Origin of the sequence: Larkinella sp. VNQ87 (genome assembly GCF_049445795.1) — a bacterium.
Taxonomy (GTDB): Bacteria; Bacteroidota; Bacteroidia; order Cytophagales; family Spirosomataceae; genus Larkinella.
This window is the reverse complement of record NZ_JBMSDT010000002.1, coordinates 1-115,343: the sequence shown is the minus strand read 5'-3', so window position 1 is coordinate 115,343 and position 115,343 is coordinate 1. Positions and strand designations below refer to the sequence as shown.

General features: G+C 54.2%; 76 protein-coding genes. 30 read left to right on the top strand and 46 right to left on the bottom strand.

Going from position 1 to position 115,343, the window contains the following annotated elements; genetic code table 11:
* Positions 1–175: 175 nt before the first annotated feature.
* The 10 genes from ACO2Q8_RS03060 to ACO2Q8_RS03015 all read right to left on the bottom strand — a co-directional run bounded on the left by ACO2Q8_RS03060 (position 176) and on the right by ACO2Q8_RS03015 (position 17,299).
* Positions 176–1,876, bottom strand: coding sequence for a sodium:solute symporter family protein (locus ACO2Q8_RS03060; RefSeq protein WP_423343309.1), 1,701 nt, complete (start codon positions 1,874–1,876; stop codon positions 176–178).
* A gap of 12 nt (positions 1,877–1,888) precedes the next feature.
* Positions 1,889–3,391, bottom strand: coding sequence for a glycoside hydrolase family 28 protein (locus tag ACO2Q8_RS03055; RefSeq protein ID WP_423343308.1), 1,503 nt, complete (start codon positions 3,389–3,391; stop codon positions 1,889–1,891).
* A 123-nt stretch (positions 3,392–3,514) separates the two neighbouring features.
* Entirely contained in the window at positions 3,515–5,017 is a 1,503-nt protein-coding gene (locus ACO2Q8_RS03050) for a GH39 family glycosyl hydrolase (RefSeq protein WP_423343307.1), read from the bottom strand.
* An 18-nt stretch (positions 5,018–5,035) separates the two neighbouring features.
* A complete protein-coding gene (locus ACO2Q8_RS03045; protein ID WP_423343306.1) occupies positions 5,036–6,190 on the bottom strand; it encodes a hypothetical protein in 1,155 nt (384 codons plus the stop codon).
* A 9-nt stretch (positions 6,191–6,199) separates the two neighbouring features.
* Positions 6,200–7,666 (bottom strand): GH39 family glycosyl hydrolase, encoded by a 1,467-nt coding sequence (locus tag ACO2Q8_RS03040; RefSeq protein ID WP_423343305.1) that lies wholly within the window; start codon positions 7,664–7,666, stop codon positions 6,200–6,202.
* Complete coding sequence (locus ACO2Q8_RS03035; RefSeq protein ID WP_423343304.1) at positions 7,663–8,349, bottom strand: SGNH/GDSL hydrolase family protein; 687 nt, start codon at positions 8,347–8,349, stop codon at positions 7,663–7,665. Before ACO2Q8_RS03035 ends, ACO2Q8_RS03040 begins: the two co-directional genes overlap by 4 nt.
* An 80-nt stretch (positions 8,350–8,429) precedes the next feature.
* On the bottom strand, positions 8,430–9,842 hold the full coding sequence (locus tag ACO2Q8_RS03030) for a RagB/SusD family nutrient uptake outer membrane protein (RefSeq protein WP_423343303.1): 1,413 nt from the start codon (positions 9,840–9,842) through the stop codon (positions 8,430–8,432).
* Between the two features lie 13 nt (positions 9,843–9,855).
* Positions 9,856–12,972, bottom strand: a complete 3,117-nt coding sequence (locus tag ACO2Q8_RS03025) for a SusC/RagA family TonB-linked outer membrane protein (RefSeq protein WP_423343302.1) — start codon at positions 12,970–12,972, stop codon at positions 9,856–9,858.
* Between the two features lie 603 nt (positions 12,973–13,575).
* The gene (locus ACO2Q8_RS03020) at positions 13,576–14,814 is read right to left on the bottom strand and encodes a hypothetical protein (RefSeq protein ID WP_423343301.1); all 1,239 of its coding nucleotides are present in this window, start codon (positions 14,812–14,814) and stop codon (positions 13,576–13,578) included.
* Positions 14,789–17,299 carry a DUF2339 domain-containing protein gene (locus tag ACO2Q8_RS03015; RefSeq protein ID WP_423343300.1) on the bottom strand — a complete coding sequence of 837 codons (2,511 nt, stop codon included), beginning with the start codon at positions 17,297–17,299 and terminating at the stop codon, positions 14,789–14,791. The genes ACO2Q8_RS03020 and ACO2Q8_RS03015 overlap by 26 nt, the downstream gene beginning before the upstream one ends.
* A 319-nt stretch (positions 17,300–17,618) precedes the next feature.
* Between ACO2Q8_RS03015 and ACO2Q8_RS03010 the strand changes: the two genes are divergently transcribed.
* From ACO2Q8_RS03010 to ACO2Q8_RS02995, 4 genes are all read left to right on the top strand, one after another.
* Positions 17,619–18,026, top strand: a complete 408-nt coding sequence (locus tag ACO2Q8_RS03010; protein ID WP_423343299.1) for a hypothetical protein — start codon at positions 17,619–17,621, stop codon at positions 18,024–18,026.
* 113 nt (positions 18,027–18,139) lie between these two features.
* A complete protein-coding gene (locus tag ACO2Q8_RS03005) occupies positions 18,140–19,276 on the top strand; it encodes a helix-turn-helix domain-containing protein (RefSeq protein ID WP_423343298.1) in 1,137 nt (378 codons plus the stop codon).
* A 141-nt stretch (positions 19,277–19,417) separates the two neighbouring features.
* Positions 19,418–22,339, top strand: a complete 2,922-nt coding sequence (locus ACO2Q8_RS03000) for a carboxypeptidase-like regulatory domain-containing protein (RefSeq protein WP_423343297.1) — start codon at positions 19,418–19,420, stop codon at positions 22,337–22,339.
* A 70-nt stretch (positions 22,340–22,409) separates the two neighbouring features.
* A complete protein-coding gene (locus tag ACO2Q8_RS02995) occupies positions 22,410–23,786 on the top strand; it encodes a serine hydrolase (protein WP_423343296.1) in 1,377 nt (458 codons plus the stop codon).
* A 52-nt stretch (positions 23,787–23,838) separates the two neighbouring features.
* Here the strand turns inward: ACO2Q8_RS02995 and ACO2Q8_RS02990 are convergent, their stop codons facing one another.
* Complete coding sequence (locus ACO2Q8_RS02990) at positions 23,839–24,552, bottom strand: hypothetical protein (RefSeq protein ID WP_423343295.1); 714 nt, start codon at positions 24,550–24,552, stop codon at positions 23,839–23,841.
* Between the two features lie 131 nt (positions 24,553–24,683).
* Here ACO2Q8_RS02990 and nfi point away from each other — a divergent pair, with 131 nt between their 5' ends.
* Complete coding sequence (nfi, locus tag ACO2Q8_RS02985) at positions 24,684–25,373, top strand: deoxyribonuclease V (protein WP_423343294.1); 690 nt, start codon at positions 24,684–24,686, stop codon at positions 25,371–25,373.
* Positions 25,374–25,475: 102 nt separating this feature from the next.
* Here nfi and ACO2Q8_RS02980 read toward each other — a convergent pair whose 3' ends face one another.
* Complete coding sequence (locus ACO2Q8_RS02980; RefSeq protein WP_423343293.1) at positions 25,476–28,373, bottom strand: M16 family metallopeptidase; 2,898 nt, start codon at positions 28,371–28,373, stop codon at positions 25,476–25,478.
* 64 nt (positions 28,374–28,437) lie between these two features.
* The gene (locus ACO2Q8_RS02975) at positions 28,438–29,148 is read right to left on the bottom strand and encodes an SDR family NAD(P)-dependent oxidoreductase (RefSeq protein WP_423343292.1); all 711 of its coding nucleotides are present in this window, start codon (positions 29,146–29,148) and stop codon (positions 28,438–28,440) included.
* 449 nt (positions 29,149–29,597) lie between these two features.
* On the opposite strand from ACO2Q8_RS02975, the gene rhaT reads away from it, so the two are divergent.
* Both rhaT and ACO2Q8_RS02965 read left to right on the top strand, forming a co-directional pair.
* Complete coding sequence (rhaT, locus tag ACO2Q8_RS02970; protein WP_423343291.1) at positions 29,598–30,635, top strand: L-rhamnose/proton symporter RhaT; 1,038 nt, start codon at positions 29,598–29,600, stop codon at positions 30,633–30,635.
* Between the two features lie 148 nt (positions 30,636–30,783).
* Entirely contained in the window at positions 30,784–31,038 is a 255-nt protein-coding gene (locus tag ACO2Q8_RS02965; RefSeq protein WP_423343290.1) for a CBU_0592 family membrane protein, read from the top strand.
* On the opposite strand, the gene ACO2Q8_RS02960 is transcribed toward ACO2Q8_RS02965, so the two are convergent.
* Complete coding sequence (locus ACO2Q8_RS02960) at positions 30,994–31,629, bottom strand: TetR/AcrR family transcriptional regulator (protein ID WP_423343289.1); 636 nt, start codon at positions 31,627–31,629, stop codon at positions 30,994–30,996. The genes ACO2Q8_RS02965 and ACO2Q8_RS02960 overlap by 45 nt on opposite strands.
* 236 nt (positions 31,630–31,865) lie before the next feature.
* Between ACO2Q8_RS02960 and ACO2Q8_RS02955 the strand changes: the two genes are divergently transcribed.
* Genes ACO2Q8_RS02955 through ACO2Q8_RS02935 form a run of 5 tightly spaced genes read left to right on the top strand, consistent with a single transcriptional unit; the run spans position 31,866 to position 42,476 of the window.
* Complete coding sequence (locus ACO2Q8_RS02955; protein ID WP_423343288.1) at positions 31,866–35,111, top strand: SusC/RagA family TonB-linked outer membrane protein; 3,246 nt, start codon at positions 31,866–31,868, stop codon at positions 35,109–35,111.
* A 24-nt stretch (positions 35,112–35,135) separates the two neighbouring features.
* A complete protein-coding gene (locus ACO2Q8_RS02950; RefSeq protein WP_423343287.1) occupies positions 35,136–36,929 on the top strand; it encodes a RagB/SusD family nutrient uptake outer membrane protein in 1,794 nt (597 codons plus the stop codon).
* Between the two features lie 10 nt (positions 36,930–36,939).
* Positions 36,940–37,818, top strand: a complete 879-nt coding sequence (locus ACO2Q8_RS02945) for a metallophosphoesterase family protein (RefSeq protein ID WP_423343286.1) — start codon at positions 36,940–36,942, stop codon at positions 37,816–37,818.
* Positions 37,819–37,838: 20 nt separating this feature from the next.
* On the top strand, positions 37,839–39,077 hold the full coding sequence (locus ACO2Q8_RS02940) for an alkaline phosphatase family protein (protein WP_423343285.1): 1,239 nt from the start codon (positions 37,839–37,841) through the stop codon (positions 39,075–39,077).
* Between the two features lie 18 nt (positions 39,078–39,095).
* Positions 39,096–42,476, top strand: a complete 3,381-nt coding sequence (locus ACO2Q8_RS02935; RefSeq protein ID WP_423343284.1) for a leucine-rich repeat domain-containing protein — start codon at positions 39,096–39,098, stop codon at positions 42,474–42,476.
* Positions 42,477–42,547: 71 nt separating this feature from the next.
* Here the strand turns inward: ACO2Q8_RS02935 and ACO2Q8_RS02930 are convergent, their stop codons facing one another.
* The 19 genes from ACO2Q8_RS02930 to ACO2Q8_RS02840 all read right to left on the bottom strand — a co-directional run bounded on the left by ACO2Q8_RS02930 (position 42,548) and on the right by ACO2Q8_RS02840 (position 75,262).
* A complete protein-coding gene (locus ACO2Q8_RS02930; RefSeq protein WP_423343283.1) occupies positions 42,548–44,722 on the bottom strand; it encodes a c-type cytochrome domain-containing protein in 2,175 nt (724 codons plus the stop codon).
* A gap of 43 nt (positions 44,723–44,765) precedes the next feature.
* The gene (locus ACO2Q8_RS02925; RefSeq protein WP_423343282.1) at positions 44,766–46,220 is read right to left on the bottom strand and encodes a DUF1501 domain-containing protein; all 1,455 of its coding nucleotides are present in this window, start codon (positions 46,218–46,220) and stop codon (positions 44,766–44,768) included.
* Between the two features lie 145 nt (positions 46,221–46,365).
* The gene (locus tag ACO2Q8_RS02920) at positions 46,366–48,702 is read right to left on the bottom strand and encodes a PSD1 and planctomycete cytochrome C domain-containing protein (RefSeq protein WP_423343281.1); all 2,337 of its coding nucleotides are present in this window, start codon (positions 48,700–48,702) and stop codon (positions 46,366–46,368) included.
* Between the two features lie 11 nt (positions 48,703–48,713).
* The gene (locus ACO2Q8_RS02915; RefSeq protein ID WP_423343280.1) at positions 48,714–49,667 is read right to left on the bottom strand and encodes a sugar ABC transporter substrate-binding protein; all 954 of its coding nucleotides are present in this window, start codon (positions 49,665–49,667) and stop codon (positions 48,714–48,716) included.
* Positions 49,668–49,757: 90 nt separating this feature from the next.
* Entirely contained in the window at positions 49,758–50,741 is a 984-nt protein-coding gene (locus ACO2Q8_RS02910; RefSeq protein ID WP_423343279.1) for an ABC transporter permease, read from the bottom strand.
* A gap of 18 nt (positions 50,742–50,759) precedes the next feature.
* Complete coding sequence (locus tag ACO2Q8_RS02905; RefSeq protein ID WP_423343278.1) at positions 50,760–52,253, bottom strand: sugar ABC transporter ATP-binding protein; 1,494 nt, start codon at positions 52,251–52,253, stop codon at positions 50,760–50,762.
* A gap of 186 nt (positions 52,254–52,439) precedes the next feature.
* Positions 52,440–53,603, bottom strand: coding sequence for a Gfo/Idh/MocA family protein (locus tag ACO2Q8_RS02900; RefSeq protein ID WP_423343277.1), 1,164 nt, complete (start codon positions 53,601–53,603; stop codon positions 52,440–52,442).
* Positions 53,604–53,724: 121 nt separating this feature from the next.
* Complete coding sequence (locus ACO2Q8_RS02895) at positions 53,725–54,756, bottom strand: sugar phosphate isomerase/epimerase family protein (protein ID WP_423343276.1); 1,032 nt, start codon at positions 54,754–54,756, stop codon at positions 53,725–53,727.
* Positions 54,757–54,875: 119 nt separating this feature from the next.
* Positions 54,876–56,099, bottom strand: a complete 1,224-nt coding sequence (locus ACO2Q8_RS02890) for a hypothetical protein (protein WP_423343275.1) — start codon at positions 56,097–56,099, stop codon at positions 54,876–54,878.
* Positions 56,100–56,126: 27 nt separating this feature from the next.
* The gene (locus tag ACO2Q8_RS02885) at positions 56,127–57,182 is read right to left on the bottom strand and encodes an aldose 1-epimerase family protein (RefSeq protein WP_423343274.1); all 1,056 of its coding nucleotides are present in this window, start codon (positions 57,180–57,182) and stop codon (positions 56,127–56,129) included.
* Positions 57,183–57,299: 117 nt separating this feature from the next.
* Positions 57,300–58,091: a 3-keto-disaccharide hydrolase gene (locus tag ACO2Q8_RS02880; RefSeq protein ID WP_423343273.1), complete on the bottom strand. Its 792-nt coding sequence runs from the start codon at positions 58,089–58,091 to the stop codon at positions 57,300–57,302.
* A gap of 133 nt (positions 58,092–58,224) precedes the next feature.
* Positions 58,225–60,915 (bottom strand): c-type cytochrome, encoded by a 2,691-nt coding sequence (locus ACO2Q8_RS02875; RefSeq protein WP_423343272.1) that lies wholly within the window; start codon positions 60,913–60,915, stop codon positions 58,225–58,227.
* Between the two features lie 137 nt (positions 60,916–61,052).
* On the bottom strand, positions 61,053–62,561 hold the full coding sequence (locus ACO2Q8_RS02870; protein ID WP_423343271.1) for a RagB/SusD family nutrient uptake outer membrane protein: 1,509 nt from the start codon (positions 62,559–62,561) through the stop codon (positions 61,053–61,055).
* Positions 62,562–62,595: 34 nt separating this feature from the next.
* Positions 62,596–65,796, bottom strand: a complete 3,201-nt coding sequence (locus tag ACO2Q8_RS02865) for a SusC/RagA family TonB-linked outer membrane protein (RefSeq protein WP_423343270.1) — start codon at positions 65,794–65,796, stop codon at positions 62,596–62,598.
* Positions 65,797–66,156: 360 nt separating this feature from the next.
* Complete coding sequence (locus ACO2Q8_RS02860; RefSeq protein ID WP_423343269.1) at positions 66,157–67,590, bottom strand: DUF1501 domain-containing protein; 1,434 nt, start codon at positions 67,588–67,590, stop codon at positions 66,157–66,159.
* Positions 67,591–67,693: 103 nt separating this feature from the next.
* The gene (locus ACO2Q8_RS02855; RefSeq protein WP_423343268.1) at positions 67,694–70,051 is read right to left on the bottom strand and encodes a DUF1549 domain-containing protein; all 2,358 of its coding nucleotides are present in this window, start codon (positions 70,049–70,051) and stop codon (positions 67,694–67,696) included.
* 130 nt (positions 70,052–70,181) lie between these two features.
* A complete protein-coding gene (locus ACO2Q8_RS02850) occupies positions 70,182–71,675 on the bottom strand; it encodes a RagB/SusD family nutrient uptake outer membrane protein (RefSeq protein WP_423343267.1) in 1,494 nt (497 codons plus the stop codon).
* A gap of 11 nt (positions 71,676–71,686) precedes the next feature.
* Positions 71,687–74,815 carry a SusC/RagA family TonB-linked outer membrane protein gene (locus ACO2Q8_RS02845; protein WP_423343266.1) on the bottom strand — a complete coding sequence of 1,043 codons (3,129 nt, stop codon included), beginning with the start codon at positions 74,813–74,815 and terminating at the stop codon, positions 71,687–71,689.
* A 216-nt stretch (positions 74,816–75,031) separates the two neighbouring features.
* A complete protein-coding gene (locus ACO2Q8_RS02840; protein WP_423343265.1) occupies positions 75,032–75,262 on the bottom strand; it encodes a hypothetical protein in 231 nt (76 codons plus the stop codon).
* Between the two features lie 356 nt (positions 75,263–75,618).
* Between ACO2Q8_RS02840 and ACO2Q8_RS02835 the strand changes: the two genes are divergently transcribed.
* Positions 75,619–76,176 (top strand): RNA polymerase sigma-70 factor, encoded by a 558-nt coding sequence (locus tag ACO2Q8_RS02835; protein WP_423343264.1) that lies wholly within the window; start codon positions 75,619–75,621, stop codon positions 76,174–76,176.
* 17 nt (positions 76,177–76,193) lie between these two features.
* Here the strand turns inward: ACO2Q8_RS02835 and ACO2Q8_RS02830 are convergent, their stop codons facing one another.
* Complete coding sequence (locus tag ACO2Q8_RS02830) at positions 76,194–76,466, bottom strand: hypothetical protein (protein ID WP_423343263.1); 273 nt, start codon at positions 76,464–76,466, stop codon at positions 76,194–76,196.
* A gap of 357 nt (positions 76,467–76,823) precedes the next feature.
* Between ACO2Q8_RS02830 and ACO2Q8_RS02825 the strand changes: the two genes are divergently transcribed.
* Positions 76,824–78,602 carry a glycoside hydrolase family 9 protein gene (locus ACO2Q8_RS02825; RefSeq protein WP_423343262.1) on the top strand — a complete coding sequence of 593 codons (1,779 nt, stop codon included), beginning with the start codon at positions 76,824–76,826 and terminating at the stop codon, positions 78,600–78,602.
* Positions 78,603–78,765: 163 nt separating this feature from the next.
* Here the strand turns inward: ACO2Q8_RS02825 and ACO2Q8_RS02820 are convergent, their stop codons facing one another.
* The 3 genes from ACO2Q8_RS02820 to ACO2Q8_RS02810 all read right to left on the bottom strand — a co-directional run bounded on the left by ACO2Q8_RS02820 (position 78,766) and on the right by ACO2Q8_RS02810 (position 84,958).
* Complete coding sequence (locus ACO2Q8_RS02820) at positions 78,766–81,009, bottom strand: ELWxxDGT repeat protein (RefSeq protein WP_423343261.1); 2,244 nt, start codon at positions 81,007–81,009, stop codon at positions 78,766–78,768.
* 266 nt (positions 81,010–81,275) lie between these two features.
* Positions 81,276–84,533, bottom strand: a complete 3,258-nt coding sequence (locus ACO2Q8_RS02815; protein WP_423343260.1) for a WD40/YVTN/BNR-like repeat-containing protein — start codon at positions 84,531–84,533, stop codon at positions 81,276–81,278.
* Positions 84,534–84,679: 146 nt separating this feature from the next.
* On the bottom strand, positions 84,680–84,958 hold the full coding sequence (locus ACO2Q8_RS02810) for a hypothetical protein (protein WP_423343259.1): 279 nt from the start codon (positions 84,956–84,958) through the stop codon (positions 84,680–84,682).
* A 697-nt stretch (positions 84,959–85,655) separates the two neighbouring features.
* Between ACO2Q8_RS02810 and ACO2Q8_RS02805 the strand changes: the two genes are divergently transcribed.
* The 5 genes from ACO2Q8_RS02805 to ACO2Q8_RS02785 all read left to right on the top strand — a co-directional run bounded on the left by ACO2Q8_RS02805 (position 85,656) and on the right by ACO2Q8_RS02785 (position 96,353).
* Positions 85,656–88,646, top strand: coding sequence for a SusC/RagA family TonB-linked outer membrane protein (locus ACO2Q8_RS02805; RefSeq protein WP_423343258.1), 2,991 nt, complete (start codon positions 85,656–85,658; stop codon positions 88,644–88,646).
* Between the two features lie 45 nt (positions 88,647–88,691).
* Positions 88,692–90,095, top strand: coding sequence for a RagB/SusD family nutrient uptake outer membrane protein (locus ACO2Q8_RS02800; RefSeq protein ID WP_423343257.1), 1,404 nt, complete (start codon positions 88,692–88,694; stop codon positions 90,093–90,095).
* A gap of 34 nt (positions 90,096–90,129) precedes the next feature.
* The gene (locus ACO2Q8_RS02795) at positions 90,130–93,201 is read left to right on the top strand and encodes a VPS10 domain-containing protein (RefSeq protein WP_423343256.1); all 3,072 of its coding nucleotides are present in this window, start codon (positions 90,130–90,132) and stop codon (positions 93,199–93,201) included.
* A gap of 120 nt (positions 93,202–93,321) precedes the next feature.
* Positions 93,322–93,873, top strand: coding sequence for a hypothetical protein (locus tag ACO2Q8_RS02790; RefSeq protein WP_423343255.1), 552 nt, complete (start codon positions 93,322–93,324; stop codon positions 93,871–93,873).
* Between the two features lie 74 nt (positions 93,874–93,947).
* Positions 93,948–96,353, top strand: a complete 2,406-nt coding sequence (locus tag ACO2Q8_RS02785) for a TonB-dependent receptor (RefSeq protein WP_423343254.1) — start codon at positions 93,948–93,950, stop codon at positions 96,351–96,353.
* A 78-nt stretch (positions 96,354–96,431) separates the two neighbouring features.
* Here ACO2Q8_RS02785 and ACO2Q8_RS02780 read toward each other — a convergent pair whose 3' ends face one another.
* From ACO2Q8_RS02780 to ACO2Q8_RS02770, 3 genes are all read right to left on the bottom strand, one after another.
* Positions 96,432–97,025 (bottom strand): PepSY domain-containing protein, encoded by a 594-nt coding sequence (locus tag ACO2Q8_RS02780; protein WP_423343253.1) that lies wholly within the window; start codon positions 97,023–97,025, stop codon positions 96,432–96,434.
* A 60-nt stretch (positions 97,026–97,085) separates the two neighbouring features.
* Positions 97,086–98,105 (bottom strand): zinc-binding alcohol dehydrogenase family protein, encoded by a 1,020-nt coding sequence (locus ACO2Q8_RS02775; protein WP_423343252.1) that lies wholly within the window; start codon positions 98,103–98,105, stop codon positions 97,086–97,088.
* An 83-nt stretch (positions 98,106–98,188) separates the two neighbouring features.
* Positions 98,189–100,474, bottom strand: coding sequence for a choice-of-anchor Q domain-containing protein (locus ACO2Q8_RS02770; protein WP_423343251.1), 2,286 nt, complete (start codon positions 100,472–100,474; stop codon positions 98,189–98,191).
* A 239-nt stretch (positions 100,475–100,713) separates the two neighbouring features.
* Here ACO2Q8_RS02770 and ACO2Q8_RS02765 point away from each other — a divergent pair, with 239 nt between their 5' ends.
* Both ACO2Q8_RS02765 and ACO2Q8_RS02760 read left to right on the top strand, forming a co-directional pair.
* Positions 100,714–101,997: a M20/M25/M40 family metallo-hydrolase gene (locus ACO2Q8_RS02765; RefSeq protein ID WP_423343250.1), complete on the top strand. Its 1,284-nt coding sequence runs from the start codon at positions 100,714–100,716 to the stop codon at positions 101,995–101,997.
* A gap of 189 nt (positions 101,998–102,186) precedes the next feature.
* Complete coding sequence (locus ACO2Q8_RS02760) at positions 102,187–102,936, top strand: hypothetical protein (protein ID WP_423343249.1); 750 nt, start codon at positions 102,187–102,189, stop codon at positions 102,934–102,936.
* Positions 102,937–103,007: 71 nt separating this feature from the next.
* Here the strand turns inward: ACO2Q8_RS02760 and ACO2Q8_RS02755 are convergent, their stop codons facing one another.
* The gene (locus tag ACO2Q8_RS02755) at positions 103,008–104,099 is read right to left on the bottom strand and encodes a ScyD/ScyE family protein (protein ID WP_423343248.1); all 1,092 of its coding nucleotides are present in this window, start codon (positions 104,097–104,099) and stop codon (positions 103,008–103,010) included.
* Positions 104,100–104,822: 723 nt separating this feature from the next.
* Between ACO2Q8_RS02755 and ACO2Q8_RS02750 the strand changes: the two genes are divergently transcribed.
* The 3 genes from ACO2Q8_RS02750 to ACO2Q8_RS02740 all read left to right on the top strand — a co-directional run bounded on the left by ACO2Q8_RS02750 (position 104,823) and on the right by ACO2Q8_RS02740 (position 106,634).
* On the top strand, positions 104,823–105,035 hold the full coding sequence (locus ACO2Q8_RS02750; protein ID WP_423343247.1) for a response regulator transcription factor: 213 nt from the start codon (positions 104,823–104,825) through the stop codon (positions 105,033–105,035).
* A gap of 127 nt (positions 105,036–105,162) precedes the next feature.
* A complete protein-coding gene (gene metF, locus ACO2Q8_RS02745; protein ID WP_423343246.1) occupies positions 105,163–106,122 on the top strand; it encodes a methylenetetrahydrofolate reductase [NAD(P)H] in 960 nt (319 codons plus the stop codon).
* A gap of 80 nt (positions 106,123–106,202) precedes the next feature.
* Positions 106,203–106,634 carry a nuclear transport factor 2 family protein gene (locus tag ACO2Q8_RS02740; RefSeq protein ID WP_423343245.1) on the top strand — a complete coding sequence of 144 codons (432 nt, stop codon included), beginning with the start codon at positions 106,203–106,205 and terminating at the stop codon, positions 106,632–106,634.
* A gap of 67 nt (positions 106,635–106,701) precedes the next feature.
* Here the strand turns inward: ACO2Q8_RS02740 and ACO2Q8_RS02735 are convergent, their stop codons facing one another.
* Entirely contained in the window at positions 106,702–107,274 is a 573-nt protein-coding gene (locus tag ACO2Q8_RS02735; protein ID WP_423343244.1) for an acyl-CoA thioesterase, read from the bottom strand.
* Between the two features lie 171 nt (positions 107,275–107,445).
* Positions 107,446–107,772, bottom strand: coding sequence for a HesB/IscA family protein (locus tag ACO2Q8_RS02730; RefSeq protein ID WP_423343243.1), 327 nt, complete (start codon positions 107,770–107,772; stop codon positions 107,446–107,448).
* 173 nt (positions 107,773–107,945) lie between these two features.
* Between ACO2Q8_RS02730 and mce the strand changes: the two genes are divergently transcribed.
* The 4 genes from mce to ACO2Q8_RS02710 are packed head-to-tail and all read left to right on the top strand — an operon-like array spanning position 107,946 to position 111,449.
* On the top strand, positions 107,946–108,350 hold the full coding sequence (mce, locus tag ACO2Q8_RS02725) for a methylmalonyl-CoA epimerase (protein ID WP_423343242.1): 405 nt from the start codon (positions 107,946–107,948) through the stop codon (positions 108,348–108,350).
* A 41-nt stretch (positions 108,351–108,391) separates the two neighbouring features.
* Positions 108,392–109,489: an AAA family ATPase gene (locus ACO2Q8_RS02720; RefSeq protein WP_423343241.1), complete on the top strand. Its 1,098-nt coding sequence runs from the start codon at positions 108,392–108,394 to the stop codon at positions 109,487–109,489.
* A complete protein-coding gene (locus ACO2Q8_RS02715) occupies positions 109,486–110,076 on the top strand; it encodes a hypothetical protein (protein WP_423343240.1) in 591 nt (196 codons plus the stop codon). The genes ACO2Q8_RS02720 and ACO2Q8_RS02715 overlap by 4 nt, the downstream gene beginning before the upstream one ends.
* Positions 110,073–111,449, top strand: coding sequence for a cystathionine beta-synthase (locus ACO2Q8_RS02710; protein ID WP_423343239.1), 1,377 nt, complete (start codon positions 110,073–110,075; stop codon positions 111,447–111,449). Before ACO2Q8_RS02715 ends, ACO2Q8_RS02710 begins: the two co-directional genes overlap by 4 nt.
* Positions 111,450–111,533: 84 nt before the next feature.
* On the opposite strand, the gene rsgA is transcribed toward ACO2Q8_RS02710, so the two are convergent.
* The 3 genes from rsgA to ACO2Q8_RS02695 are packed head-to-tail and all read right to left on the bottom strand — an operon-like array spanning position 111,534 to position 114,187.
* On the bottom strand, positions 111,534–112,460 hold the full coding sequence (gene rsgA / locus ACO2Q8_RS02705; RefSeq protein WP_423343238.1) for a ribosome small subunit-dependent GTPase A: 927 nt from the start codon (positions 112,458–112,460) through the stop codon (positions 111,534–111,536).
* A gap of 47 nt (positions 112,461–112,507) precedes the next feature.
* Complete coding sequence (locus ACO2Q8_RS02700; RefSeq protein ID WP_423343237.1) at positions 112,508–112,900, bottom strand: GxxExxY protein; 393 nt, start codon at positions 112,898–112,900, stop codon at positions 112,508–112,510.
* A gap of 30 nt (positions 112,901–112,930) precedes the next feature.
* Positions 112,931–114,187 carry a 3-deoxy-D-manno-octulosonic acid transferase gene (locus ACO2Q8_RS02695; protein ID WP_423343236.1) on the bottom strand — a complete coding sequence of 419 codons (1,257 nt, stop codon included), beginning with the start codon at positions 114,185–114,187 and terminating at the stop codon, positions 112,931–112,933.
* A 68-nt stretch (positions 114,188–114,255) separates the two neighbouring features.
* On the opposite strand from ACO2Q8_RS02695, the gene ACO2Q8_RS02690 reads away from it, so the two are divergent.
* Together ACO2Q8_RS02690 and ytxJ are read left to right on the top strand one after the other, a co-directional pair.
* The gene (locus ACO2Q8_RS02690; RefSeq protein WP_423343235.1) at positions 114,256–114,555 is read left to right on the top strand and encodes a phosphoribosylpyrophosphate synthetase; all 300 of its coding nucleotides are present in this window, start codon (positions 114,256–114,258) and stop codon (positions 114,553–114,555) included.
* 65 nt (positions 114,556–114,620) lie between these two features.
* A complete protein-coding gene (gene ytxJ, locus ACO2Q8_RS02685; RefSeq protein ID WP_423343234.1) occupies positions 114,621–114,959 on the top strand; it encodes a bacillithiol system redox-active protein YtxJ in 339 nt (112 codons plus the stop codon).
* Positions 114,960–115,343 lie beyond the last annotated feature (384 nt).

The following is a 115,343-nucleotide window of genomic DNA, read 5'->3' as shown; positions in this document are numbered from 1 at the left end:
GTGAACGCTAGATTCTGAATGCTGGATACTTGATTCTGGATGAACTGGATACTAGATACTGGACAAGAGATGCTGGATGCTGGATAAAAGGGTAGAAGGCAAGCTGTTGATTATCAGAAATTTAATCTCCGTTTTAATCTCTTTTATCTAGTATCCAGTTCATCCAGCATCCATTTTATGATTGTGAAAGCGGGGTGGCGGTGGATTTTTCGTCAGCTTTAACCGGTTTTGGTTCGCGCGTCCAGTACCAGAGTACGGCGCAGAGAATCAGGCAGATGATCCCGGCCCCGAAGGCAAACTGGCCGCTGGTCTGGCCGATGGACGGCATGCTCATGACCATGAACAACCCACCCGTCACGGCCAGGGCCACGGCGTAGAGCCGATTCATCGACCGCATGAAAACCGGGTTTTCCTTCGGTTTTTCGGCTTCGGTCAGGGGCGTTGCCAGTCGGAGGAAAAACGCTTCGACCCGATGGCGATAGGCGGAATCTTTCGATTCTACCAGGCCAGATAACAGGAAGATGGCGATGCAGGCCACAATTTCGATCAGCGTGGCAAGTTCCCACGAAATACTAGGCGTGGCGTTGAGGGCCAGACCGATGCCCATACCGCCCAGCACCGTCGCCAGCGCGCCCCAGGGCTGCGGGCGTTTCAGCACAATGCCGAGCACGAGCGGCAGCGTCATCGGGATGGCAAACAGGCCGGTAAACAGTTTGTTGGCTTCGAAGGCTCCGCCAAAACCGCCCACAAACAAGGCTCCGACCGTGATGGTAGCCCCCAGGAGCAGCGTCATCATCCGCCCAACCCAGAGCGTCTCCTTGTCCGTCGCGTTCGGGTTGAACAGCCGTTGGTAAATGTCCCGCGTCAGCACGCCCGCCGTGACGTTGTATTCTCCGCTCAGGACCGACATGGTAGCCGCAAACATGGCCGCGACCATCAGGCCCATGATGCCTTCGGGCAGGAGTTTCAGGCAAACACTGACGTAGGCCATTTCGGGGTTTTCGAGGTCGGGAATGATGGCGCGCGCGGCCAGCGACGGAAACAGGAAAATGGTCGGAAACAGAAAGAAGAAAACCGCCGTGAGCATCCCCTGTTTCTGGCTGGCCCGCTCGTCGCGGACGCTGTAAAACCGCTGGATGAACGTCCAGTTGCCACTGTATTTGACCAGAATCATCAGGTAATACACTGACAGATACAGGGATGTGCCTTTGGGGCCGTTGAAGGGGTCGAAATGGGCCGGAATGTCGGCCATCATTTTGGGCAAACCCCCGGCAGCCTGCACCGTGAGCGGCACCAGAATCAGCGTCGCAACCATCAGAATGATGAACTGAACCACGTCGGTGACGACCACGGCCCACAGACCGCCCGCGATGGTGTAGAGCGCCACGATGACCCCGCAAATCAGGATGGATGTTTCCAGGCTCATGTCGGTCGAGGCTTTCAGGAACAGCCCCAGCGCGTAAAGCCGCACCATGTTGTCCAGGATTTTGAACAACACCCCGGCCCAGGCAAACACCTGGCGAACCGGCGCGTTGAAGCGGGTTTCGAGGAATTCCATCGGCGTCAGGATGCCCGCCCGACGCCACCGCTTGGCAAAAACCGCTACGCCGATCAGGGCCGGTAAGACCGTACTCCAGATGAGCGTGAGGGCCACCAGCCCGTGCTGGTAGGCTATCCCGGCGTAGGCCACGAACATGAACGTGCTGAATTTGGTCATGAAGTTGCTGATGGCCCCCGACACCCACGGAATGGCGTTGCCGCCCTTGAAGTAGTCGCCGATGTTTTTGACAAACTTGCCCAAAAACAGCCCGATGCCCGCCATCAACAGCATGTAAATGGCAATGGCCCAGTAGTCTAAAGTTTGAAGGGTTTGCACGCGTCGTTGGGTTTAGTTTTTGACAAAAATGGGAATCTTCGTGGTTGGCCGGGTGTTGGTGATCGTCGTATTTCGGGCATTGAGCAACTGAATCAGGGTCGGGGTTTGATCCGTGCTTTGCGCGGTCAGCCGATCAATAACCACCTGATCCACGTCATCCAGCACCAGCGCCGGACGCTGATCGTCCTTCGCAAAACGCAGTTGAATCTGGTCGAAGGTGCTGTTTTTGACGTGCCGGACGTAGAAACCGTACGCGGGCAACACCGGACCAAACATCGTTCCGACCGGGTAGGCATCCGGTTTTTCCGGGATGGGATTTGGTGCCTCACCGGCCATGACGCCCCCTTCAAACTCAAAATTCAGGTTGCGCAGCAGCAGATTTTCCAGTGGATAGTCGGCCAGACCGGTGATCGAGCAGCCCAGCGAGGCAAGGCGGGTTCCCTGAATATTTTCAATGATGATGTCTTTCAGCGCCGGTTTGTTGACGACTGTGTTGGCGCCGTATTTTTTGTTCCGCGTATTCAGCCGGATAAAGAGCGCGCCCCGTTTGATGTTGCGTAGCGTAATGTTCGAAATGTTGATTCGTTCGATGCGCGCACCGTCGGCGGTCATTACCGCCAGGCCCTCCCCGCGGGTGTCGAATACCGTGCAGTTCTGGATCGTAATGTCTTCGAAGCGGCCCGCGGTTTCGGTGCCGATCTTGATCCCGGACGCGTTGGCACTCACCACGCAGTTCGTCACGGTAATGTCCCGGCTGGCCCGGTCGGGCGAAAAACTCTTGATGCAAATGGCGTCGTCACCGCTGTTAATGAAGCAGTTCGAGATGCGAACCTGTTCACAATCAATCAGATCCAGGCCGTCGTTGTTGCGGTGCCGGGCTGTGGTTTCGCGCGGTTTTTCAATGTCTTTGTTTTCCCGGCTATCCACCGTAAGGCCATTGATGACCAGATTCTTACACGCCTGGTACGTCTGCACCCACGACGCCGAATTTTGCAGCGTCAGGTTGTTGATGTGAACGTTCTCGCACCCCCGCAGGTGAATGATGCGGGGCCGGTATTTAAAAGACGGTCGGAGGTACGGATCCATCAGCCCCCGTTTGTCAATTTCGCTCCCCTGTCCGTCGATGGTGCCCCGCCCTTCAATCGTGATGTTCTGACTGTTTTCGGCGTAAAGAAAGGCCTTGCTGGTTAGCGGATGTTCGTCGTAGGTTGGGTAGTCAGATGCCTGGTCGGGATAATCTGTAGCCTTTTCACTGCCCAGCAAGGTAGCCCCGGCTTCGACGTACAGGGTGACGTGACTTTTGAGGTAAAGCGTTCCGGACAAAAACCGACCATTGTGCAAATACACCTTGCCACCCCCGGCCGCGTGGCAGCGGTCGATGGCCGTCTGGATGGCTTTCGTATCCAGCGTTTTGCCATCGCCTTTCGCGCCAGTTGCGAACACATCCCAAACCCCGGACGGTTTTTGGGCCAAACCGGTGGTTGCGAGTGCCAGCAGGAAAAACAGTCGTTTCATATCCGTACCCACGGACTTTAGTCCGTGTTTTTATTATATCTTCCTCATACAGAGGAGTCAGGAAGTAGTTTATACAAGAATCTGGTATCAAGTCACTCACACGGACTAAAGTCCGTGGGTACGTTAGACCTTACTCTTCTCCATAATCAGCATCGGGTAATCCTGCAAAGGCAGTTGCCGGAACAATTGCGCTTCCGATCCGACGCGGTATTTGTCGTTGTCGAAGAGTTTTTCCTGGCCGGTCAGTTCGAGAATGTCGCCCGTGAGCAAGTCCACCAGAACCGGTTCCTGAAAGCCCGAACCTTCCCAGTCCCAGTGGTATAGATGGATGCTGTCGGCTGGCTTGCTATCGGTTGCTTTCTCGCCTGACCAGTAGGCCAGCACCGGGCCGTTGTCGGTATTCAACACCGCCGAACAGAGGCCCGCGAGGCTCTTTTTGGTGCCATCGCCAAACAACTGGTAGTCTTTTTCCGCAACCGGTTCTTTCCCCGACACCGCATGAACAATGGAGCCCCGGGTTCGCACCTCCCCGTGGATCAGGCTGCCCAGATGTTGCAGGGCTTTGTAAGCGATTTTGGGTCTGATGTCCGGTTTTTGCCGCAGAATCCCCTTGTAATTGACTTTGCCCGAGCCCTTCGGATAATCGTGCAGATCGACAATCAGAAACCACAGCGTCATCGGTAAATCCAGCGAACAATCCGTCAGCAACCGGCGCAGCATGATTTTAGCCTGAATGGTTTCCGTCCACGGGCCTTCGCCCGAAAAACCGGTGCTATTGGGGTCCGACGGAAAGCCGTTTTCGCCCTGCCAGATCTTGATTTTCGGGTTGTAATGATCGATCAGTTTGCGCAGCGCCAACGTCCGCTCCGAGTAACTTTCGGGAAGGGTCGTGTAAGGATGAAAGGAAAAAATATCGATCAGATCGGCGAGACCGGCTTCGAACAGCTCCCGGATGAATTTGGCGGGCATGCGCGAAACCACCCCGCCGACGATGACGGCATCGGGGCAATTTTGCCGAATAATCGGCGCGGTTTCCCGGACCAGTTGCACGTACTTTTTAGCATTGGGCTTATCGGGGCCCCAGAAACCCGACAGATTGGGTTCGTTCCAGATCTCGTAATGCTTGATTCTGTTTTTATAGCGTTGGGTCAAAGCGGTTACGTACCGCTTCCAGGCTTCGTTGGCCGTCGGAACGTCCAGCGGGTGATAGCCAACCTCGCCGGCCATGTAATGGGTATTGCCGTAACCCACGTTGAAAAAGGGCTTCACGCCCCGGCTCACCAGGCCATCGACGCTTTCGTCGAGCCAGGCCCAGTCGTATTTCCCTTTTTCCCGTTCCACACGGCCCCAGCCGGTTTGCAGACGGCCCCATTTCACTGGCAAATTGTCGATCCAGGGATACACCTCTTTCGGTTTCCACAAATCCCGGTCGAGCGTTTCGCAGCCAATCCCGAAAGGTGAACTTTTGATCTCGGACGGTTTTTTGACGCGGACGGAACCGATTTTTTTCAGGGCAATGGCCGGTTCCTGACCAACAGATAAAGGTTCGGAACCCGGTTTCAGTACCTTTGCAAAAGGCAGAATGGATACCATTTTTAGGAATTCACGGCGGTTGTTTTCCATCATGAGGCTGTCTTTCAGGGGTTAAGAATAACTCAACGGTTCATTGAACACATTGCAGACGTGCAGCGAATGGCCGTTGAAGCGGTAGGGACCCTCGTAGCCGGTATCGCCGAGCAGGTGGCTGACCAACGCAATGGACAGGGGATAAAACCAGGAGCCGAGCATGATGTGCGTGCGGTTCGGGTCTTCGTCGCGGAGTTCGGCTGATGCCGTAGTGGCCCCTTCCTGCCAGATCCAGTGCGGACGCGGCACCCAGTCGGCGGGTTGGCTATCCCGGCGGTGCAACAACCAACCGACCCCGTCGGGGCTTTCGTGCTGGAGGGCGTGGGCCAGATACCGGCGGCAAGCCGCTTCGACATCGTCCCGGCGGTAATCGGTCAGGGTCGCGAGGTTGACCAGTTGATAAGCGCCGTCGAAGTCGGGACAATCCGAGCCGCCGGGCCAGAACGAACCGTCGGACAACTGGCAGGCCAGCGTCGAGTCGATGGACCGTTCCAGATGGCGCAGCGGCCAGCCCAGCGCGAAGTAAATCGGGACGACGTGGATGGTGCCAAAAAGCCCATTGTCCCGGTCGGCACCGAGTTGCGTACCCCAGAAACCGGTTTGTTCGTCCTGCAATTCTTCGAGGGCCGGGAACACGGCTTTCTCCATCAGGGCGTCCACGTCCGTTGCGCCGAACCAGTCCCGCAAGGCAAACAGCGCCGTCGCGGCTGCCAGCACCTGGTTGCCAGCCGCCCACGAATTGCGCCAGTCGTAATGCTTGACCCAGCGATACAGCCGGTCGGCATCGAGCAGCGGTTCCAGAAACCGGAGTTCCCGCTCGGGTTTCCGGTTCAGCACCCGCAGGGCCCAGAGGTTGCCGCGCGTATAATGCCAGACCGGTTCGAGTTCGTCCAGCGTCCGGATGCGACCGAATTCGGCCGGTTTTCCCGAAAAATAGCCCTGCTCGGTTTGCCGACGCTGAAACTGCTCGGCCCAGATGTCGAGCTCGGCGGCCGGGCGGTTTTGCAATTCGCCGAACAAATCGAGCACGTGGGCGGCATGGTAAGAACCGTAAAAGCTTTCGCCTTCGCCCCGCTCTTTGCGGTAAAGTCCGGGCGTATTGCCGATCTTCATGGCTTCTACAAAGCGCAGTGCCGATTGTTTAATGCGTTGATAACCGGGTGTTTCGATCATGGTTCGTTCTTATTTTACGAGCGATAAAACGGATTGGTCGGCAATCAAAACCGGATAATCCGGCACCGGGATCGCCGTAAACGTGTAGGTATTGCCCGACTTTTTCCACTGGTTTTTCGGGATTTCGAACACTTTACCAGACACGAGATCGACAAAAACCGGTTGATTGAATTTTCCCTGGATGGTTACATCGGTCGGTTTCGGGTCGTAGGTTTCGGCGGGCCGGGCTTCGGCGCTCCAGAGCGTCACGAGGCTCCCGCTGTTTTTCCGGTGGCGGTATTGAAACGCCGAAACCGTAGCCTGACTGACGGTTGGTTTGGACTGAGAAAGCAATTCAAGCTGGTCGTCGAAGGTCGAGAAAACGTGCTGGGCGGCTTTGTAAGCCATTTTGGGCCGTTCGATGGTTTTGTCGGGATTGGTTTTCAGCAGACCTTTCGTGTTGACGCCCGTCATGTGATCCCCAGCCGCGTAGTGGATGTCGCTGATCGTGAAGAGGTTCGTGGCAATGCCGCGTCCGTGGTCGGCCAGCATCCGGCGCAAGTCCCACTTGGCCTGGCTCAGTTCGGTCCAGTCCCACTGGCGCAAGGCTCCGATCGTGACGGCACTGGCGGTCGAAGGCGCTCCGTTTTCGCCCTGCATGAAGGTGATTTTGGGATTATAGCTCCAGACAAGTTGCCGCATTTCTTCGATCTTCGGATACGAGGTGTCGGGGTTCGGCGCGTAACCATGGTAGGTCAGGATATCGATCAAATCCAGCGCATTTTCCTTCTTCAAATGATCGAGAAAAGGGCGCATGAAGGCCGTTGCCGGAACCCCCGCGACTCCGAGGGCAATCAGTTTGGCGTTGGGCTGAATCGATTTGACGAGTTTGGCGGTTCGGATGTAGAAAACCGCTACTTCCTCGCCGGTATTCAGCTTGTTGAGGTCGGGTTCGTTCCAGATTTCCCATTCGGTGACCTGATTTTTGTACCGGTTTACCATCGCCCGCACCCAGTTGTCCCAGGCCGCCAGCCCTTCCTCCGAGGTCGGAATCCGCCCGCCCAGTTTCGCTTCGCCACCGCCGGGGTAGATCGGATTGCCGTACGACAATTCCACCCAGGGCGCCACCCCGCGCGAATAAGCATCCGGAATAACGGCATCGAGCCAGGCAAAATCGTACTGGCTGGGGCGGCCCTCCGCTTTCACTTTCTCGCACTTCGACCAGCCGCCCTGCAACCGGATCCGCTTGGCCCCCAACGGTCCCAAATACGGTTTGTACGATTGGTAGTCGGTATAATCCCGGTCGAGGGTTTCGCCCCCGATGGACCAGGTGGACGACTTGATTTCTTTCGTGGAGCGCGGTCGAAGCTGCGCCACTTCCCGGAAACCCTTCGGTTCTAAAACCGTGCTGCTCGCCAAAGGAGCCTGGGCGAACGAAGCCGTTTGTTTAATAAGAAACAAGCTGATAACCAGAAAGAAAGGAGATAAGGCTTTCATTTTCTTTTTAGAATTAGGGAACGATGAGCCTGTAAAAAACCGGCCAGGTAAGCCGCCTGCAACTGCATGGCTGGTTCGTCGTAATGCACGTGGTCGACAAAATGCTCGCTGCCCAGACTCCGGGTAAACGTGTACAGGTCGATGACCGGAACGGCGTGTTTTCGCATCACTTCATCGGCGATCCGGTTGTAGTCGTCCAGATCGCGGGCGTACCGTTTGAAGGCTTTCGAGCGGGTGTTGTGCCTTTCATCTTCGACGGACGTGGTCCGCATCCAGACCAGCGGAATGTTGTGTTTTTTCAGCAGTTGGTAAATAGCCTCCAGGTTTTTCCGGTAACTGGCCGAATCCACCTGAATGGCGTTGGTTTCCGGGAGCCGTTTGATGTCGTGCAGCCCGCAGTTCAGGAGCAGGACGTCCGGCTGAAAGGTTTTGTCGGCGGTTTTCAGTTTCAGAAATTCGAGCACCATGCGCGAATCGCCCCCGTTGGCGCCCACCGGTACATCCAGGTTTTTAGCGGCCTGTCCGTCGTCACTTTTCCGGTCGTATTGCCAAACGCCCTGGACGTATTTTTCCAGGAATGGACCGTATCGCATCGAAATGCTGTCGCCGATGACGTATAACCTGGGCAGCGACGGAGCCGCGCTGATCAACAGAAAAAACAGGAGAACTATTCGGTATTTCATAGCTCAAGGTGATTAAGGGTTAGGGGTTTGAGTGATGATCGAACGATCGTGTTCTTCCCCTAAATGCCAAACTCCGGCCGTTAATACCCGGTATTTTGCGTCAGATTTTTATTCAGGTCGATTTCCCGCTGTGGAATCAGGTAGAGCGTGTGGAAATCCTGGACTTTCAGTCCTTTGGCGTTCATGACGGTGACGTACCGACCAGTCCGGACCAGATCAAACCAGCGGTGGTTTTCAAAGGCGAGTTCTACCCGTCGTTCCTGCTCGATGGCGAGCCGAAAAGCACTTTGATTTGTCGCCGTCGTGGCAGGCAATCCGGCCCGCTGGCGCACCTGATTCAGCGAGGACACGGCTTCGGGATTGAAACCCACTTCGTTCAGCGCTTCGGCGTACATCAGCAGCACATCGGCGTACCGAATGACGGGAAAGTCGATGTCGGAATCATTGGCGAGCGCGCCGAACTGGACATATTTACTGACGTACCGCTGGTTGATCGGTTGGCCATTGGCGTCGATGTACGAGGATTTCATCGAAAATGCCTTGCGGAGGTCCCCCGGCTCGTAGGCGGCTTCCATGTCGGCGGTGACATACCGCATGCTGCCACCGGTAATGCGCGCGCCTTCGCTGGCCTGAACCGGTCCAAAACCGCTGCCCTGACCCGTATTGCCCGATTTGTACTGGACATTGAACAGGATTTCGGCGTTGGTCGGCGTGGCAAAGCTGAACACATCGGCGTATTTGGGCAGCAACTGGAACTTGCCCGACGAGATCACTTCCTTGAGTTTGGTCGCGGCTTTGTCCCATTCTTTCCGGGTCAGATAAACTTTTCCCAGCAACGCTTTGGCCGCGCCCTGCGGAGCCCGGCCCACATCGGTCGAGCTATAAGAAACCGGTAATGCCTGCTCGGCACTTTGCAGATCGCTGATGATCAGTTTGTAGACGTCTTCGGCGGGTGTCCGGGTCAGGGTGCTGGCTCCATCGGCGGTGGTGATTTCCGTCGTGACCAGCGGTACATCGCCGTACAGCCGAACGAGGTTAAAATACAGCAAGGCCCGTAGAAACTGCGCTTCGCCTTTATACTGCGTCTTCAGGTTGTCGGCAATACCGGCGGTTTCGATGCGGGTCAGGATGGCGTTGGCCCGGCTGATGCCCTTGTAGTGGTCGCGCCAGGCCGCGTAAATAATGTCGTTGAGCGAGGTGTAGGTATGATCGATAAACTGGAAGTTATCGACGTTGACGGCCTGCCGGGTCGTCACCCCATAATTGGTGTTATCGGTTGAGACTTCGCCCATCCAGTACAACGACGTATTATACGTGCCGCTTTGCTTGAGGGACGCATAGGTTCCCACGACGGCATTGTTGAAATCGGCTGCGGTTTGGTAAAAATTAACCGTATTGCGGTCGGTGGCCGGAGAAAGGGCCAGGAAATCGTCCTGACAACCAGCGAGCGCAAGCAAAGCGATAAGCGAAAGAAAAATGCGTTTGACTTTCATGGTTCGGGTTCGGTCAGAAGGTAAGACTTAAACCAAGGGTGAAGGTGCGGGCGGGCGGATACCCGAGGTAATCGATACCGGCGGCCAGCATGTTGTCGCCCGAGTTGCTGATTTCGGGATCGTAGCCGGGGTATTTTGTGAACGTGAAGAGGTTGTTGCTCGTCAGGTACACCCGGCCGGTTTGCATCCCGAGCCGCCGGGCCAGCCCGGTCGGCAGATTGTAGTTCAGGGTGACGTTGCGAACCCGCAGGTAGGAACCGTCAAAATTGAAGAAAGAACTGTACCGCAGGTTGTTGTTCAACGCACCCCGAATGATGCGGGGCGACTGGCCGTCGCCGGGGTTCGTGGGCGATTTCCAGTAGTTGTCGATCACTTCGGCGAGGTTGTTCTGGACGCCGTGGTAGCCGCGCACGAAAACCGCCCCGGCCCAGAACACATCCCGGCCCTGGACGCCGTTGAGCAGGACGTTCAGCGACCAGTTTTTGTAACTGAACGTGTTGTTGAAACCGTAAAACGCTTTGGCCTGCGGGTTACCGATGATCGTCCGGTCGGCGTCGTTGATGACGTTATTGCCGTCTACGTCTTTGTACATGAAATCCCCCAGTTTGGCACCGGCCTGGGTGGCATGGCCGGAAAGTTGCTCCTGCGTCAGAAAAATTCCTTCGACAACGTGGCCGTAGAAACTCCCGATGGGCTGCCCGACCTGCGTAATGCTGACATCGCCCCGTCCGCCGTCGGAGAAGAGCTGTTCGCCGTCCGAACCGAGCCGCAGCACTTTATTGCGGTTGAAGGTGATGTTGAAACTGCTCGTCCACTGGAAATCGCGCGTTGCGATAGGTTTGCCGGACAAAGCCAGTTCGATACCCTTGTTTTCCAGTTCACCGATGTTGACCCAGGCCGTCGTATAACCCGTCACGGACGGAATGGCCTTGTTGAGCAGCATGTCGGTATTTCGGCGGTTGTAATAATCGCCCGTAAACTGGAGTCGGCTATTGAAAAAGGCGAGATCCAGCCCAATATCGATCTGTTTGCTGGTTTCCCAGCCTAAATCATTGTTGGTGAAACTGCTTTGGGCGAGCCCCGGCACCTGGGTGTTGCCCAGCACGTAGTTCGTCGCCGACAGCAAGCCGAGGTAGCGGTAATTGCCGATGGCGTTGTTGCCCGAAAGACCGTAGCCCGCCCGAATCTTGAAGTCGTCGAACAGGTTGAGGTTTTTGATGAACGGCTCTTCCGACAACCGCCAGCCCGCCGAGAACGACGGGAACGTCCCCCAGCGGTTGGCCGATCCGAAGCGGGACGATCCGTCGGTCCGGATCGTGGCCGTGAGCAAATACCGGTCGTTGTAGCCATAATTGATCCGGCCTAAATAAGAAAGCAACGACCACTGGCCAATGGTGTAACTACCGCCCGTAATCTGACCGCCGTTGATGTTTTCCAGCAAATCGTCGGCGAAATTGGTCGCGGAAGTGGTCGTCGCCGTTGTGGTCGATTTCTGGATGGTGAACCCGGCCAGCGCGTCAAAGGAGTGGCTGCCGAACGTGCGCCGGTAGTTGATCGTGTTCTCGTTCAGCCAGTTGATGTCGGCGGTATTGACGATGCTGGACGTGGCCGGCGACAGCGAAGCGCTCCCCGACAAAGTTGACGGTTTGAAGGTATTGGTGTTGTAATAATTGAAATCGGTACCGACGCTGACCTTCAGTTTTAAACCAGTAAGCAATTCGTATTCGCCGAACATATTGCCCAGCAGCCGGAATTGGGCGTTGCTGCTTTTGTATTCGTTGGCGGTTTTAACGGGATTCGCAATTGCGCCCATACCCACGTTCGTCAGGTCGAAGGTATTGCCGTAAGAACCGTCGGGGTTGTAAACCGGAATCATGGGCGGCATCGACAACGCTTCGGCGACGATGTTGTAATCACCATAGTGACCGGTTGAGGGTACGTTGTCGGTTCGGGTGTAGGTCGGGGCCAGATTCATGTTCACTTTCAGGCGTTTGGTCAACTGGCCGTCCAGGTTCAGCCGGGCCGAATACCGCTCAAAACCCGAGCTGATCAGAATGCCCTTCTGGTTGAAATAACCGCCCGACAGCGAATACCGGACCTTTTCATTGCCGCCCGTGGCCGAAACCTGATAATTCTGGATGGGGGCGGTGCGGAAAATGACGTCCTGCCAGTCGGTGTCCACCTTGGGCAGGTTGTTGAGGTCCTGCCAGGCTTCCGGAATCCGGTACGAGGTCGAGCGGACACTGTTGGGATCGGTAATCTTGGCATTGGGACCGCCGTTGTCGAGCCAGCCGTTGTTGTGCCCTTCGATGACAAACTCGGCAAATTGCCGGGAATTCATCATTTTGAGCAAGCGCGCGGGTTGCTGCATCCCGACATAGGCATCCACGGTGATCTGGGCCTGACCGGATTTGCCCCGTTTGGTGGTCACGATAATGACGCCGTTGGAGCCGCGCGAGCCGTAAATGGCCGTTGCCGAAGCGTCTTTCAGGATTTCAATCGATTCAATGTCCGCCGGGTTGATCGTATTGAGGGGGTTGCCGACGCCCGAATTGTTGATTGGAAAACCGTCGATCACAAACAATGGCTCGACCCCGCCGGACACCGAGCCAATCCCGCGTACCAGAATATTGGTATTACCGCCCGGCGCACCCGATGTGGTGGAAATTTGCAAACCGGGAACCTGCCCCTGCAGGGCCTGATCGAGGCCCGAAACCGGGAGCCGTTGAATGTCTTTCGCCGAAATCGACGCGACCGAACCGGTCAGGTCTTTCTTTTGCTGGGTTCCGTAACCCACCACCACCACCTCGCCCAGTTGCTTCGTGTCGGGCAGCAGCACGACGTTGAGGATCGATTGGTTGCCGACGGCGATTTCCTTGGACGTATAGCCGACGAAGGAAAAAACCAGGACCGATTGGGAAGAATTCGCTTTGAGGCTGTAGGTGCCATCCGGTTGGGTGGTGGTGCCGGAGGTACTGCCTTTTTCAATAATCGTTACGCCGGGTAGTGCCTGGCCGCCTTCTTCGGTGACTTTCCCCGAAATGGTTACCTGCGCCCAACTCAGGACAGGCCAGACGCTGACCAAAAGCAGCCATCCGATTCGCTTGCAGTAGATGATTAAGGGTTTCATAATATTCAATTATATTGAATTATGAATTAGGAATAATTACCTTGCAAGGCTACGGTATTTAGCGGTTTTTTCAAAATTAATTTTGATATTTTATAAAAAAAGTTTTATTAACTGATTCTATTGACTTCCTTTGAACGCATTGCAAAAGAGATATGATTAATAAATATTGGTCATTAATTCATTAATAATGAATTTAAAATTATTTAGGTACAATAAATTGGGTATATAATATCAATGAAAAGACTTTTGCTTTTACTCCTGAATTCCTTAATTGATTTACACGACCTAACCGCCGGATTACTAAGTTGGCTTATTAGCCCCCTGCTAAAGCCGTGGGCTGTAAACATGCTTTTCAGCCGTTAGGTCGTGTAAATCAATAAGGGGGCTTGCACATCCAGAGCAAAAACTCCCTTTCAGGCCGGGCCGACGTTTCGGGATTTAGGGGTAAAAACGAAAGCCCTATATAGGATAGAATTGCAGGCTGGACAACAGCCGCCATGACGATTGGTTGGTACCTGATCGGTGGGCTGGCTGCGGCTGCAGCTTACCGCTTTTTCGGACGCGCGGATTGATAGAACGTTTCGGCGTGGGATGAAAAGCCCGTTACCGGCTTTTCATCTCATTGACCATGCGGTACGAGAGGAAACTGAGCAGGACAATCACCACCCCCAACGCCCCCCAGATCAGCCAGCGATTCGTAAAGAAACTCGGCGGTGCAACACCGGCGGTTGGGGTCGCAACGGGTTCACGCACCTGAACGATGGGCAAATTGGCCGGTATTTTATCCTTGAAATAGACCAGGTCATACACCGGACGTCCCACGGACGGATTGGCAAAAGACAGGTGATAGGCTTGGTCGGGTTTCAGTTCGGCCAGTGCATACGTGACGGCCTGGTAGGCTTTTACCGTTTCGAGGGCCAGTGGCGCGTTATCCTGATTCTCGATAATCAAATACAAATCCCGTGTTTGGAGGTCCGATACGTAAACCGGGTGCAGGCTGTCTTTCGAGTTCAGTTCAAAGCCCTGAACAGTTTCAAAAAAGGGTGATGAAACCGCCCGTTTCCGCTTCCGAACCCGCCGTTGGGCCAGTTCGGCGCTCCGACGGTATTGCGAGGGAGCTTTTACCGAAATCATCAACTTGTCCGGTCGGGCCAGCGTCGGAAAGCGGATGTGTACGTAACTTTTCCGATTCGAACTGTCGCGCTGCGCAAACGAAACGCCCGAAATCTCCGCATACTGACCCGCGCGGGCGGTCGCGGTATAATAACCGACCTGGAGAATATTCAGCGGAGCACTCAGCGAATCGTTGATTTCCAGTTGGTAATATTCGTAATCGCTCAGCGGAAAATCGAGGATTTTGGCTTCCGAGGTCGTGGCGCTGCTGGCGACGGGTTCCAGCTCGTACTCGTCTTCGATACCGTACCAGGTTTTGGCGTCGTTGCTCCCGCTCAGCCGCGCTTTTTTGCGGACGTTCGTATTCTTAATCACGAGTCCGAGCGAATGGATCGGACTTTTAGCCGGATTGCGCAGCACCAGCGTTGTGGCAACGCGGGGCGTGATGGTTTTGCCAATCAATTCGTAGGCTTTGAATTGCGTTTGCTGAACGGGCTGATTTTTCGTCAGCAGGTACGGTATTTCCCGGTTTTTGTCGTCGTACAGCCGAAGGTCAGTCTGGGCCGCATTCAGCCGCCCAAGCACCGAGGGCAGCAGCAGAATGCGGTAATAACCGGGTTGCGGCACGGCGGGCACCTCCGCACGGAATTGAAAGTCCTGGGCTGGGCTACCCTGCCAGAGAACGAGCAGACAGGCAGTCAGCTTAAGCAATCGGGTCCTGCGTTGCATGGGCATCGTCGATGAGAATGAGCTTCCGGATTTTCTGGTACATGAACGAAATGATCAGCAAAAGAACGCCCAGGGAAATGAACGCGGCAATTTTTCCGCCCTCCGAAATGCCCTGAATGTCGTACAGGAACAGCTTGCCGATCGTCAGTGCAAACAAGCTCAGGGACACAATCCGGAGCTGCCGGTTTTTCCGGTTCAGGCCCACCCACATGAACACAAACGCGCAGAGGCCCCAGAGAATCGGCAGACCTACTTTGTTGATCTGGATCAGCAGTTCGTCGAAACGGACCAGAGCGGGTTGACTAGCCAGCCGACCGGTTTCCGATCCCGTGAAACTAAAATAAATGACGTGGGCGAATAATTCCGAAGTGGATACATACACGATGACGTAGCTCATGAACCAGGGCCAGAGCCGCAGCAGAACCGGCGGCAGCGGTTGCAGCCGTGATTTATTCCGATCGATGAGCCACAACATCAGCAGCGTACCGACCAGGCTCAGGTAATGAAATGGAAACCCGACCAGGCTCGGTTCGTTGCTGAGAAAATAGTCGTTCAGCAGGTTCATGGTCGCCGGGCTGTAGGTCGACAGGTACGCAACGATGCCAACCAGGCCGACGCCAACGGCTTTCCAGAGGCTGTTTCGGGTGCCGATCCGCTGGCCCCATAACACCAAACCGGTCGCAAAAAGCAGGTTGTAACAGCCGAGCAGAATAATGCGGTTGGGACCAAAACCGACGTGCTGCGCCAGTTGGTAATCCAGTTCCAGCAAACCCGTCAGGTAGAGGGCCAACCCGGTCAGGTAGGTAATCAGCGATCGGTACGACGCCACCGGCAATTGACCCACCCAGAATAAAATAGGTTCTGTCTGGTTTTTCAATAACCAGCGGGTGCTCACCAACCCGACCACGGCCAGCAAACCGGTGATGAAGGCTTTATTGAGCAAAATCGGCAGGGTTTCGGTGGAAGCCGGGCCATACAAAACCATCCAGTCCATACTCAGACTGATCAGCATGAGACCCATAACGACCACCGAAGCAGCCGCTACAAACCGCAAACCGGATTTCTGGGCCAGCCACAGCAGCAGCACGGCTTCCAGCGCCCAGAACATGGTGATGAAATTGCCGTCCAGCTGCACCGGAACGGCGAGACTGACGAAGGTAATCACCAGCCCAATCAGCAGGTAAATCAGGGTGCGGTCCACGGCTTCCCGGCGGTAGAGGAAAGCTGCCAGCCCGAAGTTCACGACAGCCAGCGCCACCGTAAACAAGCCCTGGTATTCTTTGTGACCGCTGTTTTCCAGAATCACCATCCCAGCGGCAAAAAAGAAGGCCGTACTACTCAGCAGCAAACTGATTTCCAGGGCCGAAAACCGCGCTTTTTCTTTCAGGTTATTGATCAAATTCATCGCCATGAAAACCGCATAAAACAGGGCTGCAAACAGGAAGGCCCCGGCCACCGGCAGCTTTTTCTCCAAAACCGCATCCGACAGCCAGAAACCGTAGAGCAAGACCGTAAAACCGTAGGCCACAATGTGAACCAGCTTCCATTTCTTGAAATACGCCAAAACGAGCATCCCGAGGTCCAGCAACAATATATACGTCAGCAGCACCCGGTAGTCGCCCGCGCCCGTGCTGACCATGAACGGCGTGGCAAAACCGCCCACGAGCGACACCACCGCCAGTTCGACACGGTCGTAGGAAATCGCCAGCAGAACCGAAAAACCGGTGATCAAGACCATCAACGCAAAGGCTACCGACTGGCTGAAAATATGGTAATCGTGGAAGGCAATGGCGATCGTGAAGTACAACACCGCCAGACCGCCCCCGACCAGCACCGAGCTAAACGCTCCGAACGATTTCCGCAGCCGATGGGCTACGCCGATCAGCGCCCCGCCCGCCAGAATGCCGATGAATACCCGGCCCAGTTCGTTGATCCAGTCCTGGTCGATGGCGTATTTGACAAAATAGCCAATGCCCAGCACCAGAATGCCGATCCCGATTTTGTTGATGAGGTTTTCGCCGATGAACTTCTCCAGATCGGGGTTGTCGCGCAAAAAACGCTGAAAAAACGACGGTTGCGGCTCGGCGCGAACGGGTTCGGAAGTGGGCAAAACCGGACTTACAGGTTCTTCAACGGATCGGGGAATTGGCGGGGGCAGGGTTCCGGCCGGATCAAACGCCGGTTCCAGAACAGGGGGTGTCGGTGATGGAATGGGTTCGGGCTGAACGGTCTCGGGCTGAACAGCCAGGGGCGGAGCCGGTTCTTCAGGAACCTCGATGACGGCACCCCGTTCGTCGAGGATCGTGTAAGGCCGTTCAGGGGCCGGGCCTGCGTCGGGACCGAACTGGCTCCGGAATTCCCGGAAATCGGCCCGCAGCCGACCCATTTCTTCATTTTGGTGCTGGATCAGTTGCTTCATATCGCCAAACCGGTTGTAGAGAATGGCGAGCAACACCAGGACGATGATCAGTAAGAACGCTTCCATAAAGCGGTTTCAGTGTATTTGTTGTGGGATAAGTGGCGGTTTGTCAGGGTGTTCCAAGATACGGGAAGTTAGTGTCGCTGACAATTTTCCAGGCTAAAGTTGACACATCGATCGGAAAAGCCGGTGCGGGAACTGGCAAGTTGTGGTCGGGAATGAACAACTAACGTGCCGTACGAATAACTCGCAGGGCACTGGTCGGTAAAACCGTCCGGCTGATCGGTAAAAACCGGCTCCCGGTCGAGCCGACGAAAAGCGCATTAAACGCAGCTGCGGTTTGGGCTTCTAACCTTCAGAAACGAACAAATAAACACTGACAACCATGAAAAAGACCATCATCGCCTTCGCCACTGTAGCCCTTTTAAGCACTGGTGTTTCCATGGCGCAACGCGTCTATAACCCGAACGCCAACCGGCCGAATGCACCCTACAACAACCCCAAACCCGGTTCGCGTTTCGACGACGTGAAAGAAGACATCAAAATCGATAAACTGGACGCCATCGTCGATCTGTCGCGGAAACAGGAAAAAGAACTGAAACGCATCGAAGACCGCTACGACAACATGGAACTGGTGACGATGCAACGCCGGAATCCGCACATGTACCAACGTTTGCAGGCGCAGAAACAGCAGGAAATGCTGGATGTGCTGAATAAAAAACAATTGCAGCAATGGATTGCTTTCCAACAATCCAGCCGCTCCAACCGCGGTCCGGTGTATGGCCGTCGGTAAGTTACCTGAGTAAAAGTTCAACCCGTCTTCTCTCCAGAGAGGACGGGTTTACTTTTTTGCGGGAAAGCCCGGTTTCCCATTGAGCGATGTTAATCTTTTCGGTAATTTGCCGTATGACGATTCCACCGCTGGATTTAATTCTTTTACTCGGAACCGCGCAGGGGTTTATCCTGGCGGCTTTGCTGTGGTTTAACCGCAAAGGTCGGCGGTTATCGAACCGCTTGCTGGCCTTTTTGGTCGGGTTATTGGCGTCGGCAAGTCTAGCGGTCGGGATTCCGATCATGAACCCGTGGATCAATCTGTTTGTCGATTTCGTTCCGCTGATCATCGTGATGCCGGTCGGGCCGCTGGTTTACTTCTACACCCGTTCGGTGCTGGACCCCGATTTTCGGCTGGGGAAACGGGAACGGCGGCATTTCTGGCCGACAATTATCGACTTCGGTAGCCGACTCATGGCCTGGATATTCCTGTTGGGCCTGTTGTTCGGCGCATTCGAACACGGGGATAACCGGAAAGTGGGCTGGCTGATGGACGAGTACGATAAGTATGCCGATATTCCGCGCTGGATCTCGGTAACAGCTTATGTGATTGTAACCTACCGCTGGCTTCACCGATTTCAGCAATCGAATCCGGATACGACGGAACCTCAACGGGCGAATAGGCGGTGGCTTCGGCAATTCATTACGGTTTTTCTGGTCTTTCAAACGATCTGGCTGCTTCATTTAATTCCGTATATCATTCCCCAAACCAGTAATGCGTTATTGGATGCGTTCGGCTGGTATCCGCTCTATGTTCCGATTGCGATCATGATTTACTGGTTCGGTTTGGGCGGGTATCTGCACTCACGCAGTACGGTTTCACCCGAACCTATCCGGAAAACTACGGCAGCGGTTTTGCCCGACGAGTTGATTCAGGAAACCGCAGCCGGTTTGGTCAGGGCGATGGAAACGGATAAACTCTATCTCGACCCCGAACTGACCGTCGAGAAAGTCGGGCGGCATTTGCAGCTATCGCCCAAAACCATTTCCGCCGTGCTGAACCAGCATCTCGGCAAAAGCTTCAATACGTTTGTCAACGAATACCGGCTGGAAGAAGTCAAACGGCGGCTGATTGACCCGACCCGCTCGAACCTGACACTGACCGGCATTGCCTTCGAATGCGGCTTCAATTCCCAGGCGACGTTTCAGCGCACCTTCAAACAAATGACCGGGTATTCACCCAAAGAATACCTGAACCGGCAGGTTGTATAACCCCCAACTCCCTGAAGGGGGCTAAAATCGGAGGTAGAAAGCCCCCTTCAGGGGGTTGGGGTGTTTAATTTCCTCTCAAATCCGGATTTGAGCAGACTGCGGTCTTGTTTTCGGCTTGTTTTGGAGCAAACCACAACGCCCATGCCGTATTCAGCCAAGCTCTTTCAACGATTCCTCTCTGGACTTCTTTTTACTCTTTTTGCCGTTGGCGCAACCGCGCAGCCGGGTTATCTGACACTTTCCGGCAAGGTGATCAATCAGGAAACCGGCGAACCGGTTCCATTTGCCAGTATTACGGTGGTGGGCCGAAGCATCGGCACCGTGTCGAATGTGGTTGGTACCTTTCTGTTGAAAATACCGGGCGATTATGCCAACGATAGTGTAAAGGTTTCCAGCGTGGGTTATCAATCGGTTACGCAACGAATTTCGGCTACAAGTGTCCAAAACCAGTTGGTTCGGCTAAAAGCCGCAGCGGTGACGCTGGACGAAGTGCGGGTACAGGCCCGCCGGAAAACAGCCGTCGATATTTTGCGGGAAGCTGTGGCCGCGATTCCGCGCAATTACGACACGACCTCGGTGCAGATGACGGCTTTTTACCGGGAAGACACCCAGTTTGAGAACCAACCCGTGGCGTTTAACGAAGCCGTGCTGTCGGTTTACAAAGCGGCCTATGGGAAGCCGGACGCGAAAGACCAACTGAAGCTGATCAAAGGCCGAAAGAAGGAATTTGATCGCTCAAAACACAACCTGCCCTCATTCATCAACCTCAGCAACGGGGCCCGGAATTCCCTCATGGCGGATTACCTCAAACAGCCGATTCACAAGAACAGCCTGCTGAACGAACGGAATTTCAAGTACTACGACTTTACGTTGAGTACGCTCATGGGCGACCGCATGACCTACGTGATCGACATCAAACCCGGAAAACGGCAGCGGAAAGCGTACCTGACGGGTAAATTCTACATCGATGCCCAGACGCTCGCCTTTGTTCGATCGGAATGGCGGATTACACAAGCCGGGCTGGATCTGGAAAATAACCGCGACTGGCTGTTGAAAAAAATGGCCTCCATTGTGCACAAACTCAACCTGAAGATGTCTGATTTTTACGAAATCATTACATATGAACCCTACAAAGGCAAATGGCATCTGAGCAATGTCGAGCGACGGTATGTGGCCACGATCAACAGCCAATCCCGCAACCTGGTTGATAAAACCTGGAAAGTTTCGACCAGCTTTACGGTGACCGAAGTCGGCCCAAAAGGCATTCCCCCGTTTGCGGAAGGGGATATCGCTGAAAACCGCAACTCGATGAGCACCCTGATCGGGGAACAGAACGATCCGGATTTCTGGGAGAATTACAACATCCAGCGACCCGTTTCAGCCGATACGGTTTCGGAAAAATCGCTGGTTGTTCCGACTGCTCAACCGTCGAACCCGCTGAAAAACCGGGTAGGTAACCGGCAGAACGGATTTACCCGCGCTGATACGCTGCGGGGCAAGCTCAGTCCGCTTCGTAGTAAGTACGACGTGACGTTCTACGACCTGGCGGTGAAGGTGGATATCGAAAACAAGGCCATTAGCGGTAAAAACCGGATGCGGTTTAAGGTTTTGGCCCCATTGGACAAACTTCAGGTGGATTTATACGCTAATATGACGATTCACCAGATTCGGTACGGCGGAAAATCGCTGGCCTACACGCGGGAGTTCAATGCGGTTTTTGTGCAGTTTCCCGAAAAACTCCAGCCGGGCAGTGAGCAGGAACTGGAAATCGACTATTCGGGAAAACCGCAGGTACCGGATTTTTCGGTGCCGATGGTGGGCGGTTTTTTGTGGGACAAAGACAAAGAAGGCAATCCGTGGGTGCAGGTGGTGTGTCAGGGCTCGGGGGCCAGTTTGTGGTGGCCCAACAAAGATCACCTCTCCGACGAACCCGACAGTATGCGTATCCGCGTGACAGTGCCCGACAGGTTGATGGACATTTCCAACGGACGGCTGTTGCGCAAAACCGCCCTGCCCGGCAACTGGACGGAATATGAGTGGTATGTGAGTTACCCCATCAACAACTATAACGTGACGCTGAACATTGGCAAATACGCCCATCGGCGGGAAATGTACGGCCCGGATTCGCTGACGCTGGATTACTATTGCATGCCGTATCATCAGGAAAAATTCCGCTGGGTTTTCGATGGCGTCAAACCGATGCTGGCGATCCTGGAGAAACACTACGGCAAATACCCGTTTCCGCGCGACGGTTTTACGCTGATGGAATCGCTGTATCCGATGGAACACCAGAGCGCCGTCTCGTTTGGCAAAATGCCGAACGACAGCGCCGGGCCGCTCACGCTGGCCGATACGCTACGGCACATGCAGTTGGTCTGGCACGAAGTGTCGCACGAATGGTGGGGCAATAACGTCAGTTGCCGCGACATGGCCGACATGTGGATTCACGAAGCCTTTGCCACGTACTCGGAAGGATTTTATTTAGACTCGGCGGTTCCGGAGGAGGGTGAATTGGGCTACATCGCGTCCTTGCCGCGGCAGGTCATTGGCAAAGAACCCATCATTGGCGTTTATGACGTGAACCACATCCACTACGACATCGGCGATATGTACGCCAAAGGCGCTTTGGTGCTTTACACCTTCCGACACCTGCTCAACGACGATCAACGTTGGGGCGATATATTGAAAGGTATGCAACAACGGTTTCGGTTGCAAACAGTTTCCACGAAGGATATTGTCGGTTATATAAACGAAAAAACCGGGACGGATTACACCTGGTTTTTCGATCAATACCTGAACTACACATCCATTCCCACGCTGGAGGTTCAACTGCTGGAAAAAGGCTCGTCGCTGGTGGTGAAGTACCGCTGGAAAGCCGACGTGCCGAATTTCCGGATGCCGATTGCCGTCACCAAAAAACCGGAGCAGTTCAATTTTATCATGCCTACAACGGACTGGCAGACGATGACCTTGCCCAACATGACGATCGATGATTTCGAGGTGGACGAAACCCGGTTTTACGTCCGCGTGGAGGTGGAAGAACCGCAGATCGTCAAACAATAACCGCTCAAATCCGGATTTGAATAGCTTCCTACCACATTGAGAGTCAGTTTTGCCCAAACAAACAGACCCTATGAGAACACTTATGAATACCCTGGCCGCCCTGGTGCTGGCGACCTCCTTCACCCTGGCGCAGCAAGCGCCGGGGGCCAAAACGACCACCGAAAAGCTGGAAGAATACCTGGCAACGTCCGCCCGGCTGCACCGGTTCAACGGAACGGCGCTGGTGGCGCAGAACGGGGCGGTTTTACTACAGAAAGGCTACGGCTGGCGGGATGCCGTGCGTCAGATTCCCAATGATACGAACAGCATTTACCAACTGGGCTCGATTACAAAAACGTTTACGGGGGCCGTTATTCTGCAACTACAGGAAGAGAAAAAGCTGTCGTTGACCGACAAACTGAGTCGGTATTTTCCGGAGTACCCGCAGGGCGACCAGATTACGCTGGAACAGTTGTTTCGGCACACCTCCGGCATTTATGACTTCAAAAGCATTCTGTACGGGCCCGACAGCGCCACCGTGACGCGGCCGGTTTCGAAGGAATGGGTTGTGGCTCAGTTTAAGGACAAACCGCTGGCAGCCAAGCCAGGAACGGCTGTCCATTACACCAATTCGGGTTACTATTTGCTGGGCCTGATTGTCGAAAAACTGACCGGAAAACCGTTTGAAACCGTCGTTCGGGAGCGGTTTTTTAGCCCACTAAAGCTTACCCAGTCCGGTTTTGATTTTATCAATACGAAAAACCGGGGCAAGACGACGGGCTACACCTTCCGGAACGATTCGCGGCTGGTGGCGGTACCGACGGTCGATTCAACGGTGGCCTACGCGGCTGGCGGCATGTACAGTTCGGTCGGTGATCTGTACCGCTGGTCGCGGGTGGTGCAGAACCGCCGGATGCTGAAACCCGAAACCTGGGAAGCCGCCCTGACGCCCCCCAACCGGGGCAACTGGGGCTACGGCTGGGGCGTCAATTATTTTAATGATACCAAAAAGCTCATTTTTCAGAATGGCAACATTCCCGGTTTTGCCACTTTTTACGTCCAGATTCCGGACGACGATGTGGTGATCATTCTGCTTTGTAACGTCGACGATGCGTCGGACCTGACGACGCTGGAACCGATTGTACTGGATTTGGTGAAACTGCTCTACAACGAACCGTACCAACTCCCCGTCAACCGAAAGGCTGTTGCGGTGGGCGAAACCGTGCTGCGGCAGTACGTGGGCCGGTATCAACTAGCGCCGGACCGAACGCTGGCGATCACGCTGGAAGCCGGTAAGCTCTTTTTACAGGTAACCGGGCAACCCAAGTTTGAAGTGTTTGCGGAAAACGAAACCGAATTTTTTCTAAAAACCGTGCAGGCCCGGTTGACCTTTCACAAAGACGCCAGCGGGAAGGTGTCGCAGGTGGTCGTTCATCAGAATGGCGATCATGTGGCGAAGAGATTATAACGAAAACCCTGCCAGTGGCCCCGGCCCTGACAGGGTTGATCGCTCATTTTGATCACTTAATCACAAACTCCGAATCCTTCACGCCGTCATTGACTTTGACCTTGTCGACGGTCATTTCCATCTGAAACTGGCCGTTGCCCTGCGAGAGCGAGGTGGGGTATTTCAGCCCTTTGAAATCCTTGTAATTGGCATACTGAATGCTTTGCTCCATCTCGCCCCGGGGTGTTTTCTGAATCGAGCTGGATTGCACCTTCAGCCCCGTGGCGGTATCGTAAAAATCCGTCCACGAAGCCGCCCCGTCCGAGGTCGTGTGTTTGACTTTGTAAGCCTCTTTTCCGGCTATTTTTTCGGTGCCTTCCACGGTGCTTTTTACACCCAGTTCAGCAAAATGTAATTCGGGAAATAGCATGCCCTGAATCAGCCCCAGTTGTGCATCTTTTCCTTCCAGTACGCGGTTGCCGCCACGCATCCCGCCCGAGGCAATCTTGGTGCCGTCGCTGGTCATTTTGAAGACTTCCATACCGTTGGCGACCATCACCCGGGAGAACTTGTTAGGCGCTTTCTGCTTGAGCATCACCACCATCGGGTTGCCCTGCATTTCGGTGGAAAGTTGCACATCCAGGTCGGTTACTTTGGCAAGGAAATCCTTGCCGCCGATGGCGGTCAGGTACTTGTCGATGACTTCTTCGGCGGAGGGTGTGCTTTGAGCCAGCGCGCTCAGCGCCAGGGCGGGCACGATCAGCAAGGTCAGGATGGCTTTTTTCATGACTTGAGGGGAAAGGTTTGTGGTCAAAACTAACCGAAAAAAATGGATTGGCAAGCCCAAAACCGTCGTAGGCTTGTTTCCTTAAACTTCAGGACAGGAATTGGCGTTAGCCTGTTGCAATCCCGTAAAAAATGGCAACATATCAACTGCTCCACGATTGGACCGTATCGCCCACCGAAGCCGTGGCCCTGCAACAGCAACTGCGGCACCAGATCCGCATCGAACCGCTTACCAAACCGGTCGAGACGATTGCGGGCTGCGATATTTCGTTCAACAAATTTGAAGAGACGGTGTATGCCGGAATCGTGGTTTTGAAACTGGACACGCTGGAGGTGATCGAAGAAGTGGGCGTGGTGAGTTCGGCGACATTTCCGTACATCCCGGGTTTGCTGTCGTTCCGCGAAATTCCGTCGCTGCTTGAAGCCTGGACGAAGCTGAAAACCGAGCCCGATGTGGTGATGTTCGACGGGCACGGAACCGCACACCCGCGCCGGATCGGCATTGCCTCGCACGCTGGCCTGTTTCTGAACCGCCCAACCTTCGGTTGCGGCAAATCGGTTTTGGTCGGGAAGTACGACGAACCCGCGCCCGAACGCGGGGCGTGGTCGCCCATGAAGCACTATGGCGAAACCATCGGGGCGGCTTTGCGGACCAAAAACCGGGTCAATCCGGTCTATGTCTCACCCGGCCATCTAATTGATTTACAGACCGCCATCGACCTGACGTTGCGCTGCAACGGTGGCCGCCGGATTCCCGAGCCCACGCGCCGGACGCACAACCTGGTTAACGCACTGCGTCGCGAACGTACCCACGGACTTTAGTCCGTGTGAGCTTATTATTATCCAGTAGTTAATATCAACTCAACGGTTATGCTGGATCACACGGACTAAAGCCTGCGCGGCCCGGTCCGTGGGTACGTTTGCTTACTTCCGGGGCGTGGTTGACGACGCGCCACCCAGCGAGGCCGGTGACGAAGCGCCCGCTGCCGTAACGGGGTTGCCTTCTTTGTCGAGTTCAACCACTTCATACCCCAGCCGTTGCAAACCGGGCTGGATGGCGGCTTTGTTGCCCACCACCGTGATGATGAGGTTATTGACGGGCAGGCGTTTCTTCGCGATGGCGTCGATTTCCTTCTTCGTCATCTTTTGCAGAATCTGGCTCTGCTGCTCCACAAAATTACCGGGCAGGTTGTACTCCGCGATCTGGTTCAGGAAAAGCGCTTTCTGGAACGAGGTTTCGTACCGCAATGCATCCCGCTGACCGACCGAGCTTTTTAGGAATTTCAGTTCGTCCTCCGTAATCCCGGTTTTGGCGTAGTTGGTGATTTCTTTCATGAACTCCACCACCGAACTGTCGGTCGCAGTGGCTTTGACCCCGGCCTGGGCGGTGAACGGCCCCGGTGTTTTGGTGCTGCCGAATCCCGAGCGGGCCCCGTACGTCCAGCCTTTGTCTTCGCGCAGGTTCATGTTGATGCGGCTGTTGAAGGCTCCGCCGAGGATGTAGTTGGCCAGACCGGTCCGGAAATACTCGCCCGTTGCGTCGAACGGCAGGTCGGTCAGGTAGCCGATCCGGATTTCCGACTGCGCGGCTTTGTCCTTGTCAACCAGGTAAATCCGGGTTTTATCGACGGCTTTCGGCGTGGGTTCTTTCGGCAGGTTGACCGGTTTGGCCGCCCAATTTTTCAGGAAATCCAGCTTGGACAGGATGGCGGTTTTTTCCACATCCCCGACAATGACGAGGTTGGTCACCGAGGGCGAGAAGTTTTTCTGGTAAAACGCCTTCACATCGTCCAGCGTGATGTTGCCAACGGTTTGGATCGTGCCGCTGGACGAAATGCCCCGGATGTTGTCAGGGCCGTAGAGCAGCTTGTTGTACGCCTTGTTGGCAATCACAACCGGCTGCGTGCTCTGGTTGGCAATCAGCTCGATCTGCTGTTTTTTCAGCCGCTCGAAGTCTTCCGGCGCAAACCGGGGGCGGAAGAGTTTCTCCTCCACCAGCGCCAGCGTGGCGTCCAGATTTTTGGTCAGCGACGACACCGAAACGCCGATTTCTTCCGTACCGGCGTAAATCTGAATGCTGCTGCCGAGTTTTTCGAGTTTGGCGTTGATCTCTTCGTTGCTGTAATTCTGCGTGGCTTCGTTCATCAACGAGGCCGTGAGCTGGGCAATCCCGGCTTTCGAGGGGTCGTTGGCCGAGAGCAGGTGACCGCCTTTCACCGAAAACAGCATCGTCACGGTCGGTATTTCATCGTTTTTCGTGCCGATCATTTTCAGGCCGTTCGGCAGCTTGTCGGTCCAGAACGGTGGCACTTTCAGGGCCGGGCTGGGACCCGAACCCGGTTTTTTGCTTCGGTCGAACGAATCTTTGGCTTTCACGTATTTCAGGCCTTCGTAGCCGTAATCGGGCGCTTTGTAGCCTTCGGTCGCAATGGTGTAGTTGTCCGGATGCGCCACGATGGCCTGTTGGCCCTTCGGATACACCGTCAGAATGACGCCTTTTTTGCCTTTGATGTACTGGTTGTACACCCGCATAATGTCGGCTTTTGTCACGTCCTGGTAGCGTTTGAACTCTTTCGGTAAATAATTCGGCGTACCCGCAAAGGTCTGGAAGGAAGCCAGTTGCGATACTTTTCCGGCCACGCTTGACAGAGCGTTGATCATATCGGCTTCGCGGGTGGCTTTAAATTGCGCCAGGTCGTCGTCGGTAACGCCCCGTTTTTCAAATTCAACCAGCGTGTTGCGCACAATGGCTTCGGTGCTGTCGAGCCGCTTGTCGGGAAAGGGCAATACGGTGAATGTAAACTCGCCCGCCAGTTCGTTGGCCGGATGGCCGACGTTTGCCTGCACGGCTTTCTCGGCTTTGACAAAATTCTTGTAGAACAGGGAGCTCTTACCGCCCCCCAGAATCTCGGCCAGCGCATCCAGCGGAGCTTCGTCGGGGTGGAAACGCGGCACCGTCGGGTACACCATCCGCAGCATCGGGAACCGGATGTTGTCTTCGTACGACACATAGCGGTCTTTCTCGACCACGACCGTCGGCACCACGGTTTTGGTCACCTCCGGGCCTTTCGGAATGCTGCCGAAATACTTTTCCGCCAGTTGCACCACCTGCTTCGGGTCCACGTCACCGCCCACAGTCAGCACCGCGTTGTTGGGGCCATACCAGCGGAGAAAAAAGTTTTTCAGGTCGTTGACGTTTACCCGGTTCAGGTCCTCAATGTAGCCGATCGTGAGCCAAGAGTAGGGGTGGCCGTACGGGTACAGATTTTTGGCCGTATACTCGCTCACCAGGCCGTAGGGGCGGTTGTCGTAGTTCTGGCCGCGCTCATTTTTCACAGTTGCGCGCTGAATCTCGAATTTTTTCTGGGTGACCGCATCCAGCAGAAAACCCATACGGTCGGCTTCGAGCCAGAGCGCCCGTTCGAGTTGGTTGCTCGGGACGGTTTCGAAGTAATTGGTCCGGTCCTGGTTGGTGGTTCCGTTCAGGGTGCCACCGGCTTCGGTCACGAGTTTGAAGTGCTCGTCGTCGGCCACGTGGTCGGAGCCCTGGAACATCATGTGTTCGAAGAAGTGGGCAAAACCGGATTTGCCGATTTCTTCCCGGGCCGACCCGACGTGGTACGTCACATCGACGTGAACGATCGGGTCGGAATGGTCTTCGTGCACCACCACCGTCAGGCCGTTGGACAGCACGTACTTCTGGTACGGAATGATCAGTTCACCGTCCTTGCGGTTGACGGTTTCGACAAGCTGGGCCTGCGACCAGGCCAGGTGGGTAAGCAGCAGGCTCAGAACGCCGATGCAATAGCGTATTCGTTTCATTGTATAGGGCTGGTGAATCTATACAAATTACGTCGAATAGCTACATATATGAAAGCTTTTTGGCTTATTTCAGGGTGCTCATCCCGCCGTCGATATGGAGAACTTGCCCGGTGACCCAGGCGGATTCGTCCGACAGCAGGAACGTGACCATCCCGGCGATGTCGTCGGGCGTACCGATTCGGCCCAGCGGATGCCGTTTTCCGGCCGCTTCGAGTCGGTTGGGGGCTACTAGTCCGGCGGCTTGTGCCAGCGGGGTATCGGTCAGCGAGGGTGCCACGGCGTTAAACCGGATGTAGTGCGGGGCGTATTCGGCCGCCAGCGATTTGACCAGCCCCTCGACGGCTGACTTGGCGACGCTGACCGACGAATGCAGCCCCAGTCCGAGCTGAGCGGCTACCGTACTGAACAGCACCACACTGGCCGATTTGGCCTGAATCAGCGCGGGCATGGCGGTTTTTAGGATCGAAATCGCCCCGAGCACATTCAGTTTCAGATCTTCTTCATAATGCTCCATTTTCAGACGGCCAAAGGGAGCCAGCCGGATGGTTCCGGGGGCATAGACCAGACCATGCAGCGTACCAGGCAGGGCGTTCAGGGCGGTTTCGTCGGGCTGGGTGGCATCCCAGGTCAGATGGGTAGAGGAAAAGCCTTCGGGCTTGCGCCGACCGGCCGTAAACAGGGTGGCACCCTCGGCGGCCAGTTGCCGCGCAACGGCCTGACCAATCCCGGACGATGCGCCGACGATCAGGATGTTCTTTTCGGTGAATTTGCTCATATTCCCCACAACGCGAAAGTGAACGTCGAGGTTAGAAAAAACCGGGAGAATAATTTAGGCCGGAAAACGGGTGCCGGAGGGCGTTGGGAGAAAAAATAAGCCCATTAGAAATCCAACGGGCCTATCCTACTAACCTATGATGAAATAGTATTCTACGTAGTAAAAGTATTTAATCGGAAAGATCTAACTATGCCGTACTCTCCTGCCTTCGCCAAAGAAGAAAAATGTTGGCGGACAGGATCGTTAGACCGGGCGGTTTTTGTGCTTTGAGGTTCAGGAGAGAACAGGAAGGTCTTTCCTGATAAATTGCACAGATTTGTTGAAAAAGCGCTATACTGCGTACTTGGAGACTTCACCCCCAACCCCCTAAAGGGGGCTTAAATACCCGGATCTGAGAGCCCCCTTTAGGGGGTTGGGGGTGAAAAATTCGCGTTTATTTTTTAAAACCGATGGCCGTAATTTGGGGAGTTGTCTTACACGCGTTGGGCGGATTCGCGTCCGGCAGTTTTTATTTACCGTATAAAAAAGTGCAGGTTTGGTCCTGGGAGAGTTACTGGCTTGTGGGCGGTATTTTCTCCTGGGTGGTCGCTCCGCTTCTGTTCGGTTTACTGACTGTACCCAACCTGTTCGATGTGCTGGCAGCGGCCCCCACCGAAACTATGTGGTGGTCGTATTTCTGGGGCGTCCTCTGGGGCTTCGGTGGGCTGACGTTCGGGCTGACGATGCGGTATTTGGGCCTGTCGCTCGGCATGGCCGTGGTGCTGGGCCTGTGTGCGGTTTTCGGAACGGTCGTGCCGCCGATCTGGCTCGGGCAGTTCGGAGCGTTGATGAGTACGCTTTCTGGCCAGGTCATCATGTTGGGGTTGGGCGTCTGCGTGCTGGGCATTGCCATTTGCGGCATCGCTGGGATGATGAAGGAAAAATCCATGTCCGACGAAAAAAAGAAGGAAACCATTGCCGAATTCGATCTGAAAAAAGGCATTCTGGTGGCGGTTTTTTCCGGCATCATGAGCGCCTGTTTTTCCTTTGGTCTCACCGCCGGACAACCTATTGCCGAACTGGCCGTGCAGAACGGGGCTGATCCGCTGTACATGAACAATGCCCCGCTGGTGTTCATCCTGCTAGGTGGTCTGACCACCAACGCCATCTGGTGTATCTACCTCAATATCAAGAATAAAACCTACTCGGACTACGCCAACGTGTCGGCTCCGGCAGTGCGGAATATCATCTTCTGTGCGATGGCTGGTGTCACCTGGTACCTGCAATTTTTCTTCTACGGCATGGGCGACAGCAAGATGGGCGAATACCGGTTTTCGGGCTGGACGCTGCACATGGCCTTCATTATTGCCTTTAGCAGTTTCTGGGGGCTGTACCTGCACGAGTGGCGCGGAGCCAACCGCCCGACGATGCGTACCATCACGCTCGGCATTGCCACGGTAGTATTCTCGACCGTCATTGTCGGGATCGGAAATTATCTGGCGGAATGAAACCCGGATGTGCCCTGTCAGCGTCGAGAACCGTCCTGACAGCGGCTCATTGGTATGTAATTCTTTTGTTAAGAAAAGTCCCCGGCGGGGTTTACCGTAAATTATCCGTATTTTCAGAGCGTTCTTACCGGAGTCACTTCGAACTGTAATGGCGCTTTTCTGGATCGAACTGGCCGGTTGGCTGGGCGTTTTTTTCTACCTGCTTGCCTATCTGTTGCTGACCCTGCGGCTGGTGCGCGCGGACAGGCTTCCTTTCCATTTGCTGAATGTCCTCGGAGCCATCGGGTTGATTATTAATTCGATGCACACGCACGACCATCAGAGCATCGTCGTCAACGTCGCCTGGCTGCTCATCGGTTTATGGGCGATCTGCCGGAATTACCGGCCCGTTCAGCGCTTTTGACGGATCAAGCAAGGTGAGCGCCTGTTGCTTGTATTGACCTAGTTTTTGCTCGTACTCGGTTTTGTCGCTGACCAGACTTAAGTAATAATAGGCGCCGTCGACCAGGACAAAAATCAGGTCGGCGGTTTGGTAGGCATCCGCGGTTTGCAGTGCCCCGGCGTTGGCGCAATCCTGAATCAGCCGGGCTAGTTTGTGACGCAGCGAATCCAGCATCGTTTTATACTTCTCCTGAATCACTGCATTCCGAAACGTCAGCGAATAACAACTGTAAAACAGGCCGTCGTCGAACAAGTGGTTCCAGTCTTTGGAGAACAACCGGTCGATGACTTTCAGCAAAACTGCTTCGGGAGTATCGTGGCGCTGCGTCGCGATGTCGAAGATCAACTGGTATTTATCCAGCATGAAATCAATCAACCCGCTGATCAAATCGTCCCGCGTCTGGAAATAATGCATGATCAGGCTGGGATTGATTGCCATCACGACCGCGATCTTGGCAATTGAGGTGTTCTCCAGCCCTTCTTTTTTGGCAACCTGGTAAAACATCTGAATAATTTCCTGCCGCCGGGTGTCTTTAAGGCTTTTTCTTCCCATTCTACTGATGCATCAATCAACGGATTAAAAGTCCCAAATATACGGGAAAAAACAATGGGTAAATTTTAAATAAATTGAATGAATATTCAAACAAAATTAACAATTTTGTAACACTGGGTTAACGTCCGTTGGAGACCCTAAACTCTACCTTTGCAATCAACCTGACTGGACCAAGTCGCTCTATGAAAAAAGTTGATTTTCAATCTCTTCTCTTCCACAGTTAACCATTGTGTATGATGAAAAATCTACCACATGTTTTTTCCAATCGGCTGCCTTCTTCCCGGTTTTGGGGTGTTTTCTGGGGGCTGGTCCTGCTAGCCAACGGCCTGGTTGTTGCGCAGGGTGTCACGGTTAGCGGCCTGATCACCGGCGGAACTGCGAAGGAATCGCTGCCGGGCGTTAATATTGTGATCAAGGGCACCCAAAAGGGCGTCACGACCGACGGGCAGGGCCGCTACACCCTGAATAATGTGCCCGCCAACGCGGTTTTGGCGGTATCGTTTATCGGGTATATGGGTGTGGAAGAACCGGTCAACGGGCGCACCGCCATCGACATCAACCTCACACAGGATGCGGCCAATTTGCAGGAAGTCGTGGTGGTGGGGTACGGCACCCAAAAGAAGATCAACATTACCGGGGCCGTCGACCAGATTGCCGGGAAGGATATCGAAAACCGGCCGGTCGCCAATGTCTTGCAGGGCTTGCAGGGCATTAGTCCGGGCTTGAACATTACGTACGGCGGAGGGCGGCCCGGCACAATCCCAAACATCAACATCCGGGGTTTTACGTCCATCAATGGCGGCCAGCCGCTGATCGTGATCGACGGCATTCCGTCGACGAATAATGATGATCTGCTGCGCCTGAATCCGTCGGATATTGCCTCGTTTTCGGTGCTGCGCGATGCGGCCTCGGCGTCGATTTACGGCGCGCGGGCGGCTTTCGGCGTCGTACTGATCACGACCAAACAGGGCGGAAAAGGCCGTCAGTCAATCGTTTACAACAACTTTTTCGCCTGGGGAAAATCGACCGTGCTGCCGCAGCCGATCACCGACCCGTACATTTTTTCGCGGGTGCTCGAAACCGCCACCGACAACACGCCCTGGGATTACGTCAATTATTCCGACGAGCATTACCGCTGGGCGAAGGAACGCTCCGAAAACCCGGCGGTGGAAGATGTGCGGCTAAATCCGAACGACCCGACCAAATGGGCCTACATGGGCAGCAACAACTGGTACGATTATTTTTACCGCCGGTCGAGTCTGTCGCAGAACCACAGCGTTTCGATGTCGGGCAGCGCCGGTGCCGATAAAATGCCGATCGGGTATTATCTGTCGGCGGATTACAACAAGGAAAACGGCCTCAACAAGCTGACCGACGATTACTGGAACCGGTACACGCTCCGGGGCCGCTTCAATTTTGCGCCCCTGAAGTGGTTGAAAGTCGACAATAACGGAACGATTTACCAGACCGAACGCGCGGACCCGACATCATCCATTATCGATACCTATTTTCTGCAACCCACCGATGTGGCAAAAAATCCGGACGGTTCGTGGGCCAATACGGCCGCCGGACGGCTGGCAGCCCGGCTGACCGATGGCGGGAAAAATACCGAAAGCATGTTCGGGTTTCAGAACATTACGCGGGTTGTCGGGTCGTTCCTGAACGACGCTTTGCAGATAACCGGTGACGCGAGTTTCAAACGCGAGCAGTGGAAATACAACTGGGATTCCCGCAAATTCAGCATCGGTTTTGGCCCCGGCGACATTCGGCAGGAGGGCGGCAACGGCTACGTCATCGAGCGCAACGGTACGCTGACCAACACGGTGTATAACCTCTACGCCAATTACTCGAAAACGCTGGGGAACCATGCGCTGACGGCTTTGGCGGGTTACAACCAGGAAAGCTACGTGTATTCGTCGTTGGAAGCTGAGAAAAATGTGCTTATTTCGTCCTCGTTGCCGTACATTGGCTTGACGACCGGCGACGGCTTCATCCGCCCGACCTACCAGTCGTTTGCCACCCGCAGCCTGTTCGGCCGGTTGAACTACACGTTCAAAGAGCGGTACATTCTGGAAGCCAACGGCCGGTACGATGGCTCATCCCGGTTTCCGTCGAACAACCGCTGGGGCTTCTTTCCCTCAGTTTCGGGGGCCTGGGTGGCCAGCGCCGAACCTTTCCTGAGCGACATGTTACCCTACGTGCCGACCCTTAAACTGCGGGCTTCGTACGGCGACCTGGGCAACCAGAGCGTGGGTAACTTCAACTACATCCAGACGCTGCCCACCGACCTATCGGGCTACCTGATCAATGGCAACAAGCAAACCGTCATCACCAGCGCGCCGTCGTTGCGGATCGACCCGCGCAATTACACCTGGGAACGGGTTTCGACCCTGAACTTCGGGGCGGATGTGGGCCTGCTAAAAGAAAAAGTACTGCTGTCGTTCGACTATTACATCCGGAACACGAAAGGGATGCTGACGGCGGGGCAGGAGTTACCAGCCGTGCTCGGAACGACGGTGCCTAGCCAGAATGCGGCCGATCTGCGCACGAAAGGCTGGGAATTGACGCTGAATTACCGGGATTCGTACGTGGTCGGAGCCAAACCGCTCACCTTCGACGCCAAATTCATTCTCTCCGATTCGCGTTCGTTCATTACGAAGTTTAAAAATGAACAGGAATTATTCTCGAGCTACCGCGTCGGGCAGGAATTGGGAGAAATCTGGGGGTTAACCAACGACGGTTTTTTCCGGACCGAAGACGAAATCAAGCAGATCGACCAGACGGCCATCATTCCCTGGGGGGCGTTGTCGATTGTACCGGGCTGGCCCCGCTACCGGGATTTGAACGGTGATGGGAAGATTGAACAGGGCTTGTCGGCGAAAGATCCGAAGGATTTGTCGGTCATCGGTAACTCGACGCCCCGCTACCGGCTGGGCCTGAACCTGAACGCCAACTGGCATGGGTTTGACGTAGCAGTTTTCCTGCAGGGCGTCGGGAAAGCCGACTACTACCCGCGTCACTACCTCTACTGGGGACCCTACCAGCAGCCTTACGCCAACGTTTACCCCTGGAACCTCGACTTCTACCGGGCTACGGCCGAACCGGAAGCCGACCGCGCGAAGCACTCGGCTTCGTACCTCCAGGCGGGGCTGGCCGATGCCAATACCGATGCCGAATTCCCGGTTTTGCAATCCTGGCTGGCGGATGCCAACTACGGTTCCGGGCTGGACATTCCCCAGACCAAATACCTGCTCAGTGCGGCTTACGTGCGGGTTAAAAACGTGACCATCGGCTACACGCTGCCCCCGGTGCTGACCCGCCGGATCAAGGTTAACCGGGTGCGGGTGTTTGCCAGCGGTGAAAACCTGTTCGAGTTCTCGAAAATCAAAAAGTACACCGATCCCGAAGCGATCAACACCGGGAATGGCTGGGCGTATCCGTTCCAGCGGAAAATGGCCGTGGGCCTGAATTTTGAATTGTAATGGCTCTCTAACCCGCTCGAAATCATGAAAAAGACTTTCTATCTCCTGTTTTTCGGCCTGCTGGTCGGGGCCACGTCCTGTAAAGACGATTTTCTGGACCGGTATCCGCAAACGTCCATCGCGCCGGAAGCGTTTTTCAATACCGAAGAAGACCTGGCATTGTACGTCAACGGCCTGCTCTCGCTGCCGGGGACCGGGTCGTACCTGAACGACCAGAACACCGACAATGCCGCCACGACCGGTGCCGTGGAGGTCAAAACCATCATGACCGGCACGCCCACTGCCCAGAACATCACCGGCGGCTGGACATGGGAGCGGTTGCGGAACATCAACTATTTTCTGGACAACTACCGGAAAGCCAACGTGACCCCGGCCGTCCGGAATCATTACGCGGGCCTGGCGCGGTATTACCGGGCGGAGTTTTATTTCGAGAAGGTGAAGCGGTATTCCGACGTGCCCTGGTATTCGGGCTCGCTGAACCCCGACGATCCGGATTTGTACAAACCGCGTGACCCCCGTACGATGGTCGTAGACAGCGTGATGGCCGATCTGGCGTTTGCGGCTGCCAACGTGCGCGAAGAGGTGCCGACCGGAACGCCCGGCAAATGGGCCGCCAAGCTGTTGCAGGCCCGGGTGGCACTCTACGAAGGTACTTACCGCAAATACCACGACGAACTGAATCTGCAAACCACAGCCAACGGGTTTCTGGAAACGGCGGCTGCGGTTTCGGCCGAAATCATGGCGTCGAAGAAGTTTTCGATTTATTCGACCGGAAAACCGAACGAAGATTACGCGGCCCTGTTTTCGAGCCAGAACCTGCTGACCAACCCGGAAGTGATCCTGACGAATGCGTACGATGTGGATAAAAAACGGAACGGGGGCGTCAACTCGACGGTTTTTGGGGACTACGAGCAGGCACCCGCCCGCGACCTGGTGCAGACATACCTGATGAAAGACGGTTCGTATTTTTCGGGCCAGACCGGTTACCAGCAGTTCGGTTTTGTGAAGGAGTTCCAGAACCGTGACCCGCGTTTGATGCAAACCGTGGCTTATCCCGGCTGGGTGCGCCAGCCCGACGCGCAACCCTACATCCAGCGGCTGAATAAGAACTTCACGGGCTATCACCAGTTGAAAGGCTACATCAACAGCACGAATAACATCATCGTCAACGGCGCCGATTTTCCGGTATACCGCTACGCCGAAGCCCTGCTGATTTACGCCGAAGCCCAGGCCGAACTCGGCAAGCTGACCCAGGCCGATCTCGACCAGTCGGTGAACCTGCTGCGGAAACGGGCTGGCCTTCCGAACCTCGATCTGGCAAAAGCCAACGCGACGCCCGATCCATTCATGGTGTCGAAATACCCGAACCTGAGCGGGGCCAATCGGGGTGTTTTGCTCGAAATCCGGCGCGAACGGCGCGTGGAGTTTGCCTTCGAAAATTCGCGGTACGATGACCTGATGCGCTGGAAAGCCGGTAAATTGCTGACGAATATTCCCGAGGGCATGTACTTCCCCGGTCTGGGCAAATACGACCTGACCGGCGACGGTGTGGAAGACATCATCCTGATCGACAAGAGCGCGTCGATTCCAACCGAGGAGCGAAAAGAAAAGAATGCGCTGGGCGTGACGCTGATTTATTACCGGGCGGGCAGCAGCACCGACGACGTGACGGTTTATCTGAAAAACGGCACGAACGGCGGCACGATGGTGACCGAAACGACGCCCCGGAAATTTGACGATCCCAAATATTATTACCGGCCTATTCCGCAGCAGCAGGTGTTGCTCAATCCGGCGCTCAAGCAGATTTTCGGCTGGTAATCAACGTGCTATGAATCGACGCCTTTGGCTCAAACAAACCGGGCTGGTCGCGTTGACCAGCCCGGAATCGACAAAACCGCGCCACCGCAAACCCGTGCTGACGGTGGCGCACATTACCGACGTACACATCCGCGAGGGCGACGGCGCCCCGGAGCGGTTTCGGAAGTGTCTGGAAGAGATCAAAAAGCACAAGGTCGACTTTTTCCTGAACGGCGGAGACTCCATCCACGCGGCTGATTACAAGGACGTAACCCGCGAGCAGATGCTGGCGCAGTGGGCGCTCTGGGACGACTGCCGCAAAACCATTGGGTCGTACGAGGTGCATAGCTGCATCGGAAATCATGATCCGTGGTGGGCGGCTCCAACGCCGGAGGATGGCATGTACGGCAAAAATTACGTGGTGAAGCGGCTCGGAATTCCGGGCCGCTATTACCGTTTTTCGCGAAACGGCTGGCAATTCATCATCCTCGACGGCAACAACCCCAACGTATCGCTGGATGCGGAGCAGATGGACTGGCTGAAAAACGAACTGGCGCAGCTACCAGCCCGAACGCCGGTTTTGCTAATGTCACACTACCCGATTCTGGGCGTGACGCCGTATCTCGTCGGTGGTGGGCATTCGGATTTCAAAGCCCTGAAAGCGCTCTTTTACCAGCACCGCGACAAGGTGAAAGTATGCCTGAGCGGTCACCAGCACTTGCTCGACCATGCAGTTTACAACGGCGTTCAGTATTATTGCAACGGAGCCATGAGCGGTTTTTGGTGGGGCAAAGGCGATGCTGAATCAGCGGCCCCGAACTATTACCAGGAAACTCCGCCGGGCTACGCTATTCTGGAGTTGTTCGACGACGGCTCCGTCACGAATACCTATTTTCCGCATTCTTATTGACCGGTTTTTTAGTTATCACCATGCACGTTGTTAAAATCCCGTTCCTGCTTCTCATCGGTTTCCTCTCGGTTTCGTTGAGCTACGGCCAGTCGGGCCAGAAAAAAGCCCTGTTTGTGATTGTCGACGGCATTTCGGCGGATGTGATCGAGAAAATCCCGAAACCGAACCTGGACGCCATTGCCAAAGAAGGCGGTTATGCCCGGGCCTACGTGGGCGGGCAGAAAGGCACGTATTCCCAAACGCCAACCATTTCGGCGGTGGGCTACAACAGTCTGCTGACCGGTACGTGGGTGAACAAGCACAACGTTTGGGACAACAGCATCAAGGCTCCGAATTACCAGTACTGGACCATTTTCCGGTTTTTCGAAAGCCAGTATCCGCACAAGAAAACGGCGGTTTTCTCGACCTGGCTCGACAACCGGACCAAGCTGGTGGGCGAGGGGCTTCCGGCCACCGGGAACCTGCGGCTCGATTATTCCTTCGATGGGTTTGAGTTGGACACGCTCCATTTTCCGCACGACCGACAATCGGACTACATCCGGAAAATCGACGAAAAAGTGACCGATGAAGCGGCTGCCTACCTCCGGCAGGAAGGCCCGGATTTGTCGTGGGTCTACCTGGAATACACCGACGACATGGGCCATAAATACGGCGACAGCGAACAATTTCACAACGCCATCCGGCTGATGGACGACCAGATGGGCCGGTTGTGGAAAGCCGTCCAATACCGGCAAAAAACCTTCGGCGAAGACTGGCAGGTGTTCGTCACGACCGACCACGGCCGGAGCGCCGACACGGGCAAAAACCACGGCGGGCAGTCGGACCGCGAGCGCAGCACCTGGATGGTGACCAACGCGAAGGGCCTGAATTCATATTTCAAACAAGCCACACCGGGCGTGGTGGACATCATGCCGACGCTGGCCCGGCACCTGAACCTGACGATTCCGAAAGAGCAGGCGTTCGAGATCGACGGCATTCCGCTGACCGGCAAGCTGTCGATGACGGAGCCGACCGTGAAAAAAGAAGGCAGCAACATCACGCTCACCTGGAAGGTCCTGGACCCCGACGGCCCGGTCAAAATCTGGCTCTCGACCACCAACCACTTCGAAGAAGGCAAAAGCGACCGCTACCTGCTGATGGACGAAGTACCCGCCAACGCCGAAAAAGCCGTCCTCGACGTCTCGAAACTCCCGACCGGTTTTTACAAAATCGTGCTCGAAGGGCGGTATAATAATTTGGGACGGTGGGTGGTAGAGTGATTGGGTGACAGATGCATTATGGAAACCGCCTGTAGAATGGGCGGTTTTTCTTTTGCCGTTAGTTGGAAAAAAGATGCGTTTTATTCTATTTTTTCCGATTTTCCGACATTATTACTCTTGCCCAATCTCATGAGTGACAGAGCCCTCCAGTTAATTGAAGAAAATAAGAGAACGAAAACTGCCTTTCTGGATTTAGGTAATTGCAGGCTTACTAAACTGCCCGCCGAGTTGCTTGAGTGCGAGTGGCTTGAAGAATTAAATCTAGGAGATTGGTATTGGAATAGTAATCAGAATAAGTGGTTCCAAACAGAGAATAGTGATTTAAGGAACAAAATAAAGTATTTCTCTAATGATGCGTTACGCTTCCTTAAAAAACTAAAAAGATTATATCTGCGCTCTAATCAAATTGTTGACATTAATTTTCTAGCCAATTTGACGGAGTTACAGGCTTTAGACTTGAGCTATAACTGGATAACTGATATTAGTTCTCTAACGAATTTGAAGAGGTTACAATTCTTAGATATTAGTTGTAATCAGATTAGCGATTATAATGCTCTTAAGGGTCTGGCAGAACTGAAAAAATTGAATTTGCGCTTTAATCAGGTCAGTGATATTAGTTTTCTACTGAGCTTAACGAGGTTAGAGTACTTAGACTTAAGCTCCGATCGAATCAGCGATTATGATATTCTGGCAAATCTGACTGAGTTACAGACTTTGAACTTACGTCATAACGGGATCGGCAATATTGATTTTCTGGCTAACTTAATAAGGCTGGAAACCTTGTATTTGCGCTCCAATCGATTTAATAATTATAACGTTCTGGAGAATTTGGCGAATTTAAAGACCTTAGATCTAAGTTCCAACGGAATCAACAATATTGATTTTCTGGCGAATCTAAAGAAACTACAAGCCTTATATTTACGCTCCAATGGAATCCTTAATATTAGTATTTTGTCAAGTCTGACGAATTTACAAATATTAGATCTGAGCTCCAACCGGATCAGTGATTATAGTGTTCTGGCGAATCTTAATGAGCTAAAATCTTTAAATCTTAGCTCTAACCGAATTAGTGATATTGGTTTTTTAGCGAATCTAACGGATTTGCAAAATCTATATCTGAGCTCCAACCATGCCAATGATATCCGTTCTCTCACAAATCTGACTAGGCTAAAGACTTTGGATTTGAGCTACAATCAACTCAGCGAGTTTACAAGTAATATGTTGAAAGCATGGCCTGACATGCATATTTTGTTATTGTACAATAATCCAATTGTTACAATTCCTAAAGAAATTTTCTATGAAACATACCAGAACGTACTACCTGCTTTATCTGATTATTTTGCTTCTTTGGAGAAAGGGCGTGTTGAAAATGAAGAAGTTAAGCTTATAATAATTGGCAATACAGCAGCAGGGAAAACCTCTTTGACCCGTTTTCTACAAGAGGGCGAATACGAAACGACGCAAAGCTCTACACATGGTATTTCGTTGAAGCGCTGGCTTGCATCGAACGGCGAGTTAGCTCTCAATGTTAATGTCTGGGACTTTGGAGGACAGGAATATTACCATGCTACCCATCGATTATTTTTGGATGATCATGCCGTTTATCTGATAGTTTGGGAAACAGAAACGAACAGACAAGGTGTACAGGAAAACGAAATTTATCTAGCAGGGATACCGTATTTGTTGCCACTTGAGTATTTTCCGTACAGCTACTGGCTAGACAATGTGCGGTATTATGCACCTGAAAGTACAGTACTAATGGTGCAGACCAAAATCGATAAAAACTTGCCCGAATCTGTAGAGCAGCGCTATTTCGAAAAACCTTACAGTGTTCGGCCTCCTATTTACCAAGTTAGTGTGCAAAAGGCTTATGAACATAAAGCCAATCTAAACCATAAGAGTTGGTTGGTCTTCAAAAGCTTTGAAGCTGAACTCCTTGAGGTTCTACAGAATGATGCTGCCAAATACCCAATCGGAACTAACTGGATCAAAGTCCGGGATGCAATCCGTCAAAAACCTCCCGGTGAATATTGGGTTTTTTATAAGGACTTCGAAGATTTTTGCCGTTACATTGATCCGACGATCGAAATGAAAGGGCTGATGATTTATCTAGGCGGGTCAGCCAGCACTATTATACATTACGAAAATAATTCTAAGCTGAAAAATATCGTTTTTCTGAATCCACAGTGGGTCAGCTCTATGATCTATGAGATTTTGAGTTATGATATTCAGGAGAAACACAAAGGGGAGTTTTCTCGGTCCCACGTTGAAAATGTGTTATCTCAGAATAATATGAAATTCATGACTGATACATTTATAGAACTGATGAAAGCCGAACGGTTTGAACTCATTTTTGAAAAACCGAATGTTCCAGATACATACATTGTGCCTCAATATTTACCTGATAGCTACGATGAGAAAGCAATAAGGCTAATTAAACCCATATCTGCAATTGGTTTTACTCTTCATTTTCCTCGCTTCATGCCCAAGAGCGTGTTTATGCAGTTTATGGTTCGATATGGTAATCTGGCAGAAGATGTGTATTGGAAATACGGGATTGCACTTTTGAAAAATGGGTATCGGATAGTTGCTGAATGCTTATTTTCTGAGCGTCAAATCCGGATAACTATTGAAGATAAACCAGAAACACGACAAGTAGCCAGAGAATTATTTGGGGTACTTTGGCAGCTCAGTGATTACAAAAGTGAGCTTGAAATTTCTATTAATGGCACGGATTTTTTTGAAATTGGTGAGCTACAAGAAAGTCTGAACCAAGTATCTAAATTGAAATCGAAGCAAAATAATTGGTTGAATATCAGTAATTTTTCTTATTTGTTTGGTGTATATCAAGAAAAGCCTGAAGATCATTTTGGGGAGAAGCCAAAGGAAAAAATAACTAACGAACCGAAGATGAAAACCATCAAAATTTTTCTGGCTTCCTCCTCCGAACTAGAAGAAGATCGGGAACAATTCGAGATTTTTATAAACCGGGAAAATAAGCTGCTAATTAAAGAGGGTGTATTTCTGGAACTCAACATCTGGGAAGATTTCATCGACGCCATGTCCCAAACCCGTTTACAAGATGAATATAATAAAGTGATTCGGGAGTGCGATATTTTTGTTAGCCTGTTTTTTACAAAGGTCGGAAAGTATACGGCAGAAGAATTTACAGTTGCTCTAAAACAATTTAAGGAAACCGATAAACCGCTGGTTTATACTTACTTTAAAAATGCACCAATCAATATGAGCGATGTTAAAGAGGCTGACGTCAAAAGTAAATTTGCGTTTGAAAAAAAGCTAAAAGGATTAGGACATTTTCCAACTTCTTACACCGATATCGAGAATCTGAAATATCAATTCAAAATGCAGTTAGACAAAATTCTGCCTACACTGAGATAAAGCCCTGCGAAGAGGACAAAAAATCTATTGTCATCTTTTCTAACAATAGATTTTTTGTCAATGGGTTTTCTTCAATTCACAAACAACTCATCGACCAGCACCAGCCCTGGTTTGCCTTTGTTGCCGTGCCAGTCGGGCAGCGTACACGGTTTGGCGACAATTTTTAAAAAAGCGACGGATTGCGGTTTGAAACGACCCGTGACGGTTTGGAGCGTGTGCTCTTCGCCTTTGACCGGTATCCTGGGCTTCACGGTCGAAAGCAGTTTCAGGTTGTCGCGGCTGTCACCGCCCCAGATCTCGACCACGCCCGGCGGGAAGATCCCGGTGGCTTCCTCGACCATGATGCGGAGCGAAACCGACGAGGCCGTGACCGGTTTTTTGAATTCCGACAACACCACCATGTCGTTGTTCCGAACGCCGGTCCAGTTGTTGGCCCAGGCCGGGCTGTTGGCGTTGAAGGTGCCCAGTTTTCCGTCGAAAAAGGACTTGGGGCCTTCGGCCTGGTGGACGCGGTTCAGCGGTTGCAACAACTGGATGCTATCCGGTTTGTAGCTGCTCCGGAAAAAGTCGAACGTGGCGACGTTGCTGCCGTACCAGCCGTCTTTATAGGCTTTGGCCTTGACGGTGGTCATGCCGGTCAGCACGGTTTTGTTTGTAAAAACAGGCGAATGAACGCTGTCGGGCTCGGTGCCGTCGGTGGTGTACCGAATCTGCACGCCTTTGATTGGATGGTACAGCGCCAGTGGCAGCGACTGCGCAAACACCATCGACGGGTTTTTGACCTCCGGCGGATTCAGCGTGAGCGGATTCTTGCCGTCGTCTTTAAAACCGGCAATGAACGCAATCCGCGGATGGGCTTTCTGCAACTGCTGAATCTGGGCCAGTGTGACGGGCGTGTTCCAGAGCGAGACGGTTTGCAGGTTTTTAAACTTCGGGAGTTGCGGTTGTAAGTTGGCATAGGTAACCTTCGTGCCGGTCAGGGCCAAGCTTTTGAGGTGGGGCAGGGCGGTCAGTTCGTTGAGCGTTTTGCCGGTAATGTCGGTAAAATTCAAATCCAGCTTCTGGAGATTTTCAAACTGGCTGATGGCTTTCAAATCGGCATCTTTTACCGGGAGTTTGTTCAGACTCAGCGAAACGACCTGTTGCCGGATGTCGCTCAGTTCTTCCAGTTTTTCCACCGAATACGTGCTTCGGTTGTAGAGGTTTACGGCCAGCGCCGGGGATTCCTTTGCCAGCGGGGCAATCGTCCGGTAATCGTTGTTCAGCTTTTGCACGGTTTCCTCGTCGGCCGCGTCAAAATCGAAGGTTGCTTCGGTGGGTCCGGCGGTTTTAAACCGGCCGACGGCCAGTTGGCGCAGCGAATCGGAAGGAGGGAGGTCGATCACTTTCTTTTTGAAATCCGGTTTGCCTTTTACCCACAGGGCCAGCAGCGTGATTTCGTCGGCGGTCAGGGGCGTCTTTCCTTTGGGCGGCATGTGTTTTTTGTCGTCTTCGGGCAGATGAATCCGCTGGAGCAGCAGACTCGCGTCCGGAAAACCGGCTTTGAAAAGTTTACCCGATTTGCCGCCTTTCAGCATGGCATCCACATCGGCCAGGTTGAGTTGCCCTTTCAGTTTCTCCGGATTGTGGCAACTGACGCACTTTTGTTCGAAAATCGGCTGGATGACGTGATCGTAGACCAGGGCCTGATCGAGCGTCACCGGTTCGGCTTCGGACTGTTTGGCTATCGGCCCCGAAATAAAATTATCGCCGTGGGTCAACACCGCCCCATAATGCCCCGCGCCTACCAGAAAAAACACCGCCAGAATCGCCCCTGATCGGGCAACCGGAGCCTTGTACCACGTCCTGTCCCGGCTCCAGTAAATAAAACAGGACAGGTAAAAAAGAATGATGCCCGACCACTTATGCCATTGCAGCACCTCGCCGGAATAGCCCTCTTCTTTGGACAGAAACAAGCCCATGATCACCGTAACGGCGGCCGACAGCACCCCGACGAGTAGCAGATTCGCCAGAAAACCCCGGTAAAACTCGTTGGCGGCATACGTCGGGTTGAAGCGCAGCATTTCCATCGCCATCGCCAGCAGCAGAATCACGATCGGAAAATGCAGAAACAGCGGGTGCATCCGCCCGACCGACTGCAACCAGACTGGCAGCACCAGTTTACTTTCAAAAACAAGCAGAAACAGAATGAAAATGGCGGAAGCAAACAAAGCCTGCTCGGCCAGATTCCTGACTTTTCTAGTCATCAGACAATCAATCCAGTGGGTTTAGGAATGCAGGGTTGGCGGGTTAGGCCAGAATATCCCGGACAACTTTGCCGGACACATCGGTCAGGCGGTACCGGCGTCCGAGGTGTTTAAAGGTCAGTTTTTCGTGATTCAGGCCCAACTGGTGCAACACCGTGGCCTGAAAATCGTGCACGTGCACCGGATTCTGGGCGATGTTGTAGCCCAGTTCGTCGGTTTCGCCGTAGACAATCCCCGGTTTGGTGCCGCCCCCGGCCATCCAGATCGTGAAGCAGCGTGGGTGGTGATCGCGGCCGTAATTATCGGCGGTCAGTTTGCCCTGGGTGTAGCTGGTCCGACCGAACTCCCCGCCCCAGATCACCAGCGTTTCGTCCAGCAAACCGCGTTGTTTCAGGTCGGTCACCAGAGCCGCCGACGCCTGGTCGACGTCCTTGGCCTGCCTGGCAATTTCGAACGGCAGGTTCCCGTGCTGATCCCAACCCTGGTGATACAACTGCACAAACCGCACCCCGTTTTCGGATAACTTGCGGGCCAGCAGGCAGTTGGCCGCGTAGGTTCCCGGCACGAGGCAGTCGGGGCCGTAGAGTTTAATGATGTCGTCCGGCTCTTTCGACAGGTCCATGACTTCCGGAACCGCCGTCTGCATCCGGTACGCCATTTCGTATTGCTTCACTTTGGCGGAGATTTCCGGATCGCCGAATTCCTGGTAGGCCATGTCGTTCAGTTCGGCCAGGTTATCCAGCATCGCCCGGCGCGCGTGCCGGTCCATGCCTTCGGGGTCGCGCAGGTACAAAACCGGGTCTTCGCCCTTGCTGAACTGCACGCCCTGGTGAATGGAATCCAGAAAACCGTTCGACCACAGTTTGGAATACACCCCCTGTCCGTTGCCGACGCCCCGCGACAGCAAAACCGTGAAGTTGGGCAAATTCTTGTTTTCGTTGCCCAGTCCGTAGCTCAGCCACGCGCCCATGCTGGGCCGGTTACCCTGTTGCGAACCGGTTTGCAGAAACGTCAGCGCCGGATCGTGGTTGATGGCTTCCGTGTACATCGATTTAACGATGCAGAGGTCATCCACGATTTTGGCCGTGTAGGGAAACAAATCGCTGACCCAGGCCCGTGACTGGCCGTATTGCTGAAAATTGACAAAGGAACCCACCAGCGGAAACGACGACTGGTTGGCGGTCATGCCGGTCAGCCGCTGCGTGCCACGCACGGACGGCGGTATTTCCTGCCCCAGCATTTCGCGCAATTTGGGCTTGTAATCGAACAACTCCTGCTGCGAAGGCGCTCCGTTTTGGAACAGATAAATGACCCGTTTGGCCTTGGGCGCAAAATGCGGAATACCGGGCGTAAAGCTTTCGTCGTCGGCGTTGTTGCCGCCGAACAAATCCGGAACCAGCAGCGAGCCCAACGCGGCACTGCCGATGCCTAAACTCAACCGGGACAAAAAACGGCGCCGGTTGAAATTGAAGCCGTGTTCTAAGATTTCTTTTTCCATTTCACGTACCCACGGACTTTAGTCCGTGTTTTTAATTACGCTTGATGCCCTTAAATCCCTTAAAAGGGACTTGGACAAAGCTTATTCCGTATTTTAAAGTCCCTTTATTAATTAAGGCGCTCACGGACTAAAGTCCGTGGGTACATTAGGTCTTCGTGATGGTTTCCTCCAGGTTGTAAATCGTGGAGACAACCCGCATCAAAGCCGCCAGTTTAGTTTTGTCGACATTCTGCGGAACCGGGTACTCACCGACCGATAACGCTTTTTCGGCGACCGGTTTTTTGATTTCCCGGGCTTCTTTTTCGTAGTAGGCCGTCAGCAGGTCCACTTCTTTGTCCTTCGGTTTTCGGCCCACAATCAACCGGAAAGCTTTCGTGATCTTATCTTTTGCGTCGCTGTGTTCCTGCAACAACCGGGCCGCCAGCACGCGCGACGCTTCCAAAACCGTCGGATCATTCATCATCACCAAAGCCTGCAAAGGCGTGTTGGTTTTCAGCCGTTTGACCTCGCACAAATCCCGGTTGCTGGCGTCGAAAATCGCCATCGACGGGGGCGGCACCGTCCGTTTGATCAGCGTGTACATCCCGCGCCGGTAGAGTTTCGGGCCGTGGTCCTGCACGTAGGTCGAGAGCAAACCCCGGCCCGAGGTTGCGCCTTCCCACAAACCAGGGGGCTGATACGGTTTGACACTGGGGCCACCGATGCTCCGGTTCAGCAAACCGCTGCTCGACAACACCAGGTCCTTCACAAATTCGGCGTGAATCCGGTACCGGGGGCCGCGCGCCAGGTACACATTATCCGGGTCGGCTTTCAGTTTTTCTGGCGTAACGACCGCCGACTGGCGATACGTAGCCGAGGTGACCATCTGTTTCACCAGCCGTTTGATGTCCCAGTTGTGGCTCATGAAATCAACGGCCAGCCAGTCCAGCAGTTCCGGGTTCGTCGGTAAATCGCCCTGCATCCCGAAATCGCCGGAGGTTTTGACGATGCCTTTGCCGAAAAACTCCTGCCAGAGAAGGTTGACATACACGCGGGCGGTCAGCGGGTTTTTCTTGTCAAACAGCCATTGCGCCAGACCCAGGCGGTTTTTCGGATAATTCGGGTTGAAGGGTAAAATCGCATCGGGCGTTCCAACGGTCACTTCATCGCCCGGCGCATCGTAATTTCCCCGTTTGAGAATGTACGTTTTGCGGATCGTATCCGGGTCCATGTCGCCCATCACCGACACGATCAGCCGGTTGGTGTCGGGTTTGTTGACAAACGTCAGGATGTTTTTGACGTCGTCGTCGCTGATTTCCATTAACGGTTTTTTGGCGTAGGTTTCGGGGCCACCAATCACCGATTCAATCCCAACTTCTTTCACGTTATTGAAAAAAGCGAAAAGCCGGTAATACTCTTTCTGGGAGAACGGATCGTACTTATGGTCGTGGCAGTGGGCGCATTCCATCGTCACGCCCAGCAAGCCTTTTCCAAACAAATCCGTGCGGTCGGTGACGTAACTGATCCGGTATTCTTCCGGAATCACCCCGCCTTCCTCCGTGATTTTGTGGTTCCGGTTAAAACCGGTCGCCAGTAGTTGCTCTTTCGTGGAACCGGGCAGCAGATCGCCCGCCAACTGCCAGGTCACGAAATCGTTGTAATGCATATTCTGGTTGAACGCGTGGATCACCCAGTCGCGCCAGGGCCACTGCGTCCGGTAGCCGTCGTCCTGGTAGCCGTGGGAGTCGGCGTAGCGGGCCAAATCCAGCCAGTGCAGCGCCATTTTCTCGCCATAGGCCGGATTTTTCAGCAACTGATCGACCATTTTTTCGTAGGCCTGCGGACTGTTGTCGGCCAAAAACCGGTCCATCATGTCGAGGGTCGGGGGCAAACCGGTCAAATCCAGGCTCAGGCGTTTCAGCAAACGCTCTTTATCGGCTTCCTCGTTGGGCGATAAGCCTTTCTGTTCCTGTTTGTGGAGTATAAAATAATCGATTTCGTTTTTGGGCCACTCCTTCTGCTCGATTTCCGGCAAGGCCGGTTTTTGGGGAGCCACAAACGCCCAGTGTTTTTCGTACTTCGCGCCCTGTTTGATCCATTTCTCGATCAGTTTGATTTCCCGTTGGGAAAGTTTCAGATTGGACGCGGGCGGGGGCATCAGCAGGGACGTGTCCTGGGTCGTGATGCGCAGAAACGCCTGCGATGCTTCCGGTTTTCCTGCCACCAGCGCGTGGGCTGTGGGATTTTCTTCGAGGGCTTTAAAGGCGCTTTCGGCCACATCGAGCCGCAAACCCGCTTCACGCTTGTTCGCATCCGGACCGTGGCACGCCAGGCACTTGTCCGACAAAATGGGCCGGATGTCAAAGTTGTAGCTGACCACCTCCGGTAGCCGGGCGTCATCGCCGTGACCCGCCGAATCCGTTCGGCAGGACTGACCGATCGCACCTAGACCCACCAACGCAATCATCCAGTAAAAGGGCTTTCGGAATAGGGGGGTAAGCATGGAATGTATAATTATTTCATGAATTTAGCTAAATTTTCCCTGGTAACCAACTGAAACGGAATCAATACTTCCTTCTCGTAGGGTTGGCCTTTGGCAATTTTGATGGCGGTTTCGATGGCTTGTGCACCCTGCTGCTCGGCATTCTGGAAAACCGTCGCGTCGAGCGTGCCTTTCTGAACCGCCTGTAACGCATCGGGAATGGCGTCGATGCTGACCACGATGACTTTGTCTTTCAAACCAGCATCGGTCAGGGCTTTGACGGCCCCCAGGCCCATTTCATCGTTTTGGGCAAAAACCGCGTTGATAGTGTTGCCGTACGACTGAATCCAGTTTTCCATCAGCGACATGGCTTTGGCGCGGTCCCACTCGGCGGTTTGGTGGGCAATAAGCTTCAGGCCCGGATACTGCTTCAGGATTTCCCGAGCGCCCTGTTCCCGTTTGATTTGGGCGGCCTGGCCCATGTAACCGTGCATCATCACAATGTTGCCTTTCCCGCCGAGTTTGTCGGCAATGAATTTCATCGCAATCCGGGCGGATTCCACGTCGTCGGAGCCGACAAAGGCCGACGGTTTGGCGGTGGTTTCGGAGTTGACGTTGATGATGGGAATGTTAGCTGCCAACGCCTTTGTTACGGCGGGCGAACTGGCCTCGACCTCGCAGGGATTCATGATGATCGCATCGACCCCCTGCGCAATGAAGCTTTCCACCTGCTCGATCTGTTTCAGGGCCGAGCGTTCGGCATCGACCGTAATCAGTTCGACATCCGATTCCTTCGCTTTTTTCTCGATTTCGTCGCTGACGTTCACAATGAACTCGTTCTGCATACTGAGCATCGTGACGCCCACGGTCAACTTTTTACCGCCGGATTCGCCGGTTTTTTCGCCCGATGAAGATTGGTTGCAGCCCGTTAATAGGCTGGTAGTGAAGAAGGTAACAAAAATAAAAAAGAAGGTGATTCGTTTCATCTTGTTTTACTGTTCCTATTCCTTGAAGGTTTATAAAGTTGATTTCTATCAAACTGATTCAGTTCAAACCCCTCCGGGGTTTTAAAATATCTAGCTTTTCGGTTGGTTGAGACTATCCAAAACCACCGCGCCGATGATGATGATGCCCATCACGACCTGCTGGTAATACGAGGTGACGTTCAGCAAATCCAGTCCGTTGCTGATGACGCCGATCAATAAGGCCCCGATGAGCGTGCCGGTCATGGTGCCGGTGCCGCCCGAGGTGCTGGTGCCGCCGATGATCGCAGCGGCAATGGCATCAAGCTCAAAACCGACGCCGGCGTTCGGCTGACCGGTGGTGATGCGCGACGTCAGCAGAATCCCGGCCAGCGCGGCCAACCCGCCACACAGGGTATACACCACCATTTTGACTTTATTCAACTGAATACCCGATGCTTTGGCGGCCTGTTCATTCCCGCCGACCGCGTACATGTAGCGACCCAGAACGGTTTTTTTCAGAATCACCGAGCAAATGATAAAGAACACAATCAGGATGAGAATGGGCGTCGGAATACCCAGGAGTTGACCACCGCCGATGAAGTTGAAGGAATCCGACAGGTTCGAAACCGGGCGACCTTTGCTTAGAATCAGCGCCAGACCACGGCCAATCGTCATGGTGCCCAGCGTGACAATGAACGGCGGCACTTTGCTTTTGGTAATCACCAAGCCGTTAAAAGCCCCGAGCAAAACGCCCGCAGCGAGTCCCGCGACGAGCGGCACGATCACCGGAAAATCGTCGGGATGGGCGAACAGAGCGGCCACCACGCCCGTCACGGCGACCGTCGAGCCGATGGATAAATCGATCCCGCCCGTGATGATGACGAACGTGACCCCAAACGCCAGTAACGCATTGATAGACACCTGCGTAACGATAATCAGCAGGTTGGAAACCGTCAGAAACCGGGGCGTAATCAGCGAGAGAACGATGCAAATGACCAGGAAAGCTATAAAGATTCCGTACTGGCCGAGGCCCCGCAGGCGCGTTCGGTACGGTTTTTCAGCAACAGGGGGTTCAGGTTTAAAAAGGGTTTTCATTCGGGTTGTCAAGCGTCATTAATGATGCACCGCATACCGCATAATGGTTTCCTGCGTGGCCTCTTCTTTGGTGAGCAGGGCGGTTTGTTGGCCTTGCGACAACACCAGAATCCGGTCGCTCAGGCCCAGAATTTCGGGCAGTTCGGACGAAATCAGGATGACGGCGATGCCATCGGCCACCAGACGGCGGATCAATTTATAAATTTCAAATTTGGCCCCAATATCGATGCCCCGCGTCGGTTCGTCGAGCATAACCAGCTCCGGCGACGACAGCAGCACTTTGCCGATCACGACCTTCTGCTGGTTGCCACCGCTCAGAAAAGTCACTTTCTGGTCCGGACCGGCAGTTTTGATACGCAGGTCGGTAATCATCGTTGCAGCCGCAGCGGTTTCGCTTTGGTCCTGAATAAACGGCCCCTTGGCGTGCTTCGGCAGGCTGCCCAGCGTGATGTTGTGTTTCACCGACATACCGGGAATGAATCCCAATCCCTTGCGATCTTCGCTAACATAACCAATTCCGTGCTGAATCGCATCCTGTGGAGTCTTGATAATAAGTTGTTTTCCGTGCAAATAGATTTCGCCCCCGTCGAGCGGGTCCAGCCCGAAAATGGCGCGGGCGATTTCGGTGCGTCCGGCCCCCATCAAACCCGCCAGCCCCAGCACTTCCCCGGCGCGAACGGCAAAATTGATGTTGGAAAATTTGCCGTTCCGGCGCAGGTTTTTCACCGACAACACTTCGGCCCCTTTCTTCACGACCGAATCCGGGAACAGGTTCTCAATTTCGCGCCCGACCATCAGCTTGATCAGCGTGTTGGTATCCAGTTCCATCGCGGGTTTGGTGTCGATGTATTTACCATCCCGCAACACCGTGATGGTATCCGAGATGTCGAAAATCTCGTCCATTTTGTGGGAAATGTAAATAATGGCGACGCCTTTTTGCTTCAGATCCCGGATGAGGCCAAAGAGTGTGGCCACTTCTTTGTCGGAGAGCGCGGACGTGGGCTCGTCCATGATGATGACCTTGGCGTTGTTCGAAAGGGCTTTGGCAATTTCCACCATCTGCATTTCGGCCACGCTGAGGTATTTGATGGGGGTTGTGGGCGAAATCGTCACACCCATTTGCGTCAGCAGCGCCCCCGCTTCCCGATTCAGTTTTTTTTCATCGATCCAGCCAAACAGCCCCCGGTTTGATTCGCGGCCCAGGAAAATGTTCTGCGCGACGGTCAGTTCCGGCACCACGAGCAGTTCCTGGTGAATCATCGAAATGCCTTTTTTCAGCACGTCGCTGACATCGCGGGTGTTCAATTCGCGGCCTTCGAAGAAGATCTCGCCCGCGTCGGGTTTGTGCAGCCCAACCAGAATCTTCATGAACGTCGATTTTCCGGCTCCGTTTTCCCCCATCAGCGCGTGTACTTCGCCTTTTCGCAGGTCCAACTGAACCCCGTCCAGTGCCTTGACGCCCGAAAAGGTTTTGGTCAGTCCACGAACGGTGAGAAGGGAATCCGGATGCATGGAAACGGCTGGTTTCAGGAAAATTTCAGCCCACGGTTTTAACCGGGGGACACGGGAATAATCGATTAAATCAAGAACCGTTTTAACGGTTTTCCGGGCGTGGAAACCGTTAAAACGGTTTGGAAAGGGGTGAACCCTCGAATACAAAATCCCACGGTTAAAACCATGGGCTATGATGATCTAAAACTATTTCTCCGTCCACTCGACGCCGGTATCCTGCCAGCTTTTCGATTTGGCGGAATTGATGACGGCTTCGCAGACTTTCTGGGTTTCCAGCGCGTCTTTGAACGTGGGCGAGCAGGGCTCGCCGGTTTCCAGGCTTTTCAGAAAATCAGCCACCTGATGGACAAAACCGTGTTCGTAGCCAATACCCAGGCCCGGCACCCACCATTTGTCCATGTACGGCTGGTCGCCGTCGGTAACGTGAATCGAACGCCAGCCGCGCACCACCGACTCGTCCTTGTGGTCGAAGTATTCCAACCGGTTCAGGTCGTGCAAATCCCAGCGGATCGAAGCGTGTTCGCCGTTGATTTCCAGCGTGTACAAGGCTTTGTGCCCGCGCGCATACCGGGTTGATTCAAACAGACCCAGTGAGCCGTTTTCGAAGTGGCAGTGGAAAATACAGGCGTCGTCGATCCCGACCGGTTCTACTTTGCCGGTGATCTGGTGAAACCGCTCTTTCACAAACGTTTCCGTCACCGCCGACACATCCGTAATCCCGCCGTTGATCCACATGGCGGTATCGATGCAGTGCGCCAGCAAGTCACCCGTCACGCCCGAACCAGCGGCTTCGACGTCCATCCGCCAGGTTCCCGTACCACCCTGGGGCACATCGGCATTGATCGTCCAGTCCTGCAAAAAGTTGGCGCGGTAGTGGAAAATCCGGCCCAGTTTGCCGGAAGCCACAATCTGCTTCGCCAGCGTGACGGCGGGCAGTCGGCGGTAGTTGTACCAAACCGTGTTGGCAACCCCCGCCTTGTTGACGGCTTCCACCATTTTTTCGCCTTCGGCCAGGTTGCGCGACAGCGGTTTTTCGCAGAGGATCATCTTGCCCGCTTCGGCGGCTGCAATGGCAATCTCGGCGTGGGTATCGTTCGGAGTACAGATGTCGATGGCGTCGATGTCGTCCCGGGCGACCAGCGCTTTCCAGTCCGTTTCGATGGATTCGTAGCCCCACTGATCGGCAAAGGCCTGTACTTTTTCGGCGTTGCGCGAACAGACGGCTTTCAAAACCGGCGTGTAGGCCAGTTCAGGAAAAAAATTAGGTACGCGATTATAACCGTTGGAGTGCGTCCGGCCCATAAAACCGGTTCCGATCAATCCAATCCGTATTTCTTTTTTAGCTGCCATTGGAAGGTTTAACGTTTAAGGTTTAAAGTCTAAAGTTTAAAGTTTAAGGTTTATGAATACCGACCATTGCCAATTGATGCGTCAGCAACCTTAGACCTTAAACTTTAAACCTTGAACTTCTTTATTCTGTCCACCCGTGCTGATCGCGGACTTTGACCAGGGCGGCCAGGATGTCGTTCCAGGTCTGTTGTTTATACATGACCTCGTTCGGGAACATACAGCCGTCCCAGCAGATGTGTTTGAAGGCTTTGGTGAGGTTGCCGTTTTCGTCGCGCAGCCAGTAGCCGGCGTCTTTGGCAATGTCGAGTTTGCCGTTCGGGTCGGTGGCCAGGCAGTGCCGACCGGTTTTGTCGTGCGAGCCGGTTCCGTGCACGGTGCCGTCGTTCTGGGCCACGTGGAAGTCGATGGTCCAGGGACGCAGGGCCGCCGTCATTTTTTTCAACCCTTCATCCAGCGCAGCGCGGTCGCTCCAGTCGAAGTCGGCGGGCAGAATGCGGTCTTCGGGACTGTTGTAGCCCAGCATGTACAGCAGCGTGTGCGACATATCGGCCTGAAAACCCATGTTCGGGCGATCCACGGCTACGAGCGTGTCGATCATGGTTTTCCAACTGTGCATGCCGCCCCAGCAGATTTCGCCTTCGGCGGCCAGTTTTTCGCCGTAGTCGGCGGCCACGTCGCAGGCTTCGCGGAAGGTTTCGGCAATCAGTTTGGTATTGCCCGCCGGATCTTTGGCCCAGGTTTCGGGCGAACTGGCCGAGTCGATCCGGATCACACCGTAGGGGCGAATGCCGATTTCTTTCAGAAGCTGGCCGTATTCGCAGGCTTTGCGCACCATATCGATGAACACCGCTCGGTCTTCTTTGCTGCCCAATACCGGCCCACCCCAGATCGGGGCCACCAGCGAACCGATCACCAGGTTGTGGGCGGCTACTTTATCGGCTAATTTCTTCGCCCCTTCTTTGGGGTCATTGATGTCAATGCTGGGATCGAAAAGCCCGACATCGACGCCGTCGAACTTCACCCCGTCCACCTCGGCAGCGGCCGTCAGTTCCAGCATGGTATCGATTGGAATCAGGGGTTCGGAATCAGGTCCTTTCCCCACCACACCCGGCCAGGTGGCGTTGTGGAGTTTCGGGAAATTATTCGTGCTCATGATGAAATTTTGGTTTAAGGTTTTCGGTATCGTACCCACGGACTTTGGTCCGTGATTAGTTTAAGCCAGCTTATCGGAACAGGTAGCTCCTTAAACACGGACTAAAGTCCGTGGGTACGTTATAGTACTAAATCCGGATTGCCGGGGCCGAAGTGTTTCAGGATCACGATCGGGTCGGTCGAAGACGGGTTCACGATGGTGACACCTTCCGTGGCGGCTTTTTCGCTGATGAAAAACTCGTCGTTCGTCAGTTGGCCGTAGCGGATCAGGGCGGGCGTTTCAATGTCCCAGACGCCCAGTTTACCGTGGCCCTGCATCACAATGATGCCATAAGCCGCGCTGTCTTTGATGGTCACCGTCTGGCCGGGGAAAACCGTCAGTTCTTTGGCGCTGAAGGCGTCGGATTTGTAACAAACCCAGACTTCGCTGTAGCCTTCGGCGGCCATTTCGGCCGAATCTTTCACCGGTTTGGGGGCCATAAAGCGGTTGGCCATCATCTGCGGATCGACGTTCAAGTCCCAGTCGATGGCTTCCATCAGTTGGTCGTAATCGCCGATGCGGTCTTTGGGCGTGCCATTCCAGAGCAGTTCTTCCGGAATAATGGCTTCGTTCACCAGCGATTGGTACATGGCAAACACGTCCGACGCTTTCTGCGGTTCGTACGTACACAAGCTGCCCGGCGCGTGGAGCAGGCCCGGCGGCACATCCCAACCCGTGCCCGGTTCGAGCCGGTATGCCATCGAGTAATTGGTGATTTTGTTATCGCCTTTCGTGAAATTTTTCAGGCATTCCTTGATCGTTTCCTTAGGGGTGCCCGGCGCAATACCGATGAAGGTATACGGGAAATCTCCGCCGTGGTTGTTCAATTGGGGAGGGAAGTAATAGGCTTCCGGTTTGCCCAACTGCCCGATCAGCGCGGCTTGCTCGTCATTGTGGTGCAGGTGGTGGGGAAGCGGCCCCATGTTGTCGAAGAACTTGGAGTACATCGGCCAGCTTCCGTACTGATCCCACAGCCGGTCGCCGATCAGCGCGCCTTTCAACTCGTCAACGGCATCTTTCAGCAGAAACTGAACCTCCTGATCGCCATCCTGGAAAACAACCTGACTCAGCCCTTCGTTTTCGCCGGTCAGCGGGCCGTTTTTAGCGGGCGTCGTGGACGACAGCCAGCGTTCGTCGATGCCCCCGCGTTCACCGCCCAGGACGTAATAATCATCCGGATGTAACTTGATTCGACGTCCGGGTACACAGAAGGAGCGGGGAACCCAGGTGGGGGCCAGCCGCAAAATGCCTTTGCCTTGTTCAAGGGCTTTCTCTGCTAAACTTATTTTTTCGGTTGTTTCCATGAAGGAGTACTTTTATTCGGCTTACACTTATTTTCTTAAAAAGGATTGAATGGCGTCTTCCTTACTCAGTATTTCGATTTCAACTTCGTAGGTGCGGCTTTCCCCCGGTTCCAGAAACAGAAGGGTCTTCTGTTGGCGGGCGGCAGCCTGCCCGATCGGCGGATGCGTGCCGGGTTCGATGCCCGTCACGTATTCGCCTTTGCCCCAATGCTGCCAGTTCGTGAGCCACGGCAACTGCTCTTTCCGAAACCGTAAGGCGAGGGCAAAACCGAGGTTGTCGTTGTACAAACCGGCGGTGCAGCGACCGTCGGCATCGGGTGTCGGGTCAATGATGGCGACTTCCTCGCCAAAACCGCTGTGATCGTCCAGCGGGGCGGGGCATTTCCGGAAGTCGTTGCCTTCGACAAAAATTTTGTTTTCCTGATCCGGATGCCGGGGGCGCCAGTCGCCCTGCCAGACAATGTCGGTGCCTTCATCGACCAGCGGCCAGCCGAAGTTGAAATGGTACAACAGCATGTGCGGAGCTGCCGTGTTGGCCCGGTTGATGACTTCGTCCTGAATCCGAATGATGGGCTGGCCGAGCGTGCCCGAAATCGTGCGTCGCAGATCCAGGCTGGGGCCGAAAACCCGCGTTTGCCGGATGATGCCGGTGATGCTCATGTCGAATTTCCCCCGCGCCGGATCGGGCTGGAGGATGGATTCGATTTCGGCGGGAAGGTTGCTGATTTCGCCGTGGAGCCCGCGCTGGCCGTATTCATCGGATTCGGGACCACCAACGTGCGTCAGGCCGCAGGTGGTCAGCAAACCGCCGGTGAACGTCCGTAGCCAGTCGATGCCCTGATCCGAAAATGGTTGCGGGGACGTAATTCCGACCTGGCTGATCCAGGCCAGACCGTGTTGGTTGTAAAACGCGTCGGCAATGTCCATTGCCCGGTCGATGACGACTTTGTACCGCAGCCCGGTTCCGGTATTGATCCAGGCAATCCGGGTGCCCCGGCCCGCGCCGTTGTCGAGAACCGCCGTTTCAATGCCGCCCCATTGGGCCGGGTGGGAGAGTTTGTTGTGCCAGGTTGTGGGTGTCAAATTAGATTTATTTTTCCGTACCCACGGACTTTAGTCCGTGTGAGCTTCTATGATTCAGTTGTTGGTATCAACTTAGAAATGGGTTAGCTCACACGGACTAAAGTCCGTGGGTACGGGTTACAACTGCTTGATCATCAGGTTCCGGTATTGCACTTTCATCGGAGGGCCGACGTGGACCTGGATGCCCAGAAAGCCTTTGGCGGCTCCGTTGACGGTATCTTCGTCGGTGACTTCGCTCATCAGCACGCCGTTGATGTAATGCTGTAATTTGTTGCCTTTCACAATCAGGTGGAAACTGTTCCAATCGTTGCTCTTGATTAAGGTCTTCAGCGAGTCCGAACTACCCAGTGAACCGGTCACGTTCAGGCCTTTCCAGGCATTTCGGGCGACATTGGCCCGGATTCCTTCCGGGGTCGCGGGACCGTCGTAGGGCTTGATGGTGGTTTTCTGGCCCCGGTACGCCAGCGTGGTCCGTTTGCGTTCTTCGTAATTCTGGCCGGTATAATTGTTCTTCCCGTCGATGTCGGCCTGATAACCGCGCAAAGCGTGCGGAATATCGGTGAGTTGTTCGCTGCGGTAATTGATACCGGAGTTGCCGGATTCGGTAATGTTAAACTCGCCTTTTAACTCGAAATCAGCCGGTTGACCACCTTTCCAGATGATAAAGTTATTGGTTTTCAGGAGCGTCGTGGGCGTAATTTCCCCGACCAGTACGCCGTTTTCGGCCCGCCAGTAGGTCGGGTCACCGTCCCAGCCTTTGAGCGATTTCCCGTCGAAGATGGACACAAAACCGTCTTTTTTATCTTTCTTCTTGCTTTGACCGACACAAACCGTCGTGACACTGCTGGTCAGGAAAGCCGCCAGCAGCAATCCGGTCGGCAGAAGCTTAAAAGTTGCTTTTTTTAACATATGGTTTTGGGTTGGTTTAATCCCTAAATCCCGAACGTCGGCCCGGCCTGAAGGGGACTTGGACACGGCTTTGTCGGTTCCAGAAGTCCCTTTTAGGCCGGGCCGACGTTCGGGATTTAGGGGTATATAACAATTATTTGCCTTTAGCGGCACCACCGCTGGCTTTGTACACTTCGTTGTCCGGATTGCCACCGGCTTTCAGGTACGCCATCAGATCTTTCAACTCGTCGGGATTTAGGCTGTTGATAAGGCCTGGCAGCATGATTGATTCCGACGAATACTTGGTACCGGTAACGTCCTTCTTCAGAATTTTGCGGGTTTGATCCGGTGCAAAGGGGTTCTGCGAAATCGTGTAACTCGTCTTGTCTTCCGAAAGCTGGCGACCCACGACCGACTGCCCGTTTTTCAGCGTGTAGATGGTCGAGGCATACTGGTCCGAAACCGCCTTGTTGGGGTTGATGATGGCATCCAGCATGTCTTTGTTTGAAAACCGGGTTCCAAGTTGGGTCAAATCCGGACCAACGTCACCGCCCGAACCCTGGATCGAGTGGCAGCGGCTGCAGAGAATCGCACCGTAAATTTTCTTGCCCTGCTCGAAATTCCGACCCGAGAGGTCGTTACCCACGGCGGCCACGGCATCATCCAGTTGCCAGCGCCGACCGGGACCTTTCGGTGAGTAGCCCATCGCAATGTCGTTCCCTGAGGTCGTCAGCAGTTCGGCACCCGACAGTTTGTTGTACTTCTCGAACTGGTCCTTCGGCACATGGGCCAGCGCCAGTTTCCGGGCACGGTCGATGAATCCGACGTAGCTCCGTCCGCCCTGGTACTTGAAGGCATTGCCGAACCAGGTAAAATACTTGTCGCGGAGTTCGGGCGTCCAGCCGGTTTCCTGGCGGCTCAGCATGACAGCGTAGTACGTCTGTTGCAGCGGTGGTACTTTTTCGAGCATTTTGGCAATATCCAGCCCGTACTGCGGGTTACGCAGAATCAGGTCAGACGAAGCCGTGGCTGGTGTCAGGTCGAGGGCGTTCATTCCCGGTTCTTCTTTCTTGTCCATCAGGGCCAGCGTTTTCTGGATCACCCCCGGTGCTTCCAGGTAGATCAACACTTTGCTCAGACCCCGGTTGACCAAAGCGGTTTTAGCCGGATAATGCGGGTTGAGGTAGGCAATCACTTTGGATTTATCGGCGGCATCGGGCGCACCCATACGCAGAAAAATTAGTTCGAACGCCCGCAGTACATCGAATTGCTGCGATTCGGGAAGCTGGGCAAAGTTGATTTTGAGCAGCGTATTCAGGGCGCTGCTTTTCACCGACTCGTTGCCTTGCCGGGCCAGAGCAACAATGGCCTGCGTAGCCCGTTGCGGGTTGGTTTCGGCCAGTGCCTTGTCCTGCCACTGGGCGACGGGCTGGTGTTCAACGGCAATCCGGGCAGCATACCGGACAAACCGGTCCGGGTGGCTCAAGTGCGGCCAGGCGGCTTCGATAGCGGCCGGATTGGCTCCCTGGTGGTATTGCTCCAGGCTGGTCCGGAGTTTATGCTCAGCCGTTGCGTTAGCGGCCAGCGGAGTCGTTGGGGTCGATTCGGTGCCCGTGTACGTGACCCGGTACAGATCGGATTCCAGCCGGCGACCGCCGGTCAGGAAGTACATGGCACCGTCGGGGCCGATGGCTCCGTCCGTCAGCGGCAGCGGTGAGCCCGAAATAAATTCTTCACGTTCCCCTTCATACGTAGCGCCTTTCGGTTTCAAGTGGATGGAATAGATAATCCCGAAGCTCCAGTCGAATGCGTACAGGGACTGGCGGTATTTCTGGGGAAACTTGGCATTGGCTCCGTAGAAAACGTTGGTAGGCGAGCCCTGGCCGATGTTCAGCAGGGGCGGCAGGTTGTCGGGATTGCCCGGCAGCCATTTGCTGTTGCCAGTGCGCCAGCCGAATTCGGCTCCGCTGGTGATGTGGCAAATTCGGGTGGGGCGGTACCAGGGCGTTCCAAAGTCCCACTCCATGTCCGAATCGTAAGTGAACATGTCGCCGTTTTCGTTGAAAGCCACGTCGAACTCGTTCCGGAAACCGGCACCGATCAGTTCCCAGCGTTTTCCCTCTGGATCGATTTTGGCAACCCAGCCACCGGGGGCCATGCGGTCGTTGGCGTGGCCGCGGGGGTCTTTAATCAACGGGAACAGGTTGTCTTCTTTCCAGTTGGAGGGCAACCGGTAGGCGTCCATTTGCGGAACGTCAGTATGGTTTCCGGCGACCACGTACAGCGATTGTTTGTCGGGCGAGAGCACAATGCTGTGCGGACCGTGTTCGCCTTCGCCTTTGAGTTCCCGGATCAGTGTCACCTTATCATACTGGTCGTCATTATCCGTATCCTGCAAACGGTATAAACCACTGGATTTCGGAAAGCGCGGATTCGAGCGGTTATTGACCATCACGTACAGGCTGTTGAAGGCATACAGCAGTCCCTGCGCGTAGCCCATGCCGAGTGTATCCTGGCCCACTTTAAGCCGTTCGACGGCGGGCTTGGTGAGCCCCGACCCAACCGCCGGAATTTTCAGTCGGAACAGGCCACCGTACTGGTCGGAGGTAATCATACGGCCTTTATCGTCGAATGTCATCGAAACCCACGAACCCTGGCCGTTCTCGGACGGGCTGTACAAGTGTTCGGCTTTGAAGCCGGGCAGCAGCTTTAGCTTGTCGATTTTGGAATTGTCGGCGAGGTTCTTATCGGTTCCGGACACCTGCATCGTGACCCAGGAGGCCCCGACCAGCACCAGTGCAGAAACGGATAAAAAGAGCTTAACCGATCGGTACGGAGAAAACATAAGTTAGTTGGGTTTTTACGGTAAAAAGCAAAAGAAAAGCCTTCCTACTGATGGCCTGCACGGGAACTTAGGTAAAGCATGCGTCATCCGGTAAGGGGTTAGCCCGGCCGGTTCAGAAAACCGGCCGGGCGTGCGGATTAAAAATGCGGAGTCAGAGCCGCTTCGACAGCCGGGAGTGGGTAATAATCCTCCAGGTTCGTAAAGGCGTTCGGCGGAGGAACGGCCCCTTTCGGGAAATAATAAGCCTGTGGATTGGCTTTCACCTTGGCCCCATAAGCTCCGATGATTTCCTTCACGCGGCCCGTGCGGGTCAGGTCAAACCAGCGTTTGTTTTCGAAGGCCAGTTCCACGCGACGCTCTTTGAAAATGGCTTCGCGCATGGTGACCTGGGTGGTGGCCGTGGTGGCCGCCAGTCCGGCCCGGGCCCGCACCTGATTCAGGTACGTGGCAGCCTCAGCGGTTTTGCCCTGTTCGTTGAGCGATTCGGCCAGGAACAGCAGCACTTCGGCGTAACGGTAAACTGGCCAGTTCTGGCCGGTGTTGTTGTGCTGCGCGTGCGTCCGGGCGTATTTCTTGATGTACGGAAAGGTTTTGTTTTCCGTCAGCGCCTGGCTCAGCGTTACGTAGCCGATGGAAATATCCTTCCGTTTGTCACCGGTTTCGTAGGCCGCAATCAGGTCCGGCGTCGGAACATTGTTACTTTCCTGCGAAGTGGGCTGGGCGTTCGCGGTTCCGGTGATCGGCCGAATTTCGTCAGCGGTAATCGGCGAGGGAATAAACCGGTAAATCTGATTCCCGTTGAAACCGGCTGAGCCTTCCATGTATTGGACTTCAAAAACCGACTCGGCGTTGTTCTTGTTGGTACCCGTAAACGAGAAAGCGTTGTTGTAATCGGGCATCAGCGAATAACCATCGTTAGCGACGATTTCTTTCAGTAAGGCTTCGGCCTGCGCCCATTTTTTCTGGGTGATATACAGGTTAGCCAACAGGGTTTTGGCCGCTCCCGAGGTAATGCGTCCGGCTTCCTGCTTGGCTTTGTTGGGCAGCCCCTTACTGGCATCCGTTGCATCTTTTTCGATTTGGGCGTATACCTGCTCGGCGGTCGACAGCGGCAGGGCAGCATCTTCGCGGCTGGTGACCGGCGTCAGGTGCAGCGGCACTTTTCCGAACAGCCGAATCAGGTCGAAATACGCGAAGGCCCGAAGAAACTGCGCCTGTCCTTTCAGGTTATTTTTCGACTCGGCACCAAAATCAACGTTGTCGATGGTTGCCAAGATCTGGTTGGTCCGGGCGATGATCTGGTAGTTCAGGCGGTACTGCACCAGCACGTTGTCATTGGCCGTTACCCCGTTGGCCGACGGAACGGCAAAGTCGGCAACGTTCTCGGTGTTGTCAACGGCTCCGTACAGGATGTTCCGGGCGTAATAGGTGTTGTCGGAGTGCATTTCCTCCAGGACCCACGCCCGTTCGTTGAACATTTGCCGGAGCGGTGCGTAGGCGGCATTGACGGCCTGCTGAAAGTCGGCTTCTTTGGTGAAGAACGTGGCCGAACTCAGGGCGGTTTCGGGAACGACATTCAGGAAATCGTCTTTGCAACCGGTCAGGGCCAGGGCCAGCAGCACGGTGGCTATATATTTTGTCTTCATGCGTGTTCTGCTTAATAAGGAGAGGATATCAGGCTTAGAAATTCAGGTTGACACCGATCGTGTAGGTGCGCGGGACCGGGTAATTGGACAGATCGACGCCCTGGCTCAGGTTGCCGCCGTCGCCGTTGCCGTCGCCCTGGGCACTGGTTTCCGGGTTCGGACCACCCCAGTATTTCGTGAAAACATACACCTGCTGAACGGAGGCATACAGGCGGGCCGATTTGAAAAATTTGTTCACCGCCCCAATGTTGTAGCCCAGCGTGATGTTTTTGATCGTGAAGAACGAGGCATCGGCCAGGAAGTGTGAGCTGTTCCAGTCGCGTTCTACGCCGGTGAAGTTACCCCCGCCGTTGGTAGCACCAAACATGCCGCTTCCTTCCGTGATAACGGTCGTCGGCTTGTTGGTCACCGGATCGTTTTTAACCCGGAAGCGGTCTTTCACCCCGGCGACCATGTTGAATACGCCGTCGAGGTTGGCCGTGCTGTACAGGTGACGTACCCAGAGCTGGTTGCCGTAGGAACCGGAACCCACGATGGAGAAATCCCAGTTGCCATAGGTCAGGTTGTTGACAATCCCGTAGGTGAATTTTGGGAATGGTGTACCGATGATCGTCCGGTCGTCGGCATCCCCGCCGTAGGTAATCACCCCGTCGCCGTTGACATCCCGCATTTTGACGGTTCCGATGGCCGAGCGGCCCGGAATGATGGGTGAGCTGGCGAGTTCTTCCGCGCTGCGGTAGAAGCCTTCTTTCACCAGGCCGTAGAACTGCCCGAAGGGTTGTCCGACCTGCGTAATGTGGAAGGATCCGTACACCCGGTCGATGCCCGGTGCCAGTTCCATCACCTTGTTGCGGTTGAACGAAATGTTGGCGTTGGTGGTCCACTTCAGTTTGCCTTCCGTGTTGCGGGTGTTCAAGGCAAATTCATGGCCCCAGAACTTGATTTCACCGATATTATCGTTGAAGTTACTAAAACCGGCTTCCTGCGGAATCTGGACAGCGTACAGCAGGTTGGTGGTGCGCTTGGTGTAGTAATCGTAGGTAAACTGAATCCGGTCGTTGAACAGGCCCAGGTCTAAGCCCAAATCGAGTTGTTTGGTTGTCTCCCAGCCCAGGTTGCTGTTCGCCAGGGATGTTACGGCCGCACCCGTAGCGACGGTACTTCCGAAAACCGCATTCACCGTGTTGTTCACCAGGGCATACTGGGTATAGTTCCCGATGTTGTTGTTGCCGATCACCCCGTAGCTGGCCCGCAGTTTGGCGAACGAAACCTCCGGCGTCCCTTTCAGGAAATCTTCGTCGGAGATGACCCAGCCCAGCGAGGCCGAGGGGAAGGTACCCCAGCGGTTAGCCGACCCGAACCGCGACGAACCATCGCGCCGGATAGCCGCCGTGAACAGGTACTTGCCCTTGTAATTGTAGTTCAACCGCGACAGCAGCGAGGTCAGCGTCCATTCGTTCACGCCGTTATTCGTGCCCCCCCGATTGATATTCAATGCCCCCTGGATGGTTGGCAGCCGGTCGTCGGCGTAGGTGTCGGCCTGAATCCGGGAGAATTCCTGACGATACCGCTGGTTGGTAAAACCGCCCAGCAATTCAAAGCTGTGGTCGCCGAACGACCGCGCGTACGTTGCCGTGTTTTCGTTCAGCCAGCCCACATTTTCCAGGGCCTGCCGGATCGAGACGGCGATGGTCGGGATCGGCACGTTAATGGCGCTGGTGGCCGTCGACGGGTTAAAGAAGAAGAACTTGTTGTTCTCAAACTCGACGTTGATGGTCGATTTGAGGTTTAGCCCTTTGATCGGGCTGTATTGCAGGTACGCATTGCTCAGGATTTTGGTCTGCTTCGTTTCGTTGACCAGTTCTTCAGCCGCGCGCACCCAGTTCGGATACGCGAAAATGTTCCCTGTGCTACCCGGAAACTGGTTGAACTTGGTCAGTTCGCCGTTGGCGTCGTAAATGGGCATCACCGGCCAGGTGTGCAGGGCGTTGAACAGAATCCCGGTTCCGCGGTCGCCATCGGTGCGGGGCGTGTTGTCGAACACATACTGCGGAGCCACGTTGAAACCGACCCGTACTTTCTCCGAAATGTCGTAGTCGGTGTTCATCCGGAGCGAATACCGGATGTATTTGTTATTCAAAATCACCCCTTCCTGGTTGAACACCCCAGCCACGATGGCCGTCCGGGACTTTTCGGTATTGGCCGTGATGGTCAGGTTGTAGCTCTGCACCGGGGCTTGCCGGATCAGCGCGCCGTACCAGTCGTTGTTTTTGCCTTCGTATTGCGAGGGGTTCTGGAATTCGGCCGGAACCGGCTGATTCGTATCTTCGTAGAATTCCTTCTTGAACTGCGCAAACTCGACGGCGTTCAGCATTTTGATCCGGCCACGCTCCGGTACCTGCTGCACCCCGGCAAAGGCGTTGAAGCTGATGTTGGTCTGCCCGGCTTTCCCGCGTTTGGTCGTGATCAGCACGACGCCATTGGCCGCCCGCGATCCGTAGAGCGAGGTGGACGAAGCGTCTTTCAACACCGAAATGTCTTCAATCTCGTCGGGGTTGATGGCACCGATGCTGCCGGTGATCGGAAAACCGTCGACGACGTAAAGCGGCTCGCTACCGGCCGAAACCGACAACTGGCCCCGAATCCGGACCGACATGCCCTGACCCGGTTTTCCGGTCGTCTGGTTGATTTGAACCCCGGCCAGACGACCCTGGAGTTTCTGCGTCACCTGAGAAACCGGAATATCTTTCAGTTCTTTGGCCGTTACGGTTTGTACCGCGCCGGTAACTTCTTTCTTCAACTGACTCCCGTAACCGACGACGACCACTTCCGACAGCGTTTGGTCGTCCGGAAGCAACTTTATATTGATTGTTGTTTGGCTCCCGACAGCCACTTCCTGTTTGAGGTAGCCGACCGAACTGAAGACCAGGGTGGCCCGGTTGTCGGGGACGGAAATTTTGAATCGGCCATCGGCATCGGTCGTGGTACCTTGCGTAGAGCCTTTCACCACAACGTTGACACCCGGCAAGCCGCCCCCGCTTTCGTCGGTGACACGGCCCGTTACATCGATGGCCAGGGGAGTAGTATGGATCGTTGCTTTTCGTGCCAGACGGTTTTTGTCGTCAGCAGAATCGGCCCAGGTCGGGCTGGTTAATAAGGAAAGAAGAAGACACGAGCCGATGATTTGTTTCGCACTGAAATGAGGATTACCCCAAGTGGTAATGCGTTGGTTCATACATAAAGATGGCTAAGGGTTTAGGAAATAGGGCCGGTGGACACAACGGCGTCCGGACGGCCAATCACTGGATGAACCTGGTCAGTTTGGATCAGGATCAGGGTTCAACGGATGGGCTTTTACAACATAGGTTGAAGTAGGGTTAAGGGTAAATGCTTCAAGGGTTTTTAGGTTGTATTGCTGGCGTGCCGGCGACTTCGGGAGGTCAGAAAGCACTAGAAATAGGGTATTGCTTAATTTCTATTTATTGTAAAATAAATTCAATTAAGGAAAAGATAGCGTTCGGACTGTCCTTTACTCTGCTGCTTTTTTTAAAAAAGTTTTGTTTATTCGATTAAGCTAATATCAAATCCTTGGTAGTCAAGATAATAGATCCAATACTGGCCTTCCTTTTCCGTCGGGCGTTGTGTAAAAAGGTCGCTTCTCAATCTCGTACTGCGTGTCCGGAGCGATACCTAACGCGTGATAGATGGTCTGGTGAATGCCATCAATCCGGACCGGATTTTCAATCGTTTTGCAGGGACGCTCATCGGCGGTTTTGCCATACACGAAGCCCCGCTTGATGCCGCCCCCGAACATCAGCACCGAACTGCCGTCGGTAAAGTGCCGGTGCATGCCGTAAAACTTCATATCGGACAGAATATCCGGCTGGTTGACCTGCTCCTTGACCTTCTCGTCCGGGCGACCTTCCACCATCATATCGCGGCTGAATTCGCTCGCCAGAATGATCATCGTTCGGTCGAGGTGACCAGTTTTGTCAAGATCTTTCACCAACTGCGCCACCGGGCCATCGATCAACTTCTTCATGTCGACCAGGCGCGTGTGGCCGTTTTCGTGCGTGTCCCAGCCCTTGAACGGTTCGTATTCGGTCGTGACGCTGATAAACCGCGCACCCTGCTCCGTGAGCCGGCGGGCCAGCAGACAGCCCAGTCCAAACCGGCCGGTATTGTAGATGTCGTAAATTTCCTTCGGTTCTTGGCTTAGATCGAACGCTTTGGCTTCCGGCGAGTTGAGCAGGCTATAGGCCTGTTCCATTGACCGCCGGAGCGATTCTTTCTGGTAATCACTGCCGAACTCGCCGAAGGGGCTGTTGCTGATCAGCTCGTTGTACAACTGGTTTCGGCGCTCAAACCGGCTGGCCGTCATCCCGACCGGCGGTCGGACGCTTTCGAGGCCCTGACTAGGGTCCGGAATGAAGAAGGGGCCGAACTCGTTGCCCAGAAAACCGGCCGTGTGAAACGCCTTGAGTTCTTCGGCTTCGCCCACCGTAAACCGCTGGCCGATGTCGATAAAGGCCGGAATAACCGGGTTTTTCGGGCCAAGTTCCTTGGCAATCCAGGAACCGATGTGCGGAGCCGCCACGGTTTGGGGTGGTTCGTAGCAGGTGTGCCAGTGATACTGGTGCCGCGAGTGCAGAATATGGCCCAAATCGGCCGAAACATACGACCGGATCAGCGTGCCCTTGTCCATCACCTTCCCAATGGATTCGAGGCCTTCCGAGAAGTGAATGCCATCCAGAACCGTTGGCACGGATTTGAAGGTACTCAGCACGCGGTTGCCCTCCATGTCTTTTTCGTAGGGCGTATACTTTTTCGGGTCGAATGTTTCGGTATGTGCCATACCGCCCGCCATCCAGAGCAGAATCACCGTGTCGGCGGTTCCGTCGGTCTGGCCGATTTTCTTGGTTTTACAGCCCGACAGAAGGCTCGCCATCGGAGCACCGGCCGCCATCGCGGCCAGGGTTGCCGCGCTGGTGCGCTGCAGAAATTCCCGTCGGTTCCAACTGGTTTTCATATTGCTTTCGTTCTTTTTACCCCCAACCCCCTAAAGGCCGGGCGGCCAGTGCCGGGCTCTCAAATCCGGATGTTTCAGCCCCCTTTAGGGGATTGGGGTATTTCTAGTTAATCAATTGAAATTCAGGATGCAGACTAATGGCCCATACCAAATCCTGAATGCCCTCAATGTTCGGTGTTTTGCCTACAATTTTTTCGGCTACGGCCAGCTCCTTGGGCAAGGGTTCGCGACCGAGCGCTTTCCAGTACAGGTCATGCACCAGCTTGTCGGAGGTAGGGTATTTGGCTTTCCAGATTTGGGCACCCTGTTTAAGAGCCGCATTGAATTTGGCCCCGTTGGTCAGTTCCAGCGCCTGCAACAGATTGGCCTGTGAGGCCCGGCTGGTGCTGACGGTTTCGCGGTTCGGGCGTCCGAGAGCCGTCAGGAACGGGTCGTTTTTGACGAGCGAAGCGCGCGGGAACGGCATTTCCTGTTTGATGGTTTCGGGCAACCGTTTCTCGGCCAGCGACGAATCGCCGTAAATCGGGTTGAAGGCCAGACTGACGGCATCGGCAAACTGCTCGGCCGACATCCGGCGACGTACCATGCCCTCGAACACAAAAGTTGGGGCTGTCAGCAGGGCCGGGTCTTTAATGCTGATCGACGGTAGTTGGTAGGTTTTGGAAGTCAGAATCTGCGCCATCAGCCGCTTGATGTCGTAGCCGTTGGCCGTAAAATCAGCCGCTAGCCAGTCGAGCAAATCCTGGCTCCAGGGTTCGCGGTCCATCTCATCGACGGGTTCAACCAGGCCGCGCCCCATCAACTGCGCCCAAACCCGGTTGACCAGCGTCCGGTACAACCGGCCGTCTTTGGGCTGGGTGAGGAAATTGGCCAGTTCGCGAAGCCGCTCTTCCGTGGGAGCGTTGGCGTTGATCGTGCCCAGTTCCTTGAAAAGAATAGCCCGGCCCGCCAGTTTGCCCGTTGGTTTGTCGCAGCGGTGAATTTCGAGCGTCGTGTCCGAGAAGACGTTAGCAAAGGCGTAGGCATCGGCCAACTTCCAGTCGCTGATGAAGCTGTCGTGGCAGGACGCGCATTTGAGGTTCAGCCCCAGCAATACCTGCGACACGTTCTGAGCCGCCTGCATTTCGGTGCTTTGGCTGGAGTTGATGGTGCCGCGCCATTTGATGCCTTTGATAAAACCTTCCGACTCTTTGTTCGGACTAATCAACTCTTTGACAAACAGGTTGTACGGTTTGTTGGTCTTGAGCGAGGTGTACAGCCATTTCGTAATGTCGAAACGGCCGCCGGTGATATAGCCGGTGCCGGAATAATCGTTGCGCAGAGCATCGTTCCAGAACGTCAGCCAGTGCTGGGCGTAATCCTCGTTGCGGTTGAGCAGTTCGGTCACCAGCAATTCGCGCTTGTTGGGCCGGGGGTCAGCAAGGAAAGCCTTCACCTTGTCCGGCGTTGGCAACAACCCGATCACGTCCAGGTACACCCGGCGCTGATACGTCCGGTCGTCGACCGGGGCTTTCCAGGTGATTTTGTGCTGCTGAAAATAGACATTCACAAACCGGTCGATGGGATTGGTCAGGTCGCCGGTGGCGGCCGGAACGGCGGGCATGCGGGGTTCAAGCGAGGCCACGCGGTAGATGCTTTTTTCGGTTCCGCTCGGCCAGGGTGCGCCCTGTTTGATCCAGAATTCGAGCACGGCAATTTCCTTGTCGGTCAGCCGTTTGCCCTTGGTTGGCATGGCGTCGTCGTGCCCTGCGGGCAGTTTCACCCGGCGGATCAGGTCACTGTCTTCCGGATGACCCGGTTTCAGGATTTCGCCGTGTTCACCGCCTTTGAAGATTAGTTCTTTCTTGTCAAGCCGGAGTTCACCTTTCGTTTTGGTGGCGCTGTGGCAACTGTAGCAGTTATGGGCCAGAATCGACCGCACTTCGAGGTTTAGGTCTTCGATTTGTTTATCGGTAAGCGGCTGGTTGGTGTTGCTGATGAAGGCCAGGTTGGGGTCGGTGGTTGAGGGGCTTTTTTCCTTGCCAAACGGCAATACGCTCGTTAAATAATCTTCGCCGTGGGTCAGCAGCGCACCGTAATGCCCGGCAATGGTGACGCCGAAAACCGTCAGGAACAGCAAACTCCGGTAAAGCGCCACACGCCCGGACCGCAGGGCCAAAACCGTTCCAATGGCCAGCGCCATCGTGGCCAGCCCCGACCACTGGTGAACCGTAACGGTATCGCCCCCGTATTCCTCCTGGTTGATCAGAATAAGTCCGAAAACAGCGGCCAGGACGGAACTACCGGCCCCAATCCAGAGCAGGGCGGTAATCCCGGCCCGCAGGTCGGTCGATTTACGCGACCAGCCGATGATTTCCAACAACAAGGCCACGCAGAGCAATCCCACCGGAAAGTGAACCATCAGCGGGTGCAGCCGACCCAGAAATTGCCAAAGCCAAAACGATTCAGTTAAAACGGTCACTTTTTGTAATAAAGGATTAGTTGAGCAATCACTAGCACCAAATGCACCTTAAAGCATGGATCAATCCTACTTTAACCTTAATCCATCCAATAAGGTGCATTTTTCAGCGTAAACTATCCTGCACTTTCCGCTAGTACCCTGGATTCTGCGTCAATTTGGCATTGATCAGAATCTGCGGAGCCGGAATGGGCAGAACGTATTCAAAATCAGAATAGACGTAATCCTGGGCGTTGAACGCGATTCCGCCCCGATCGACGGTCGGTTTGGCTTTTTCTTTCGCGCCGTAGGCATTCATGAAAGCCGTCAGCTCGGCCGGGGTTTTGGTCCGGCGCAAATCAAACCAGCGGTGGTTTTCGAAGGCCAGCTCGACCCGGCGTTCTTTCAGGATGGCATCCCGCAGGGCCGCCTTGTCCAGACCGGTTTTGGCAGCCAGACCGGCCCGCTTCCGCACCTGATTCAGGTAATCGAACGCTTCGGCGGTGGGGCCGCTGGCTTCGTTGATTGCTTCGGCCAGCATCAGCAGCACATCGGCATAGCGCAAAACCGGCCAATTGTTGTCGGTCCGGCCCGAAATCGTGTGCGGATACGTGAACTTGGTGATGTACGGAATAGTCACTACCGTGCCGTTCAGCGTGTAGCTGGTCTTCAGCGAGGCATCTTTCCGCACATCGCCGGTTTCGTAAGCCGCAATCAGGTCGTTGGTCGGGATGTTCCGGCCACCGGGGGCGGTGTTGGCAAAGCCCGTGATGGCTCCGGCCGACAGCCGGGGTGCAAACACATAGGCAAAGTTGCTCCACTCGCCCAAATCGTTGCCACCCTGGTATTGTACTTCAAAAATCGATTCCGGGCCATTCTTGCGGGCCGGGTTGAAGTTGTCGGCATACACCGGGTTCAGCGAATACCCGGTTACCTGCTTGAGCGTTGCGACGGCATCGGCGTATTTCTTCTGGGTCAACTGCGCTTTGCCGAGCAGGCTCAGAGCGGCTCCTTTGGTGGCGCGGCCAGCCTGAGCCGTCGGGTAGGTCGCGGGCAGTAGCGTAACGGCTTCTTTCAGGTCTTTTTCCACCTGCGCCCAGACGTCGGCCTGCGGAGACCGCACGAGGTCGAAAGCCGCATCCGGTTTGTCGAGCGTCGACGTGACGAGTACGACATCACCGAAATACTGCACTAGATTGAAATAGAAATACCCGCGAAGAAATTTCAATTGCCCTTCGATGGGAGCTTTAACGGCGGCATCCAGCGTGCTGGTGGCCAGTTTTTCCAGCGTGTAGTTGGTGTTGTACAGGGCCGAATAATATTGGTTCCAGACGTTAGAAATCTCACCGTTTCCCTGGTTGACGGTCGAAAATTCGAAGGCTTCCCAACCGGCGGCTCCCCCACGGTCGAGCGGGTTGAAGTCGAGCGTCGTGTTGTCTGACGGAAATTCCTGAAAAATGTAAGCTGTGTTGGTGATGGTTTGCAATTGCCCATACACACCATTTAGGGCCTGTTGAAACTGGGTTTCGTTTTGGTAAAACAGGTCGGAACCAATCCGGGTGGGATCGGTGGTGACCAAGTAATCATCTTTGCACGAAAACTGAGACAGGCAAAGAAGGAGAGTCCCGATTACGGTTATTTTTTTCATTTTCGTGAAGATTAGAAGTTCAGTTTAATCCCGGCGGCAACGGTTCTCGGAACCGGATACGATTCGTCGTCATTGTTCAGCTCCGTACCGCCCCGAACTCCGGCATCCGGGTTGTTTCCGGGGTATTTGGTGAACAGGAACAGGTTGTTGCCGGTCACAAAAATGCGCGCATCGCTCAGGATCGACTTGAATCGCGGGAAGGTATAGCCCAGCGTGATGGCTTTGAGCCAGACATAACTGGCATCGTACACATACCGCTCGCTGCTTTCGCGTGACCATTTGAAGTAGCTCGTTCCGCCCTGCGAGTTCTTGGCGTTCGGGTTGGAACCCGGGTTTTCGGGCGAGCGCCAGCGGTCTTTCGCTTTGTCGAGGACGTTGAATACACCGTCCATGTTCATCGTCGAGGCTTCAATGTTGCGGTAGACGTCGAAATCGTGCGCGCCAACGAACAGAATATTGAAATCAAATCCTTTGTAATCGGCGGCAACGGTCCAGGCCCAGGTAAAGGCCGGGTTGGGGTTGCCGATTTCGACCATATCCTGCGTATCGTACGAAATCACGCCATCGCCGTTGGTATCTTCAAACTTCATCGCGCCGGGAATCGCGCCGTCCTGCTTCGGCCAGGCGTCGATTTCGGCCTGGGTGTTGAAAATGCCCAGTTTCCGGTAGCCGTAAATCATCCCGATCGGGCGGCCTACTTTCTGCACGTTATAGCCACCGTAGAAACCGCCATACCAAAGCATGTCGTTGGCACCTTTGATGGCCAGAATCTTGTTCCGGTTAAACGTGATGTTCGGGCTGGTCCGGAAGTTAACCGGGCCGATGTTCGTCCGGAATTCCGCGCCGAGTTCGAAGCCTTTATTTTCGACTTTGCCGATATTGGCCAAACTGGTCGTAAACCCGGAAACCGCCGGAATCGAGATCGGCAGCAGCATGTCGTTGGTAATCTTGTTGTAGTATTCAAGGTTCAGCGACAGCTTGTTGTTAAACAGCGCGATATCCATCCCGATGTCTAACTGGTTCGATTTTTCCCACTTCAACTCCTGATTGGCAAACGAACTGACCACTTTTCCGGCTGCGAACGAGTTGCCCAGGATGTAGTTGTTGGCCGTGACGAAGGCCAGACTCGGGTAGTTTCCGATTTCGTTGTTTCCCGTAACGCCCCAGCTTGCGCGGAGTTTCAGGTCATTGAGCCAGGACGTTTTGGGCATAAACGGTTCTTCGGTAATCCGCCAGCCGATGGAAGCCGCCGGGAAATCGCCGTATTTGTTTTTGGCCCCAAACCGCGAGCTGCCTTCGCGCCGGTACGAAGCCGACAGCAGGTATTTGTCTTTGTAGGAGTAGTTGACCCGGCTCAGAAACGCCAGCATCGTCCAGCCAAATTCGTAGGAATTCGACGACCGGATCGAGGCCGCACCCAGGTACGGCACCAGGTCATCCGGGAAGGTGTTGCCGGTGCCGGAAATACCGCGTACGGTTTCCTGCTGGGCCGTGTAGCCCACCAGCGCTTCAACGGTGTGGCTGTCGCCGAATTTGGGCGTGTAGGTCAGCAACTGATCCAGGGAGTAGTTGGTCAACTCTTCGGTGGTGTTGTTGGCCGTCGCAAGGCGCGGGGGCGCACCGGCGGTTCCGTTGGCCACCGGCAAGCCGATCGTCGACGGCACGAACTCGCGGTACGTGTTGTTGTTCAGCTTCACGTTGGCCGAGGTCCTGAACTTAAAATCTTTCAGGAACGACACTTCGACAAAACCGTTCGTCAGCAGGTCGGCGATGTTTCGTTTACGCATGACGTTCTGGAGGACAAACAGCGGGTTCGGGAAGCCGAATACGCCATCGACCCCGTTGATGTACGGCACCAGCGAACCGTCCGGGTTATAGGGCGTGGCGCGGGGGTCCATCAGCAGCGACCCGCCGACGAGGTTGCTCCGGCCATCGGTATTGGCTACATTCTGACGGGTGTAGGTTCCGTTGATGTTCAGGCCCACGTTGATAAATTTGTTGACCTGACCGCCGAGGTTCGCCCGCACCGAAATCCGGTCGTAATCCGTCTCCTTGATCGTTCCGTTTTCCTTGTAATAGCCGACCGACAGCAGGGCCTTGATCGGCCCCGCCCCGGACGAAACTGTCAGGTTAGCGTCGGAATAAGGGGCGTTTTTACGCATGATCAGGTCAAACCAGTCGGTCGAATATTTCGTCTGTTCCGGAAACCGGTAGCCGATGGGCACTTCTTCAATCGACGGTTCGCGGCCCTGCAAAATCCGGATCTGGTCCATGAACACGTCTTTCTTGAACTGGGCAAATTCGACCCCGTTCAGCATTTTCACCCGGCGCGACATCGGCACGTTCTGAACCCCGTAGTCCAGCGCAAAATTGACGTTTACCTTGCCTTCTTTGGCACTTTTAGTCGTAATCAGCACCACGCCGTTGGACCCCCGGGCTCCGTAAATGGCCGTAGAAGCCGCATCTTTCAAAACCGAGATGCTTTCAATGTCGTTCGGGTTGAGGTTTTGCCCGACGCTGGTGCCGACCGCAAAACCGTCGATGACATAGAGCGGATTACTACCCGCACCCAGCGAACTGATCCCCCGGACGCGAACTTCAAAAACCCCGCCGGGCGTCCCACTTTTCTGCTTCACGACCACACCCGGTGCCCGGCCCTGGAGGAGTTGGTTCATGTTGTTGGCGGGTTGTTCGCCGATGTCTTTCATGTTGATGACCGAAACGGCGGAGGTAATGTCCTGTTTGCGTTGCGAACCGTACCCGACGACAACGACTTCGTCGAGGGAGCGGTCGCCGACGGCCAGTTGCACATCGATTTTGGTGCGCGATCCGACGTTAACTTCCTGCGACTGGTAGCCGACGAAGGAGAAGACCAGCGTGGCATTGTTTTCCGGCACATCCAGGCGGTAACTTCCGTCGGCGGTCGTGGTCGTGCCCCGGGTTGTGCCTTTCAGAACGACGCTGACACCCGGCAGGCCGTCTCCTTTTTCGTCTTTGACCAGACCAGTCACCGTGCGATCCAGGACAGTGTAAGCATTTGCGTACAGGCTGGTAACAAGCAGCCAAAGCAGCCAAAGCGGAAGGGCCAAAAGCCTCTTCAGCACCTGTGGCAGCGGGTTGAAGGGTATGAGTTTTTGCATGATTGTCGTGTTAGAAACAAGAACCAGAGAATGTGATTGGCAGAGAATCAGCGGCACAGTGGCCTGCTGAACAAGGTGACGGCCCGGTAGAAAGGCGGGAAAAAGGGTAGCGGTAACGTACCCGGCAATTAAGTTAGGCGGTTTGTCGCGGTCATAAAATAAAAGGTTAATGAGTTAAGGAATAGGTTCTAAGAATAAGGTATCCGGCATCCATTCTCAATAGATGCGGTTTTTCGGATGCGGTTCGGGGGTGGTTTGGGTGCGTTGCCGGATGGCGGCCCAAAGCCGGTCTTCCCGTTGGCATTCCTCGTCCGGGTCGGGGTTTGGGTTCTGTTGCTGGTCCAGCAAGCCATACCAGTAGTCCATTATCTGCTTCTCTCCGGCGGAGCACGAACCTTCGAGGTAGCGTTGCAGCACTTCCAAAAATTCCTGGCGATTCGTTAGCATCCTCTGGAAAAAACATAGCCATCCGACCGAAAATAGATCGTTCTGATATAATGTCAACTCAGGGCATCAAAACCGCAAATTGTTTAGGAAAATACTTGAATAATACTATGCGCAACCGTTTCCATTCGTACAGAATCTTTATAATGTCATATGCTGTAGAAGTAATGCAAAAGGCAATGAATCGACGTGGAATGACCTGGGTAGCCCGTCGATAGAAGAAAACCGGGAAATAGCACGCTCATAAACAGGTAAGTGCAGGATAGCATCCGTTAATGAAATGTAAATCTTACAAGAAAGACTTATGCTTTTCCGGAACGTTTCGGGAGGGCAGGCCTAACCCACTTGCTGACCTTTTTATGGAATACTCGGTTTTAAGCGATGCCGTACTGGTAACCTATTACCAGGCTGGCGACAGAGCGGCTTTTCAGGCAATTTACCGGCGGTACTGGAAGCCTCTTTTTGCAGTGGCCCGCCGGAAGGTGTATTCGCCGGAAAGCGCCGAAGAGTTGATTCAGGATCTGTTTGTTGATTTGTGGGAACGGCATGAAACCGTGCAGATTGATGAACTCAGGACGTATTTGTTTGGCGCAGTAAAGTATAAGATTCTCAACCATATCAAGGCACTCCTGATCCGGCAACGATATGAAAACCAGAAAATGACTGTCCTGACGGATTTTGACTGCCAAACCGAGCAATGGCTGGCCTATGCTGATTTGCAACAGGCGCTGGAAAAGGGAATGGCTCATTTACCCGACAAAACCCGCCAGATTTTCCGGCTGAACCGGCTCGAAAACCAGTCGGTTCGCCAGATTTCGGCTTCGCTCCGCATCCCCGAGCGAACCGTCGAGTACCACATCATGCAGTCGCTGCGGGCGCTGCGCTCTCATCTGAGAGAATATGTCGGGGCGGTTTGACTGATCAGAGACAGCGTTTATCTCCGGTACGGTTTATCCAGAATGAGTTTCAAACCGTTTAGTTCGTCAATTTCGAACACGTTTTCAGGCGGTACAATTCCGCGGGCAATCCAGTTTGATACCACCATCGTGCTTTTTAATTGGTGCCGTTTCGTGTATTCCTGAATCGTAACCCATTCGGTCAGATCCAGCGCTTTTCCTTCCGCTAGAAGAAACCGTTTGCCTTGCTCAATTAACCGGTCAGAGTCGGCCAGAAGCTCTTGGATGTTCTTTTTCGATGTTGTTTCCATACAGTTACCCATAAGATTTTTAATAATTCCGCGATTCGGTCAAGCAATTGATTTTTCTCCTCCTCAGTCAATTCGTTGCTTTGATCTCGCAAGACTTGCTTTAAAACGGCGAGCTGCATTCGTATATGGACAATCAGTTGCTGCCTGGGAGTCATGCTTACCTGCTTCGTGGGTTAATGTATGAATTGTTTTGTTGCAAAACAACAGAAGTTTCAGACCAGGCGAATTCCTTGTAGTGATTAGACGAATCAGATTCAGGCATGACACCTTCATTGGATAGCCTTTGCATCGGAATTTACCTGCCGGGAAAGTACGCAACCGCCGAAATCGTCGTAGCTTTGGCGAAACATGACCGTTATGCGTATTCCTCAACCTGTTCTGATTTTTCTTCTTTTCGGTGTTTACGGTTTTTTCCGAATAGCCGCCAGCCAGGCGCAGCCCTTGACGTCTTCAATTCGCCTGAATCAGATCGGCTATTACCCGAATGCGCCGAAAGTCGCCATTGTCGTCGGTGATGCTTCGGGCGACTTTCAGATCACGACACCGGACTTGAAAAAGGTGGTTTTTCGGGGAACGCTCAGCCCCGCCCGGACCAACGCCATTTCCGGAAAAACCGCCCGGACGGCTGATTTTTCGGCGCTAAAAACCGCCGGTACGTTTGTGATCCAAATTCCGGGCCTTGGCCAGTCGTATCCGTTTGAGATCAAAAAAGACGTTCACCGCGCCGTAGCCGCCGGATCACTGAAAGGGTTTTATTATCAGCGGGTTTCTACCGAACTGCCCGCCCGGTTTGCCGGACAGTGGGCTCGCCCGGCGGGCCATGGAAAGGAAGATACGCAGGTGCTGGTGCATCCGTCGGCGGTTTCGCCGGGCCGTCCGGCCGGAACGGTTCTGTCGTCTCCGAGGGGCTGGTATGATGCCGGGGATTACAACAAATACATCGTCAATTCGGGCATTACGATGGGTACGCTGCTGTCGCTGTACGAAGATTTTCCGGCATTTTGCCAGACATTGAAAACCGATATTCCTGAAAGCGAAAACCGCCTGCCCGATATTCTGGACGAGTCGCTCTGGAACCTGCGCTGGATGCTAACGATGCAGGACCCGGCCGATGGCGGGGTGTACCACAAACTAACGAATGCCCGCTTCGACGGCATGGTGATGCCCGACAAGGCCACGAAAGAGCGGTATGTGGTCCAGAAAAGCGTGACGGCCGCGCTGGATTTTGCGGCCGTGATGGCACAGGCTAGCCGGATTTTCAAACCGTTCAATCGCGAGTTACCCGGTTTGGCCGACTCCTGCCTGACCGCAGCCAAGCGGGCCTGGCAGTGGGCCAAACAACATCCCGATGCGTTGTACCGCCAGAGCGTGATGAACGAAAAATTCGACCCGGATGTCAGCACCGGCGAATACGGCGACCGCGACGCCAGCGACGAGTGGATCTGGGCGGCTTCAGAATTGTACGTTACGACCCAAGACGATGCCTATTATTCGGCGGTCAACCTGTTTCCGGACGAGAAAACACCCCTGCCGTCCTGGGCGCAGGTTCGGTTGTTGGGGTATTACACCCTGGCCCGGTTTGAAAAAAGCCTGACGGCTGCGGGGAAAAAAGATTTTCCACAACTCAAGCAACGGCTGACTGGTTTTGCCAACGAACTGCTTCTCGATGTCGACAAACAGGCTTACCAGACCGTGATGGGAAAATCGGCGCAGGACTACATCTGGGGGAGCAGCGCGGTGGCGGCCAACCAGGGCATTGCGCTGATTCAGGCGTATCGGCTCACCAGCGACAAAATCTACCTGCGGGCTGCGCTGACCAACCTGGATTACCTGCTGGGCCGCAATGCCACCGGCTACTGCTTCGTCACCGGTTTTGGCGACAAACCGGTCATGAATCCACACCACCGGCCCTCGGTCGCCGACGGCATTGAAGCGCCCGTACCCGGATTACTCTCGGGCGGACCCAACGGCAACGCGCCGAAGCAGGACAAGTGCGAGGGCTACACGGCGACCTCGGCCGACGAGATGTTCATCGACGCGTCGTGCTCGTATGCCTCCAACGAAATTGCCATCAACTGGAACGCTCCGCTGGTGTACCTGGCCGGGGCGCTGGAAGCCTTGCAGGCGAAGCAGTGAAGCTGTTGCCGAGCCATCCGGTTTCAGGTCTTGGCCAAATTAGTAGTCAGTTTGGTCGCTTCCGGTTTTCTTTCAGAAAGTAAGCCAGTGGTCGCTTACGCTAAAAAAAGAAAAAACCCGACCAGCGGTCGGGCTTACTTTAGGTTGTATTCAGAATCGGTGGTTAATTGGCTTTCAGTAGCTTAATTGTTTGGACCTCACGGAGCGTGGCTACCCGGAGCAGCAGGACACCCGGAGCGGTCTGGTGAACCGGGAGCTGTTGCCGTTCGATGGCCCCCGCCGATTCAACGTGCCGTTCAGCGACGGTCCGGCCCTGAAGGTCGGTGAGCGACAGCCGCAGCCGTTCGCCTTCCGCGCCCCGCACCTCCAGCGTTACCTGATCGCCCTGGATCGGATTGCCCAGCACGACGACTTCGAACGGTTTTGGCGTCTCGGCCGATTCGGGTGCCACGCGGCTGCCGTTGGGGCAGGTCAGGTTTTTGGGTGCCCACTTGAGCGTGTAATTGCTGTTGTAGACCTTGGCACTGATCGAATACGTCTGCCCGTTTTTCAGGCTCTGGGGCGTCGGGAAGCTGTAGGCGTGGACGCCGTTGCCCTTGCCCGCATCCTTCAGATCCTGCCGGAAAATGTTGGCGTCGACGGTGCCGATGGAGTTGCCGTTGGCAAAGAATTCAACCTTGAGGACGGTATTGGGCTTGTTTTTGTCCCAAACCCAACCCCGAATGCTGCTGCATTCCACTTTATCGAGGTACCCTTCGAAATTTCCGCTCACGACCGGTCCCGGATCGCCCGGATTCGGATTGTTAACGACGGGCTGTACGATGACCGTTGCACTCGACGCGGGGCTGACACAGCCGCTCACGTTGCAGGTGGCCGAGTAAACGAAGGTGCCGGTGACCGAAGTCGGGACGGTGATGTTGCCGGTTCCGGAAGCATTGCCGGGGCCGGTCCAGTTGAGCGTGCCGGTGCAGTTCGAAACCGTCAGGACCACCGCCGGAGCGTTTTGGGTAACCGTCACCTTGTTTTGGCCGTTCGACCCCAGGTTCGGTGCGGGTGGCGCAACGCAGGGGTTCAGTCGGAACAGGTGTTTGGAACCGTTCGGACCCGTGGCCGCGAAGTAGAGCACGCCGTTGATCGGCGTCAGTTCATACGGCGAAGCGTCTGCCGCGCCGGGGTTGAGGTCGCTGATCAAAACCGTCCCGGCTTCGGTGCCGTTGCTTTTCCAGAGTTCAAAACCATTGGCGGCCGTTTTGGCGCTCATGTACAAAACGCCCCCCATTTCGGCGAAGCTCGTGGGTTCAGAGGCATTCTGACCGGGGTCAATGTCTTTCACCAACACCGTCCCGGCCGCGGTGCCATCGGTTTTCCACAACTCGCGGCCGGTGTCGTAATAATTGGCCGTAAAGAAAATCTGGTTACCCACGACGGTCAGAAAACCGGGGATGCCGTTCGCATCCGGGCTGGGCCAGATATCTTTGAGGAGCGTCGTTCCGGCCGCCGTTCCGTTGCTCTTCCAGAGTTCGGTTCCGGAGTTCGGAGCATACGCTTTGAAATAGGCGGTTCCGTTCAGATTGGTAATGAACGACACTTCGGACGGAGAGGCTCCGGGATAAATATCCTTCACCATCACGGTTCCGGCCGATGTGCCGTCGCTTTTCCAGAGTTCGCTGCCCGTGGCCGATTGCCAGGCCGCAAAGTAAAGGGTGCCGTTGATGTTGGATGGATAGGCCATGTTCGACCCGTTGACACCCGGATTGATGTCTTTCACCATCACTGTCCCGAAAGAGGTACCATCGCTTTTCCAGAGTTCCGCCCCGTTGGTGCCGTTGGTGGCTTTGAAAAAGAGCGTGCCGTTGACGTTGATCAGGTACTGCGGATCGCCGTGGGCCGAGCCATAGTTGATGTCTTTGACCAAAACCGTCCCGGCTTCGGTGCCGTTGCTCTTCCAGATTTCAGAACCGTTCGTGCCATTGTCGGCGCGAAAGAAGAGCGTCCCGTTGACGTCCGTCATCCAGGCCGGGGTGGAGTCGTAGCCGCCGGTGCGGATGTCTTTGACCATCACCGTACCGGCTGCGGTTCCGTCGGTTTTCCAGAGTTCAACGCCGTGGGTGCCGTTGTTGGCGGCAAAAAAGACGGTGTTGTTGACCACAATCAGGCGGACCGGTGACGAACCAGCCGCACCGGGGTTGATGTCTTTCAGCAAAACCGTCCCGGCGGCCGTGCCGTCGCTTTTCCAAAGCTCCAGGCCCGTCGCTCCGTCGCTGGCGCTGAAAATCAACGTGCCGTTCAGGTTGACGATTTCCGTAATTCCACCGGAAAAACTTTTGAGAGATAGAGGTTGGGCGTGGGCCGAAAAGAAGCCAAGCCAGCAACCGAATACAACAAACAAGAGGGTAAATTTTTTCATGGCGTTCAAGAGTAAATGGTGTGGAATCGTGACGAACGCCGTAAATGTAAAATGGAAAAAACCGGGGGGCGAGGAACAATGAACGATAGGGCGGTCCTGCCGAACAGCCGGTGCTATTCAGCGGATAACTTACGGGACCCGTTCGGGCGCTCAATAGCTACAAAAAAAGATGAGACGAAAGACCCGGTGTAAGCAGGCTTTGTCTCATCTCTTTCGACTTATAAATACGTTCCGGCCAGGCAAACACCTGAACGGCAAAAACCGGCTTAGGGCGTAATAGCCGGAATCCGTTGTTCGGTGACCAGGCGATTGAATTCCGGCACTTGCTGGGTGATCACCTCTTTTAGCTTGGCCAGCGAACCATCGACCTGTTTTTCCAGAGCCTCATACACGACGTACGACGACTTGGTGGGTTTGGTGTCGGCCGAGGAAACGACGGAGCTAACCCCCGCCAGCTTATCGTTCAGGCGAATCGGATACGCCAGCGCATCCTGCTGCGCTTTCGATTTGGGCTGCATCAGTTGCGATTCGAGTTTGTCGAGGGTTTCCAGCATGGGCTGCGTCACTTTTTTGAATTTGGCCGCCACCGCTGGGTCTTTCACGTCCTTCATGTAACCGCTGACCTGGTTGCGGATCTGGCGAATCTGGTTGATGCCCTTGTGGGTTTCCGATAATTTACCGTTAATTTTCGTGAGCAGGTCAAACTGGGCCTTGTAATCGGCATCCGTCAGTTTCAGGCGGGGATCTTTCAGAATTTCAATCGGCTGCTCGGCCACCAGCGAATCGCCCAGCAACAGCCGGACTTTGTACACGCCCGGAACCACTTTGGCCCCCGTGCCCCGGCCTGTCCACATGACGTTGATGCCGTCCACGGCTGTCACATCCGGATAGCGCATGTCCCAGACAAAGACGTTCATACCCGGCAAGGCCGACGCCGTGCCGGGTCTTTTGGCGGTGGCATCGTCGTAGAACTCTTTCGCGATCTTGAGCGGCTGTCCCTTTTTATCTTTGGTACTGGAGTAGGTAACGATGGTATCGCCGGAGGTGGTCATGAAGAGCAGTTTCAACTCTTTCGCCGGTTTATTTTTCAGGTAATACCGCACCAGAACCCCGTTGGGAGCGTTTTCGCCTTCGTCCAGTGCCGGTCCGCCCCGCAGGCTTTCCGCCCCGCCATCCATCCGGTAGGCCGGACGCGGTTTGAACAGATGAACCGGTTTGGTAGCCAGATTGCCTTTCGGCTGCTGATCGGCAATCTCGTGCAGGGGCGTGATGTCGTCCATGATCCAGAACGACCGCCCGTGGGTGGCGACAATCAGGTCTTTTTCGCGCTTGTGAATTTGCAGGTCGCGGATGGGGGTGATGGGCAGATTAAGGTTCAGGGGTTGCCACGACGCGCCATCGTTGAACGAAACGTAAATACCGCGTTCCGTACCGGCATACAACAAACCGGCTTTGTTGGGGTCTTCCCGAATGACGTGGCAATATTCATCGGCCGGAATGCCGGTCGTAATCGTCGTCCAGGTTTTGCCGTAATCGGTCGTTTTGAATAAATACGGTTTTCGGTCGCCCGACATATACCGTTTGGCGGCCAGATAGGCTTTCCCCGGCGCGTGGTCCGACGGATGAACGATGCTCATGATGGCCCACTCGGGCAGTTGCGAGGTCGGGGGCGTAATTTTCTGCCAGGTCTTGGCCCCGTCGCGGCTGATGTGCATCAGGCCGTCGTCCGAACCGGCCCAGAAGACGTCTTTCTCGACGGGTGACTCGGCAAAGGTGAAAATCGTCGGAAACGTTTCGGCCCCCGTATTGTCTTTGGTAATCGGCCCGCCTGTGTCGCCCTGCGTTTTCGGATCATTACGGGTCAGGTCCGGACTCAGGTCCTCCCACGAATGGCCGTAATCGTAGCTGCGGTGAAGGTGCTGCGACGTTACATACAGCGCCTTGCTGTCGTGAGGAGAAAAGACAATCGGGAAGGTCCACTGAAAGCGGTATTTCCGATCGGCCGAGGGCGCACCCATGCTGTAATCCGGGTAGACGTTAATCCGCTGGTTTTGATCCGTGGCCTTGTCGTAACGGGTAATCAACCCATCGTAACTGCCACCAAAGGTAACTTCCGGATTGTTCGGATCGGAGGTGATATAGCCCGACTCGCCCCCGGCGACCTGGTACCAGGCGCTCGGGCCGATCGAGAAATCCGTTGTCCGGCTGGCAATCCGGATCGCGGAATTGTCCTGCTGCGCGCCGTAGAGGTTGTACGGAAAGTCATTGTCGATGGAAACGTGGTAAAACTGCGCGGTCGGAATGTCGATATCCGAAAACGTTGCCCCGCCGTTGTAGGTGACTTCCGCTCCGCCGTCGTCGGCGATGATGAAGTTCTGCGGGTTTTTCGGATTCCACCAAATGTCGTGCGTATCCCCGTGGTGAACCGGTATCCGGCTAAAGGTTTTTCCGCCATCGTACGATTTCAAGGCGTTGACGTTCAGGATGATCAGCCCGTTTTCGTTCTGCGGGTCAGCCGCCAGCATCATGTAATACCAGGGGCGTTGCCACAGGTTCTTGTCTTCGTTGATCAACTGCCAGGTTTCGCCGGCGTTATCGGAGCGGTATAAACCGCCTTTGGCGTTCTCGATCATGGCATACAGCCGGTTCGAGTTGGCCGGTGAAACGGTTATTCCGATTTTGCCGAGCAAGCCCTTTGGCATACCCGGTTTGTCGTGCAGGCTGGTCCAGGTGTCGCCCCCGTCGGTCGATTTGTACAAACCACAGCCCGGCCCCCCGCTGCTCATCATGTAGCTGTTGCGATAGGCCTGCCACATAGAGGCATACACGATAGAGGGATTATTGGGGTCAAGTTCTACCACGGCAGCACCCGTGCTGTCGTTTTTCGCCAGAATGTGTTTCCAGGTTTTTCCGCCGTCGGTGGTGCGAAAAATGCCCCGTTCTTTGTTCGGAGCGAACGGATTGCCCAAAGCCGCCACGTAGGCAATGTCGGGGTTTTGGGGATGCACTTCAATGTTGCCGATGGCATCGGCCATTTTCAGGCCCAGGTGTTTCCAGGTTTTGCCCGCGTCGGTCGATTTGTAGACGCCGTCGCCGTACGAAATGTTGCTGCGAATATCGGATTCGCCCATGCCGACGTAGAGGATGTTCGGATCGGAGGGGGCGACCGTGATGGCACCGACCGAACTGGACTTGAACGTGCTGTCTGAGATGCAGGTCCAGTTGGCGCCCCCATCGACGGTTTTCCAGACGCCCCCGCCGGTCGCGCCGAAGTAATACGTCAGGGGCTGGTCGGCATGACCGGCGGCTGCCAGCGACCGGCCACCCCGAAACGGGCCGATGTTTCGCCAGCGCAGCCCGTTGAACAGGCTGTCGGAGACGGTTTTGGCGGTTGGCGTTGCGCCGGTTTTTGGTTTTCGTTGCGAAAAAGCCGGATCGGAATTTCCAAGCAGGCTCAGGACGATCCAGGCACCTGCGAGCAGGGGACGGGCCGGAAAAAAAGAAAACAATAGAGGGATTTTCATACAGTCAAGGTCAGTGTTCGGCCGTACCCCGGCGGGACGCTGGGGCAGGTTGGAGAATTACACACCGGGCACCGACCGCTCCGGATACGCCGAAGTCAGGCCGCACATAACTCCTCGACCGGAGGTAGTCGGGCCGGTATGTCCAATCAAGCAAGCTTTTGTGGTTGATCGATCCCCAGAACAGGTTGCATGCAGCTAACCTGACCATTCCCTTCCTGAATGGCCACGAAAACAACGAACCCGGCAAGGTCAATAACCAAAATGATGGATACGATATGGGTAAGAAAGTTGTCAAAGACAACTCCATACAGCCTTTTCTTTGGCTGATCTTCGAGCCATTGCTTCGAGTGCGGCTGGATGCAATGACTGCCTGTAAGACCGGTAATGACTTCGTAAACTCTGCTCAAATATTGAAATCTCTTCAACGGATGTCAAGTTTAATGGAGATTTAATTTTGTTTTTTCCTAAATATCACAGATATGAAAAACAATATAAAAGAAAAGTGCAAAATCGCTTTTGGGAAGTTTTGCTAATTTCGTGGAATACCAATCTTTATAGATATAAAGTTGCCACTTTTCGAGTCTTGGTTATTCCGCTTAATTTCTTATCTGTAACTAAACTAATAGAGCTATTTGGATTTGTGCAGTAAAAAATACTGAAAAATGGTATAATGGTAGAAAATATTATTGTACTTTTATTTTGAATTAAAATTGGTATTCTTCTAAATTTGCCAAAGAATATTCTTCGTAACTCTTCAGACTCGTAAGTGAAGCCCGGTTAAGAACGGTCTTCGTAATTTCCCTTCCACTCAAGCAAGAAAGTAGCCGTTTGGAACCGATTCAGACGGATTGTTCATTTCTAACCCGGAAATACCATGACTTCTACTTTTTTGGCCAACGTCTGCCAGTTCACTCAGCAACGACCGTCTTAACCCGGAGCGGCTGACCGTGACTCTGCGTTGATTTGCTTCGTATCCGTACCGGCCGAATAACCGCGTACCCGGAAATTGCTTAACCTGCTGTGACAGAATGGCCCCCGCTGGCTAAACCGCCAGACCGGGGAAGGTATGTCCATCGTCCACCACTTGCCGTAGTCTATCATCCCAAACTATGAAATCGACTTATGAAGCGAATTACTACTATTTTGTTTCTTGTTTTCTACGCCCATTGCCTGTTCGCTCAGGATCGCATCCTGAAAGGAACGGTCATCAGTCAGGATGAAAACGTAGGTATTCCTGGCGTAAACGTGGTGCTTAAAGGCACCTCCATCGGGACGACCACCGATGCCAACGGCGCCTATCAACTCAACATCGGAAATAAAGGCGGAACCCTGGTGTTCTCGTCCATCGGGTTTCAAAACCGGGAAGTGGTGATCGGTAACCAGACTAAAATTGACCTGGCGTTGACGTCGGATACCAAAATTTTGTCGGAAGTCATCGTGACCGGCTATGGGACACAGGCTCAGAAAACGATCACGGGTTCGATCGCTTCCGTCACCGGAAAAGCCATTGAAAACATCCCGGCCCCGAGCAGCGATCAGCTTCTTCAGGGGCGGGCTGCCGGGGTGATGGTCAGCGCCAACTCCGGCACGCCGGGGGGCGGGATGATGGTCCGGGTGCGGGGCACGACGTCGATCAACGGGTCCAGCGATCCGCTGTACGTCGTCGACGGGATTCCAATCCAATCAGGGAGCCTGTCGGCCATCGGTCTGGGAGGCAGCACGACCAACCCCATCGCCGACATCAACCCGGCCGATATTGCCTCGATGGAAATCCTGAAAGATGCTTCCGCAACGGCCATTTACGGTGCCCGGGCGGCCAACGGCGTTGTGCTGATCACCACCAAACGCGGGGCCAACAAGAAAGCAAAAATCAGCTTCGGTACCTACGTCGGTACGCAGAACCTCTGGCGCAAACCCGCCGTGGTCGACGGAACGACTTTTGAAACACTGATCAACGAAGCTTCGGTCAATAACGGGCAACGGGCACCTTACGCCAATCCGGCGACGACCATCAACACCGACTGGCGGGAACCGGTTTTCCAGAATGGCCTGCTCCGGAACCACGATCTGTCCATCACGGGCGGCAGCGAAAAAATTCAGTACCTGGTTTCGGTCAATAACTTTTTTCAGGAAGCCGTGATCCGGGGTTCTGATTTCAAACGCACCAGCGGCCGGGTCAATCTGGACTTCACACCTATCAACAAGGTGAAAGTCGGAACCAGCATTCTGTTTTCCCGGAACTTCCGAAACCGGGTTCGGAACGACGACAACATTTCGGGTGCCCTGGAGGGTTCGTTCTTTTTGCCACCGAACCTGCCGTACTATCAGGCCGACGGCTCCTACACCAAGTTTGGAACCTTTGAAAGTCCGCTGGCCGCGATTGAACACAACGACATCACCATGTCGACCAACCGCTTTCTGGCCAATGTTTACGCCCAGTACGACATTCTGCCGGGCCTGAGCCTGCGGTCGAGCTATAGCCTGGATTACAGCAACATCCAGGAGGACTTGTACGACGATACGTTTCTGAACAACGGGGCTGCCGTAAACGGCTCGGCCCGCTCGGTCAACACCCGCGACGACAACTGGATTCAGGAAAACGTCCTGACGTTCCAGCGCAGCTTCGGGAACCACTCGATCAACGCCCTGGTCGGTACCTCCGTGCAGGAGTCGGTTTTCGACCGGACGTCGGCCACGGGGCAGCAGTTCCCCAGCAACGACTTCCGGAAAATCATCTCGGCGGCTGTCCAAACCGGCACGTCGGAAGGTTCCAGTTGGGGCATTGCGTCGGTGTTTGGCCGGTTGGTTTACGATTATAAAAGCAAATACCTGGCGACGGTCAATGTTCGGCGGGATGGTTCGTCGCGCTTCGGGGTGGCCAATCGCTGGGGGACCTTCCCGTCGGTAGCGGTCGGATGGCTGCTTTCCGAAGAGAATTTTATGAAGTCGGTTTCGGCTGTCAACGTGCTGAAATTGCGGGCGAGTTACGGTTTTACGGGGAATCAGAGCGGAATTACCGATTTTCAATCCCTGGGCCTGTGGGGCGGCAACCTGAATGACCTGGGAGCCGCTTCCGGTTCGTCGGCGTATGTGAACTTGCCGGGAACAGCGCCGGTGCAATTGGCCAATCCCAACCTGAAATGGGAAACGACGGAGCAGATCAACGCCGGGCTTGATCTGGGTTTGTTGAAAAACCGCCTGAAAATTACCGCCGACTATTACGTCAAAAACACCCGCGATTTGCTGCTGGCGGTACCGGTACCCCGTACGTCCGGCTTTAACACGCTGGTGCAGAACTACGGTTCGGTGCAGAATAAAGGATTCGAACTGGGCATCCAGGCCGATATTCTGCGGGGCGGGTCCGATAAACTCGACTGGAATGCCAACTTCAACATTGCGACCAACACCAACCGGCTGACCAAACTGGCCGCGCCGTTTACGGTTTACAACCGGGACATTTACCGGTATGAAGAAGGCTACTCAATGTATTCGTTTTATTTCCACGAGCAAACCGGAGTCGACCGGGAAACGGGGGCACCCATCTTCACGGACGTGGATGGCAATGGCACGTTCGATGCCAACGTCGACCGGAAAATTGTGGGCAATGCCAATCCGGATTTCTTCGGCGGTATTACCAATAACCTGAGCTTCAAGGGTTTCGATTTGATGTTTTTCTTTCAGTATTCGTACGGCAACATGCAGTTGCACTGGAATCGGTTTTTTCAGGAACACGGTGGAACGCGCAACACCAACTTCATGACGAGCCAACTGGACCGCTGGCAAAAACCGGGTGACGAAACGATGATTCCCAAGATGACGGCGGCCAATTATTCGGGCAACCTCCGTCCGTCGCGGTTTCTGGAAGACGGCTCGTACATGCGTCTGAAAAACATTTCGCTGGGCTACAACCTGCCTTCCGCGCTGCTGAGTAAGATCAATCTGGCGAGTGCGCGGGTGTATGTGTCGGGGCAGAACGTGCTGACGTTCACGAAGTACACCGGACTGGACCCCGAGCTGACCGGCACGGCCTCCACCAACCTGACGCAGGGCATCGAGTTCTACACCATGCCGCAGCCGAGGGTGTACATGGCCGGGATTAATGTCAGCTTCTAAGCCGAAAAACGCCGTATGAGAAAGCATTCATCAAACATTGACCTCATGAAACGACTTAATCCTGTTTTTTTAGCGATAACGATCTGCGGTTTTCTGACGGCCTGTGACGTTCTGGATCAGGCTCCGCAGGCCGAAGTATCGGAAAGTGTGGCCGTCACCAACCTGAAAGGAGCCAATGCGGCACTGGCCGGGATGTATAACCAGCTTCAGGACGGCAATTATTACGGGCGCAACTTTGTCCTGATGGGTGATGTGGCGGCCGATATTTCCCAAAGCGTCGGGACCTGGGATTTTTACCGCGAAATGGACACCTACGTCACGGCCCCGGCCAACCGCGAAAATGCCGCCCTATGGACCCGTGCGTACCGGGCGGTCAACATCGCCAACACCCTCATCGAAGCCGTGCCAACGCTTTCCGATATTCCGGATGCGACTAAAAACTCCATTCTGGGCCAGGCGTATTTTATCCGGGGCCTGTCCTTTTTCGACCTGACCCGCACCTACGGCGGGGTGCCGGGCGTTGTCGGGACAGAAGGGATTCCGCTGGTCCTGACGCCTTCCAAACAGGTCGACGACACGCTGTTTCCGAGCCGGGCCAGCCTGGAAGAATCGTACGACCAGGTGGAAAGTGATTTGCTGAAGGCATTGGAAATGCTGCCCGAAACCCACGCCAACATCACCGCAACCCGGTCGCAGGCTGTGAAAGGAACCGCCCGTGCGCTGTTGTCGCGCCTGTATTTGTATACCAACCAGCCGGACAAGGTGATCGAGTACGCCAACCAGGTAATCAGCGATAGCAAGTACGCCCTGCTGGGCTCGTACGAAGCCATTTTTTCGGGTGCTTTCTCCACGGAATCCATCTTCGAACTGGCGTTCGGATCGACCGATCAGAGCGGTTTGCGAAACTGGTATTTTCCCTCCAGCCTGGGCGGCCGGGGCGACATTGCCATCCACGAAGGGTTTTACACCGAACTGACCGCCAACGCCAGCGACGTGCGGGGCAAGATGACGGCCCGCGACAACGTGGTCGGGGTGTATTATTCCACGAAGTACCAGAAAGCGGGTAACATCGATAATGTACACATCCTGCGGATTGCCGAAGTGTATCTGAACCGGGCGGAGGCCCTGGCCCAAACCGGCAACCTGACCGGAGCGCTGGCCGATCTGAACCGGATCCGGACGCGGGCGGGGCTGGCGGCTTCGACCGTGACGGGCTTGCAGCCGACCCTTCAGGCCATCTGGCAGGAACGGAAAATCGAACTGGCGTTTGAAGGACACCGGTTTTTCGATCTGGTGCGGACCAACCAGGCGCTGACCAGGCTCGTGAATGTGGTCCGGAAAAATGGCCCCCCGATTTCGTTGACCAATGCCGGTCGGCAGGTGTTCCCGATTCCGCTGGCTGATATTGATTCGAACAAGAACCTGTCTCAGAACGAAGGCTACCGATAAACCCTACTTTCTCCGAAAAACCATTGCATTATCTATGAAATTCTACCCTTGTCTTACCCTGGCGGCTTTAGGGGGGATTCTACTGACCGAGCCAGCCGCTGCTCAGTCGCCTTCGCCGGTTACGGCCGTCGACACCGTTCATTTCAAAGGCATGACCTGGCGCAACATCGGCCCCAACCGGGGTGGGCGCTCGCTGGGTTCGGCGGGGAGTTCGGCGCGTAAACTGGAGTACTATTTCGGGGCCGTTGGTGGGGGCTTGTGGAAAACCGTCGACGGCGGGAATACCTGGGCTCCCGTTACCGACGGCCAGCTTCAAAGCTCCTCGGTCGGGGCCGTAGCTGTTTCGGAAACCAACCCGGATGTGGTCTACATCGGAACCGGTGAAACCCAGTTTCGGGGGAACATCATGCAGGGTGACGGCGTCTACAAATCGACGGACGCGGGTAAGACGTGGAAGAACATCGGGCTGAAAAATACGCAGGCCATCGCCCGGGTTCGCGTTCACCCGACCGATCCGAACACCGTCTATGTCGCAGCCTTGGGCCATCCGTACGGGCCGAACGAAGAACGGGGCGTTTTCCGAACCACCGACGGGGGCGCTACCTGGAAAAAAGTCCTGTACAAAGGCGACAAAGCCGGGGCCGCCGACCTCATCATCGATCCGACCAATCCGAAGGTTATTTACGCGTCGATCTGGCAGGTATACCGCACGCCCTGGAAAATGTGGGGGGGCGGTGGTGCCTGCGGATTATTCAAATCCACCGACGGGGGCGACACCTGGACGGAACTGACCAGCAAACCGGGGATGCCTAAAGGGCCGGTCGGGAAAATCGGCGTGACGGTTTCGCCCGTCGACCCCAACCGGGTCTGGGCCATCGTGGAAGCCAACGAGGGCGGGGTTTACCGGTCGGACGATGCGGGCATGACCTGGAAGTACGTCAATTCGGAGCGAAAACTTCGCCAGCGGGCGTTCTACTACTCGCGCATTTACGCCGATCCGAAGGATAAAGACGGCGTCTACTGCCTGAATGTCGGTTTTTTTAAATCGACCGATGGCGGGGTTAAGTTTGATAAAACAATTACGGTGCCCCACGGCGATAACCACGATCTGTGGATCGACCCGGCGGACCCGCTGCGCATGGTGACCTCCAACGACGGTGGGGGATCGGTTTCGGTCAACGGCGGGAAAACCTGGACGGACGAGAATTTCCCGACGGCCCAGTTGTACCACATAACGGTCACGAATGATTTCCCGTACCACGTTGCCGGGGCGCAGCAGGATAACTCGACGGTGGCGGTGGCCAGCGAAGGCTGGAATCACATGCAAGCCCGGTCAAACTCCCTCAAAAAATCGGAGCGCTACTACGACGTGGGCGGGGGCGAAAGCGGTTACATTGCGCAGGACCCTAAAAACCCGGATATTTTTTACGCCGGAAGCCAGGGCGCTTTGCTGACCCGCTACAACCGGGCCACCGGCCAGATTCGCGATGTGCAGGTGTACCCCCGGTTTTTCTCCGGCGAACCGTCCAGCGCCCTGCCCGAACGCTGGCAGTGGACGTACCCGATTGTTTTTTCGCCCGTCGATCCAAACCGCCTGTACGTGTGTTCGCAACACGTCTGGATGACCACCAACGAAGGGCAGAGCTGGGAGAAAATCAGCCCGGACCTCACCCTGGCCGATACGGCATCGCTCGGTAAAAGTGGCGGGGTGATTACGATGGATATGAACGGCCCCGAAATCTACGCGACGGTTTTTGCGCTGGCACCTTCCTACCACGATGTCAATACGATCTGGGCCGGTTCCGACGACGGCCTGATGCACATCACCCGCGACCACGGCAAAACCTGGCAGAACATCACCCCGCCGGATTTGCCCAAACACACCCGCATCAGCATCATCGATGCCTCGCGGCATAAGCCGGGAACGGCCTACATCGCGGCCAAACGGTATCAGATGGACGACCGCGCGCCCTATCTCTGGAAAACCGACGATTACGGCAAAACTTGGAAAAAGATCGTCAATGGCATCAGCACCGGGCATTACGCCCATACCATTCGGGAAGACCTGACGAAACCCGGTTTGCTCTACGCCGGGACTGAACACGGCGTCTATGTCTCGTTCAACAACGGTGACAACTGGCAACCCATGCAACTGGGCCTGCCCGATACCCAGATTTCCGACCTGATCGTGACGGAAAAGGATGTGGTCATCGGCACCCACGGGCGGTCGATGTACGTGCTGGACGATGTGGCCCCGGTCCGCGAGTTTTCGCCCGAAGTGGCCAAGGCCGACGTTCACCTGTTCAAACCGTATTACGCGGTTCGGCGGGTGCAGAATGCGGTTTTTCAATACTACCTGGCCAAACCGGCGGACAAGGTGAAAGTCGAGATCCTGGATGCCGCCGGAAACCTGGTTCGCAGCTTCGAAAGCGTCGACCAGCCCGCATCCGGCGAGAAAACCGCTGCGCCCGAGATGGAAGAAGATAACCCACGGGCTCCCCGGGTAAAACCGCCGACCAAACTGGCCGGTCTGAACCGCTTCGAGTGGGATTTGCGCTACCCCGGCGCCACCGAATTCAAGGGCATGATTATGTGGAGCGCCCGGCCGACGATGGGGCCGCTGGCTCCGGCCGGGAAGTACCAGATCCGGTTGACGACGGCGGGCAAAACCCTTACGCAGCCGTTCGAAATCAAACTCGACCCGCGCCTGAAAGACGTGAAGGAGTCGGATATCCAGGAACAGTTTCAACTGGCGATGAAGATCCGCGACAAAACCAGCAAAGCCAACGATGCCGTGGTGCAGATTCGGGATTTGAAAGAAAAACTGGCGAAAACCAACACGCCCGCTAATAAAAAACTGATCGAGCAGTTGAGTGTGGTGGAGGAAAACCTGTACCAGGTCCGGAACCAGAGTGGTCAGGACCCGCTTAACTTTCCGATCAAGCTCAACAACCGCCTGGCGTCGCTGTGGCGCAGCGTAGAAACCGGTGATGCCAAACCGACGGCTGGGTCGTACAAAGTGTACGAAGAACTCTCCGCCGAACTGGATCAGCACCTGGGCGAACTCGAATCGATTCTGAAAAATAAAGCAGTTAAAAGTCTGTAAAACAAAGCATTCATTCATCGTGCCAGCCAGTCGGAATGCGGTTTCCGACTGGCTGGTTTACCTGTTTTTTCCGCAGCCGGATTTGCGGAATGTCGCCCGGCCGACGGTTTTTCTGCCAGCTTGAGAACGTCGCTGCTCATATTGCTCCTGTTCACATTAGGGTTGCCTTTCTGGGGAACCTACAGCTTGCTGCATGTCCAAAAATTTCGGGTAAAGCAGCAAGTTGCCGAACGGCTTGCCGCGGGCGAAAACGAAAGCCGGTTGGTGCTGCTGAAACTGGCGGTTTCGGAAGTCAAAACCCAGTTGCGCTGGGAACACGAGCGCGAATTCGAATACCGGGGGCAGATGTACGACGTGGTCGAAACCATACTCACGGGCGACAGTGTGCTTTACCGGTGCTGGTGGGATCAGGAAGAAACCCGCTTGAACCATCATCTGGAAACGCTGGCGGGCTACCAGGAAGAAGACCGCCAGCAGGACGAGCATTCGACGGAACGGTTTCCGTATCTGCAACCTTTTCTTTGTCAGGAGCTTGCTTCCTGGTCAATGCTGGCTATTGGCTGGCATGACCGGCAGTTGGCGGCTGGCCGCATTCAAACGTTGGCTCTCACGGTTTCCCTTGCCCCGGCGCTGCCTCCGCCCGAAGGGTCGTTTCACATGACGGATTTTTAAGTTTCGGCAGGGTAACGATCTTACCCGAACCGGAATGCGTGTGTCCCGATTTTTGTGAAACGAACCATTCAGGTATGAAACAAACCTTACTTCTTTGGGTAATGCTGGGAGGCTGTATGAAAAGCTACGCTCAGGTTATCGCCATTAAAGACCGGGAGGATTCCCGGCCGCTCGAACTGGTAACGGTTTCGAGCGATGATCCGAAACGCTCCGCCCTGACCAACGCCCGGGGCCGGGTGGACCTTTCTCCTTTTAAAGGAGCCAGCCGGATCGAAATCCGGACGGTTGGTTACCAGACACAAACCGTCAGCTACGACGAACTGGCTCAGCCCGGTTTTACGGTTTACCTGAAACCGACGTCTATTTCGCTGGATCAGGTGGTCGTAACGGCCAACCGCTGGGACCAGTCCAGCCGGGAGGTCCCGGTCAAAATTACGACGACCAGCGCCAAAGAGGTTGCCTTTCAGAATCCGCAGACGGCGGCTGATTTGCTCGGGCAATCCGGCGAAGTCTTCATTCAGAAAAGCCAGCAGGGCGGAGGGAGCCCGATGATTCGCGGTTTTTCGACCAATCGCCTGTTGATCACCGTCGATGGCGTCCGGATGAATACGGCTATTTTTCGGAGCGGAAACCTGCAGAATGTCATCTCCCTCGATCCTTTTTCGATTGAGAACACCGAAGTTCTTTTCGGACCCGGATCAGTGATGTACGGCAGCGATGCCATCGGGGGCGTCATGAGCTTTTACACGCTGACGCCCCGGCTGGCCACGGAGGCCAAACCGCTGGTGTCGGGAACGGTCGTGGGGCGGTTTTCGTCGGCCAACCGCGAACTGACCGGCCACGCCGACGTCCGGATCGGCTGGCAAAAATGGGGCCTGGCCACCAGCATTTCGCACAACCAGTTTGGCGATCTGCGCATGGGGTCGCACGGGCCGGACGAGTACCTGCGCCCCGAGTACGTGGAGCGGATTGAAGGCGAAGACCGCGTGATCCGGAATGCCGATCCAAGGGTTCAGCGCCCGACGGGGTATTCGCAGCTCAACCTGTTGCAAAAGATTCGCTTCAAACCCAGCGAGCGCTGGGACTTCAACTACGGGTTTCAGTATTCGACCACGTCCAACTATGCCCGGTACGACCGGTTGCTGCGGTACCGGGGGAAACTCCCGCGCAGCGCCGAGTGGAACTATGGTCCGCAGAAATGGATGATGAACCACCTGACCATGACCAACGCGCAATCGCGCAGTCTTTACGATCAAATGACGGTCCGGCTGGCGCATCAATTCTTTGAGGAAAGCCGCATCGACCGGGATTTGAACGATCCGGAACGGCGGACAACCCGCGAAAACGTGAATGCTTTTTCGGCCAGTGTCGACTTCAACAAACAACTGACCGATCGGCAGAAACTGTTTTACGGGTTGGAAGCCATCTACAACAAGGTCGTTTCGACAGCCACGAATCTGGATATTTCAACCGGAGCTTCCACGCCGGGACCACCCCGGTATCCGGCTTCGGACTGGGCCTCGTATGCGGCTTATCTGACGTACCAGCGTAAAATGAGCGATCAGGTGACGGTTCAGGCCGGGGCTCGTTACAACCAGTTTGTCCTGAACTCGGTATTTGAAACGACCTTCTACCCGTTTCCGTTTACGACGGCAAAGCTCAACCACGGCGCCCTGACCGGTAGCCTCGGACTCGTCTACAACCCGGTTTCTTCCTGGAGTTTAAGCGCGAATCTGTCCACCGGTTTTCGTTCCCCCAACGTCGACGATGTCGGGAAAGTATTCGAATCGACACCGGGCGCGGTCGTTGTTCCGAACCCGAACCTGAAAGCCGAGTATGCCTACAACGCCGAGGTGGGTCTGGCTAAGGTTTTCGGAAGCCGGGTAAAAATCGATCTCACGGCGTACTACACACTGCTGGACAATGCGCTGGTCCGACGCAATTTTACCCTGAACGGCCAGGATAGTATTGTTTACAATGGCGAGAGGAGTCAGGTTCAGGCCATCCAGAATGCCGCCAAAGCAACGGTATACGGTATCCAGGGCGGACTGGAAATCGGGCTGCCTGCCGGTTTTCAACTGGCGTCGCAGGTGACGTTCCAGAAAGGAGAAGAAGAACTGGATGATGGCAGTACCAGCCCGCTCCGGCACGCGGCTCCCTGGTTGGCACTGACCCGGCTTAGCTACACCGCCCGAAAGTTGCGGCTGGATCTCTACGGGATTTACAACGCCCCGGTACGGTATCAGGATTTGGCCCAGGAGGAGCAGGGCAAAGGCTACATGTACGCCATCGACGCCAATGGAAAACCGTATTCACCGGATTGGTACACGCTGAACATCAAAGCCCAGTACCAGCTTTCGGATTTCCTCTCCGTCAATACCGGCGTTGAGAACATCACCGACCAGCGGTATCGCCCGTACAGTTCGGGTATCGCAGCGCCCGGCCGGAATGTCATCGTTTCCGTGCGGGCGAAGTTTTAGAACCTTTTCCACCAACTGCCTGAAGGACTACAACGTTCTACGCAATAGCCCTTTCAGGCAGTTGGGAGAAAAGCCGGTTTATTGAATGACCGGTTTGTCAGACCGGGCGCGTTTTTCACGCCGGATTTGTTTCGGGCCGTAATAGAGCGCGTAGCCTGTCACGCAGAAGATGATGAGCACAAGGCTCATGACGCTGGTATACAGAAGCTTAAAGGGTTGGTCGCCCCACCGAAGCAGGGCGTCGATATAAGAACCGTCGTGCAGTTTTTCGAGAAAATCCGACCGGCGGGTTTCGAGGTGCAGGACCCGGCCCGTGGCGCAATCGAGTTGGATGCCCCAGTAATGATCCGCAAAAACGAACTTGACCATGCCTTTTTGCGGCCGAATGTCGATCCGATCCAGCTCCGTTGACAGGTCAGCCGAAACCGAGTCTCGCAGCGTCCGGAACGCAATCCGTTGCAGCGAATCGATGGGCAACCAGGTTTTCGGATCGGTAGAGGTCCCTTCGTATGATTTGGCCAGCAGCAAGCCGCCCGAATGCTTTTTCCAACCCAGCAGCAAACCGGTACCCGCAATGATCAGAAAAAAGAAGAAGAGCGTTCCGCCCAGTACACCATGAATTTTTCGGTAAAAGCGAAGTCGGCGTGAACGGTCTTTAGGGGCTTTCGTCATCCAGGCAAGATAATGAAACGCAGGCTATTGACCAATTAAAACATGAGGTTTGCCGTCTGATTAACCTTCTATTTCCACCATCGCTTTAATAACCCCATTGGCGGGGTTCAGCCAACTCGCAAACTGGTCTTTCACCTGCCCGAATCGAACGCGGTGGGTGATGTAGGTAACGGGATCGATCAGTCCTTGTTTCAGGCAATTCAGAACATGCTCGAAATCCTGGCGAGTGGCGTTGCGGCTGCTCATCAGTGTGGCTTCTCGTTTGTGAAATTCCGGGTGGCTCAGGCTAATGTCGCCCCGTTGCAGGCCGACCAGCACAAACCGTGCGCCGTGCGCCAGGTACTGAAACGCGTTGTTGATGGCTTTCAAACTGCCCGTTGCATCGATGACCACCGTGGGCATATCGCCGTTGGTGAGGCTGCGAAGCTGTTCGACCACATCCGCCGAGCGCGCGTCGATGGTATGCGGAACCCGTAATTTTTCGCGGCAAAACGCCAGCCGGTTTTCATTGATATCCATCGCAATCACCTGACCCCCGGCGATGCGGGCAAACTCCATCACGCCCAGACCAATCGGTCCGGCTCCGATCACCAGCACAAACTCGCCGGGCTGCACATCAGCCCGCCGGACGCCGTGCGCGCCAATCGACAGCGGTTCGGCCAGGGCCAACTCGTCCAGACTCAGGCCGTTGCCGTGGACCAGCGAATAGGACGGCACCCGCAGGTACTCGACCATCCCACCGTCCATGTGAACGCCCGCAACCTTCAGTTGGGCGCAGCAGTTGGTTTTTCCGGCTCGGCAGGCCACGCAGGTGCCGCAGTAGAAATAAGGAAGAATTGTAACGGTTTCGCCTTGCTCAAAACCGGGGGCGTCGTCGAAGTCGACCAGTTCGCCCGCCAGTTCGTGGCCCAGGATGCGAGGGTATTCAAAAAACGGTTGCGTGCCTTCAAACGCGTGCAGGTCGGTGCCGCAAATGCCAATCCGCCGGATTCGGAGAATGGCGTGACCGGGCATCATGTCCGGTTTGATGCCGGTGCGGTATTCAAACTGGCCGGGGGTGGTGCAAACTAATTGTTCCATTTATCAACAGTCAGCCGACGACCCGGTTTTTTGCTGGTTCGTCGGCTGCGTTGCAAAGAAAGGAGAAATTGTCAAAACAAGCCTTATCGTTTCAGGACTTTTACCGTCCGGACCTGCCTTGGCCCGGCCACCCGCAGCAGATATAGACCCGCAGCCGGGTTTGTCCCGATCGCCAGCCGGGTTTGCTGACGAGCCTGGGTCACTTCCAGCCAGGTATCCGCGACCGGTTTTCCTGTCAGATCGGTGAGCTGAATCCGCAGCCACTGACCCTGTGCATTTTGCACCTCCAACTCAATTTCCGGGCCCGTCACCGGATTGCCCAGCACCGTCACCGCCCAGGGCTGCCGGTTTTCGGCCGATTCGGTCGCCAGGCGACTGCCGCTCGGGCAATTGAGGGTTTTGGGTGCCCACTTGAGCGTGTAGTTCGAGCCAGCGACTTTGGCCGAGATGGTGTGGTTCTGGCCGTCTTTCAGGCTGGCGGGTGTGGGGAAAAAGTAAACGTGTTTTCCGTTGCCTTTCCCGGCATCCTTGATGTCCTGCCGGTAGATGTCGGCCAGGGCGGTTCCGAGGCTCTGGCCGTCGGCGAAGAACTCAATGGAAACCGGGGTGTTGGGCTGGCTGGCGTCCCAGGCCCAGCCCCGGAACGAACCGCATTCGACTTTATCCAGAAAGCCTTCAAAGTTTCCGCTGACGGGCGGGTTGCCCGGATCGGGATTAGGATTGGGGTTCGGGTTGCCGCTGGCCGGGCAGTTGAGCGTTTTGGGTGCCCACTTGAGCGTGTAATTAGTGCCAAGTACGTTGGCAGAAATGCTGTGGTTCTGGCCGTCTTTCAGGCTTTCGGGCGTTGGGAAGCTGTAGGCATGGTGGCCGTTGCCTTTTCCGGCGTCTTTCAGGTCTTGTCGGTAGATGTCAGCCAGGGTGGTGCCGATGCTCTGGCCGTCGGCGAAGAACTCGACGGAAACCGGCGTGTTGGGAGTGTCTTTGTTCCAGACCCAGCCGCGCATGGTGCCGCACTCGACTTTATCCAGGTACCCGTCGAAGTTTCCGGTTACCACGGGCGGCTCCTGACCGGCCTGCACCACCACGGTAGCACTGGCCGGCAGACTGACGCAGGAGCCAACCTTGCAGACGGCGGTATAAACGTAGGTGGCTACCAGGTTGGTCGGAACCGTGATGGCTCCGGTGCCTGAAGCCAGCGGATTGGTGCGGACCCAGGCGAGTTCGCCGGAGCAGTTCGGGGCGTTCAGCACAACGTTCGAAGCACCCTGATTCACCGTGATGTTCGTCTGGCCGTTGTACGAGAGGTTAGGCGTTGCCAACATGGCTGATTCGAAAGCGCCCAGATCAATGCTGCTTTCCTGAAAGCGGTTTTGTCCGGCCAGGTCTTTGTCGAGCGGATTAGCGGAGTTCAGACCCGAATTCATCGCCGGAGAGCAGGGCGACAACCGCAGGTCGTTGTTGGGGGCATCCAGAAATTTCGGATCGTGATTGAGCACATTGTTGCCCCCATCGGTGTAGTTGCTGGTCGTTTCCAGTAGCGAATACTGAACCACGATGCTGTTACCGGGCTCGCTGTTGATGGCAGCGGCTCCACCCGTGTTCCAGAAAATACAATTGGTGACCACGGGGCTGGCGTGACCGGCCGCGCCGTAATTATAAAGAGCCTTCCCGCTGCTGGATTCATTGTTGTAAAAGGTACAGTTGATGATGGCCGGATTGGCGTTGTAACTGGCTGAACCGTAATTGAGAATAGCCCCGCCGGAACTGGATGTAACATTATTGATGAACGTGCAGTTGATGATGGTCGGATTGGCATTGTAGGTGCCGATGGCTCCTCCCAGGATGGCCCGGTTGTTGATAAGCCGGCAATTCCGAATAACCGGGTTGCCACCGTCGATATAAATCCCTCCGCCCGCCGGTTGCCCCACCGGAGCGTTGCCGCCCGTGATGACAAAGCCGTCGAGAATAGCCGCATTGCTGGCATTCATCGTGAAAATGACGTGTTTCAGGTTGTCGGCCCAGTCACCTTCCACACCGGCTTCCCCGCTCAACACAGTCGGGAATGCCGTCGGGTTGCGGTCGGCCATCGTGCCGCCGTTGGCCGGAAAACCACCGTAAATAGTTACATTGTCACTCAAATAAAAGCTGGGATTGATGGGCTTGTAAACACCTTCTCCAACCCAAACCTCGGCCGGACTGTTCTGATAACCCTCGTCAATGGCGAGCTGAAGCTGGTTTTTGTTGTAGGCATTGGCCCAACTGCTGCCGTCGCCCGTGCCGGAGCCGCTTTCGGTGACGTAGATTTTTTTCTGAGCAAACGTCGAAAAACTCAACAGGCTCAAAAGCAGAAGAAGTAAATTCTTTTTCATCAGTGATGTTGTCTGAAATAAGTTCTGTGGAGGTAAAATTACCGGGTCGTAGCCGGGCGGGCTGAAACAGCCGGATTGGCCGGACGAAAAGGCGGGTTTAGCCGATCAAATCAGAAAGAAGCCGGGTAAATGAGCGAACGGTCAGGGGGGCGTGCAGTTTTTTTGATCCGGGTTGGCGGCAAAGGCGGTTTTCTGGAAGAACCTGCTTATTTTGAGACACAACCTGTTGATCGCACGAGATGAAGAAAATCTACTTCAACCTATTGTTCCTGCTCGGACTGGCACCCAGCGTCTACAGCCAGTCGCTTTCGTCCATTGAGAAAAAAATCATTGCAACGGCCCGGCAAAACCAGCCCGAAACCGAGAAGTTTCTGGAAAAAACCGTCAACATCAACAGCGGCACGCTCAACCTGGCGGGCGTCCGGGAGAACGGCAACCTGCTGGCGGCCGAGTTTGAAAAGTTGGGCTTCAAAACCGATTGGGTATCGCTGCCCGATTCGCTCAACCGCGCCGGGCATCTGGTGGCAACCCGGCAGGGCAAGCGCGGAAAAAAGCTGTTTCTGATTGGCCACCTCGATACGGTTTTTGAAAAAAGCCTGCCCTTTGAACCCTTCACGCGGGTAAACGACTCGACGGCAACGGGCCAGGGGGCCAACGACATCAAAGGTGGCAACGTGCTGATTCTGGCGGCTCTTAAGGCCTTGCACACCCACGGGTTGCTCGACGATGTGTCGATCACGGCCTATTTTACGGGCGACGAAGAAAGCAGCGGAGGCTCCGAAAGTCGCCGGGATTTCATCGAACGGGCCAAAAAATGCGACATTGCCCTGGCCTTCGAAGGCGCACAGGGGCTTACGCACGTAACCACCGGTCGGCGCGGTTCGAGTAGCTGGACACTAAAGGTGGTTTCCCGAACCGGCCACTCGTCGCGGGTGTTCAGCGACCTGGGCTACGGGGCTATTTTCGAAACCGCCCGGATTCTAAACGAATTCCGACGCGTACTGGGGCAGGAGCAGTACCTGACCTTTAACCCCGGTTTGATCGTCGGCGGTTCGGATATCAAATACGACGAAAAAACGGCCAAAGCCGAAACCTCTGGAAAGACAAACATCGTGGCACCCCTGACGATGGTGAAAGGCGATTTGCGGTTTATCTCAGAAAAACAGAAAGAAAGCGCCCGTGCCCGGATGCGGGAAATTGTGGAAAAGAGTCTGCCGATTACAAAAGCTACCATTACGTTTCAGGACGGGATTCCGGCGATGGAGCCATCGGAAAAGAATGAAAATCTGCGCAGGATTGTCGATCAGGTCAGCCGGGACATGGGCATCGGGCCGGTCCAATCGGGTGATCCGGGTTCGCGGGGAGCGGGCGACGTCTCGTTCGTGGCCGAATTCCTGCCTTGTCTGGATGGTTTGGGCGCATCGGGTAAAGGTGCACACAGCATTGAGGAAAGCATTAACCTCAAAGAATATCCGGTGCTGATTCAACGGGCGGCCGTGCTGCTCTACCGCCTGACGAGGTGAGTTTACAGTATTCAGTTTACGGTTTTCGGTGTTCGTTATTCGATATTCGATATTAAAATGCTGCCATCTCACTCGTGAGGTTAATAGCGAATATTGAATATTGAATAACGAACACTGAATAACGAACACCGAACACCGGAAACCATTTAAACCGGAACCCGTTTAGGAAGTATCCACATCCCAAAAACGATGAACGGTTTTTCACTTTGCCGGAGACTGATTCCGGTTTTATTTCTGCTGATGGCCGGATCGGCTCAGGCACAGCTCAAGATTGATCTGGAATCGGGGCTGGTTCTCGGTACCTCCTACAACAACGTCCGAATTCCGAACCGGGGCGGTACGCTGGTCGATCTGTCGAAGCAGTTGAGCGCCGACCCAAAGGTTTTTTACCGGGCGAGGCTCTCGTACACCATTGCCAACCGGCACACCATTTCGGCCCTGTATGCTCCGCTGACGGTTCGGTACCAGGGCACGTTTGACCGCGACGTTAATTTTAACAACCTCGTTTTTCCGGCGGGGCAGCCCACAACGACCGATTACAAATTCAATTCCTACCGGCTGACGTATCGTTACGATTTTGTAGTTCGCGACCGCTGGCGGGTGGGGGCCGGATTTACGGCCAAAATCCGGGATGCCAACGTCCGGTTTGAAGGCGAAGGGCGGGAAACCGATTTCGACAATGTCGGGTTTGTGCCGCTGTTGAATTTCTATGCGGCCTACTCGCCCGGAAACCGCTGGGGCATTCTGCTGGAAGGCGATGCGCTGGGAGCTCGTGCTGGGCGGGCCGAGGATATTTTTCTGGGAGCGACGTATCGGGCTACTCCTTCTGTTGGCCTGAAACTTGGCTACCGGGTCGTGGAGGGTGGAGCCGATACCGATGAAATTTATACGTTTACCTGGATTAACTACGCGTCGGCGGGTCTTTTGCTGACATTTTGATTTTTACCCGAAAATGCAAGCGCCTTCCCGGACGGTTCGGGAAGGCGCTTATTGTCTATGAGAAGGCCGGTTTATTCCGTCGCACTCAGTTTGACGATCATCCCCGGGCCGTAAAACAGGACATAATAGGTGTCCGCCGTGTTGCTAACCAGAATGTCGACCGGGGTTACGTAAGGCGGTGTTCCCAACCCTAACACTGTACTTCCTGCGTCGTCGCCATTCACATCGCCGTTGGCGATGCGGGGCGTGGTCGAAAAGCCAAACTCGGTAACAAGAGCCTTTCCGCCGGGCGTCAAAGCAATGTCGGTTAGGCCCGAAAAGTTGGTTTTATGAACCGTTGCCGTGCCCATCGCGTTCACCTTGTAAATGGAGGCTTTATTGGCGGGGAAAGGATAGCCCACCAACGTTGTGACCAGGAAGTCGGTTCCGTTGTAGACAATGCCGGTCGGAACGGCGTCGATGGTCGGTGGGCCGTTTTGTGGTTGTGTAGGGTCGAAAATCGGATTAGTCACATCCGGGAAGGTGGCAAAAATGCTCATGGTCATGAAATTGCTGGCTTTCTCAAGCCGGACAATGGCATTGGCACCCGCGTCCGTAATAAACAGGTCACCGTTCGGGCCGAAGGTCAGGTTGTATGGGTTTGAATCGGGCGAATCGGGCGCGTTGGGATGTTGCCCTTTGACATACGTGCCGATGTCGATGCCGGTCAGCGAACCGGCCGCGATGGGCGCACTGCTGCCCGGCACAAACGCTGATACGTCAACGATGTACAGTTTGTCTTCCACCCCGTGCAGAATGTACAGTTTTCCATCTTTGTAAGCCAAATGGTTCAGTCCTTCCGGCGAATTTTCGGGGCTCATGGCCGAGACAAAACCGGTGATAACAGGAAATTTGCCCGTTGGCGTAATTACCGACACCTGTCCATTGTTGACGGTACCGCTACCGGCTTCTGTCACCCACAAATGCCCTTTGGGATCTTCGGTAATCCCGATTGGGTAGAGCAAACCGGCTGCTACGGGTGGTCCCTGAACGGCAGCCAGTGTTTTTGGGCTCGGAAACTGGTGGTCCTGCACTTTTACCAGGCAACTGGTTACCGTAAAGAGGCAACTGCTGACGAGCAGCCAGGCCAGCAACGACCGAAAGGGAGTAGGTTTATTCGTCATACGCGGAAACAATTAAGAAAGTGGATAAATTACAGATAATCAAGGCTAGATCTGGCCGAGTAGAATAGGCGCAAGTTAGAGGATGAGTCCGGTGTTCGTTGACTTAATTTATTATCTGGTGACATTTTTTGAGGATGTAACTGCATTTTTTAACGATCAACCGGTTTAAAGGTATTTCAATCCGTAAAGCGGGTTGTATCGGGCCGTTTGAAGCCATAAAGACTGTCGGTCTATCCGGTTCTTAATTTGTCGGTTTATCCGGTTTTCTTAATTTATTAGGCGGTTAAATCGTTGATTTATAGAAGCTGTTGTCTAACATATAGCCGGGAAAGATACAATTTGACGGGAGTAAAGCCTATTTGAGTAAAATTACCAGTCGAAAATAGGAGGATAGTACTTGCGTTGTGCTTCGAATTCGTTTAATTTCAGGCCATTGACTAACCCCACTTCGTGATTCCTTCGGATTTATCGTACCTAACTCTGCATATTCCCTGAGTTGGGTGTCTGTGAAAAGACGTATCTCGCTACCGTTTCGGCGTAGCTTGGGATGCTGTTGTGTAAAAGGAATCAGTCAGATTACCCAAACCGGTACCAGGAGCTTTCTTCAACCGGGTTGCTCCGTCCAACGGTACACCACTCAACAACGACCCTATGCATCCGTATTTAGTACCTATCAATCGATAGCACCAATCGCTTGTTTGTAACCTGAAACGTTAGCTTAACATGACCTCCTCTACGTTCCCTTTCAGTGACCGCGAGCTTACCTTTATCCGCATGGCGTGCAGTGATCTCACCTACGTTCAAATTGCCGATAAAATGTGCGTCAGCGCCCGAACCGTCGATGGCTACCGGGAAGCGGTTTTTCAGAAAATGCAGGTCAAAAGCCGGGTCGGCATGGCAATAACGGCCATTCGTTCTGGGCTTGTCACGTTGTGACCTGACTATCTCCGATTTTTCCCGTACTTTTGTGGCGGTGTGCGGCTGGGTGGTAACTACAGCCGCACGCTTTATCTTTTTGGCTTTGAAAAATCGGAGCCGATCTACTGTTCCAAAAAAACACCACATGGCTAAAGTTTCTGATCACATCCGTCAGGCAAACGGAAAAACGATCTTTTCAATTGAAGTTATTCCCCCAATCAAAGGCGACAACCTCAAAAATCTGCTGGACAACATTGAGCCGTTGATGGAGTTCAAACCGCCTTTCATCGACGTCACCTACCACCGCGAAGAGTACATCGAACGACCCGAACCCGACGGTACCATCCGAAAAATCATCACCCGAAAACGGCCCGGAACAGTCGGGATTTGCTCCGCTATTTTGCATAAATTCGGCGTCGATCCGGTGCCGCACGTTCTCTGTGGCGGCTTTACCAAAGAAGAAACCGAGGACTTTCTGATCGATTTGCACTACCTGGGCATTGATAATGTGCTGGTCCTGCGCGGTGATCCGGCCAAACCATTCGACACATTCAAGCCCAAAACGAACGGTTATTCGTACGCCAGCGAGCTCGTAGCGCAGGTTGCCAACATGAACCGGGGCGTTTACCTGCACGAAGGAGATCATTCCATGACGCCGAGTAACTTCTGCATTGGCGTGGCAGCCTATCCGGAGAAGCACTTTGAAGCCGTTGATTTCGAAACCGACTTCAATTACCTGAAACTGAAAATCGACAACGGGGCCGACTACATCGTGACGCAGATGTTTTTCGATAATCAGAAGTTCTTTGCCTTCGAAAAAAAATGCCGGGAAGCGGGTATTACCGTGCCCATCATTCCGGGCCTGAAACCGCTGAGTACGCGCAAACAATTGCAGGTGCTACCCCGGCTGTTTCACCTCCAGATGCCGGAAGACCTCGTGAAAGCTGTCGAAGCCTGCGAGAACGACACCCAGGCGCGGCAGGTCGGCATCGAGTGGTGTATTCAGCAAAGCCGCGAACTGGCTCAGGCTGGTGTGCCAGGCCTGCACTTTTACACGATGGGGAAATCCGATAACATCATTAAGATAGCCCGGGAGATTTTCTAAACGACCGGTTTTTCAGGTACCCGGTTTGGCTTCGACAGTTCATTAACCCCTACAAACGCATTCCTAAACCCTCTTTTACTATGAAATCCTTTATCTTTTTTTGCTGCTTACTGACCGCCCCGTTTGCCTACGCGCAATCGTCGGCCGACGAAAAAACCGTGTTGGCCGTTGAGAAAGAACGGTTTGATGCGCAGGTCACGAAAAACTATGCGGTTTTGGAAAAGGTGCTGGGCGACGACCTGATGTACAACCACTCCAACGGCAACCAGGACGGCAAACAGTCGTACATCCAGTCGCTCAAGGACGGCAAGCAGAGTTACGAAGCCATTGACATTCAGGAGCAGAAAGTCCATCTGTATGGCAATACCGCCGTCATCAGCGGTATTTGCCTGGTGAAAGCCACCAACAACGGCCAGACCATCAATTCTAAACTGCGCTACACCGATGTGTACGTCAAAAAAGGGAAGCAATGGCAGATGGTCGCCTGGCAGTCGCTGCGCTTACAGAATTAAGTCTGAACCTGGATTACGCGGATTAAAGGATTGACTAGGATGTAAAAGATTGCGGTAGCCATCCGAGTTAATCCTTTAATCCGCGTAATCCAGGTTCAGAAATAGTGCATCGTTCATTCTTCAAGGCTTCCAGTCCGCCGTCTTCGATCCGCATCCGGGATTTTTCGTTGTTGAATTCTTCCTTGTAGGTTTCTTTGAGTTCCTTGCGTTTCATGGCTTCCAGAAACCGGCGGATGTCGTCGGGCGTTTCGAGCAACAGGGGCGGCACTTCGGTCGGCTTATGGTCGTCGTCAGTAGCTACCATCGTGAAATACGAGGTGTTCGTGTGTTTGACGACGCCGGTGCGGACGTTCTCGGCAATCACCTTGATGCCGATCACCATCGAAGTCCGGCCCACGTAATTGACCGACGCCAGCAGCGACACCAGTTCGCCCACCTCGACGGCCTGCCGGAAGTTCACACCCTCGACGGAAACCGTCACGCAATACGCGCCCGAATGCTTCGATGCGCAGGCAAAAGCCACTTTGTCCATCAGGGAAAGCAGAATACCGCCGTGGATTTTCCCGCCGAAGTTGGCGTAGGCAGGAATCATCAGCTCGGTGAGCGTGGTGACGGAATGGGAAACCGGTTTGGGGAGCATATCTGAACTTGGATTACGCGGATTAAAAGATTAATAGGATCTAAAAGATTGCGGCAGCCATCCTAGTTAATCCTTTAATCCGCGTAATCCAAGTTCAAGACAATCCAAGTCAATAAAAAGGCACCGCGTGGAAGCCGACGGTGCCTTTAACAATCCTAATCAAGAAATTCTTTAGACCGAGAAACTTTCCCCACAACCGCAGGTGCGGCTGGCGTTAGGGTTTTTAAACTGGAATCCTTTGCCATTCAGGCCATCGGAAAAATCCAGTTCCGTGCCGGCCAGGTAAAGCAGGCTTTTGCGGTCGACATAAATTTTAATGCCTTTGTCTTCGACAATGTGGTCGGTGGGCTGCTGCGTCGTGTCGAATTGCAAATCGTACATCAGACCGGAGCAGCCGCCACCCTGTACGGCCACGCGGATGGCGTAGTTATCGTTCAGACCATCTTTCTGGCGAAGTTCTATAATTTTATCTTTTGCTTTTTCCGTTACCGAAACCATGGGAGTACGTAATTGTTGGACGCTAAGGTAAAAACCGTGACCGGAAAAGAAAAGTTTCCCCCAAAATCTCCGATTACCTCTGATATTCCCTGATAAACTCTGTGAAATAACCTTTAATTTGGGGCGAGTTGTTACACAGGGTTAATCAGGGAATATCAGAGGTAATCAGGGAAATGATGACAAATGTGGAACATGTCGGCATTGCGGTGAGGAGCCTGGAAGCTTCGAATACGCTGTTTACGAAGCTGTTGGGCGTAAAACCGTACAAGTCGGAAGCCGTGGAGTCGGAGGGGGTGACGACCTCGTTTTTCCGGGTCAACCAGACCAAGATCGAACTGCTGGAAGCCACCCGGCCTGACAGCCCGATTGCGAAGTTTCTGGAAAAAAAGGGCGAAGGCATCCACCACCTGGCGTTCGAAGTCGCGGATATTTACGCCGAAATCGAGCGCCTGAAAGCCGAAGGGTTCACCCCACTCAGCGAAACGCCGAAACGGGGCGCTGACAATAAGCTGGTCTGCTTTTTTCACCCGAAAGAAACGAACGGCGTGTTGGTGGAGTTGTGTCAGGAGATTGTCTGAACTTGGATTACACGGATTGAAAGATTAACTACGATATAAAAATGCTAAAGCGCGTTTCCATACAGAATTTTAAAAGCCTGAAAGACGTTACGCTCGATCTTCAGAAAGTTAATTTATTGATCGGCCCGAATAACTCGGGGAAGACGAATTTTTTGAAGGCGTTTAGCACCATTGAAAAGGTCGTTATTGAGAAAGAAGATATTGATTATGATGATCACTATAAAAAGGATTTTTCGGAAGCAGTTAATATTCACTTAACATATATTGGAGAACATGGTGAATATGACCATGTAATATTAGATTGGGTAGATGATGAAAACATAGGAGAATTTTACTCTGTTTTTTTAGGTACTTCCAAAAGTATAGATACAAAGAAGGAGGATATGCATTATGAGCATCAGTTAAATATGGTGAGTTTATATAGAATTTGTGGTAATATAATTTTATATAAACCAGACCCAAATAAACTAGATAGACCAGCACCAGTAGGGCGGGGTGCCCAAATTATCAATGCTGACGCATCTAATTTAATTGCCTTTTTTGATTATATAAGAGATGAAAAACCACAAGTCTTCGCACAAATCAGAGCGGATTTAAATAAATGTGTTTCTGAGTTTACAGAAATTAATTTTCAAAGTGTGGAGCCGACTGAGGAATTGATAAAGATTTATGGACCCGCTACTTATAAGCGAATAGGATTGACTGATGGTAAGAAGGGCGTAATATATTGGGCGGATGAACTTTCCGAAGGGACTTTGTATTTCATCGCTCTTCTTTGCATCATTAATCAACCCAACCCTCCTAAAATCCTCCTGCTTGAAGAACCTGAAAAAGGTATTCATCCGCGCCGAATTGAGGAAATTATCAATTTTATTTTTGCCTTGGCAGAAGACAAGGATATTCAGGTAATCATGACTACACACAGCCCTGTTGTAGTCGATATGTTTAAAGATTTGCCAGAAAGCGTTTTTATTTTTGATAAAGATGATGAGGGCGCAACCCATATTAAAAACCTATATACAGATATTATTCAACCAGAAACGGAGGAAAGCAAGCGATTAGGTATCGATCCTCCTCAATATTTAAATGGTTTGGGAGAAGCCTGGAAAGTTGGCTTTTTAGGAGGAGTACCGCGATGATAAAGCCGATTCGCTATGGTCTTTTGTGTGAAGATATGCCACAGAGACATTTTCTAGATGCTTATCTGAATTTATGTTTCACCGGACGGTTTGAGAAAGATGAAGATTTTGGCTGGCAAATCCATACCACTACTGCCAAAGAAGTAGAGAATACATTGCCCGATGCTTTGCGGAAAGGCTTTACAAAATTTAAGCTTGGAACCCTGTTCGTAGGGCGAGATGCCGATTCAGGTGATAGAAAGAAAGTGGATAGCCTGATCAGTAAGTTAGCCGGGATTTGCCAAAGTTATCCGCAGGCTATTTTGGTTGTTCCCGTGCAGTGCATTGAACACTGGCTTTGGTATTTAAAATGGAGACAAGACAATCATTTGTCTACTAAAAACGTATCGTTCGAGCAATTTGACCGGCGAGATGCTAAACGGGCGGTTTATGGAGGATCAATCAAAATTGATAAGCAATTAGAAGAAGTGTCTAAGCTGGTACAATCGTTGGATGTCTACTGGCTGGAAAGCCGTTCCGAAAGTTTTAAGCACTTTCACCAGCAAGTTGTTACCTTTCTGAATAACCACAAAACCACACAAGCATGAAGTATTACAATTCCATCATCGATACCATCGGCGATACGCCCCTGGTGAAGCTGAACAAGGTGACCAAAGGCATCCGGGGGACGGTGTTGGCGAAGGTCGAGTATTTCAATCCCGGGAACTCGGTGAAAGACCGGATCGCTATTCGGATGATCGAAGATGCCGAAAAAGCCGGGGTTATTCAGCCGGGAGGGACCATCATCGAGGGCACGAGCGGCAACACCGGTTTTGGACTGGCGCTGGCGGCCATTGCCAAGGGCTACAAGTGCATTTTCACGATGGCCGATAAGCAGTCGAAGGAGAAAATCGATATTCTGCGGGCGGTGGGGGCCGATGTGGTGGTGTGCCCGACCAATGTAGAACCCGACGATCCACGTTCGTATTACTCAGTGGCCAAACGACTGAACCGCGAAATTCCGAATTCGATTTACCCCAACCAGTACGATAACCTCTCGAACACGGCGGCTCATTACGACACCACCGGCCCCGAAATCTGGCGCGATACCGCGGGTAAAATCACGCACTTTGCCGCGGGCGTCGGCACCGGCGGAACGATTTGCGGAACGGCCAAATTCCTGAAAGAACAGAATCCAAACGTCGTGACGGTGGGCATCGATACGTACGGTTCGGTGTTCAAGAAATACAAGGAAACCGGCATTTTCGACGAGCGCGAAATCTATCCGTACATGACCGAGGGCATCGGCGAGGATATTTTGCCGCAAAACGTCGATTTCAGTCTGATCGATCATTTCGTGAAAGTGACCGACAAAGACGCGGCCATCATGGCCCGGCGGTTGTCGAAAGAGGAAGGGCTGTTTGTGGGCTGGTCAACGGGTTCGGCGGTGCACGGGGCACTGGAGTGGGCCCACGAACACCTGGCCGACGACGATGTGCTGGTGATCCTGCTGCCCGACCACGGGACGCGCTACCTGGCGAAAATCTACAACGATGTCTGGATGAAGGACCACGGTTTTCTGGAATCGCGCGAGTTTTCGACGGCCCGCGACATTGTTCGCAGCAAGAACGGAAAAGGCCGGCTGCAAACCGTCGGTCAGGAACTGAAAGTGGGCGACGCCATCCGGCTGCTCAATCAACACAGCATCTCGCAGATTCCGGTGACCGACGCGGACGGTGATATTGTCGGAAGTCTGACCGACTCGACCATTCTCAGCAAACTGATCGAAGACCCGACCGTGAAAGACCTCAGCGTGGGCGAGGTGATGGACAAACCGTTTAAATTCGTCGCCCTCGACAATACCGTTGATGTGCTTTCCTCCCTCATCGACCGCGACAACAAAGCCCTGCTCGTCCGCGACGAAAACCAGCAAGTCCACATCATCACCCAGGCCGACTTACTCGCTGCTATCACAAATTAAGAGTTAAAAATGAAGAGTTAAGAGTTGGCTCCGCCCAAAGTTTATAACCTGGCAGAGCTAACTCTTAACTCTTCATTCTTAAGTCTATTTCCGGTTGTCTTCGCCCGAAACCATGCCGAGGTAGCTCCAGTAGCGGCTTTCGGCGATAGCACCGTCGTTGACGGCTTCTTTGATGACGCAGCCGGGTTCGTTGATGTGCAGGCAGTTGTGAAACCGGCATTGGTTCAGGCGGTCGCGCATTTCGGGGAAATAGTGGCTAATTTCTTCCTTTTCCATATCCGCCAGCCCCAACTCCTTGATCCCCGGCGTGTCGATGATGAACGTGTTGGGTGCAATTTCGAACATTTCGGCAAAGGTCGTGGTGTGAACGCCCTTGTTGGCAAAGGTCGACACTTCATTCGTGCGAAGTTGCAAATCCGGTGCGACAGCATTGACCAGCGACGATTTGCCAACACCCGAATGGCCGGATAACAGACTGATTTTCTGGTCTAACAAGTCCCGGAAGACAACCACGTTTTCGCCCTCCGTAGCCGATGTTTCCAGGCATGGATAGCCGATCTGTTCGTACATTTCGATGATTTCCCGTTGGTATTCCAGTGCTTCGTCCTTCAGGATGTCGGCTTTGTTGAACACCAGCGTCGTCGGGATGCGGAACGATTCGGCGGTGACCAGAAACCGGTCGATGAAACCCAGCGAGGTGCGCGGAAACGCCAGCGTGACGATCAGCACGGCCTGGTCGATGTTGGCGGCCAGAATGTGGCCGTGGGCGGTTTTGTGGACCGACTTGCGGATGATGTAATTCTCGCGGGGCTCGATGTCGGTGATGACGACGGTATTTTCGAGTTCATCTTCCAACTCGTACTGCACGCGGTCGCCGACGGCAATCGGGTTGGTGACTTTCAGGCCCTGGATCTTGAATTTGCCTTTCAGCCGGGCGCGGTAAATGTGTCCGTCGTGGTTGCGGACTTCGTACCAGGAGCCGGTGGAACGTATGACTAAGCCGGTTTGCAAAGCTTTTGTTTGGGTTATTTCGCGGAGTTTAGCAGAGTAAAATAGAGTTAAGCAGAGTTTTTCAATTCCGGATTTAGAACTCGGCTGATTCCTTCCTTTAACAAGGTTACGTGAAAATTGATTAATAAACCTAAGCGAAATTGACCTAATTTTAAGTATGTGAGTAGCTGGGCAAAATGAACGTCGGTTAAGGCTTCAACGGTTTTTGTCTCGACTACGATTCGACCTTCCACCAGTAAATCCATTCGGTACCCGTGATTTAGCCGAACTTCTTTATAGACAATGGGCATCGGTTTTTCCCGTTCAACATACAAACCGTATTCGCTCAGTTCATACTGCAAGCATTCCTGATAAGCGGATTCCAATAAACCCGGCCCGAGCGCTCGATGCACCTCAATGGCCCCTCTGATGATCTGATACGACAATTTACTATCCTCCATATTTCTCCGCTAATCTCTGTTAAACTCTGCTCAACTCCGCGAAATAACCAGGCCCTTGACTACCTCCATCACTTTAGACGTAGCACCGGTATTCCGGGTAACATAATCGCCGGAGGTAAACGAAGCCTTTGCCAGAGCCGCCGAATCCTCGTAAAGCGTACGAAAAGCCGTCTCCAGCGAAGCGGAGTCAGAAACCGGAAAAGCCGCTCCGGCCTTCGCCAGATCGACGGCTTCCTGAAACTTGCCGTAGTTCGGCCCGAAAAACAGCGGCATTCGGAAGGTCGCGGCTTCCAGGATGTTGTGCAGCCCCTTCCCGAACGCGCCCCCGATGTACGCAAACTCGCCGTATTGGTAGAGCGACGAGAGCATCCCGACATTGTCGATAATCAGATGCTGAAACGGCGCGAGAGTAACCTGATGAGCCGCTTCCGAAAACCGGACGGTTTGGCCGGGAAGCTGGCTCCGCCAGCGTTCGATTTCGTCGTCGTGGATTTCGTGGGGCGCAATGATGACTTTCAGCGGTTGATCAAACCGGTTCAGAAACGGAATGAGCACGTCCAGATCGGCCTGCCACGCACTGCCGACGACCAGCAACGGTTTTTCATCTTTGAAGAGCCGGGCAACCGGAATATCTTTTCTGGCATCGGCCACCTGCTTCACGCGGTCGAAGCGCGTATCGCCCGCCAGCGTCACCTGAGTGACACCAATGCCTTTCAGGAGTTCGACGGATTGCGGATTCTGCACCAGAATGTGGTCGAAAAAACGCAGAAACGAGCGGTAAAAACCGCCGTACGGTTTGAAGAAAATCTGATCGGGTCGAAAAATGGCCGAGAACGAAATGACCGGAATGTTGCGGGCTTTCAGTTCCCGCAGGTAATGGTACCAGAACTCGTATTTGATAAAAAACGCAATCGCCGGGTTGACCCGCTGGACAAATTGCCGGGCGTTTTCGGGCGTATCGAAGGGTAGATAAACGACAAAATCGGCCCCGGCGTAGTTTTTCCGGACTTCGTAGCCCGAGGGCGAGAAGAACGTCAACAGAATTGTATACCCCGGATACTGTTGCCGAAACGCTTCCATGACCGGCCGACCCTGCTCAAATTCCCCCAGCGAAGCCGCATGAAACCAGGCAATCGGTGCGGAATTATCAGCCAATTTTGCGTTAATTTGCTCCATCCATCCGCGACGGCCCTGTACGGCCAGCCGGGCTTTGGGATGAAACAGCGACGCAACCCCAAGCGCAGCCTGATACAGTCGGATGGAGGTCGTATACAATGTAGAAAGCAAGGGAGCGAGTTGTTGATTCGTGTCCGTAAAACTACAAACTCAATCGGGATCTTTTAACTCATAACGCCATGCAAACGTACGACACGCTCGTCGAAGCCCTCGAAGACCTGACTAAAAAAGGCTATACCCTCGACTTTAACCTGGCCAACGACTGCCTGGTTTGCCGGGATAAAGACCTGCAACTCCGACCCGAGGAATTTCATATTACGGATGTATACCGTTTCGAGGGAATGAGTAACCCGGATGATAACACGGTATTGTACGCCATCGAATCGAAGGACGGCCAGAAAGGAACACTCGTCAGCGCCTACGGGCCGTATGCCGATGAAATGTCGGGTGAAATGGTGGAAAAATTAAAAATTGCCTGAGTCGGTGCGAAACTTTTTTTTGGCTATCTGGCTTATATGCTCGTAGTTACGTGTGAACAAGCATCATGAACTGGAACAAACTGCAAGACAACGCCCAATTAAACCAGATTAAGCAAGAATCAGCCCAACAGCCGGTATTGATTTTCAAACACAGCACCCGCTGCTCCATCAGTTCGACGGCGTTGAGCCGTTTAGAGCGCAATTGGAGCGATTCGGTCGGCATCAAACCCTATTACCTGGATTTGATTTCGTACCGCCCGGTGTCGAGCCAGGTGGCTGAAGACTTCGGCGTCGGCCATCAGTCGCCCCAGGTTTTACTGATTCAGAACGGCGAATGCATTTACGATGCCTCGCATTTCGACATTTCATTCGATGATCTGAAGCAACAGGTCGTATCGGTATAATCCAACAATCAAGGCAGAAATCAGCGCTTGCGTCTTCCAGGACCAGGCGCTTTTTTTGTGGCTCGAACGAAATCAGCAAAGCTAAAAATTGTCGTCATCCGGTAACCCCGGAGGGGTTGAATGTCAATAGCCGAATTATCGTGTTTCCGGCAACAAGCTCCGGAGGAGCGTTCTAGCGGACCAAGGGCGCTCCTCCGGAGCTTAAAAAATAATACAATCCGTTTTGCTATGAACATTACACCCCTCCGGGGTTATGTTGATGAAGCTGTCTAAAGTTTTAGCTTGATTGAATGCAAAACGGACCACAGAGGTTGATTGGGTGTCGAATCCATTTTCCTACTGTAGCCCGTGCAATTGCTCAGCGAAGATAGTATACGCGTGTGG

Coding starts and splice junctions, on each gene's coding strand:
- ACO2Q8_RS03055 (WP_423343308.1), bottom strand. CDS start 3,391: ATGAAACGACTGTTTTTCCTGCTGGCACTCGCAACCACCGGTTTGGCC.
- ACO2Q8_RS03050 (WP_423343307.1), bottom strand. CDS start 5,017: ATGATGGAAAACAACCGCCGTGAATTCCTAAAAATGGTATCCATTCTG.
- ACO2Q8_RS03045 (WP_423343306.1), bottom strand. CDS start 6,190: ATGATCGAAACACCCGGTTATCAACGCATTAAACAATCGGCACTGCGC.
- ACO2Q8_RS03040 (WP_423343305.1), bottom strand. CDS start 7,666: ATGAAAGCCTTATCTCCTTTCTTTCTGGTTATCAGCTTGTTTCTTATT.
- ACO2Q8_RS03035 (WP_423343304.1), bottom strand. CDS start 8,349: ATGAAATACCGAATAGTTCTCCTGTTTTTTCTGTTGATCAGCGCGGCT.
- ACO2Q8_RS03030 (WP_423343303.1), bottom strand. CDS start 9,842: ATGAAAGTCAAACGCATTTTTCTTTCGCTTATCGCTTTGCTTGCGCTC.
- ACO2Q8_RS03025 (WP_423343302.1), bottom strand. CDS start 12,972: ATGAAACCCTTAATCATCTACTGCAAGCGAATCGGATGGCTGCTTTTG.
- ACO2Q8_RS03020 (WP_423343301.1), bottom strand. CDS start 14,814: ATGCAACGCAGGACCCGATTGCTTAAGCTGACTGCCTGTCTGCTCGTT.
- ACO2Q8_RS03015 (WP_423343300.1), bottom strand. CDS start 17,299: ATGGAAGCGTTCTTACTGATCATCGTCCTGGTGTTGCTCGCCATTCTC.
- ACO2Q8_RS03010 (WP_423343299.1), top strand. CDS start 17,619: ATGAAAAAGACCATCATCGCCTTCGCCACTGTAGCCCTTTTAAGCACT.
- ACO2Q8_RS03005 (WP_423343298.1), top strand. CDS start 18,140: ATGACGATTCCACCGCTGGATTTAATTCTTTTACTCGGAACCGCGCAG.
- ACO2Q8_RS03000 (WP_423343297.1), top strand. CDS start 19,418: ATGCCGTATTCAGCCAAGCTCTTTCAACGATTCCTCTCTGGACTTCTT.
- ACO2Q8_RS02995 (WP_423343296.1), top strand. CDS start 22,410: ATGAGAACACTTATGAATACCCTGGCCGCCCTGGTGCTGGCGACCTCC.
- ACO2Q8_RS02990 (WP_423343295.1), bottom strand. CDS start 24,552: ATGAAAAAAGCCATCCTGACCTTGCTGATCGTGCCCGCCCTGGCGCTG.
- nfi (WP_423343294.1), top strand. CDS start 24,684: ATGGCAACATATCAACTGCTCCACGATTGGACCGTATCGCCCACCGAA.
- ACO2Q8_RS02980 (WP_423343293.1), bottom strand. CDS start 28,373: ATGAAACGAATACGCTATTGCATCGGCGTTCTGAGCCTGCTGCTTACC.
- ACO2Q8_RS02975 (WP_423343292.1), bottom strand. CDS start 29,148: ATGAGCAAATTCACCGAAAAGAACATCCTGATCGTCGGCGCATCGTCC.
- rhaT (WP_423343291.1), top strand. CDS start 29,598: ATGGCCGTAATTTGGGGAGTTGTCTTACACGCGTTGGGCGGATTCGCG.
- ACO2Q8_RS02965 (WP_423343290.1), top strand. CDS start 30,784: ATGGCGCTTTTCTGGATCGAACTGGCCGGTTGGCTGGGCGTTTTTTTC.
- ACO2Q8_RS02960 (WP_423343289.1), bottom strand. CDS start 31,629: ATGGGAAGAAAAAGCCTTAAAGACACCCGGCGGCAGGAAATTATTCAG.
- ACO2Q8_RS02955 (WP_423343288.1), top strand. CDS start 31,866: ATGAAAAATCTACCACATGTTTTTTCCAATCGGCTGCCTTCTTCCCGG.
- ACO2Q8_RS02950 (WP_423343287.1), top strand. CDS start 35,136: ATGAAAAAGACTTTCTATCTCCTGTTTTTCGGCCTGCTGGTCGGGGCC.
- ACO2Q8_RS02945 (WP_423343286.1), top strand. CDS start 36,940: ATGAATCGACGCCTTTGGCTCAAACAAACCGGGCTGGTCGCGTTGACC.
- ACO2Q8_RS02940 (WP_423343285.1), top strand. CDS start 37,839: ATGCACGTTGTTAAAATCCCGTTCCTGCTTCTCATCGGTTTCCTCTCG.
- ACO2Q8_RS02935 (WP_423343284.1), top strand. CDS start 39,096: ATGGAAACCGCCTGTAGAATGGGCGGTTTTTCTTTTGCCGTTAGTTGG.
- ACO2Q8_RS02930 (WP_423343283.1), bottom strand. CDS start 44,722: ATGACTAGAAAAGTCAGGAATCTGGCCGAGCAGGCTTTGTTTGCTTCC.
- ACO2Q8_RS02925 (WP_423343282.1), bottom strand. CDS start 46,220: ATGGAAAAAGAAATCTTAGAACACGGCTTCAATTTCAACCGGCGCCGT.
- ACO2Q8_RS02920 (WP_423343281.1), bottom strand. CDS start 48,702: ATGCTTACCCCCCTATTCCGAAAGCCCTTTTACTGGATGATTGCGTTG.
- ACO2Q8_RS02915 (WP_423343280.1), bottom strand. CDS start 49,667: ATGAAACGAATCACCTTCTTTTTTATTTTTGTTACCTTCTTCACTACC.
- ACO2Q8_RS02910 (WP_423343279.1), bottom strand. CDS start 50,741: ATGAAAACCCTTTTTAAACCTGAACCCCCTGTTGCTGAAAAACCGTAC.
- ACO2Q8_RS02905 (WP_423343278.1), bottom strand. CDS start 52,253: ATGCATCCGGATTCCCTTCTCACCGTTCGTGGACTGACCAAAACCTTT.
- ACO2Q8_RS02900 (WP_423343277.1), bottom strand. CDS start 53,603: ATGGCAGCTAAAAAAGAAATACGGATTGGATTGATCGGAACCGGTTTT.
- ACO2Q8_RS02895 (WP_423343276.1), bottom strand. CDS start 54,756: ATGAGCACGAATAATTTCCCGAAACTCCACAACGCCACCTGGCCGGGT.
- ACO2Q8_RS02890 (WP_423343275.1), bottom strand. CDS start 56,099: ATGGAAACAACCGAAAAAATAAGTTTAGCAGAGAAAGCCCTTGAACAA.
- ACO2Q8_RS02880 (WP_423343273.1), bottom strand. CDS start 58,091: ATGTTAAAAAAAGCAACTTTTAAGCTTCTGCCGACCGGATTGCTGCTG.
- ACO2Q8_RS02875 (WP_423343272.1), bottom strand. CDS start 60,915: ATGTTTTCTCCGTACCGATCGGTTAAGCTCTTTTTATCCGTTTCTGCA.
- ACO2Q8_RS02870 (WP_423343271.1), bottom strand. CDS start 62,561: ATGAAGACAAAATATATAGCCACCGTGCTGCTGGCCCTGGCCCTGACC.
- ACO2Q8_RS02865 (WP_423343270.1), bottom strand. CDS start 65,796: ATGAACCAACGCATTACCACTTGGGGTAATCCTCATTTCAGTGCGAAA.
- ACO2Q8_RS02860 (WP_423343269.1), bottom strand. CDS start 67,590: ATGAAAACCAGTTGGAACCGACGGGAATTTCTGCAGCGCACCAGCGCG.
- ACO2Q8_RS02850 (WP_423343267.1), bottom strand. CDS start 71,675: ATGAAAAAAATAACCGTAATCGGGACTCTCCTTCTTTGCCTGTCTCAG.
- ACO2Q8_RS02845 (WP_423343266.1), bottom strand. CDS start 74,815: ATGCAAAAACTCATACCCTTCAACCCGCTGCCACAGGTGCTGAAGAGG.
- ACO2Q8_RS02840 (WP_423343265.1), bottom strand. CDS start 75,262: ATGCTAACGAATCGCCAGGAATTTTTGGAAGTGCTGCAACGCTACCTC.
- ACO2Q8_RS02835 (WP_423343264.1), top strand. CDS start 75,619: ATGGAATACTCGGTTTTAAGCGATGCCGTACTGGTAACCTATTACCAG.
- ACO2Q8_RS02830 (WP_423343263.1), bottom strand. CDS start 76,466: ATGGAAACAACATCGAAAAAGAACATCCAAGAGCTTCTGGCCGACTCT.
- ACO2Q8_RS02825 (WP_423343262.1), top strand. CDS start 76,824: ATGCGTATTCCTCAACCTGTTCTGATTTTTCTTCTTTTCGGTGTTTAC.
- ACO2Q8_RS02820 (WP_423343261.1), bottom strand. CDS start 81,009: ATGAAAAAATTTACCCTCTTGTTTGTTGTATTCGGTTGCTGGCTTGGC.
- ACO2Q8_RS02815 (WP_423343260.1), bottom strand. CDS start 84,533: ATGAAAATCCCTCTATTGTTTTCTTTTTTTCCGGCCCGTCCCCTGCTC.
- ACO2Q8_RS02805 (WP_423343258.1), top strand. CDS start 85,656: ATGAAGCGAATTACTACTATTTTGTTTCTTGTTTTCTACGCCCATTGC.
- ACO2Q8_RS02800 (WP_423343257.1), top strand. CDS start 88,692: ATGAAACGACTTAATCCTGTTTTTTTAGCGATAACGATCTGCGGTTTT.
- ACO2Q8_RS02795 (WP_423343256.1), top strand. CDS start 90,130: ATGAAATTCTACCCTTGTCTTACCCTGGCGGCTTTAGGGGGGATTCTA.
- ACO2Q8_RS02785 (WP_423343254.1), top strand. CDS start 93,948: ATGAAACAAACCTTACTTCTTTGGGTAATGCTGGGAGGCTGTATGAAA.
- ACO2Q8_RS02780 (WP_423343253.1), bottom strand. CDS start 97,025: ATGACGAAAGCCCCTAAAGACCGTTCACGCCGACTTCGCTTTTACCGA.
- ACO2Q8_RS02775 (WP_423343252.1), bottom strand. CDS start 98,105: ATGGAACAATTAGTTTGCACCACCCCCGGCCAGTTTGAATACCGCACC.
- ACO2Q8_RS02770 (WP_423343251.1), bottom strand. CDS start 100,474: ATGAAAAAGAATTTACTTCTTCTGCTTTTGAGCCTGTTGAGTTTTTCG.
- ACO2Q8_RS02765 (WP_423343250.1), top strand. CDS start 100,714: ATGAAGAAAATCTACTTCAACCTATTGTTCCTGCTCGGACTGGCACCC.
- ACO2Q8_RS02760 (WP_423343249.1), top strand. CDS start 102,187: ATGAACGGTTTTTCACTTTGCCGGAGACTGATTCCGGTTTTATTTCTG.
- ACO2Q8_RS02755 (WP_423343248.1), bottom strand. CDS start 104,099: ATGACGAATAAACCTACTCCCTTTCGGTCGTTGCTGGCCTGGCTGCTC.
- ACO2Q8_RS02750 (WP_423343247.1), top strand. CDS start 104,823: ATGACCTCCTCTACGTTCCCTTTCAGTGACCGCGAGCTTACCTTTATC.
- metF (WP_423343246.1), top strand. CDS start 105,163: ATGGCTAAAGTTTCTGATCACATCCGTCAGGCAAACGGAAAAACGATC.
- ACO2Q8_RS02740 (WP_423343245.1), top strand. CDS start 106,203: ATGAAATCCTTTATCTTTTTTTGCTGCTTACTGACCGCCCCGTTTGCC.
- ACO2Q8_RS02735 (WP_423343244.1), bottom strand. CDS start 107,274: ATGCTCCCCAAACCGGTTTCCCATTCCGTCACCACGCTCACCGAGCTG.
- ACO2Q8_RS02730 (WP_423343243.1), bottom strand. CDS start 107,772: ATGGTTTCGGTAACGGAAAAAGCAAAAGATAAAATTATAGAACTTCGC.
- mce (WP_423343242.1), top strand. CDS start 107,946: ATGATGACAAATGTGGAACATGTCGGCATTGCGGTGAGGAGCCTGGAA.
- ACO2Q8_RS02720 (WP_423343241.1), top strand. CDS start 108,392: ATGCTAAAGCGCGTTTCCATACAGAATTTTAAAAGCCTGAAAGACGTT.
- ACO2Q8_RS02715 (WP_423343240.1), top strand. CDS start 109,486: ATGATAAAGCCGATTCGCTATGGTCTTTTGTGTGAAGATATGCCACAG.
- ACO2Q8_RS02710 (WP_423343239.1), top strand. CDS start 110,073: ATGAAGTATTACAATTCCATCATCGATACCATCGGCGATACGCCCCTG.
- ACO2Q8_RS02700 (WP_423343237.1), bottom strand. CDS start 112,900: ATGGAGGATAGTAAATTGTCGTATCAGATCATCAGAGGGGCCATTGAG.
- ACO2Q8_RS02690 (WP_423343235.1), top strand. CDS start 114,256: ATGCAAACGTACGACACGCTCGTCGAAGCCCTCGAAGACCTGACTAAA.
- ytxJ (WP_423343234.1), top strand. CDS start 114,621: ATGAACTGGAACAAACTGCAAGACAACGCCCAATTAAACCAGATTAAG.